This window comes from Micromonospora sp. NBC_01740 (assembly GCF_035920365.1).
In the GTDB taxonomy this organism is placed as follows: Bacteria; Actinomycetota; Actinomycetes; order Mycobacteriales; family Micromonosporaceae; genus Micromonospora; species Micromonospora reichwaldensis.
Map to the genome: position 1 here is coordinate 3,118,728 of NZ_CP109150.1, position 114,434 is coordinate 3,233,161.

105 protein-coding genes, 2 pseudogenes and 1 riboswitch (2 of these 108 cut by a window edge) are annotated in these 114,434 nt (G+C 74.5%); of the genes and pseudogenes, 70 read left to right on the top strand and 37 right to left on the bottom strand.

All coding sequences use genetic code 11. The annotated features are described in order from the left end of the window. The 5 genes from OG989_RS14675 to OG989_RS14695 all read left to right on the top strand — a co-directional run. Positions 1-46, top strand: partial view of a glutamine synthetase family protein gene (locus OG989_RS14675; protein WP_327030798.1) — the 3' portion only. It extends 1,316 nt beyond the left edge of the window; only the last 46 of its 1,362 coding nucleotides appear in the window; the start codon falls outside the window, past its left edge; the stop codon is at positions 44-46. 19 nt (positions 47-65) lie between these two features. Beyond that, a complete protein-coding gene (locus OG989_RS14680) occupies positions 66-1,421 on the top strand; it encodes an aldehyde dehydrogenase family protein (RefSeq protein WP_327030799.1) in 1,356 nt (451 codons plus the stop codon). A gap of 4 nt (positions 1,422-1,425) precedes the next feature. Beyond that, complete coding sequence (locus OG989_RS14685; protein ID WP_327030800.1) at positions 1,426-2,193, top strand: 3-oxoacyl-ACP reductase; 768 nt, start codon at positions 1,426-1,428, stop codon at positions 2,191-2,193. Beyond that, complete coding sequence (locus OG989_RS14690) at positions 2,190-2,903, top strand: gamma-glutamyl-gamma-aminobutyrate hydrolase family protein (protein ID WP_151456922.1); 714 nt, start codon at positions 2,190-2,192, stop codon at positions 2,901-2,903. Before OG989_RS14685 ends, OG989_RS14690 begins: the two co-directional genes overlap by 4 nt. A gap of 319 nt (positions 2,904-3,222) precedes the next feature. Next, a complete protein-coding gene (locus OG989_RS14695; protein ID WP_327030801.1) occupies positions 3,223-6,891 on the top strand; it encodes a SpoIIE family protein phosphatase in 3,669 nt (1,222 codons plus the stop codon). Between the two features lie 55 nt (positions 6,892-6,946). Here the strand turns inward: OG989_RS14695 and OG989_RS14700 are convergent, their stop codons facing one another. Further along, positions 6,947-7,264, bottom strand: a complete 318-nt coding sequence (locus tag OG989_RS14700) for an STAS domain-containing protein (protein WP_327030802.1) — start codon at positions 7,262-7,264, stop codon at positions 6,947-6,949. 95 nt (positions 7,265-7,359) lie between these two features. Here OG989_RS14700 and map point away from each other — a divergent pair, with 95 nt between their 5' ends. Together map and OG989_RS14710 are read left to right on the top strand one after the other, a co-directional pair. Then, positions 7,360-8,217: a type I methionyl aminopeptidase gene (gene map / locus OG989_RS14705; RefSeq protein WP_132232796.1), complete on the top strand. Its 858-nt coding sequence runs from the start codon at positions 7,360-7,362 to the stop codon at positions 8,215-8,217. After that, entirely contained in the window at positions 8,214-8,930 is a 717-nt protein-coding gene (locus OG989_RS14710; protein WP_132232798.1) for a VIT1/CCC1 transporter family protein, read from the top strand. Before map ends, OG989_RS14710 begins: the two co-directional genes overlap by 4 nt. 51 nt (positions 8,931-8,981) lie before the next feature. Here the strand turns inward: OG989_RS14710 and OG989_RS14715 are convergent, their stop codons facing one another. The 7 genes from OG989_RS14715 to OG989_RS14745 all read right to left on the bottom strand — a co-directional run bounded on the left by OG989_RS14715 (position 8,982) and on the right by OG989_RS14745 (position 15,244). Continuing rightward, on the bottom strand, positions 8,982-9,707 hold the full coding sequence (locus tag OG989_RS14715) for a nucleotidyltransferase domain-containing protein (RefSeq protein WP_327030803.1): 726 nt from the start codon (positions 9,705-9,707) through the stop codon (positions 8,982-8,984). Positions 9,708-9,716: 9 nt separating this feature from the next. Beyond that, entirely contained in the window at positions 9,717-10,217 is a 501-nt protein-coding gene (locus OG989_RS14720; protein ID WP_327030804.1) for a nitroreductase/quinone reductase family protein, read from the bottom strand. 28 nt (positions 10,218-10,245) lie between these two features. Beyond that, entirely contained in the window at positions 10,246-12,948 is a 2,703-nt protein-coding gene (locus OG989_RS14725) for an FtsX-like permease family protein (RefSeq protein WP_151455951.1), read from the bottom strand. Next, positions 12,945-13,703: an ABC transporter ATP-binding protein gene (locus OG989_RS14730; RefSeq protein WP_327030805.1), complete on the bottom strand. Its 759-nt coding sequence runs from the start codon at positions 13,701-13,703 to the stop codon at positions 12,945-12,947. Before OG989_RS14730 ends, OG989_RS14725 begins: the two co-directional genes overlap by 4 nt. After that, the gene (locus tag OG989_RS14735) at positions 13,700-14,287 is read right to left on the bottom strand and encodes a PadR family transcriptional regulator (protein ID WP_151455950.1); all 588 of its coding nucleotides are present in this window, start codon (positions 14,285-14,287) and stop codon (positions 13,700-13,702) included. Before OG989_RS14735 ends, OG989_RS14730 begins: the two co-directional genes overlap by 4 nt. Positions 14,288-14,351: 64 nt before the next feature. Continuing rightward, positions 14,352-14,798, bottom strand: a complete 447-nt coding sequence (locus OG989_RS14740) for a ferritin-like domain-containing protein (protein WP_151455949.1) — start codon at positions 14,796-14,798, stop codon at positions 14,352-14,354. Further along, positions 14,795-15,244, bottom strand: coding sequence for a hypothetical protein (locus tag OG989_RS14745; protein ID WP_327031167.1), 450 nt, complete (start codon positions 15,242-15,244; stop codon positions 14,795-14,797). The genes OG989_RS14740 and OG989_RS14745 overlap by 4 nt, the downstream gene beginning before the upstream one ends. Before the next feature lie 229 nt (positions 15,245-15,473). Between OG989_RS14745 and rimP the strand changes: the two genes are divergently transcribed. The 10 genes from rimP (at position 15,474) to OG989_RS14795 (ending at position 24,315) form a co-directional block, all read left to right on the top strand. Continuing rightward, positions 15,474-16,175, top strand: coding sequence for a ribosome maturation factor RimP (gene rimP, locus OG989_RS14750; RefSeq protein WP_327030806.1), 702 nt, complete (start codon positions 15,474-15,476; stop codon positions 16,173-16,175). Further along, complete coding sequence (nusA, locus tag OG989_RS14755; protein WP_327030807.1) at positions 16,172-17,215, top strand: transcription termination factor NusA; 1,044 nt, start codon at positions 16,172-16,174, stop codon at positions 17,213-17,215. The genes rimP and nusA overlap by 4 nt, the downstream gene beginning before the upstream one ends. 16 nt (positions 17,216-17,231) lie before the next feature. Continuing rightward, entirely contained in the window at positions 17,232-17,564 is a 333-nt protein-coding gene (locus tag OG989_RS14760) for a YlxR family protein (RefSeq protein ID WP_132232814.1), read from the top strand. Between the two features lie 93 nt (positions 17,565-17,657). Then, on the top strand, positions 17,658-20,672 hold the full coding sequence (gene infB, locus OG989_RS14765) for a translation initiation factor IF-2 (RefSeq protein WP_327030808.1): 3,015 nt from the start codon (positions 17,658-17,660) through the stop codon (positions 20,670-20,672). A gap of 87 nt (positions 20,673-20,759) precedes the next feature. Beyond that, on the top strand, positions 20,760-21,053 hold the full coding sequence (locus tag OG989_RS14770; protein WP_091620728.1) for a DUF503 domain-containing protein: 294 nt from the start codon (positions 20,760-20,762) through the stop codon (positions 21,051-21,053). Between the two features lie 158 nt (positions 21,054-21,211). Beyond that, the gene (gene rbfA, locus OG989_RS14775) at positions 21,212-21,706 is read left to right on the top strand and encodes a 30S ribosome-binding factor RbfA (protein ID WP_151454677.1); all 495 of its coding nucleotides are present in this window, start codon (positions 21,212-21,214) and stop codon (positions 21,704-21,706) included. Continuing rightward, positions 21,703-22,785 carry a DHH family phosphoesterase gene (locus OG989_RS14780; RefSeq protein ID WP_327030809.1) on the top strand — a complete coding sequence of 361 codons (1,083 nt, stop codon included), beginning with the start codon at positions 21,703-21,705 and terminating at the stop codon, positions 22,783-22,785. Before rbfA ends, OG989_RS14780 begins: the two co-directional genes overlap by 4 nt. A gap of 87 nt (positions 22,786-22,872) precedes the next feature. Next, the gene (locus OG989_RS14785; protein ID WP_327030810.1) at positions 22,873-23,280 is read left to right on the top strand and encodes a hypothetical protein; all 408 of its coding nucleotides are present in this window, start codon (positions 22,873-22,875) and stop codon (positions 23,278-23,280) included. Next, positions 23,280-23,489 carry a DUF6186 family protein gene (locus OG989_RS14790; protein ID WP_192581395.1) on the top strand — a complete coding sequence of 70 codons (210 nt, stop codon included), beginning with the start codon at positions 23,280-23,282 and terminating at the stop codon, positions 23,487-23,489. Before OG989_RS14785 ends, OG989_RS14790 begins: the two co-directional genes overlap by 1 nt. A gap of 595 nt (positions 23,490-24,084) precedes the next feature. Continuing rightward, complete coding sequence (locus OG989_RS14795) at positions 24,085-24,315, top strand: hypothetical protein (RefSeq protein ID WP_327030811.1); 231 nt, start codon at positions 24,085-24,087, stop codon at positions 24,313-24,315. 383 nt (positions 24,316-24,698) lie between these two features. Here OG989_RS14795 and OG989_RS14800 read toward each other — a convergent pair whose 3' ends face one another. Continuing rightward, positions 24,699-25,328 carry a TetR/AcrR family transcriptional regulator gene (locus tag OG989_RS14800; RefSeq protein WP_151454673.1) on the bottom strand — a complete coding sequence of 210 codons (630 nt, stop codon included), beginning with the start codon at positions 25,326-25,328 and terminating at the stop codon, positions 24,699-24,701. 61 nt (positions 25,329-25,389) lie between these two features. On the opposite strand from OG989_RS14800, the gene OG989_RS14805 reads away from it, so the two are divergent. The 6 genes from OG989_RS14805 to OG989_RS14830 all read left to right on the top strand — a co-directional run bounded on the left by OG989_RS14805 (position 25,390) and on the right by OG989_RS14830 (position 30,689). Further along, positions 25,390-25,692 (top strand): hypothetical protein, encoded by a 303-nt coding sequence (locus OG989_RS14805; protein WP_151454672.1) that lies wholly within the window; start codon positions 25,390-25,392, stop codon positions 25,690-25,692. After that, positions 25,689-26,672, top strand: a complete 984-nt coding sequence (locus OG989_RS14810; RefSeq protein WP_327030812.1) for an ATP-binding cassette domain-containing protein — start codon at positions 25,689-25,691, stop codon at positions 26,670-26,672. Before OG989_RS14805 ends, OG989_RS14810 begins: the two co-directional genes overlap by 4 nt. Next, on the top strand, positions 26,669-27,496 hold the full coding sequence (locus OG989_RS14815; RefSeq protein WP_151454670.1) for an ABC transporter permease: 828 nt from the start codon (positions 26,669-26,671) through the stop codon (positions 27,494-27,496). The genes OG989_RS14810 and OG989_RS14815 overlap by 4 nt, the downstream gene beginning before the upstream one ends. A 73-nt stretch (positions 27,497-27,569) precedes the next feature. Continuing rightward, positions 27,570-28,133, top strand: coding sequence for an SAM-dependent methyltransferase (locus OG989_RS14820; RefSeq protein WP_151454669.1), 564 nt, complete (start codon positions 27,570-27,572; stop codon positions 28,131-28,133). Between the two features lie 233 nt (positions 28,134-28,366). Further along, positions 28,367-29,317, top strand: coding sequence for a DMT family transporter (locus OG989_RS14825; RefSeq protein ID WP_327030813.1), 951 nt, complete (start codon positions 28,367-28,369; stop codon positions 29,315-29,317). Positions 29,318-29,363: 46 nt separating this feature from the next. Continuing rightward, positions 29,364-30,689 carry an MATE family efflux transporter gene (locus tag OG989_RS14830; RefSeq protein ID WP_327030814.1) on the top strand — a complete coding sequence of 442 codons (1,326 nt, stop codon included), beginning with the start codon at positions 29,364-29,366 and terminating at the stop codon, positions 30,687-30,689. A 3-nt stretch (positions 30,690-30,692) separates the two neighbouring features. Here OG989_RS14830 and OG989_RS14835 read toward each other — a convergent pair whose 3' ends face one another. From OG989_RS14835 to OG989_RS14845, 3 genes are read right to left on the bottom strand one after another with little or no spacing between them, the layout of a single operon-like run. After that, positions 30,693-31,775, bottom strand: a complete 1,083-nt coding sequence (locus tag OG989_RS14835; RefSeq protein ID WP_327030815.1) for a hypothetical protein — start codon at positions 31,773-31,775, stop codon at positions 30,693-30,695. 10 nt (positions 31,776-31,785) lie between these two features. Beyond that, positions 31,786-32,085, bottom strand: coding sequence for a hypothetical protein (locus tag OG989_RS14840; protein WP_151454666.1), 300 nt, complete (start codon positions 32,083-32,085; stop codon positions 31,786-31,788). 17 nt (positions 32,086-32,102) lie between these two features. Beyond that, entirely contained in the window at positions 32,103-33,116 is a 1,014-nt protein-coding gene (locus OG989_RS14845; protein ID WP_327030816.1) for a hypothetical protein, read from the bottom strand. Between the two features lie 234 nt (positions 33,117-33,350). On the opposite strand from OG989_RS14845, the gene truB reads away from it, so the two are divergent. From truB to OG989_RS14880, 7 genes are all read left to right on the top strand, one after another. Then, positions 33,351-34,235 carry a tRNA pseudouridine(55) synthase TruB gene (truB, locus tag OG989_RS14850; RefSeq protein ID WP_327030817.1) on the top strand — a complete coding sequence of 295 codons (885 nt, stop codon included), beginning with the start codon at positions 33,351-33,353 and terminating at the stop codon, positions 34,233-34,235. A gap of 56 nt (positions 34,236-34,291) precedes the next feature. Next, entirely contained in the window at positions 34,292-35,221 is a 930-nt protein-coding gene (locus tag OG989_RS14855; RefSeq protein WP_132232840.1) for a bifunctional riboflavin kinase/FAD synthetase, read from the top strand. Between the two features lie 181 nt (positions 35,222-35,402). Next, positions 35,403-35,672, top strand: a complete 270-nt coding sequence (gene rpsO / locus OG989_RS14860; RefSeq protein WP_121396038.1) for a 30S ribosomal protein S15 — start codon at positions 35,403-35,405, stop codon at positions 35,670-35,672. 226 nt (positions 35,673-35,898) lie between these two features. Further along, a complete protein-coding gene (locus tag OG989_RS14865) occupies positions 35,899-38,283 on the top strand; it encodes a polyribonucleotide nucleotidyltransferase (RefSeq protein ID WP_327030818.1) in 2,385 nt (794 codons plus the stop codon). A gap of 49 nt (positions 38,284-38,332) precedes the next feature. Next, positions 38,333-39,757 carry a M16 family metallopeptidase gene (locus tag OG989_RS14870; RefSeq protein ID WP_327030819.1) on the top strand — a complete coding sequence of 475 codons (1,425 nt, stop codon included), beginning with the start codon at positions 38,333-38,335 and terminating at the stop codon, positions 39,755-39,757. 132 nt (positions 39,758-39,889) lie between these two features. Beyond that, complete coding sequence (gene dapB / locus OG989_RS14875) at positions 39,890-40,663, top strand: 4-hydroxy-tetrahydrodipicolinate reductase (protein WP_151454661.1); 774 nt, start codon at positions 39,890-39,892, stop codon at positions 40,661-40,663. Positions 40,664-40,710: 47 nt separating this feature from the next. Further along, on the top strand, positions 40,711-41,205 hold the full coding sequence (locus tag OG989_RS14880; RefSeq protein WP_327030820.1) for a GNAT family N-acetyltransferase: 495 nt from the start codon (positions 40,711-40,713) through the stop codon (positions 41,203-41,205). A 5-nt stretch (positions 41,206-41,210) separates the two neighbouring features. Here OG989_RS14880 and OG989_RS14885 read toward each other — a convergent pair whose 3' ends face one another. Both OG989_RS14885 and OG989_RS14890 read right to left on the bottom strand, forming a co-directional pair. Next, on the bottom strand, positions 41,211-41,591 hold the full coding sequence (locus tag OG989_RS14885) for a VOC family protein (protein ID WP_151454659.1): 381 nt from the start codon (positions 41,589-41,591) through the stop codon (positions 41,211-41,213). A 229-nt stretch (positions 41,592-41,820) separates the two neighbouring features. Beyond that, positions 41,821-42,393 (bottom strand): annotated as a pseudogene (locus OG989_RS14890) (GNAT family N-acetyltransferase); the annotation flags it as partial. Between the two features lie 35 nt (positions 42,394-42,428). On the opposite strand from OG989_RS14890, the gene OG989_RS14895 reads away from it, so the two are divergent. Next, positions 42,429-43,736, top strand: a complete 1,308-nt coding sequence (locus OG989_RS14895; RefSeq protein WP_151454658.1) for a glycosyltransferase 87 family protein — start codon at positions 42,429-42,431, stop codon at positions 43,734-43,736. Here OG989_RS14895 and OG989_RS14900 read toward each other — a convergent pair. Next, positions 43,635-44,186, bottom strand: a complete 552-nt coding sequence (locus OG989_RS14900; RefSeq protein ID WP_151454657.1) for a GNAT family N-acetyltransferase — start codon at positions 44,184-44,186, stop codon at positions 43,635-43,637. The genes OG989_RS14895 and OG989_RS14900 overlap by 102 nt on opposite strands. Before the next feature lie 77 nt (positions 44,187-44,263). Here OG989_RS14900 and OG989_RS14905 point away from each other — a divergent pair, with 77 nt between their 5' ends. The 5 genes from OG989_RS14905 to OG989_RS14925 all read left to right on the top strand — a co-directional run bounded on the left by OG989_RS14905 (position 44,264) and on the right by OG989_RS14925 (position 50,223). Beyond that, on the top strand, positions 44,264-45,493 hold the full coding sequence (locus OG989_RS14905; protein WP_151454656.1) for a winged helix-turn-helix domain-containing protein: 1,230 nt from the start codon (positions 44,264-44,266) through the stop codon (positions 45,491-45,493). Next, the gene (locus tag OG989_RS14910) at positions 45,490-46,182 is read left to right on the top strand and encodes a DUF2752 domain-containing protein (protein WP_442791932.1); all 693 of its coding nucleotides are present in this window, start codon (positions 45,490-45,492) and stop codon (positions 46,180-46,182) included. Before OG989_RS14905 ends, OG989_RS14910 begins: the two co-directional genes overlap by 4 nt. A gap of 583 nt (positions 46,183-46,765) precedes the next feature. Then, positions 46,766-47,509, top strand: a complete 744-nt coding sequence (gene thyX / locus OG989_RS14915) for an FAD-dependent thymidylate synthase (protein ID WP_151457408.1) — start codon at positions 46,766-46,768, stop codon at positions 47,507-47,509. A 46-nt stretch (positions 47,510-47,555) separates the two neighbouring features. Next, positions 47,556-48,482, top strand: a complete 927-nt coding sequence (gene dapA / locus OG989_RS14920; RefSeq protein WP_327030822.1) for a 4-hydroxy-tetrahydrodipicolinate synthase — start codon at positions 47,556-47,558, stop codon at positions 48,480-48,482. A 52-nt stretch (positions 48,483-48,534) separates the two neighbouring features. Further along, positions 48,535-50,223, top strand: coding sequence for a ribonuclease J (locus OG989_RS14925; RefSeq protein WP_089001472.1), 1,689 nt, complete (start codon positions 48,535-48,537; stop codon positions 50,221-50,223). Between the two features lie 175 nt (positions 50,224-50,398). Here the strand turns inward: OG989_RS14925 and OG989_RS14930 are convergent, their stop codons facing one another. The 4 genes from OG989_RS14930 to OG989_RS14945 form a co-directional block, all read right to left on the bottom strand. Further along, a complete protein-coding gene (locus OG989_RS14930) occupies positions 50,399-51,472 on the bottom strand; it encodes an LPXTG cell wall anchor domain-containing protein (RefSeq protein ID WP_327030823.1) in 1,074 nt (357 codons plus the stop codon). 155 nt (positions 51,473-51,627) lie between these two features. After that, a complete protein-coding gene (locus OG989_RS14935) occupies positions 51,628-52,461 on the bottom strand; it encodes an isocitrate lyase/PEP mutase family protein (protein WP_327030824.1) in 834 nt (277 codons plus the stop codon). Between the two features lie 79 nt (positions 52,462-52,540). Continuing rightward, complete coding sequence (locus tag OG989_RS14940; protein WP_327030825.1) at positions 52,541-54,187, bottom strand: YbjN domain-containing protein; 1,647 nt, start codon at positions 54,185-54,187, stop codon at positions 52,541-52,543. Continuing rightward, positions 54,184-54,663, bottom strand: coding sequence for a YbjN domain-containing protein (locus OG989_RS14945; RefSeq protein ID WP_151457194.1), 480 nt, complete (start codon positions 54,661-54,663; stop codon positions 54,184-54,186). The genes OG989_RS14940 and OG989_RS14945 overlap by 4 nt, the downstream gene beginning before the upstream one ends. Before the next feature lie 114 nt (positions 54,664-54,777). Here OG989_RS14945 and OG989_RS14950 point away from each other — a divergent pair, with 114 nt between their 5' ends. Beyond that, the gene (locus OG989_RS14950; protein WP_327030826.1) at positions 54,778-57,228 is read left to right on the top strand and encodes an FtsK/SpoIIIE family DNA translocase; all 2,451 of its coding nucleotides are present in this window, start codon (positions 54,778-54,780) and stop codon (positions 57,226-57,228) included. Between the two features lie 96 nt (positions 57,229-57,324). On the opposite strand, the gene OG989_RS14955 is transcribed toward OG989_RS14950, so the two are convergent. Both OG989_RS14955 and OG989_RS14960 read right to left on the bottom strand, forming a co-directional pair. Then, a complete protein-coding gene (locus OG989_RS14955) occupies positions 57,325-57,570 on the bottom strand; it encodes a hypothetical protein (RefSeq protein WP_327030827.1) in 246 nt (81 codons plus the stop codon). Between the two features lie 90 nt (positions 57,571-57,660). After that, positions 57,661-57,975: a DMT family transporter gene (locus tag OG989_RS14960; RefSeq protein ID WP_132232868.1), complete on the bottom strand. Its 315-nt coding sequence runs from the start codon at positions 57,973-57,975 to the stop codon at positions 57,661-57,663. 64 nt (positions 57,976-58,039) lie between these two features. Next, a riboswitch (guanidine-III (ykkC-III) riboswitch) is annotated at positions 58,040-58,105 on the bottom strand. An 89-nt stretch (positions 58,106-58,194) separates the two neighbouring features. On the opposite strand from OG989_RS14960, the gene OG989_RS14965 reads away from it, so the two are divergent. From OG989_RS14965 to pspM, 7 genes are all read left to right on the top strand, one after another. Then, a complete protein-coding gene (locus OG989_RS14965) occupies positions 58,195-59,118 on the top strand; it encodes an ornithine cyclodeaminase family protein (RefSeq protein ID WP_327030828.1) in 924 nt (307 codons plus the stop codon). A 73-nt stretch (positions 59,119-59,191) separates the two neighbouring features. After that, positions 59,192-60,691 (top strand): 30S ribosomal protein S12 methylthiotransferase RimO, encoded by a 1,500-nt coding sequence (rimO, locus tag OG989_RS14970; RefSeq protein ID WP_327030829.1) that lies wholly within the window; start codon positions 59,192-59,194, stop codon positions 60,689-60,691. 77 nt (positions 60,692-60,768) lie between these two features. Further along, positions 60,769-61,362 (top strand): CDP-diacylglycerol--glycerol-3-phosphate 3-phosphatidyltransferase, encoded by a 594-nt coding sequence (pgsA, locus tag OG989_RS14975; RefSeq protein WP_192581643.1) that lies wholly within the window; start codon positions 60,769-60,771, stop codon positions 61,360-61,362. Between the two features lie 114 nt (positions 61,363-61,476). After that, positions 61,477-62,064, top strand: a complete 588-nt coding sequence (locus tag OG989_RS14980; RefSeq protein ID WP_327030830.1) for a CinA family protein — start codon at positions 61,477-61,479, stop codon at positions 62,062-62,064. Positions 62,065-62,209: 145 nt separating this feature from the next. Continuing rightward, a complete protein-coding gene (locus tag OG989_RS14985) occupies positions 62,210-62,644 on the top strand; it encodes a helix-turn-helix domain-containing protein (protein ID WP_151457765.1) in 435 nt (144 codons plus the stop codon). Positions 62,645-62,850: 206 nt separating this feature from the next. Beyond that, a complete protein-coding gene (locus OG989_RS14990; protein WP_327030831.1) occupies positions 62,851-63,723 on the top strand; it encodes a PspA/IM30 family protein in 873 nt (290 codons plus the stop codon). A gap of 23 nt (positions 63,724-63,746) precedes the next feature. Then, positions 63,747-64,526, top strand: coding sequence for a phage shock envelope stress response protein PspM (gene pspM / locus OG989_RS14995; protein WP_327030832.1), 780 nt, complete (start codon positions 63,747-63,749; stop codon positions 64,524-64,526). A 104-nt stretch (positions 64,527-64,630) separates the two neighbouring features. Here the strand turns inward: pspM and OG989_RS15000 are convergent, their stop codons facing one another. Together OG989_RS15000 and OG989_RS15005 are read right to left on the bottom strand one after the other, a co-directional pair. Further along, positions 64,631-68,275 (bottom strand): hypothetical protein, encoded by a 3,645-nt coding sequence (locus OG989_RS15000; protein WP_327030833.1) that lies wholly within the window; start codon positions 68,273-68,275, stop codon positions 64,631-64,633. Positions 68,276-68,541: 266 nt separating this feature from the next. Beyond that, positions 68,542-69,462: a zinc finger domain-containing protein gene (locus OG989_RS15005; protein ID WP_327030834.1), complete on the bottom strand. Its 921-nt coding sequence runs from the start codon at positions 69,460-69,462 to the stop codon at positions 68,542-68,544. 110 nt (positions 69,463-69,572) lie between these two features. Here OG989_RS15005 and OG989_RS15010 point away from each other — a divergent pair, with 110 nt between their 5' ends. Further along, the gene (locus OG989_RS15010; RefSeq protein WP_327030835.1) at positions 69,573-70,778 is read left to right on the top strand and encodes a hypothetical protein; all 1,206 of its coding nucleotides are present in this window, start codon (positions 69,573-69,575) and stop codon (positions 70,776-70,778) included. 115 nt (positions 70,779-70,893) lie between these two features. Here OG989_RS15010 and OG989_RS15015 read toward each other — a convergent pair whose 3' ends face one another. Next, positions 70,894-71,682 (bottom strand): SAM hydrolase/SAM-dependent halogenase family protein, encoded by a 789-nt coding sequence (locus OG989_RS15015; protein ID WP_327031168.1) that lies wholly within the window; start codon positions 71,680-71,682, stop codon positions 70,894-70,896. A 225-nt stretch (positions 71,683-71,907) separates the two neighbouring features. Continuing rightward, positions 71,908-72,273 (bottom strand): annotated as a pseudogene (locus tag OG989_RS15020) (GNAT family N-acetyltransferase); the annotation flags it as partial. A gap of 146 nt (positions 72,274-72,419) precedes the next feature. Between OG989_RS15020 and OG989_RS15025 the strand changes: the two are divergent. Then, positions 72,420-73,016, top strand: coding sequence for a hypothetical protein (locus OG989_RS15025; RefSeq protein ID WP_327030836.1), 597 nt, complete (start codon positions 72,420-72,422; stop codon positions 73,014-73,016). A 9-nt stretch (positions 73,017-73,025) separates the two neighbouring features. On the opposite strand, the gene OG989_RS15030 is transcribed toward OG989_RS15025, so the two are convergent. Beyond that, entirely contained in the window at positions 73,026-77,621 is a 4,596-nt protein-coding gene (locus OG989_RS15030; protein WP_442791933.1) for an ATP-dependent helicase, read from the bottom strand. Between the two features lie 172 nt (positions 77,622-77,793). Between OG989_RS15030 and OG989_RS15035 the strand changes: the two genes are divergently transcribed. The 10 genes from OG989_RS15035 to OG989_RS15080 all read left to right on the top strand — a co-directional run bounded on the left by OG989_RS15035 (position 77,794) and on the right by OG989_RS15080 (position 88,204). Further along, positions 77,794-78,180 (top strand): hypothetical protein, encoded by a 387-nt coding sequence (locus OG989_RS15035; RefSeq protein WP_327030837.1) that lies wholly within the window; start codon positions 77,794-77,796, stop codon positions 78,178-78,180. A 301-nt stretch (positions 78,181-78,481) separates the two neighbouring features. Further along, positions 78,482-81,316: a Na+/H+ antiporter subunit A gene (locus OG989_RS15040; protein ID WP_327030838.1), complete on the top strand. Its 2,835-nt coding sequence runs from the start codon at positions 78,482-78,484 to the stop codon at positions 81,314-81,316. Next, positions 81,313-81,792 (top strand): Na(+)/H(+) antiporter subunit C, encoded by a 480-nt coding sequence (locus tag OG989_RS15045; RefSeq protein ID WP_327030839.1) that lies wholly within the window; start codon positions 81,313-81,315, stop codon positions 81,790-81,792. The genes OG989_RS15040 and OG989_RS15045 overlap by 4 nt, the downstream gene beginning before the upstream one ends. Before the next feature lie 25 nt (positions 81,793-81,817). Further along, positions 81,818-83,323, top strand: coding sequence for a Na+/H+ antiporter subunit D (locus OG989_RS15050; RefSeq protein WP_327030841.1), 1,506 nt, complete (start codon positions 81,818-81,820; stop codon positions 83,321-83,323). Beyond that, on the top strand, positions 83,320-83,901 hold the full coding sequence (locus OG989_RS15055; RefSeq protein WP_327030842.1) for a Na+/H+ antiporter subunit E: 582 nt from the start codon (positions 83,320-83,322) through the stop codon (positions 83,899-83,901). The genes OG989_RS15050 and OG989_RS15055 overlap by 4 nt, the downstream gene beginning before the upstream one ends. Continuing rightward, on the top strand, positions 83,898-84,167 hold the full coding sequence (locus OG989_RS15060; protein WP_151453931.1) for a monovalent cation/H+ antiporter complex subunit F: 270 nt from the start codon (positions 83,898-83,900) through the stop codon (positions 84,165-84,167). The genes OG989_RS15055 and OG989_RS15060 overlap by 4 nt, the downstream gene beginning before the upstream one ends. Next, complete coding sequence (gene mnhG / locus OG989_RS15065; RefSeq protein ID WP_151453932.1) at positions 84,167-84,532, top strand: monovalent cation/H(+) antiporter subunit G; 366 nt, start codon at positions 84,167-84,169, stop codon at positions 84,530-84,532. The genes OG989_RS15060 and mnhG overlap by 1 nt, the downstream gene beginning before the upstream one ends. Before the next feature lie 167 nt (positions 84,533-84,699). Next, positions 84,700-86,049: a hemolysin family protein gene (locus tag OG989_RS15070; RefSeq protein WP_327030843.1), complete on the top strand. Its 1,350-nt coding sequence runs from the start codon at positions 84,700-84,702 to the stop codon at positions 86,047-86,049. Continuing rightward, the gene (locus tag OG989_RS15075) at positions 86,046-87,110 is read left to right on the top strand and encodes a hemolysin family protein (protein ID WP_151453934.1); all 1,065 of its coding nucleotides are present in this window, start codon (positions 86,046-86,048) and stop codon (positions 87,108-87,110) included. The genes OG989_RS15070 and OG989_RS15075 overlap by 4 nt, the downstream gene beginning before the upstream one ends. 167 nt (positions 87,111-87,277) lie before the next feature. Then, positions 87,278-88,204: a sporulation protein gene (locus OG989_RS15080; protein WP_327030844.1), complete on the top strand. Its 927-nt coding sequence runs from the start codon at positions 87,278-87,280 to the stop codon at positions 88,202-88,204. Between the two features lie 64 nt (positions 88,205-88,268). On the opposite strand, the gene leuE is transcribed toward OG989_RS15080, so the two are convergent. Together leuE and OG989_RS15090 are read right to left on the bottom strand one after the other, a co-directional pair. After that, complete coding sequence (gene leuE / locus OG989_RS15085; protein WP_311414232.1) at positions 88,269-88,937, bottom strand: leucine efflux protein LeuE; 669 nt, start codon at positions 88,935-88,937, stop codon at positions 88,269-88,271. Then, entirely contained in the window at positions 88,934-90,178 is a 1,245-nt protein-coding gene (locus OG989_RS15090) for a bifunctional pyridoxamine 5'-phosphate oxidase family protein/GNAT family N-acetyltransferase (protein ID WP_327030845.1), read from the bottom strand. Before OG989_RS15090 ends, leuE begins: the two co-directional genes overlap by 4 nt. A 34-nt stretch (positions 90,179-90,212) precedes the next feature. On the opposite strand from OG989_RS15090, the gene OG989_RS15095 reads away from it, so the two are divergent. Both OG989_RS15095 and OG989_RS15100 read left to right on the top strand, forming a co-directional pair. Then, on the top strand, positions 90,213-91,553 hold the full coding sequence (locus OG989_RS15095) for an aminotransferase class I/II-fold pyridoxal phosphate-dependent enzyme (protein WP_327030846.1): 1,341 nt from the start codon (positions 90,213-90,215) through the stop codon (positions 91,551-91,553). 148 nt (positions 91,554-91,701) lie between these two features. Then, the gene (locus tag OG989_RS15100; protein ID WP_151453939.1) at positions 91,702-92,406 is read left to right on the top strand and encodes a UdgX family uracil-DNA binding protein; all 705 of its coding nucleotides are present in this window, start codon (positions 91,702-91,704) and stop codon (positions 92,404-92,406) included. 25 nt (positions 92,407-92,431) lie between these two features. On the opposite strand, the gene OG989_RS15105 is transcribed toward OG989_RS15100, so the two are convergent. After that, on the bottom strand, positions 92,432-92,788 hold the full coding sequence (locus tag OG989_RS15105; RefSeq protein WP_327030847.1) for a nuclear transport factor 2 family protein: 357 nt from the start codon (positions 92,786-92,788) through the stop codon (positions 92,432-92,434). Positions 92,789-93,008: 220 nt separating this feature from the next. On the opposite strand from OG989_RS15105, the gene OG989_RS15110 reads away from it, so the two are divergent. The 7 genes from OG989_RS15110 to rny all read left to right on the top strand — a co-directional run bounded on the left by OG989_RS15110 (position 93,009) and on the right by rny (position 101,073). Beyond that, entirely contained in the window at positions 93,009-94,151 is a 1,143-nt protein-coding gene (locus OG989_RS15110) for an acyl-CoA dehydrogenase family protein (protein WP_327030848.1), read from the top strand. A gap of 78 nt (positions 94,152-94,229) precedes the next feature. Next, on the top strand, positions 94,230-95,537 hold the full coding sequence (locus OG989_RS15115; RefSeq protein WP_327030849.1) for an MFS transporter: 1,308 nt from the start codon (positions 94,230-94,232) through the stop codon (positions 95,535-95,537). A gap of 4 nt (positions 95,538-95,541) precedes the next feature. Continuing rightward, entirely contained in the window at positions 95,542-95,742 is a 201-nt protein-coding gene (locus tag OG989_RS15120) for a DUF3046 domain-containing protein (RefSeq protein WP_151453943.1), read from the top strand. A 184-nt stretch (positions 95,743-95,926) separates the two neighbouring features. Further along, a complete protein-coding gene (recA, locus tag OG989_RS15125) occupies positions 95,927-96,973 on the top strand; it encodes a recombinase RecA (RefSeq protein WP_311414238.1) in 1,047 nt (348 codons plus the stop codon). 14 nt (positions 96,974-96,987) lie between these two features. Next, a complete protein-coding gene (locus tag OG989_RS15130) occupies positions 96,988-97,683 on the top strand; it encodes a regulatory protein RecX (protein WP_327030850.1) in 696 nt (231 codons plus the stop codon). Between the two features lie 231 nt (positions 97,684-97,914). Beyond that, positions 97,915-98,628, top strand: coding sequence for a 3-keto-5-aminohexanoate cleavage protein (locus OG989_RS15135; RefSeq protein ID WP_327030851.1), 714 nt, complete (start codon positions 97,915-97,917; stop codon positions 98,626-98,628). 678 nt (positions 98,629-99,306) lie between these two features. Next, positions 99,307-101,073, top strand: a complete 1,767-nt coding sequence (rny, locus tag OG989_RS15140) for a ribonuclease Y (RefSeq protein ID WP_327030852.1) — start codon at positions 99,307-99,309, stop codon at positions 101,071-101,073. 60 nt (positions 101,074-101,133) lie between these two features. Here the strand turns inward: rny and OG989_RS15145 are convergent, their stop codons facing one another. Genes OG989_RS15145 through OG989_RS15160 form a run of 4 tightly spaced genes read right to left on the bottom strand, consistent with a single transcriptional unit; the run spans position 101,134 to position 104,540 of the window. Continuing rightward, the gene (locus OG989_RS15145) at positions 101,134-102,102 is read right to left on the bottom strand and encodes an amino acid ABC transporter permease (protein WP_327030853.1); all 969 of its coding nucleotides are present in this window, start codon (positions 102,100-102,102) and stop codon (positions 101,134-101,136) included. Continuing rightward, complete coding sequence (locus tag OG989_RS15150; RefSeq protein WP_327030854.1) at positions 102,099-102,806, bottom strand: amino acid ABC transporter permease; 708 nt, start codon at positions 102,804-102,806, stop codon at positions 102,099-102,101. The genes OG989_RS15145 and OG989_RS15150 overlap by 4 nt, the downstream gene beginning before the upstream one ends. Before the next feature lie 41 nt (positions 102,807-102,847). Continuing rightward, positions 102,848-103,726 (bottom strand): glutamate ABC transporter substrate-binding protein, encoded by an 879-nt coding sequence (locus OG989_RS15155; RefSeq protein ID WP_327030855.1) that lies wholly within the window; start codon positions 103,724-103,726, stop codon positions 102,848-102,850. A gap of 58 nt (positions 103,727-103,784) precedes the next feature. Further along, on the bottom strand, positions 103,785-104,540 hold the full coding sequence (locus OG989_RS15160; protein WP_089001428.1) for an amino acid ABC transporter ATP-binding protein: 756 nt from the start codon (positions 104,538-104,540) through the stop codon (positions 103,785-103,787). 184 nt (positions 104,541-104,724) lie between these two features. Between OG989_RS15160 and selD the strand changes: the two genes are divergently transcribed. After that, complete coding sequence (selD, locus tag OG989_RS15165) at positions 104,725-105,720, top strand: selenide, water dikinase SelD (protein WP_425858006.1); 996 nt, start codon at positions 104,725-104,727, stop codon at positions 105,718-105,720. Between the two features lie 212 nt (positions 105,721-105,932). Continuing rightward, the gene (locus tag OG989_RS15170; RefSeq protein WP_151453951.1) at positions 105,933-106,412 is read left to right on the top strand and encodes a hypothetical protein; all 480 of its coding nucleotides are present in this window, start codon (positions 105,933-105,935) and stop codon (positions 106,410-106,412) included. 123 nt (positions 106,413-106,535) lie between these two features. On the opposite strand, the gene OG989_RS15175 is transcribed toward OG989_RS15170, so the two are convergent. Further along, positions 106,536-106,766, bottom strand: a complete 231-nt coding sequence (locus tag OG989_RS15175) for a DUF2277 family protein (protein ID WP_151453952.1) — start codon at positions 106,764-106,766, stop codon at positions 106,536-106,538. 51 nt (positions 106,767-106,817) lie between these two features. On the opposite strand from OG989_RS15175, the gene miaB reads away from it, so the two are divergent. Beyond that, positions 106,818-108,344: a tRNA (N6-isopentenyl adenosine(37)-C2)-methylthiotransferase MiaB gene (gene miaB, locus OG989_RS15180; protein ID WP_327030857.1), complete on the top strand. Its 1,527-nt coding sequence runs from the start codon at positions 106,818-106,820 to the stop codon at positions 108,342-108,344. A gap of 54 nt (positions 108,345-108,398) precedes the next feature. On the opposite strand, the gene OG989_RS15185 is transcribed toward miaB, so the two are convergent. From OG989_RS15185 to OG989_RS15195, 3 genes are all read right to left on the bottom strand, one after another. Beyond that, on the bottom strand, positions 108,399-109,358 hold the full coding sequence (locus OG989_RS15185; RefSeq protein ID WP_327030858.1) for a pectate lyase family protein: 960 nt from the start codon (positions 109,356-109,358) through the stop codon (positions 108,399-108,401). Between the two features lie 273 nt (positions 109,359-109,631). Beyond that, complete coding sequence (locus tag OG989_RS15190; RefSeq protein WP_151453955.1) at positions 109,632-111,236, bottom strand: cellulase family glycosylhydrolase; 1,605 nt, start codon at positions 111,234-111,236, stop codon at positions 109,632-109,634. Positions 111,237-111,605: 369 nt separating this feature from the next. Then, positions 111,606-112,814 carry a DUF349 domain-containing protein gene (locus tag OG989_RS15195; protein WP_151453956.1) on the bottom strand — a complete coding sequence of 403 codons (1,209 nt, stop codon included), beginning with the start codon at positions 112,812-112,814 and terminating at the stop codon, positions 111,606-111,608. Between the two features lie 332 nt (positions 112,815-113,146). Here OG989_RS15195 and OG989_RS15200 point away from each other — a divergent pair, with 332 nt between their 5' ends. Continuing rightward, positions 113,147-113,866, top strand: coding sequence for a hypothetical protein (locus tag OG989_RS15200; RefSeq protein ID WP_151453957.1), 720 nt, complete (start codon positions 113,147-113,149; stop codon positions 113,864-113,866). Next, a protein-coding gene (gene miaA / locus OG989_RS15205; protein ID WP_327030859.1) for a tRNA (adenosine(37)-N6)-dimethylallyltransferase MiaA crosses the window boundary here: on the top strand, positions 113,863-114,434 show its 5' portion. 355 nt of this gene lie beyond the right edge of the window; only the first 572 of its 927 coding nucleotides appear in the window; the start codon lies at positions 113,863-113,865; its stop codon lies beyond the right edge, outside the window. The genes OG989_RS15200 and miaA overlap by 4 nt, the downstream gene beginning before the upstream one ends.

Genomic DNA, 114,434 nt, shown 5'->3' on the forward strand with positions numbered 1-114,434 from the left:
CGCCGTGACGGACTGGGAGCTGATCCGTGGCTTCGAACGCCTCTGACGAGGGAGAGGGGTCGGGCTTGAGTGAGGTGGTGGATCCGGCCACCGGGGAGGTCGTGGGGTCCGTGCCCGCCACGTCGGTCGGGGAGGTCGACGCGGCGATCGCGCGGGCGGACGCGGCCTTCCGGCGCTGGCGGGCGGTGGCGCCGGGGGAGCGGGCGCGGGTGTTGCGGCGGTTCGCGGCGGTGGTCGACGCGCACCTGGAGGAGCTGGCGCGGCTGGAGGTGCGCAACTCCGGGCACACCATCGGCAACGCGCGGTGGGAGGCGGGCAACGTCCGCGACGTCCTCGACTACTACGCGGGCGCGCCCGAGCGGCTGACGGGGCGGCAGATCCCGGTGCCGGGCGGGCTGGACGTGACGTTCCACGAGCCGCTCGGCGTGGTCGGGGTGATCGTGCCGTGGAACTTCCCGATGCCCATCGCCGCCTGGGGCTTCGCGCCGGCGCTCGCCGCCGGGAACACCGTGGTGCTCAAGCCCGCCGAGCTGACCCCGCTGACGGCGCTGCGCCTGGCGGAGCTGGCGCGTGAGGCGGGCGTGCCCGACGACGTGTTCACCGTGCTGCCGGGCGCCGGGTCCGTGGTGGGGGAGCGGTTCGTCACCCATCCCGCCGTCCGCAAGGTCTGCTTCACGGGCTCCACGGAGGTGGGCACCCGGATCATGGCGGGCTGTGCCGCGCAGGTGAAGCGGCTGACCCTGGAGCTGGGCGGCAAGAGCGCCAACCTCGTCTTCGCCGACGCGGACCTCGAGCGGGCGGCGGCCACCGCCCCGTACGCCGTCTTCGACAACGCCGGCCAGGACTGCTGCGCCCGGTCGCGGATCCTGGTTCAGCGGCCGGTGTACGACCGGTTCCTGGAACTGCTCGAACCGGCGGTGCGCGCGCTGCGGGTGGAGGACCCGGCCCGGGACACGGCCGAGATGGGCCCGTTGATCTCCGCCGCCCAGCGGGACCGGGTGGCCGGGTACGTCGACGGGGCGAAGATCGCCTTCGCCGGCTCCCGCCCCGACGGCCCCGGCTTCTGGTACGCCCCGACGGTGCTGCTCGCCGGATCGACGGCGGACCGGCACTGGCGGGAGGAGATCTTCGGCCCGGTCGTCTCGGTGCTCCCGTTCGACGACGAGGCCGATGCGATCCGCCTCGCCAACGACACCGAGTACGGCCTCTCCGGCTCGGTCTGGACGCGGGACGTGGGCCGGGCGGTGCGGGTGGCACGGGCCGTGGAGGCGGGCAACCTCAGCGTCAACTCGCACTCCTCGGTGCGCTACTGGACGCCGTTCGGCGGGATGAAGCGCTCCGGGCTGGGCCGCGAGCTGGGCCCCGACGCGTTGCACGCCTTCACGGACGTCAAGAACGTGTTCATCGCGACGGAGGAGTGATCAGGTGCGGGGTCGTCTTGAGGGCCGGGTGGCCGTGGTCACCGGAGCGGGCAGCGGGATCGGGCTGGCCACCGTGCGGCGGTTCGCCGCCGAGGGGGCCCGGGTGGTCTGCGTGGACGTCGACGCGGAGGCCGGCGGGCGGGCCGCCGAGGAGGTCGGCGGCGAGTTCGTCGCCACCGACGTCGCCGACGAGGCGGCCGTACGGGACCTCTTCGACGGGGTGGCCGAGCGGCACGGGCGCATCGACGTGGCGTTCAACAACGCCGGCATCTCCCCGCCGGAGGACGACTCCATCCTGACCACGGGGCTGGACGCCTGGGAGCGCGTGCTGCGGGTCAACACCACGAGCGTCTACCTCTGCTGCAAGCACGTCATCCCGCACATGCGCCGGCAGGGCAAGGGCTCGATCATCAACACCGCGTCGTTCGTGGCGCTGATGGGGGCGGCCACCTCGCAGATCGCGTACACGGCGAGCAAGGGCGGGGTGCTGGCGATGACCAGGGAGCTGGGCGTGCAGTTCGCCCGGGAGGGCATCCGGGTCAACGCGCTCTGCCCCGGCCCGGTCGCCACCCCGCTGCTGCTGGAGCTCTTCGCCGCCGACCCGGAGCGGGCCGCCCGCCGGCTGGTGCACGTGCCGATGGGACGGTTCGGCGAGCCGGAGGAGATCGCCGCCGCGGTGGCGTTCCTGGCCAGCGACGACTCGTCCTTCATGACCGCCGCGCAGTTCGTCGTCGACGGCGGTATCACCGGCGCGTACGTCACCCCGCTGTGAGCCGGCCACTGATCGGGATCACGGCGTACGTCGAGCCGGTCGGTTGGGGGGTGTGGCGGGACGTGCCGGCGGTGCTGCTGCCCGAGGCGTACGTCCGGGCGGTCACCGCGGCCGGGGGCCGGGCGGTGGTGCTGCCCCCGGACGACCGCGACGCGGACGTGCTGCGGGTGCTCGACGGGCTGGTCCTGGCCGGCGGCGCGGACGTCGACCCGGCCCGGTACGGCCAGCCGCCGGCGCCCCGCACCGAGAGCCGGCCCGGCCGCGACGCGGGCGAGCTGGCCCTGCTCACCGCGGCGCTCGACACCGACCTGCCGGTGCTCGGGGTCTGCCGGGGGATGCAACTGCTCGCCGTCGCCGCCGGCGGGGCGCTGCACCAGCATCTGCCGGACCTGGTGGGGCACGACCTGCACCGCCCCGCCCCCGGCGTCTACGGCGGGCACGGCGTGCGGTTCGCTCCGGCCAGCCTGGCCGCGACGGTGATGGCCGGGGTGGACCGGGTCAACTCCTACCACCACCAGGCGGTGGCCGACCCGGGCCGGCTGGCGGTGACCGGCTGGTCCGACGACGGGGTGGTCGAGGCGGTCGAGGATCCGCACCGGCCCTTCCTGCTGGGCGTGCAGTGGCACCCGGAGAACGAGCCCGATCCACGACCGATCGCCGCCCTGGTCCGGGCCGCCCGGGAAGGCCGGGCCGGCCCGGCGCGCCGGTGACACACTCCCCGCCACCGTAGCGGCGGGCGGGTGGGGGTGTCGCACATCACAGTCGCCTCCCGGGGTGCCTCTCATCCAGGGCCGTATCGTCCCGTGCACGGGACTGAAGTGCGGCGCTGGTCCAGATTCGGTTGACCAGCCGTCCTGTGTGGACCTGGCCCGGCGACGCCGCGGTCGGGGGACGGCGGCCCGGTGCGGCGGACGTGAACAGCGCACGCCGGGGGGTATGCGTTACGTTGCTCGTCCGTCGGGGTACCAAGCGGGGCACGGCCGGTCGGATCACCGGGCCGAGGCGGTGACGGCCGGAGCGGGAGGAACTATGAGTTCGGCCCAGGGGGGCGTGGACGAGGGTTGCCCGTCCGAGGTGGGCCAGGAGGTTGATCTTCCCCCGTTGCTGGCTGCCGCCTTTGCCGGTGGCGGCGAGATGGGCGAGTTGATGGGCAGCCTCGACTGGTCCGGCCATCCGCTCGGCACCCCCGACCGGTGGCCGCCGGCGCTCTGTTCGGCGATCGGCCTGATGCTCGCCTCCAGCGCGCAGATCGTCATGTTCTGGGGCGAGGACGAGCTCGCCTTCTACAACGACGCCTACCGTCCCACGATCGGTGGCAAGCACCCGGACGTGCTGGGCCAGCCGGCCCGCGAGCACTGGGCGGAGACCTGGAGCGTGCTCGGGCCGCTGCTGGAGGGCGTCCGGCGGGACAGCCGGTCGTACCGCGCGCAGGACCACCCCTTCCCGCTCGACCGGCGCGGCTTCCTGGAGGAGACGTACTTCGACGTCTCCTACGACCCGATCCTGGCCGCCGACGGCACCGTCGCCGGCGTCTTCTGCATCGTCAACGAGACCACGGGCCGGGTGGTCGGGGAGCGCCGGCTGCGGCTGCTGGCCGAGCTGGGCACCGACCTGGCCGAGGTGGACAGCAGGCCCGAGCTGGGCCGGGTCGCGGCGGCGGTGCTCGACCGGCACCGGCCGGACGTGCCGTTCTCGCTGGTGTACCTGCCCGACGAGGGCGGGAACCTGGTCCTGACCGGGTGCGGCGGTGTCGGCCCACGGGCGGTCGCCACGCCCCCGCCGGCGCGGCTCGCCGAGGTCACCGCCACCGGCACCGCCGCCACCGTCGCCGTCACGGACCTACTCACCGAGGCTCCGGCCGACGCGACCGGTGAGGCGCTGGTGCTGCCGGTCACCGCCGGGAACGAGACCGTGGGCGCGCTGGCCGTCGGCGTCGCCCGCCGACAGCCGCTCACCGACGAGTACCGGGACTTCTTCGACCTGGTCGCCGCGCAGCTCTCCCGGGCCGTCGGGCGGCAGCAGGCGTACGAGCAGGAACGCACCCGCGCCGCCGAGCTGACCGCCCTGGACCGGGCCAAGACCAACTTCTTCGCCAACGTCAGCCACGAGTTCCGCACCCCGCTGACCCTGGTGCTCGGCCCGCTGGAGGACCTGCTGGCCGACCCGGCGCTGCCGGAGGCGTACACCGAACGGCTCGCCACCATGCACCGCAACGCGCTGCGGCTGCTCAAGCTGGTCAACACGGTGCTCGACTTCTCCCGGCTGGAGTCCGGGCGGCTGGCCGCCCGCTACCAGCCCACCGACCTCGCCGACTACACCGCCCGCCTGGCCAGCACGTTCCGGTCGGCCACCCAGCGGACCGGGCTGCGCCTGGTCGTGGACTGCCCGCCGCTGCCGGCGCCGGTCTTCGTGGATCGGGACATGTGGGAGAAGGTCGTCCTCAACCTGGTCTCGAACGCGGTGAAGTTCACCTTCGACGGCGAGATCCGGGTGCGGATCCGCGCCGTCGACGGGGCCGCCCGGCTGGAGGTCACCGACACCGGCGTCGGCATCGTGCCGGAGGAACTGCCGCAGGTCTTCGAACGCTTCCACCGGGTGCCCGGGGTGCGTTCGCGCAGCCACGAGGGCACCGGGATCGGCCTGGCACTGGTCCGCGAGCTGGTCGAGATGCACGGCGGCGAGGTGGCCGTGCGCAGCCGCGTCGACGAGGGCAGCACATTCACCGTGACCGTTCCGTTCGGCGCCGGGCACCTGCCGGTCGAGCGGGTCGTCGACGCCGGCCCGCCGGCGCAGGTCGAGCTGGCGCAGGCCGACCTCTACGTCGCGGAGACGGCGCTCTGGACCGGCGCCGCCGGGTCGGCCGACGGTGCCGGCTCGGCCCGGGGGACCGGCGCCGCCGGCCGGATCCTGGTCGCCGACGACAACGCCGACCTGCGCGAGCACGTCACCCGGCTGCTCTCCCCGTCCTGGGAGGTGGTCGCGGTCACCGACGGCGTGGAGGCGCTTCGGCACGCCGTCGACGGCTCGTTCGACCTGGTGCTGACCGACGTGATGATGCCCCGGCTCGACGGGTTCGGGCTGGTCGCCGCGTTGCGTGCGGATCCGCGTACCCGGCACCTGCCGATCGTGCTGCTCTCCGCCCGGGCCGGCTCCGCCGAGGAGGTCGCCGGGCTCGCGGTCGGCGCCGACGACTACCTCACCAAGCCCTTCTCCGGCCAGGAGCTGACCGCCCGGGTACGGGCCAACGTCGAGCTGGGCCAGCTCCGCGGCCAGATCATCCGTGGGCTGCGGGCCCTGGCCGACGCGGCGGTCGCGGTCAACACCGCCCGCTCCACGGCCGACGTGCTCCAGGTCGCCGCGCGGCACGCCCTGAGCCTCGCCGAGGCCGCCCGGGTGGTGGTCTCCGCCACCGGGATGCGCTTCGAGGCCGACGGCGGCGGGCTGGCCTCGATCGAGCCGTCCTTCGTGCTGCCGCTGACCGGCACCGCCGGCGAGCGGCTCGGCGAGCTGCGGGTCTGGCGTCCGGACGGCGACGGGACCCACACCGACGAGGCCGCGCTCACCCAGCTCGCCCGGCTGGTCGGCGTGCGGCTGGAGAACGCCCAGCTCTACGAGGCCGAGCACCGCATCGCCACCACGCTCCAGCACAGCCTGCTGCCCCGGTCGCTGCCGCAGCTGCCGGGCGCCCTGGTGGCCAGCCGCTACCTGCCGGGCAGCGCCGACGTGGAGGTCGGCGGGGACTGGTACGACGTCGTCGCGCTCGGCGACGACGAGCTGGTGCTGGCGATCGGCGACGTGGTCGGCAAGGGCGTGCGGGCGGCCGCCGCGATGGGCCAGCTCCGCAACGCGCTGCGGGCGTACGTCCTGGAGGGCTTCGATCCCGGCGAGTCGCTGACCCGGCTCAACCGGCTCGTCGGCACCAACGAGGGCCGCTCCTTCGCGACGGTGTTCTGCCTGTGGTTCAGCCCTCGTACCGGCCGGATGCGGTACGCCAGCGCCGGGCACCCGTCCCCGCTGCTGATCCGAGGAGACGACGTGGCGTTCCTGCACGACCGGGCGCTCGGGCCGCCGGTCGGGGCGATCCCCGACACGGCCTACCGGACGGTCGAGGGGGAGCTGGCCGCCGGGAGCCGCCTGCTGCTCTACACCGACGGGCTGATCGAGGACCGGCAGCTCGGCATCGACGCCGCGCTGGCCACGCTGCGGCAGGACGCGGCCACCCCCGGCGAGCACGTGACCGATCTGATCGACGCCGTGGTGGAGCGGATCGCCGGGCGGCCGTTGCGCGACGACGTCGCGGTGCTCGCCCTGGAGGTGGCGGAACTCAACCGGTTCGCGCTGCGGCTGCCGGCCGATCCCACCCGGCTCAGCGTGCTGCGCAAGCGGCTGGAGGACTTCCTCGTCGCGCACAAGGTCAGCGAGACGGACCTGTTCGACCTGACCGTCGCCGTCTCAGAGGCGGCCGCCAACGCCATCGAGCACCCGGTCGAGCCGGCCGAGCCGACGATCGGCGTCGAGGTGACCATCTCCGATCGGACGGTGGTCGCCACGGTGCGCGACAGCGGCCGGTGGCGGGAGTCGACCGGATCGGGCTTCCGGGGGCGGGGACTGTCCCTCATCGAGGCGCTGGGGGAGCTGTCGGTGCACCGTACCGCCGAGGGGACCGAGGTGACGCTGCGCCGGCGGCTGGCGGACTGAGCGCGGCCGGCGGTCCTCCGGCGCGCGACCGGCCCTACGGCGCGCGGTGCGGGGGTCAGGCCGGGCGGAGCCAGGCCTGGTCGGCCAGGCCGGAGATGTCCAGCACCCGGTGGACCTGCCGCGACGGCAGCACGGTGAGCGCGCCGGGAAACTGCTGGGCCAGCCGGACCACGGCGTGGATGGCCGCCGAGTCGAAGAAGGTGACCGCCCGCAGGTCGAGCGTCACCCGCTCGGCCGGCTCCCGCAGCGCGGTCTGGAACATGACGTCGGCGGTGGCCATGTCGACCTCGCCGGTGACCAGGACGCGGAGGTGGTCGCCGTCGACCTCCGCGGTGGCGGAGAAGACGGGAGACGTGCCATCCCCTTGATCCACGGAGCCACAATTGCACAGCGGACCGGGCACGGCAACAACCGCTCCGGCCGGGCGGTGGCGGGGGTCACCACCGGGCGCGGCGATAAACTCGCCTCATGACCGTCCGTGCGCCGCTGACCCCCGGCACGCTCACCCCGTTGCGGCCCGTGCCCGCCCACATCGTCCGCCCGGAGTACGTGGGCAAGAAGCGTCCCCAGGAGTGGCGCGGCTCCCACGTGCAGACCCCGGAGACCATCGAGAAGATGCGGGTCGCCGGTCGGCTCGCGGCGCAGGCCACCCAGCTCGCCGGCGAGCACTGCAAGCCGGGCGTGAGCACCGACGAGATCGACCGGGTCGTGCACGAGTTCCTCTGCGACCACGGCGCCTACCCGTCGACGCTGGGCTACCGGGGCTTCCCGAAGTCCTGCTGCACCAGCCTCAACGAGGTGATCTGCCACGGCATCCCCGACTCCACCGTGCTCGCCGACGGCGACATCATCAACGTCGACGTGACCGCGTACCTCGACGGGGTGCACGGCGACACGGACGCCACCTTCTGCGTGGGCGAGGTCGACGAGGAGGCCCGGCTGCTGGTCGAGCGGACCCACGAGGCGATGATGCGCGGCATCCGCGCGGTCGCCCCGGGCCGCCAGATCAACGTGATCGGCCGGGTCATCGAGTCGTACGCGAAGCGCTTCGGCTACGGCGTCGTGCGTGACTTCACCGGCCACGGGATCGGCGAGGCGTTCCACAGCGGGCTCTACGTGCCGCACTACGACAGCCCCCGCCCCACGGACGTGATGGAGCCGGGGATGACCTTCACCATCGAGCCGATGATCACGCTCGGCACCCACGAGTACGACATGTGGGACGACGGCTGGACCGTGGTGACGAAGGACCGCAGGTGGACGGCCCAGTTCGAGCACACCATCGTGGTGACCGAGGACGGCCACGAGATCCTCACGCTGCCGTGACGGAGACCCCGGCGGCGCTGCGTGAGGCGCACCACGCGGACGTCTCCGGCGGTTGGCTGCGCCCCGCCGTCTTCGGGGCGATGGACGGGCTGGTCACCAACATCGCCCTGATCGCCGGGGTGGCGGGCGGCGGGGTGTCGCCGCGCAGCGTCGTGCTCACCGGCGTGGCCGGCCTGGTGGCCGGCGCCATCTCGATGGGGCTGGGGGAGTACACCAGCGTCCGCTCGGCGAACGAACAGGTCGCGGCCGAGGTCGCCAAGGAACGCCGCGAGCTGGAGCGGCACCCCGAGGCGGAGGCGCGCGAGCTGGCCGAGGCGTGGGTCGCCCGGGGACTGCCGCCCGACCTGGCCATGGAGGTCGCCCAGGCCGTCCGGCGCAATCCGGAGGAGGCGCTGCGGGTGCACGTCCGGGAGGAGCTCGGCGTCGACCCGGACGAGCAGCCCAGCCCGTGGGCCGCCGCGATCTCGTCGTTCCTGTTCTTCTCGGTCGGGGCGCTGGTGCCGCTGCTGACGTACCTGTTCGGCGCGACGAGCCTGTGGCTGGCGCTCGCGGTCGGCGGGCTCGGGCTCTTCGTGGCCGGGGCGGTGGTCGCCCGGTTCACCGCCCGGCCCTGGTGGTCCGGCGGTCTGCGTCAGCTCCTGCTCGGCGCGGCGGCGGCCGGCGCCACGTATCTCGTCGGCACCCTCATCGGCGTGCAGGGCGGGCTCGGCTGACCTTCCCGCGCCGGCCCTCCCGGCGCCCGGCGGGCGCCGTCCGGCGCGGTGTCAGCCGTCGAGAAGGTCGTCGACCGTGCCGTCGACGGGGCGGCCCCGGGCCGCCAGCTCGGCCGCCTGGCGGGTCAGGACGACGCCCACCTCGGTCATGTCCGCGCCCGCCAGTCCCGTCCGACGCACCGCGTCGCCCGGGTCCCGGAAGTAGGTGCGGCTGAGCAGTCCGGCGACCGTGGCCGCCGCCAGCCGCGCCTCGCCGAGCATCAGCAGCGCCTGGTCGGTCTCGTACCACTCGGCCAGCCGGGCGGCCCGGGCGTGCGCCGCCCCGCCCCGGTACCAGGCCCGGCGGGCCGCCGTGCTGAACTCGGCCGGCCGGGCCCGGGCCAGCCGGCCCAGGTGCTCGTCGCGCAGGGTGCGCAGCCAGCCGGTGGGGTCGTGCAACGCCCGGGTGCTGACGTAGCGGTCGGCGGTCAACGGCCAGAGCGGGGAGATCACCCGGGCCTGGCGCAGGTAGTCGTCGGCGCCGGCCACGGTCAGGTCGACCAGCACGCCGTCGACCCGCCGCGTCGCCGGGGACGGCCCGCCGCCGGGCCGGTACGTCACCACCAGCAGTCCGACCTCGCCGTCCCCGCCGCCGTCGTCGTCGCCGTGGGCGAGCGGGCCGTGCACCGCGACCGCCAGCACGTCGGCCGGGAACCGCCGGCGCACGGCGTCGGCGACCCGTTCGGCCACCGCCCACCGTGGATCGTCGGGGTGGGGTTCGCCGTCGGCGCCGGTCACCGCACCAGCCTATTCGCGGGCGGTCGGCCCGCCCGGCACGCCGCGCCCGGTGGGCACCAGCCGGAAGACGAGGATCTCCCGGCCGCCGGCCCGCTGGGCGTACGCGCGGTAGGCGGGCCACTCGGTGACCAGCAGCGTCCAGAGGCGGTCCCGTTCGGCGCCGGTGGCGACGTCGGCGCGCACCGGGACGCGGCGGCCCTTGACGGCCACCTCGGCGGCCGGATCGGCGCGCAGGTTCATCGCCCAGCCGGGCTGGTGGGTCTGGCCGAAGTTGGAGCCGACCACCACGTACGCGTCGCCGTCGGGCACGTAGAGCAGCGGATTGCTGCGCGGCTTGCCGGAGCGGCGGCCGGTGGTCGTGATGACCAGCGACGGGATGAGCCCGAGCGCGACCACCCGCCCCCGGGTGAGCCGCCCCACCATCCGGTCGGCGGGGACGAGCAGGCGGACGGCGGCGCCGAACCAGCGGTGGTGACCGACACGGCGGGTCAGGGCTCCCAGTACGGGCACGGCGACCAGTGTGCCCGCTCCCGGCCCGTCAGTCGAGACGTCGCTCGACCGGCAGCCGGGACCGGGTGAAGAAGCCCGCGCCGAGCATCGCGACCAGCGGCACCACCACCAGGACGCCGAGCGTGGTCCAGGGGACCACCACCGGGTACGGCTCCGTGACCGGCCACAGGGCGGCGTACCGGCGGTTGAGGGCGGTCAGGATGATCGACGCGGAGCCGAGGCCGGCGACGATGCCGAGCGCGGAGCCCAGTACGGCGATCACCCCGGACTGACAGAGCGAGAGCAGCCGGCGCAGTCCCGGGCCGGCGCCGACCGCCGCGAGGGTGGACAGGTCGGCCCGCCCCTCGGCCGCCGCCAGCCCGGTGGCGATGGCGGCCGCGCCCAGGGTGATCACCCCGGCGGCGGCGGCCAGCAGGAGCAGCAGCGGCCGCCCCGCGTCGCCCTGCGTGCCCCGGTCGATCTCGACCTGCGCGTGCAGCGGACGTACGGCGGCGACGAACCGGTCCTGCCGGTCCTCGTCGGGCACGCCGTCGGCGGCGATCGCCCAACCGAGCGGGTGGACGTCCAGGCCGAGCCGCCCGGCGGCCGCCGGGGAGAGCAGCAGCCGGTCCGCCCCCAGCGCGGTGGGCAGCGGATATCCGGCGACGGTGGTGACGGCCTGGGGGTCGGGCCGGGCCTGCCCGGCGCGGGTCACCCGCACGTCGACCCGCCCGTCGCGCACGTAGCGTGGATCGGTCACGACCGCGCCGCCTGCCCGCAGCACGGCGGTGGCGGCGGCGACGTCGGCGGGGGCGGCGCCGGTGAGCGCCGGCAGGGCCGTCCCGTCGTCCACCAGGACGTGGAAGTACCGGCCGAGGTGCTCCTCGGGTTCCGCGCAGCGGGCGTCGGCGCGGGCGCGGCGCTGCTGCTCCGGGGTGAGCCTGTCGCCCGGCGTCCACGGGCAGACGCGCTCGGCGGGCAGCACCGGCGAGACCACGCACAGGTCGGTGGCCGTCCCGCACCGGGGCTCCGCCAGCGGCGCCACCGTCCGGACCCCCAGGTGGGCGCGCGCGGCCTCGCTGACCCCGGGCAGGTCGGGCAGGGTTTCCCCGTCCGACCCGGTGACCAGCACCGTGGTGGCCGGCAGGGCCGGCAGGTACATCGTGGCCGACCGGGCGTCGTCGCTGGCCAGGTACACCCCGATGGCGACGCTGCCGGCGACCGCGGCCATCACGGCGGAGATCGCGGGCGCGGTCGACGACCGGTTGCGGCTGGCGTCGCGCAGCGCGATCCGGGGCGCCAGCGGCAGCGACCGCCCGAGGCGGGCGAGCAGGCCGACCAGCGTCGGGGTGGCGAAGACCAGGCCCAGTTCGCCGAGGACGAGGCCGGCCAGGATGACCGCCGGCGCCGTCCGGGCCGCCCCGAACGCGGCCACCGCGGCCCCGGCGGCGGCCAGGACCGCCCCGACTGTCAACCAGCGTCGCCGGTGCGCCGGCGGGGTGCGCCGGCCGGCCAGCCCCGCCACCACGTCCTGCCGGGCGGCCGTCCAGGCCGGGGCCAGCGCGGCCAGCACCCCGGCCAGCACCGCGACGGCGGCGATCGCCGCGAGCGCCTCCGGCCACCAGCGGTACGCGCCGAAGCGCGCGCCGAAGAGGTGCTGCTCCACCAGGGAGCGGCCGGCGAACGCGGCGGCGACGCCCAGCGCGACCCCGAGGGCGGCGCCGACGGCACCCAGCACCACGCCGTCGGCCAGCACGATGCGGCGCAGGTGGGCGTCGTCCCCGCCCGCCACGGCGACCAGCGCGAGGTCCCGGCGCCGCCGCCGTACGCCGACCGCGAAGGCCGGCCCGACGAGCAGCACCACCTCCAGCAGCCCCAGCCCGCCGACGAGCACCGAGACGCTCATCCCCTCCACGTCCATGGCGGAGCGGCCGTACGGCGCGAACGTGACGGTGTCCGACGCCGGGGCGGGGACCCGGGCGTGCACCACGACTCCGTGGGCGTTGAGCCGGCGGAACAGCTCCTCGTCGGGGTCGCCGGGCAGGTCGACCAGCCAGCTCGTGCCCGGCTCGGCCTCCATCCGCCCCTCCGACGGGTGCAGCGTCACCACCGGGCCCAGGTCGTCGGGGTACTCGGCCACCCCGACCACCCGCCAGGAGCGGGCGCCGTCGCCGGACGTGACGGTGTCGCCGAGGCGGGCGTCGAGGCGGCGCAGGGCCGCCGGGCTGACCGCGATCTCATCCGGCCCGGCCGGCGCCCGCCCCGAGTGGAACCGGACCAGCCCCCGCCCGAGCGGGTCGGTGAGGTCCACGGCGCGGCCCGTGAGCGTGTTGTCGACCCGCTCGCCGACCAGGGCGTCGAACGACACCCAGCGGCGCAGCGGGACCACCCGGCTCCCGGCCGGCAGCAGGGCGGCCACCTGCCCGGCGGTGACGGGCCCGGCCGAGGGACCGTCGTCCGGGTCGGTACGCCAGGTCTCGGCCCAGGTGCTCTGCGCGAGGGGGGTCCGCGTCACCCAGTTCAGCTCCGCGTCGGCCGCGCCGAGTTGGCGGTCGGCCCGCTCCACCGGGGTCAGCTCGGACATCCGCCAGCTCACCGCGGTGAAGCTCAGCACCAGCACCGGCAGCGTGATCATCGCGAGCACCAGCGCCGTACGCCCCCGGGCCCGCCGGGCCTCCCGCCGGGCGATCCGCAGCGCGGCCCACCAGGAACCGGCGGCCCGGGCGAGCCGGCCGCCCCGGCCCGCGCTCACCGACCGCTGCCGCTCAGCAGCTGCTCCACGCTGCCCAGCGGGGCCGTCGTGTCGACAAGCACCCCGTCGCGCAGGAAGACCACCCGGTCGGCCCAGGCGGCGTGGCGCGCCTCGTGGGTGACCAGCACGGCGGCGGCCCCGGCGTCGACGCGCCGGCGCAGCAGGTGCAGCACCGCCTCACCGGTCTGCGAGTCCAGCGCGCCGGTCGGTTCGTCGGCGAGCACCAGCCGGCGCTCCCCGACGAGCGCGCGGGCGATGGCCACCCGCTGCTGCTGCCCGCCGGAGAGCTGGTCGGGGAACCGGTCGGCCAGCGCGGTCAGGCCCACCTCGGACAGCGCGTCCAGCGCCAGGCGGCGGGCCCGGCGTACGCCCGTGCCGTCGAGTTCGAGGGGGAGGGCGACGTTCTCCACGGCGCTGAGGCTGCCGAGCAGGTTGAGGTCCTGGAAGACGTAGCCGATGCGGCGGCGCCGCACCTGGGCCAGCCGCCGCCGGTCGAGGGCACCGAGCGGCTCGCCCTCCACGTACACCTCGCCCGCGGTCGGGCCGTCCAGCCCGCCGGCCAGGGCGAGCAGGGTCGACTTCCCCGAGCCGGACGGTCCCATCACGGCGACGAGTTCCCCCGCGCGCACGGCGAGGCTCACCCCGCGCAGCGCGTGCACGGCCGCCACGCCGGCGCCGTGGGTGCGGTGCACGTCACGCACGTCCAGCACCGGCGTGGTCGGGCTCCCGTCCGCCGGCCGGTTCCCCGTGCTCACCGTCGCGCCTCCTCGTCCGCCCGGTCCACCGCCTCGGCAGGCGTCGTCGGGACGCGGCCGGGCTCCGCCGGACGGTAGCGCACGAGGCTGGTCTCGCAGTGGTCCAGCCAGCGCACCTCGGCCTCGGCCTGGAAGACCATGGCGTCCAGCACCAGCCGCCACGGCAGGTCCTCGGGGCGGTCGCTGGCGTACTTCAACCGGGTCAACTCCTGCAACGTCCGCATGGTCGCGCTGCGCTGGGTCTGCACGACCGACCGGACGTCCACCCCGGGGGTGGTCAGCGCGAGGGCGAGCTTGATCGCCAGCTCGTCGCGGGGCCGGTCGGTGCGGCTGATCGGCGTGGCGAACCACAGGGCCAGGTCCGTCCGCCCGGCGTCGGTGATCTCGTACGGGCGCTGCCCCGTCTCGCTCTCGGGCAGCGACCGGACCAGCCCGTCCCGCTCCAGCCGGGACAGGGTGGTGTAGACCTGACCGATGTTCAGCGGCCAGGTCGAGCCGGTCGACTCCTCGAACGCGGCGCGCAGCTGGTAGCCGTACATCTGGCCGCGTTCGAGCAGGGCGAGCAGCCCGTGACGGATGGACATGGCAACGGAGTATGCATACCTGGTATGCGACCCGCAACCGGAGCGGGCGTCGAGGGTCGGCCGGTCAGGCGGGTCGGCCCGGGAACGGCACCGTCAGCGGGGTGATCCCGGCCGTCCGTCGCCAGCGGGTGGCCCGTACGGCGTACTCGACCAGGGCGGCCAGGGCCCTGTCCCGGTCGGCGCCGCTGGTGGCCGGCACCACCGCCCGCCAGAACGCGGCCGTGCGCTCCTCCACCTCGGCGGCCAGCCGCAGCGCGCTCGCCCGGTCGGTGACCGGGAACGGCAGCGTGTAGCCGGCCCGGTCCGGCGGGACGTTCCCGCCACCGGCGCTCAACTGCACGATCAGGTCGTCGCGGCGGCGCCGGTGCGCGGCCTCCGCCTCCTTCGCGGCGGTCCGGGCGGCGCCGGTGAGGCGTACCCCGATGGGCCCGTACGCCCAGATCGCGGCGTACTCGGCGGAGAGCACCGCGCCCAGCGCCCCGGCCGGCCCCGGCGGTGTGGGCGCGGTCACCTCAGCACCTCCATGTGCGTGGCCCGGGCGGCGGCGATCGAGGCGAGCAGCGCGGCCCGCTCCGCCGGCGCCGCCGCGCAGGCCCGGGTCGCCGCCTCCTGGGCGGCGCGTTCGTCCTCGCGCAGCGCGGCCCGTGCCGCCGCCGGGTCGCCCGGCGCGGCGGGCGTGGCCGCGGCGGACGCCGAGGGCAGCGGTACGCCGATGAGCCGGGCGAGTTCGGCCGCGTGCGCGCGGTGCGCCTCGGCGATCGGCGTGAGCAGGCCGGCGAGCGCGGGGTGCGCGGCGGCGGCGTCCCGGTGCCCGGCGGCGAGCCGGAGCGCCTCGTCGAGCAGCGGCGTGAGCGGATCCGGCCCGGGGGTGGGGTCGTCGTCGCGGCTCAGGAGGCCGCAACCGGTCAGCGGCGCCGCCGCTCCGCCGAGCGCCAGGAGCACCCCGGCGCGCAGCACCTTTCGCCGGGAATGCCCGGTTGCCTCGCCGCGTCGTGTCGTTCTGCCCGTCGCCACCGGACAAGTCAACACCATCACCGGCCGTACGTGGGCGACCGGCGTCGGTGCGCCGCCCGGCCCGCCGCGCGGCAGGCGCGTTACGCTCTGCGCAGCCACCGGCGCGTCAGCTCCGGTGGCGTGCCGGCATGGCGGCCGACCGGGTGCCGTCGATCAGCAGGAGGGTGCGGAGATGACGCAGCGTGGCCGTGCCACGAGGTCGACGGGTCCGGCGGGGAGACCCCGACACGCCGACGCCCCACGGGGCGGGGAGCGTGCCGGCGGCCCGCGCGGCGACCTCGCCGCCCGGCGGGCCCGGCTGCGTGAGGTGATCGAGCCGGTGGTTGCCGGCGCCGGTTACGACCTGGAGGAACTCTCCGTCTCCCGCGCCGGCCGGCGGCACGTGGTGCGGGTGATCGTGGACGCCGACGGCGGGATCAACCTGGATGCCGTCGCCGAGGTCTCCCGGGCCGTCTCCGCGGCCCTCGACGCGGCCGAGGAGGCCTCCGGCGACCTCGTCGCCGGGGAGTACCAGCTGGAGGTCAGCTCCCCCGGCGTGGACCGGCCGCTCACCCTGCCCCGGCACTGGCGGCGCAACGTCGGCCGGCTGGTGAAGGTGACCGCCCGCGGCGCGGGCGCCCCGTCCGGCCAACCCGCCGGGCAGCCCACCGGCGACCGGCAGGTCACCGGCCGGGTGGTCGAGGCCGACGACGAGCGCGTGGTGCTGGAGACCGACGCCGGCCGCGCCACGTGGACGTACGCAGAGCTCGGCCCCGGCCGGGTGCAGGTCGAGTTCCACCGCCTCGACGAGATCGAGGAGACGGACGGACCCGACGACATGGACGACACCGACGACTTCGACGACGAAGATGATGTGGAGGACGAGGAGAGGTGAACATCGACCTCGCGGCGCTGCGCGCACTCGAGCGCGAGCGGGAGATCCCGTTCGACACGATCCTCGCGGCGATCGAGACCGCGCTGCTGACCGCCTACCGGCACACCGAGGGGGCGGAGTCGCACGCCCGGGTGGAGATCGACCGCAAGTCCGGCGCGGCCCTGGTCTACGCGCAGGAGCTGGACGACGACGGCACCGTCGTACGGGAGTGGGACGACACCCCGCACGACTTCGGTCGGATCGCCGCCATGACCGCCAAGCAGGTCATCCTCCAGCGACTGCGGGAGGCCACCGACGAGGTGCACTTCGGCGAGTACGTGGGCCGCGAGGGTGACCTGGTCACCGGCGTGGTGCAGGCGCACGAGACGCGCACCGAGAAGGGCATCGTCAGCGTCGACCTCGGCAAGCTGGAGGGCGTCCTGCCGCAGTCCGAGCAGGTGCCCGGCGAGCGCTACGCGCACGGCGAGCGGATCCGCTGCGTGGTGGTGCACGTGGCCAAGGGGATGCGCGGGCCGCAGATCACCCTCTCCCGGTCGCACCCGGCGCTGGTCAAGAAGCTCTTCGCGCTCGAGGTGCCGGAGATCGCCGACGGCACGGTCGAGATCGGCGCGATCGCACGTGAGGCGGGTCACCGTACGAAGATCGCGGTCCGCTCCACCACCCAGGGGGTCAACCCCAAGGGCGCCTGTATCGGCCCGATGGGGCAGCGGGTACGGGCCGTCATGAGCGAACTGCACGGCGAGAAGATCGACATCATCGACTGGTCGGACGACCCGGCGACGTTCGTCGGCAACGCCCTGTCGCCGGCCAAGGCCCTGCGGGTCGAGGTGGTCGACCTGGCCACCCGCACCGCCCGGGTCACCGTCCCGGACTTCCAGCTCTCCCTCGCCATCGGCCGGGAGGGGCAGAACGCCCGACTTGCTGCCCGGTTGACCGGTTGGCGGATCGACATCCGGTCCGACGCCGAGCAGTCCGGTGCCGCCGGCCGGGGCGGAGCTGATCACGTCCCGGAGCCGGGCGGCGCGATCTCGGGCTCCTAGGGGTAGACTTTCTCCAGTGGTACGACGCGCGCTGCCGGAACGCACCTGTGTGGGTTGCCGGCGACGTGCGCCGGCCAGCGAATTGCTGCGGATCGTCGCGGTCGGCGACGAGGCTGGTCACAGCCTTCGGCCCGATCCGGCCCGCAGGCTGCCGGGTCGGGGAGCGAACATGCACCCGGATCCGGCCTGCTTCGCGCAAGCGGTGCGGCGACGCGCTTTCGGGCGTGCGCTGCGCCTCACCGGGGTCCCCGACCACGGTGAGCTTGCGGAGCACGTCGATGCGCCAACCACTACGTCCGGTCAGCCCGACCGGGCGAGGGTCGCTAGCAGGGTAGGACGACCGACATGAGCACACGATGAAGTCCCTGAAATGACCAGGCTTCAAGTGCACGAGTGAGGTCGCTGCGGGTGCTGCCCGCACGACCTCGGAGTGAGGAGTGCAGTGGCAGGTAAGGCCCGCGTACACGAGCTTGCAAAAGAGCTCGGGGTCGAAAGCAAGACCGTTCTCGCCAAGCTCAAGGAGATGGGCGAGTTCGTGAAGTCCGCGTCCAGCACCGTCGAGGCGCCCGTCGCCCGACGGCTGCGTAGCGCATTCGTCGCCGGCGCCGGTTCTCCGGCACCAGCCGCCCCACCGGCGGCCGCCCCGGCGCCGACCCCGACCCCGACCTCGACGCCCTCCCCGGCCCCCGGTGGGCCCCGGGTCTCGGCCAAGCCGATGCCGCCCCGGCGGCCGGCCGCGCCGGCGCCCGGTCCCAAGCCCAAGGGCCCGGTGCCCGGTCCGCCGCAGCCCGCGGCCCCGGTCGCCAAGCCGGCGAGTGCCCACGACATCGAGGTGGCGGCCGCCGAGGCGCGTGCCGCCGCGCTGAAGGCTGAGCAGGAGGCGGCGGTCAAGGCCGCCCAGGCCGCTCGGCAGCAGCAGCGTGAGAACGTCCGCCGGGAGCCCCCGGCGGACGGTGGCAACCGTCCCGGTCCCCGACCGGGTCCGGGTGCCATGCCGCCCCGCCCGGGTTCCCCGGCCGCCGGTCGTCCCGGCACGCCGGCACCGGGCCCGGGTGGTCGTCCGGGCGGGCGTCCGCCGGCGCGCGGCGCCGGTAACAACCCGTTCGGCATCCAGGGCAGCCAGCAGCAGCAGCGGCCTCCGGCCGCCGGTCCGGGTGGCCCCCGGCCCAGCCCGGCCGGCATGCCGCCGCGTCCGAGCCCGGCCTCCATGCCGCCCCGTCCGAGCCCGGCCTCCATGCCGAGCCAGCGTCCCGCTACCGGTCGCCCCGGCCCCGGTGGCGCCGGTCGCGGTCCCGGTGGCGGCGCGGGTCGTCCCGGTGGCGGCGGCGGTGGCGGTGGCTTCCGCGGCGGTCCCGGTGGCGGCGGCGGTGGCGGTGGCTTCCGCGGCGGTCCCGGTGGCGGCGGCGGTGGCGGTGGCTACCGTGGCGGTCCCGGTGGCGGCGGCGGTGCGCCGGGCGGCGGTTTCCGTCCGGGTGCTCCGGCCGGCGGCGGCGGTCGTCCGGGTGGTGGCGGTCGTGGCCGTGGCGGCGGCGCCGCGGGTGCCTTCGGGCGTCCGGGTGGCCGGCCGACGCGCGGTCGCAAGTCCAAGAAGCAGCGCAGACAGGAGTTCGACAACCTGTCGGCCCCGACCATGAGCTCGGGTGCCCCCCGGGGCCAGGGTCAGGTCGTCCGGCTCTCCCGTGGCGCCTCGCTGTCGGACTTCGCCGACAAGATCAACGCCAACCCGGGTTCGCTGGTCCAGGAGATGTTCAACCTGGGCGAGATGGTCACGGCGACCCAGTCGTGCTCCGACGACACCCTGCTCCTGCTGGGTGAGCACCTCGGCTTCAACGTGCAGATCGTCAGCCCGGAGGACGAGGACCGCGAGCTGCTCGCGCAGTTCAACATCGACCTCGACGCCGAGGTCGCGGAGGACCGCCTGGTCGACCGTGCGCCGGTCGTGACCGTCATGGGTCACGTCGACCACGGTAAGACCAAGCTGCTCGACGCGATCCGCAAGGCGAACGTCGTGGCCGGCGAGGCGGGTGGCATCACCCAGCACATCGGTGCCTACCAGGTCCACGTGCCGCACGAGGGCGAGGACCGCGCGGTGACCTTCATCGACACCCCGGGTCACGAGGCGTTCACCGCCATGCGTGCCCGTGGTGCCCAGGTCACCGACATCGTGGTGCTCGTCGTCGCGGCCGACGACGGTGTCATGCCGCAGACGATCGAGGCGTTGAACCACGCCAAGGCGGCCGACGTGCCGATCGTGGTGGCGGTCAACAAGGTCGACAAGCCGGAGGCGAACCCGGACAAGGTCCGCCAGCAGCTGACCGAGTACGGCCTCGTCGCCGAGGAGTACGGCGGCGACACCATGTTCGTCAACGTGGCGGCGAAGCCGGGCATCGGCATCGACGAGCTGCTCGAGGCGGTCCTGCTGACCGCCGACGCGTCGCTGGAGCTGACCGCTCCGATCGACGGACCGGCGCAGGGTGTGGCCATCGAGGCGCACCTGGACAAGGGCCGCGGTGCGGTGGCGACGGTGCTGGTGCAGAAGGGCACCCTGCGGGCGGGCGACTCCATCGTCGCCGGTGGGGCGCACGGCCGGGTCCGGGCGATGCTCGACGAGAACGGCAACCAGGTCGCCGAGGCAGGTCCGGCCCGTCCGGTCCTGGTGCTCGGTCTGACCGCGGTGCCCGGTGCCGGCGACACGTTCCTGGCGGCCGAGGACGACCGCACGGTGCGCCAGATCGCCGAGCAGCGGCAGGCACGGCGGCGGGCGGCGTCGTTCGCCAACTCCCGCGGCCGGGCCACTCTCGAGACGCTCATGGAGCAGCTCAAGGAGGGCGAGAAGACCTCGCTCAACCTGGTGCTCAAGGGCGACGTCTCCGGTTCCGTGGAGGCCCTCGAGGACGCGCTGTTCAACCTCGACATCCCGGAGGAGGTCCAGCTCAGGATCATCCACCGGGGCGTGGGCGCGATCACCGAGAGCGACGTCATGCTCGCGAGCGCGTCGTCCGAACCGGTCACGATCATCGGTTTCAACGTGCGGGCCGCCAACAAGGTCCGCGAGATCGCCGACCGCGAGGCTGTGGAGATCCGGTACTACACCGTGATCTACCAGGCCATCGAGGAGATCGAGGCCGCGCTCAAGGGCCTGCTCAAGCCGGAGTACGAGGAGGTCGAGCTGGGCACCGCGGAGATCCGCGACGTCTTCCGCTCGTCCAAGATCGGCAACATCTCCGGTTGCATCGTCCGGTCGGGCATCATCCGGCGCAACGCCAAGGCACGCCTGCTGCGGGACGGGTCGGTGGTGGCGGACAACCTCACCGTCAGCTCGCTCAAGCGGTTCAAGGACGACGCCACGGAGGTGCGCGAGGGCTTCGAGTGTGGTCTGACCCTGGGTGGTTACAACAACGTCCAGGTCGGCGACGTCATCGAGACCTTCGAGATGCGGGAGAAGGTTCGCGCCTGATCCGCTGAACCACTGATCGAGGGGTTTGCGCCGAAAGGCGTAAACCCCTTGATCATGTGGGGGGTCGTGCGGGTATCGTCCGGGGCGATGTTCACCGGAACCGCGGTCTTCGACCTGCTGCTGCCGGGCGACTCCCGGTCGCTCAAGGCCAAGAGATCATATGTACGGCCGATCGTGGCGGCGCTGCGCCGTTTCGAGGTGTCGGCCGCCGAAGTCGGAGCGCTCGACCTGCACGGTCGGGCCGAGATCGCCGTGGCCGTGGTGGCCGCCGAGGCGTCGCACGTCCGCGAGGTGCTGGACTCCTGCGAGCGCCTGGTGGCCGGCCGGCCGGAGACCGAGTTGCTCTCGGTGCGCCGGCGGCTGCACGGCGAAGAGGACTGACCCGGCGGCACCTGTCCGCCGGGTGGCCGGGACGGTGCCGGCGGCGCGCGGTGCGGGTGGCCGCGCGGGTAGTGTTTCGAGTTGTTGGGCCGTCGGCTCCGGGGCGCTCCGCGTCGCCGGGCGGCGGCCGGGAGCGGTACGCCGTGGAGGTGGCGAAGATGTCGGATCCGGCCAAGGTACGCCGGCACGCGGAGCGGGTGCGTGAACTGGTGGCGTCGGTGGTGCGCAGCCAGATCAAGGATCCCCGGCTCGGCATGATCACCATCACCGACGCCCGGATCACCGCCGACCTGCGCGACGCGACCGTCTTCTACACGGTGCTCGGCGACGCGGCGGCCCAGGCGGGCACGGCGGCGGCGCTGGAGAGCGCCAAGGGCATGCTGCGCAGCACCGTCGGCAAGGCGCTCGGGCTGCGGCACTCGCCGACGCTGACCTTCGTCCTGGACGACGTGCAGGATCAGGTCAAGCACATCGACGACCTGCTCGCCCAGGCCCGCAACGCCGACGCCGAGGTGCAGCGCATCGCCGCCCGGGCCGAGTACGCGGGCGAGCCCCAGCCGTACCGGCTGGACGAGGACGAGGACGCCGACGAGGCGCGCGACGCCGACGAGGACGCCGAGGAGACCCCGCCCCGGGGCGGGGACCCGCGGTGACCGAGCCCTCCGGCGGCACGACCGGTGGCGCCCTCGCCGAGGCGCCGCCACCGGTCGACTCCGGCCCGACCGAGGCGGATTGGGCCGCCGGCGTCGCGGCCGTACGGGATCTGCCGCCGGACGGGCGGGTGCTGCTGATCTGCCACGTCAACCCGGACGGGGACGCGCTGGGCAGCATGCTCGGCTTCGGGCTCGGGCTGCGTCGGCTGGGTGTGCGGCGGATGCAGGCGACCTTCCCCGGCCCGCCGGAGGTGCCGGAGCCGTTCCGGGGGCTGCCCGGGCTCGACCTGCTGGTGCCGGCGACGGAGGCGTACCCGGACCCGGACCTGGTGATCTGCTTCGACGCGGCCAGCGAGTCGCGCCTCGGCGACCTGGTCGACCGGCTGGAGACCGCCGGCGCCGCGCTGGTGCTCGACCACCACGCGTCGAACACCCGCTTCGGCCGGATCAACCTGGTGGACCCGCACGCGGCGGCCACCTCGGTGGTCGCCGAGGGGCTGCTCGCCCGGCTCGGCGTCCCGCTGGACGCCGGGATCGCGGAGTGTCTCTACGTCGCCCTGAGCACCGACACCGGCTCGTTCCGGTTCGAGGCGACCACCCCGGCGGTGCACCAGCTGGCGTCCCGCCTGCTGGCGACCGGCATCCGGCCCGGTGACATCTCCCGCCGGGTCTTCGACACCCGGCCGTTCGGCGCCGTCCGCCTCTTCGGCGAGGTGCTCGGCCGGGCCCGTCTGGAACCCGCCGGGGCCGCCGGGCACGGTCTGGTGTGGACGTACGCGACCCAGGACGACCTGGCCCGTCACGACCAGCGCCCGTACGTGCTGGAGGCGCTGATCGACTCGGTCCGGTGCACCGCCGAGGCCGACGTGAGCTGCGTGGTCAAGCAGACGCCGACCGGCGACTGGGCGGTGTCGATGCGCAGCAAGGGTGCGGTCGACGTCAGCCGGGTGGCGGTCGCGCTGGGCGGCGGTGGGCACCGCTTCGCCGCCGGCTTCACCGGTTCGGGGACGGTCGACGAGGTCGTCGACCGGATCCGCGCGGAGCTCGACGGCGCGCTGACCGGCCCCGGCCGGCTCTGATCGGAAGGGCCCGGCACTCCGAAGATCAGGGAGAGCTCGGGGAGTGTCCGTCTTCCCGGTTGCGGCGAGTACGGGGAGAATCGCGGGATGGAACAGCCCCACGACCTCACCGTCGAGGCGCCCCGCGCCTGGGACCGTCCCGCCGTCACCGTGCCGGTGCTCGTCTGCCTCTCGCTGGTCGGCGGCCGGTTCCCGTCCTTCTCGACCGAGGCCAATCTCTGGACCCTCGGCACCGGCGGGGTGCTGATCTGGCTGGGCCTGAGCAACCGGGTGCCCCGGCGGCCCGCGCCACGCCGGCTGGGCACCCCGGCGGCCTGGTGGGCCCTGCCGGTGGTGGTCTTCGGGGTCTTCGAGGGCACCACGTTCGTGCTCGCGGCGGGGGACGACTTTCCCACCTTCTCGCGGCTGGCCGATCCGCTGCTGGAGGACCAGCAGGTCCGCTCGGCGGTCTGGCTGGGCTGGCTGTCGGCGTTCTGGGGGCTGGTGCGGCGATGATGCGGATGCTGGCCATCGGGGGCTTCCTGGTTTCCCTGGTGCTCTTCGCCGCCGTCGAGTGGGCGGCCCGCCGCGAGGGCTCGCGGATCCCCACGATCGGCGAGGTCTGCGCCTACGTGATGCGCTACGAGGTGGGCCCGGTACCGGTCGGCCGGATCGGCCTGTTCGGCTTCTGGTGGTGGCTGGGCTGGCACTTCCTGGCCCGCTGACCGCGCCACCGCATCCCGTCGGGGACCCGTGACGCGCGCCGGCTCCGGACGAACGTGAGTCCAAATCGCGGGAACACCGGGCAGCATGTGGAACTGAACGATAGCTTGGGAATCGGCCGGCGTCGTGTGGCGGCGCTGGCCGTGGGCGGTGTCGCCGCACCCGGTGGCGCCTCCCTCCAGGGTCGGACCGACCCGGGCTCTCGCTGCCCACAGCCGCTCCGGTGACCCCGGACCGCTGCCGGGCGCGCAGCACGACCGCCCGTGAGGGCTGCCGCCGGTCGGCGGCCCACGCCCTGGAAGGGGACCACCATGCCGAGCAAGCCCAAGCCGCAGACCACCGACGAGGCCCGCGAGCAGATGCGCCGCGCGCTGCAGACGTCCATGGACACCCGTCAGTGACCGACGCCGACCGGCGGTGACGCCGCCGGCGTCCCGCGCCGACAGCGTCACCGCCCATCCGGCCCCGGTCGCGGCCGTCCGCCGCCCCCGGCCCGCGAGCGGCTTCCCGCCCGCAACGGTAGGTCGGACAACTACGCCGGTGCGCCCGCCGCCCGTCGGCCCCGGAATCGCGCAGCTCGGCCGTCACGGTCCCCGCGTGCGCCGGATCCCGGTCGTCGGCAGCGCGGGCGCCGGTAGGAGCACCCTGTCCCGCGAGGTCGCCCGCCGGCTCGGCCTTCCACTGATCCACCAGGACCGGCAGTACCGGCAGCCCGGCTGGCTTCCACAGATCCACCAGAACCGGCAGTGCTGGCAACCCGGCTGGGTGGCCCCGGGCGACGCCCGCTGGCGGGCCACGGTCGCCGAACCCGCCGACCGGCCGGCGTAGGTGCTGGACGGCGGCCACGAGGCACGCCCGGACTCCGACTGCCCCGTGCCGACCCGCTCGTCTTTCGCGACCTCGGCCGGCTGCTCTGCCTCGGCCGGCTGCTCTGCCGCCGCCGGGCGCACCGCGCCACGGGCCGTCCCGACCGCCCGCAGGCTGGCCGGAGACGACCGACGTCGAGTTCCTCCGGTACGTGTGGCGCTGTCCCCGCCGGTCCCGTCCGCGGCTGCTCACCGCGATCGCCACACACTCGCCGGCGCTCCCGGCTCCGCACCCGCGCCGAGGCGCGCCCGCTGGCTCGACCCCCTACCCCCGGCCTGAGCGTCCGCGTCTCCGGCTTGGTCGTCCAGTCTCCCGGCCCGAGCGTCCGCGTCTCCGGCCCGGCGTCAGTCGCAGAGCTGTGCGCGCAGCGTGTCGTGGGCCCACTGTTGCCAGCGTTCCGGCGTCCATCCCCGGTCGCGGACGAAGAGGAGATACAGCTCGGGACTCAGCAGCCCGAAGAGCACGTCGGCGGCGTCCTCGACGGAGAGCCGCGCCCGGGCTCCGGGTTTGGCCAGGAGGCTGCGCGCCGCGGCGGTCTGGACCTCGAGGCGCGGATCGCTGTCCTGCTGCCACAGGCCGGCCAGGCTCGGGTCCTGCCCGCCGGCGGCACGCAGGACGTCCATGATCGGCGCGACCCGCTGGAGCACCTCGCAGGTGCCGCGCACGTGCGCCCGTAGCTGCGCCTCTGCGGTGTCGGCCGCGACGGCGTCGAGGAACCAGGCTCGCTGCAACGTGGGAACCGGTTCGTCGTCGCCGGCGATGGTGACGTCGACCAGTTCCTTGAGCAGCGAGGGCTTGTTGCCGAAGGCGAAGTAGATGGTCTGCACGGAGACGCCGGCGCGCTCGGCGACGCCCTGCAGGGTCGTCGCCCCGTAACCCTGGTCGACGAACAGTTCGTACGCCGCCTGGAGGATCCGTCGCCGGGTCTGCCGCGACCGCTCGCCCTTCTTGCCGGCGCTCTTGACCAGTTGCATGGCCTTACTGTAACACTAGAGTCGCACTCTAAAAACCAGCTCTAGAGGAAGGCTCAAGGGTATGACTCTCATCCGGACGACCAGGTTCACGGCCGAGCCGGCCGACGCCGACACCGTGCTGGCGCGGCGCGCGAAGCTCCTCGAGGCGATCCGGGCGGCGTACGACGGCCCGACCGAGACCCGACTGGTCCGCGTCGACGAGCGGACCTGGGTGGACATGTGGCGGTGGGACTCGCCCGAGACCCTGCGGGCGGCGCTCGCGGGCGCCCCGGGCCTGCCGGAGGCCGCCGCGGCGTTCGCCGTCGCCCGCGACGTCACCGCCGAGCAGGGCGACCTGGTCGACGAGGACGTCTGGGCCCGATGACGTCCTCAAGCCACCTGGCCGTCGAAGCCTCGGGCCTGGTGAAGACCTTCGGCGCGACGCGGGCCGTCGACGGCATCGACCTGAGCATCCCCGCCGGCTCGGTGTACGGGTTCCTCGGTCCCAACGGCGCCGGCAAGACGACCACCATCCGCATGCTGGCCACGCTGCTGCGCCCCGACGCGGGCACCGCATCGGTGTTCGGCCACGACGTGGTCCGCGACGCCGTCGCGGTACGCGACCGGATCGGCCTGACCGGCCAGTACGCCTCGCTCGACGAGGGCCTCACCGCCCGCGAGAACCTCGTCCTGCTCGGCCGGCTGCACGGCCACCGCCCGGGGGACGCCGCGAGCCGGGCCGAGGAACTGCTGGCCGCGTTCGCCCTGGCCGGGGCGGCCGACCGGCTGGTCAGGACGTACTCCGGCGGCATGCGGCGCCGGCTGGACATCGCCGCCGGCCTCGTCGTGACGCCCGACCTGCTGTTCCTGGACGAACCCACCACCGGGCTCGACCCGCGCAGCCGCAGCGACGTGTGGGGCGTCGTGCGGGCGCTCGTCGCCGAGGGCACCACGGTCCTGCTGACCACCCAGTACCTCGACGAGGCGGACCAGTTGGCCGACCGCATCGCCGTCATCGACCACGGCGCCGTCGTCGCCGAGGGCGCCAGCAGCGAACTCAAGGCGTCGGTCGGCGGCGGGACGCTGCACGTGCGGCTGGCCGACCCGGACGACCGGGTCACCGCCGACCGGCTGCTGACCGAGGCGCTCGGCGGGCCCGTGACGCCGGCCCCCGATCTCGCGGCCCTGACCGTCCAGGTGCCGACGGACACCGGTGCGGCGCCACGCGCGCTGACCGAGCTGGCACGGGCCCGGATCGCGGTGACCGAGTTCGGTCTCGGGCAGCCGAGCCTGGACGAGGTGTTCCTGGCGCTGACGGGCCACCCGAGCACCGTGGACGCGGCCGCGAGGGGGAAGACCGGATGACCGCGCCCGTCGCCGTCGCCGCCGCCCGGCCGTCGCCCGGGGCGCTCGCCAGGCGTCCACGTCCTGCCCGGGCGGGCACGCTGAGCACCTGCCTGACGTTCGGCCGACGGGCCCTGCTGAAGATCAGGCGTACCCCTGTCCAACTCTTCGACGTCGCCGTCCATCCGGTGGTGTTCACCGTGATGTTCACGTACCTGTTCGGCGGCGCGGTCGGCGGCTCGACCGGCAGGTACGTCGGCTACCTGGTCCCGGGGATCCTCGTCATGACGCTCCTGGTGACCACCGCCACCACCGGTGCCGCTCTGAGCGTCGACGTCGCCAGCGGCGTCTACGACCGGTTCCGCACGCTCTCGATCCGGCCCGTCGCCCCGCTCGTCGGGGCCCTCCTCGGCGACGTGGTGCGCTACCTGCTCGCCTCGGCGGTGGTCGTGGGGCTCGGCCTCGCGCTCGGTTTCCGCCCGGGCGGCGGCGTCGTCGGTGTGGCCGCCGCCGTGCTGCTCGTCGTGGCCTTCAGCGTGAGCCTGTCCTGGGTGTGGACGGCGCTGGCGTTGCTCATGCGCTCGCCGGGTGCCGTGCTCGGGGTGACCCAGGCCGTGCTGTATCCGCTCTCCTTCTTCAGCAACGTCTTCATCACCCCGGCGACCCTGCCCGGGCCGCTGCGCGCCTTCGTCGACGTCAACCCGGTCACCCACCTGGTGACCGCCGCCCGGGAACTCATGGCCGGGGCCCTGCCCGGCCGGCAGATCGGCTGGATCCTCGTCGCCTGCGTCGCCCTGACGGCGGTCTTCGCGCCACTGTCGGTACGCCTGCTCCGCACCAGATGATCCGCGCGGGCGAGAACGCCGCACGGTCTGCGGCGTTCTCTCCCGCGCGCCAACCCGAACCGGAAGGCCGTCGATGACCGACCCGAAGAAGACCGACGAGTGTCTCGCGACCGGGGCGACGATCCCCGTGACCCCGATCGGGCGGGTTCACAACGGGCGGGTGGACCCGGGCGAGTCGGACCACTGGGGCGACGTGGTGAGCACCATCGTGGTCGAGCCGCGCTTCGGGGAGGCATGTCTCACCGGGCTCGCCGACTTCTCCCACGTGGAGGTGGTCTTCTTCTTCGACCGCCTCGCCGAACGGGAGGACTACCGGCCGCTGTCGCGGCCTCGCGGCCGGGTCGACCTGCCCGAGGTCGGGGTGTTCGCCGACCGCGGTCCGCGACGGCCCAACCGGATCGGCTGCACCGTCTGCGAAGTCGTCTCGGCAGGCGGCCGAAAGCTGCGGGTACGCGGGCTGGACGCGGTCGACGGCACGCCGGTCCTCGACGTCAAGCCGGTGATGCGGCAGTTCCTCCCGGAAGGTGTCCGGCAACCGGAGTGGGTCGACCGCCTGATGGCGGAGTACTTCGGCGGCCAGCCCGAGCCGCCGACGGGCACCGAAACCCCGGGGCACGCCGGGACGGTGCTGCGCTAGGGTGCGGGCATGAGGCCGTTCCAGGGCGTTCTGCCCCCGCCGCGCTCCTGACCGGAGCGCCCCACCACCGGTCGCGTCCCCGCGTGCGGCGACTGCGGCCGGTCCTCCGCACGGCGGCCCGCCTGACCGGGGCCGCAGAACCCAGGTGGTAACGCCTGCCTCTTCTTCGTCGTGCGTGCGCTCCGACAGACGTCGTCCCCTGTCAGCGTCTCGATCCGCCCTGGAGCGCACCTGTGTCCCGAACGTCTCTGTCTGGCCCCTCCGCGTCCCCGTCCATTCCGCACCCGCGCCGCGGCCCGGCCGGCGTACGCCGAGGGCTGCTGTACGTCACCGGCGCCGCCGTGCTCTGGGGCACCACCGGCGTCGCCGTGCAGCTCGTCCGCGAGTCCACCACGCTCACCCCGACGGCCATCGGGTTCCACCGTCTCGCCATCGGCGCGCTGGTGCTGGTCGCCCTGCTCGCGCGCCGCCTCGGGCCGGTGCTCGCGGCGCTGCGGTCGGAACCGGTCGCCCTCGTCGGCGTCGGGATCGGGCTCGGGGGCTACCAGGCGTTGTACTTCCTCGCCGTCGCGTCGGGCGGCGTCGGGGTGGCCACGGTGGTCAGCCTGGGGCTCGCCCCGGTCCTCATCTTCGGCTGGGAGTCGCTGCGCGCGCGGCGGCTGCCCGGGCGGACGATGCTGGGTGCCCTGGTGGCGGGCGTCCTCGGCCTCGTGCTGATCACGGTGTCGGTCGGGGAGCCGGGCACGACCGCGCCGCGGCCGCTGCTCGGGCTGCTCGCGGCGTTCGGCTCGGGGGTGGGCTACGCCGCCAGCACGGTGCTGAGCCGGCACGCCGCACAGCGCGTCGCGCCGATGACGCTCACCACCGTGTCGGCGGCGGTCGGCGCGTTGGCGCTGGCCCCGATCGCGCTGGCCGAGGGGGTCGGCGTCCCGGCCCGGCTCGCGCCGATCGGCCTGCTGCTCCACCTCGGGGTGGTCACCACGGCGGTGGCGTACGCCCTGTTCTACGCCGGGTTGCGCAGCATCACCGGCAGCGCCGCCGCGCTGGCCACGCTGGCGGAGCCGCTCACCGCCGTGCTGCTCGCGGGCTGGATCGTGGGTGAGTCGCTGCCCGTGCCGGTGCTCGTCGGGGGAGTGCTCCTGCTCGGTGCGGTGACCGTCGTCCACCTCTCTCCTGGTAAGTAACCATGCTGCTTGCGATCCTTACCTAGCCGTGCCAGGATCGGCGGCGATGAGCCAATCCGTCGCCTTTGAAACCCGCGCCGTCGCGCCCCGCCGGATCGCCGCGCTGGCCCTGCCGGCGCTGGTGGTGCTGGCCGCCGAACCCATCTACGTGCTCGTGGACACGGCGGTGGTGGGGCACCTCGGCCGGGTGCCGCTGGCCGCCCTCGCCGTCGGCGGCACGGTGCTGACGCTCATCGCCTGGCTCGGCACGGTGGTCGCGTACGGCACCACGGGGCGGTCGGCCCGACGGTTCGGGGCGGGCGACCGGGCGTCCGCCGTCGCCGAGGGCGTGCAGGCGTCCTGGTTGGCCCTCGGGGTGGGGGTGCTGGTCGCGCTCGGCATGCAGATCGGCGGCGGGGCGTTGGCGCGTACCCTCGCCGGAGGCCCCGGCGAGGTGGCCGACGCCGCCGCGCAGTGGCTGCGGGTCGCGGCGCTCGGCGCGCCCGGGCTCCTGCTCGCCGCCGCCGGCAACGGCTGGCTGCGCGGCGTGCAGGACATGCGCCGCCCGCTGATGTTCGTGCTCGGCCCGAACGTGCTCTCCGCCGTGCTCTGCCCGGTGCTGGTCTACCCGGCCGGGCTCGGACTGGTCGGCTCCGCCGTGGCCAACGTGATCGCGCAGAGCATCGGCGGGGTGCTCTTCGCCGGGGCGCTGGTCGCCGAACGGGTCTCGCTGCGCCCCCGCCCGAGGCTGATCGGGCAGCAGTTGGCGCTCAGCCGGGACCTGCTGATCCGGGGCGTCGCGTTCCAGGCCAGCTTCCTCTCCGCCACCGCCGTCGCCGCCCGCTTCGGGGCCGCCGCCGTCGGCGCGCACCAGATCGCCCTGCAACTGTGGTTCTTCACCGCCCTGGTGCTCGACGCGCTCGCCATCGCCGCCCAGTCCCTGATCGGCGCCGCCCTCGGGGCCGGCGAGGACGCCGCGGCCCGGCACCTGGCCCGCCGGATCGCGCTGCTCGGCGGCGCCTGCGGCGTGGCGTTCGCCGTGCTCGTCGCCGCCGGCGCCGGCGTGGTCCCCGGCTGGTTCAGCTCCGATCCGCAGGTACGCGAGCAGGCCATGCTCGCCTGGCCGTGGTTCGTGGCGATGCTGCCGCTGGCCGGTGTCGTGTTCGCCCTCGACGGCGTGCTGATCGGCGCGGGCGACGTCCGCTACCTGCGCAACCTCACCCTCCTGGCCGCGCTCGGCGGCTTCCTGCCCGCCGTCTGGCTGGCGTACGGGCTCGACCTCGGCCTCGGCGGCATCTGGGCGGGCCTCACGCTCTTCGTGGTGCTCCGGCTGGTGGCCCTGCTGCTGCGGCTGCGCTCCGGGGCCTGGGCCGTGGTCGGCGCGGTGCGCTGAGCCTCAGCACCTCGAGGTGGACGCCATCGGGGCGGCCAGGTCGAAGAAGTCGCCCGGATCACCACCCGGCACGCGAGGGCCGTGCAGGTCCGGCAGCCACTGCATCACGTTCACCCAGCCGTCGCGCAGCCAGGCGCAGTCGGCGTTCCAGGTGACGGCTTTCGCGGACGCCAACCAGAGCCCTCGGGACGACGCCGGAACGTCCTTCGGGTGCGGCACCTGCCAGACCACCCGGTCCCGGACCGCCACCAGGCCGGCGCCGGCCGGCGCCCGGCGCATCACGTCGAACGGGTACGCCCAGACGAACTCGGCGGTCACCTCCAGCAGGCGGACTCCGGCCACCGTCCTGGCGCGGTGGCTGATCTGTCCCTGCGCGCGGATGTCGTACTCCCAGTCCGCCTGGGATCCGATCCTCGTGGCGACGTGCAGGAAACGCGAGTTGTCGAAGTGCGGCCGCATCTCCGCGCGGGAGTCTGGCGCCAGCAGGCCGAGGAAGGGTTCGGTGTCGCCGACCAGCATCGCGGTCTCCAGCCGGCTCTCGATGAGCGCCTTCCGTACCGAGTCGAGCGCGGCGCGTACCTGGACCTTGTCGAACGGACCCTGGGCGGTGGCCGCAGGCAGGACGATCGCCTTCTCCCGGAGGGCGAAGGACGCCGCCGGGGTGCCGGCGAAGAGATCGCGTGGGGTGCCGACGGCGCTGATCGGCTCGGGCATCGCGCTCGCGCTCGGTGCGACGGTCGCCGTGCGACGCCAGTCGGCCACCTGAACGACCATCCAGCCGGCCGCGACGATCATCAGCAGCGCCAGTGCGAACGCGAGGCCGACTGCCAGCGGGCCGTTGTGCCGGGCCTGGAAGAAGCGCACCCGGTCCAGCCCGGTCGGCTGGTGTTCCGGCCCCGGCGACCGCATCCAGTCGGGCAGCCGCACCGGCTCGGCCTCGGCGAACAGGACCTCTCGCCGCCCCTCGGCCGCACTGGCGGGAGGCTGCTGGTCGGCGGCCGGCGGCCCGTCGGCGGCGGAGGGGCGTTCGGCCGGCGGCGCCTGATCGGCGGTCCCGGGAGTGCCGGCGTGCGGGTCGGTGTGCATCGGGTCCGCCTCAGAGCGTGTCGCGCAGGGTCAGGTAGAGCCAGTAGAAGAGCCCGGCGACCAGGGCGAACGTCGCCGTCGCGGTGACGAGGAACACGACCACCGAGATCATCGGGCGGGACTCGGTAAGCCTGTCGCGGTCCCGCCACCGCCACAGCGACCGCCGGGCCGCACGCAGCACGGGCAGCCGCTCGACGAGGTCGGTGACGCGACGGCCGAGGGTCCGTCGCGGTGGTGTGGGGTTACGCATCCAGTCCGGGAGGTCGACCCGGGCGTGGTGGTCGTGCGCGCGTCGTGTGTCGGGCGTCATGAGTGCTCCGGTCCGGGTCAGCAGGTGTCTGCGACGTCCAGCGAACGATCGGGGTCGAACACCGCGTCCGGGTCCTCCGTGTCGACCGGAAGGCCGTAGCTCGGGGCGCCGAGATCCAGCAGACCCTTGTCGAACTTCGCGCAGTCCATGTTCGAGGCGTACGAGTCCGCCTCCCAGAGCCAGAGCCCGACGCCCGCCTTCGCGACGTCGTCGGGATGCGGCACGTGCCAGACGACGGTGTCGTGGACGACCACCACACCGGCGCCCGGAGTGGGGTCGAGGGTGCGGAACGCGTACGCCCAGACGAAGTTGGTGGTGATCTCCAGCACCCGGATGCCGTCGCTGTCCCGGGTCGCCCGGTAGGTGACCCGTCCCTTGACCCGGGGCTGGTCGGCGGTCAGCCGGGCACCCGGGGCCAGCCGGGTCGCGTACGTGGCGAAGGAGTCGTCACGGAAGTCGGCTCGCATGCTCGAGCGGGTCGCGGGAGCGAACATCCGCACGAACCGGTCCAGCTCCCCGCCGGCCAGGAACTTCCGGTCCAGCCGGGCGAGCAGCATCGCCGCGCGGACGTCCGCGAGGGCCGCCGCCACCTCGGTGGCGCTGAACGCACCTGTCCGCCGGGCGGGCGGCAGCGTGATCCCGGCCGCCCCCTTGGCGAAGGCCGCCGCCGGGGTGCCCGCGAAGTTGTCGGCGGGCGATGCGGGCGTGGCGGGCTTCGTGTCGCTCGTCGCGGAGACGCCCGGTGGCGGGCTGGTCGTCGGGTAGCCGCGCGGCGTCTCCCCGGCCCGTCGCCACAGGTCGAACCACCCCACGCCGAGCAGGAGTACGAGGACCAGTCCGCCCCCGACCACGGCGGTGACCGCCCGGGTGTGCTCCTCCCAGAACAGGCGGAGCCGTTCCAGGGCGCCGACCGGATGCTCCTCGGCCGGCTGGCGCAGCCACTCCGGAACCTGCCCCGGCTCGTCGCCGGACGCCAGGGGAGCCGGCCGGCTCGGCGGGGACGGCTCGTCCACCGGTGGGGGACTGGTCATCGGCATGTCCTTGGTGAACGGTCCGTCGAGGGCGCATGATCTTCGCACCCGGGCCGCCCGGGACGTGATCCCGTACGCCCCCGCCGCCGTGATCCCGCCCGAGTGGCTGACGGCACATCGGCCGACCATCGGAGGCGGCCTCCGCCGCCGCGCGGAGCGGCGAGCGGCTCCGGTGCCGCTGCGGACGTACGGCGGCGGCGGGGCGTCCGGCCCGGTCTGGCAGGCTTGGGTGTCGTGAGCACAGACGGTCTGATCGTGGTCGACAAGCCCGGCGGCATGACGTCGCACGACGTGGTGGCGCGCATCCGCCGGTTGGCGCGCACCCGCAGGGTGGGGCACGGCGGCACCCTCGACCCGATGGCCACCGGCGTCCTGGTGATCGGGGTCGGCCGGGCCACCCGCCTGCTCACCTACGTGATCGGCGCGCACAAGAGCTACACGGCCACCGTCCGGCTCGGCCAGGCCACCGTCACCGACGACGCCGAGGGCGACGTGATCGCCACCACCCCGGCCGGCCAGGTCACCGACGAGGCGGTCCGGGCGGCCCTGGCCGCGCAGACCGGGGAGATCGACCAGGTGCCGAGCGCGGTCAGCGCCATCAAGGTCGACGGGCAGCGGGCGTACAAGCGGGTGCGCGAGGGGGAGAGCGTCGAGCTGCCCGCCCGCCGGGTCACCGTGTCCCGGCTGGAGCTGCTGGCGGTACGCCGCGACGCGCCCGACGTCGTCGACGTGGACATCGACGTGACCTGCTCCTCCGGCACGTACATCCGGGCGATCGCCCGGGACGCGGGCCTGGCGCTCGGGGTGGGCGGGCACCTGACGGCGCTGCGCCGTACCGCCGTCGGGAACTTCGCCCTCGCGGAGGCCGCCACCCTCGACCAGCTGGAGCAGCGCGCCCCAGAGGTGGTGAACCTACCGCTGGCGGCGGCGGCCGACCGGTTCTTCCCGCGCCGCGACGCCGGCGCCGACGAGGCGAAGGTGCTCTCCCACGGCGGTCCGCTCGACCCGGTGGGAATCGCCGGCCCCTACGCGGTCTTCGGCCCCGACGGCGGGCTGATCGCTATCGTCAGCGAGCGGGACGGCCGGGCCCGCGCGGAGATCGTGCTCGCCCCCGCCTGACGGGAGCGAGGGACGGCGGCCGGTGCGGGCCGCCGCGGAGGCAGGGGAGGAGCGGCATGCAGCGGTGGCGGGGGTACGACGCGGCGCCCGGCGGCTGGGGGCGGTCGGTCGTCACCATCGGCGTCTTCGACGGTGTGCACAAGGGACACCAGGCGACCATCGGGCACGCCGTGTCCCGGGCCCGCGAGCTGGGCGTGCAGTCGGTGGTGGTCACCTTCGACCCGCACCCGGCCGAGGTGGTGCGCCCCGGTTCGCACCCGGCGGTGCTCACCGAGACCGCCCGCAAGGCCGAGCTGATCGAGGCGCTCGGCGTGGACGTCCTCTGCGTGGTGCCGTTCACCCCGGAGTTCTCCCGGCTGCCCGCCGAGGCGTTCGTGCACGACATCCTGGTCGAGCACCTGCACGCCGCGCTGGTCGTGGTGGGCGACAACTTCCGCTTCGGGCACAAGGCCGCCGGCGACGTGGCGCTGCTGGAGCGGCTCGGGCGCACGTTCGGCTTCGCCGTGGAGGGCGCCCCGCTGGTCGCCGAGGCGGGCACGGTCTACTCCTCCACGTACATCCGCTCCTGCGTCGACGCGGGGGACGTGACGGCGGCGGCCGCCGCGCTCGGCCGCCCGCACCGGGTGGAGGGCGTGGTGGTGCGCGGCGACCAGCGCGGCCGCGAGCTGGGCTTCCCCACGGCCAACCTGCTCTGCCACCGGTACGCGGCGGTGCCCGCCGACGGCGTCTACGCCGCCCGGCTGGTGCGCCGGGGCCACGCCGAGCCCCTGGCGGCGGCGGTGTCGGTGGGCACCAACCCGACCTTCTCCGGCCGGGAGCGGCGGGTGGAGGCGTACGTGCTCGACTTCACCGGCGACCTCTACGGCGAGCGGCTGGCGCTGGACTTCGTGGCGCACCTGCGCGGGCAGATCCGCTACGACGCGATCGAGCCGTTGATCGCCCAGATGAACCAGGACGTCGAGCGGACCCGGCGCGTGCTCGGCTGACCGCGTCGCGGCCCTTGACAGGCCGCCGCCCGGCAGGGCTGGTAGTCTGGCGGGGACGTCGGCTGACCGACGTGGGGCCTCGCGTGCCTGCACGACGCCGCGGGTGCGAGGTACCGGTCCGTTTCCGGTCCACTGACCGATCCGACGGACATCATCGAACAACCCACGAAACAGGGAGAACATGGCGCTCGACCAGGAAGCCAAGGCCAAGATCCGCGCGGAGTACGCGACCGCCGACGGCGACACCGGTTCGCCGGAGGTGCAGGTCGCGGTCCTCACCAAGCGGATCGCCGAGCTGACGGAGCACCTGAAGGTGCACAAGCACGACCACCACAGCCGCCGTGGGCTGCTGCTGCTGGTCGGCCGCCGCCGTCGGCTGCTCAACTACGTCCAGAAGAAGGACATCAACCGCTACCGGTCGCTCATCGAGCGGCTCGGTCTGCGCCGGTGACGTGACGGGGGAGTGGCCCGACCGGGCCGCTCCCCCGCTTCGCCGCCACACGAAAACCGGGCCGCGCGACCACCTGAAAAGGGAGCCGGTCAGCGTACCGGTCTCCGGTAGTGGCCCCCGGACACCCCGGCCTCGCGCCGGCCATCCGGGCGCTTCGATCGAAGACCGGCCGTCTGAGCAGCTCCCCGCGTCGTGGGCCCCCGATGCGAAGGAGCACGACAGCACCATGACCGAGACCAACCTCGGCACCGAATCCCGCACCGCCGTGATCGACAACGGGTCCTTCGGCACCCGTGAGATCACCTTCTCCACCGGCCGGCTGGCCCGTCAGGCCGCCGGCTCCGTCGTCGCCCAGCTCGGCGAGACGGTCGTCCTCTCCGCCACCACCGCCGGCAAGCAGCCGAAGGAGCAGTTCGACTTCTTCCCGCTGACCGTCGACGTCGAGGAGCGGATGTACGCCGCGGGCCGCATCCCCGGCTCGTTCTTCCGCCGCGAGGGCCGCCCCAGCGAGGACGCGATCCTCACCTGCCGGCTGATCGACCGTCCGCTGCGCCCGTCCTTCGTCAAGGGCCTGCGCAACGAGGTCCAGGTCGTCGAGACCATCCTCGCGCTCGACCCGCAGCACCCCTACGACGTCGTGGCGATCAACGCCGCCTCGATGTCGACCAAGCTCTCCGGCCTGCCGTTCTCGGGCCCGATCGGGGCGACCCGGGTCGCGCACATCGACGGCCAGTGGGTCGCCTTCCCGACCCTGGAGGAGCTGGCCCGGGCCACCTTCGACATGGTCGTGGCCGGCCGCTCGCTGCCGGACGGGGACGTCGCGATCATGATGGTCGAGGCCGAGGCGACGCCGCACGCCGTGACCCTGATCGCGGGCGGCGCGACCGCGCCGACCGAGGAGATCGTGGCCAGCGGCCTGGAGGCCGCGAAGCCGGCGATCCGTGAGCTGTGCCGCGCGCAGAGCGAGCTGGCCGAGGTGGCCGCCAAGCCCGTCGCCGAGTTCCCGGTGTTCCTGGACTACCAGGACGACGTCTACGAGGCGGTGGCCGACCTGGCCCGCGCCGAGGTCGCCGAGGCCCTCCAGATCGCCGGCAAGGCCGACCGCGAGGAGGCCCTCGACCGCATCAAGGCCAAGGTCGCCGAGGAGCTCGGCGGTCGCTTCGAGGGCCGCGAGAAGGAGCTCAGCGCCGCCTTCCGGTCGCTCACCAAGTCCGAGGTGCGCAACCGGGTGCTGCGCGAGCAGGTCCGCATCGACGGCCGCGGCCCGCGCGACATCCGCCCGCTGACCGCCGAGGTCGGCGTGCTGCCCCGGGTGCACGGCTCGGCGCTGTTCGAGCGTGGCGAGACCCAGATCCTGGGCGTCACCACGCTGAACATGCTGCGCATGGAGCAGATGGTGGACACCCTGTCCCCGGAGAACCGCAAGCGCTACATGCACAACTACAACTTCCCGCCGTACTCGACCGGTGAGACCGGCCGGGTCGGCTCGCCGAAGCGGCGCGAGATCGGCCACGGCGCGCTCGCCGAGCGGGCGCTGATCCCGGTGCTGCCGTCGCGCGAGGAGTTCCCGTACGCCATCCGGCAGGTCTCCGAGGCGCTCGGCTCCAACGGCTCCACCTCGATGGGCTCGGTCTGCGCCTCGACGCTGGGCCTGCTCTCCGCCGGTGTGCCGCTGAAGGCGCCGGTGGCCGGCATCGCCATGGGGCTCATCTCGGACGAGGTGGACGGCAAGACCGAGTACGTGACGCTGACCGACATCCTCGGTGCCGAGGACGCGTTCGGCGACATGGACTTCAAGGTCGCCGGCACGCCGGAGTTCGTCACCGCGCTCCAGCTCGACACCAAGCTCAACGGCATCCCGTCTGACGTGCTGGCCGCCGCGCTGCAGCAGGCGTACGAGGCCCGGCAGACCATCCTCGGCGTGATGCAGGCGGCGATCGAGGCCCCGGCCGAGATGTCGGAGTACGCCCCGCGGGTCACCACCGTCAAGATCCCGGTCGACAAGATCGGCATGGTGATCGGCCCGAAGGGGCAGACCATCAACGCGATCCAGGACGAGACCGGCGCCGAGATCTCCATCGAGGACGACGGCACGATCTACGTCGGCGCCACCAACGGCCCGTCGGCCCAGGCGGCGGTGGACCGGATCAACGGCATCGCCAACCCGACGCTGCCGAAGGCCGGGGAGCGCTTCCTCGGCACGGTGGTCAAGACCGCCGCGTTCGGCGCGTTCATCTCGCTGCTGCCGGGCCGCGACGGCCTGCTGCACATCTCCAAGGTGGGCGACGGCAAGCGGGTCGAGAAGGTCGAGGACTTCCTCAACGTCGGCGACCGGGTCGAGGTCGAGATCGCGGACATCGACGCCCGCGGCAAGATCTACCTGGACAAGGTCCGCCCGGAGGGCGCCGAGGCGCCGGCCGCCGGCGAGGCTGCTGGCGGCGAGCGTCCGGCCGGCCGGGACCGGGACGACCGGGCTCCGCGCGACCGGGGCGACCGTGAGCGCGGCGGCGACCGGGGCGGTCGTGGCCCGGGCGGCGGCGAGCGCGGCGAGGGCGGCGGCGAGGGTGGCGAGGGCGGCGAGCGTCCGCGCCGCCGCACCCGGCGCAGCTGACGCACCGCACCATCGCATCACCCACCCCTCGTCGATCTGGGAGCAACACGTGAGTCGGGCCGTCAGCGCGCCGTTTCCGCCGGATCGACGGGGGGTGGCGTCCGCGCCGGGCCCCGCAGGGGCCGCGCACCGGGGCACCGGGACGGCCCGCTCCGGCGGCGCCTCCCGGGCGGTGACCCGCACCATCAGCGACGACCCGCTGGGCGGCACGGTACGCCGTACCGTGCTGCCCAGCGGGCTGCGCGTGCTCACCGAGGCGATCCCGGCGATGCGCAGCGTCTCGTTCGGCGTCTGGGTCGCGGTCGGCTCGCGCGACGAGACGGGCCCGCAGGCCGGCGCGGCGCACTTCCTGGAGCACCTGCTCTTCAAGGGCACCAACAAGCGCAGCGCGCTGGAGATCTCCGCGGAGATCGAGGCGGTGGGCGGCGAGACCAACGCCTTCACCACCAAGGAATACACCTGCTACTACGCCCGCGTGCTGGACGAGGACCTGCCGCTGGCCATCGACGTCATGTGCGACGCGGTCGCCGACTCGCTGCTCGAGCCGGCCGACGTGGAGACCGAGCGGGGCGTGATCCTCGAAGAGATCGCCATGCACGACGACGAGCCCGGCGACGAGGTGCACGACCTCTTCGCCCGTGCCGCCTACGGCGACCACCCGCTGGGTCGGCTGATCTCCGGCACCGAGGAGACCGTCACGCCGATGACCCGGCGGCAGATCCAGGGCTTCTACCGCCGCCACTACACCCCGCCGCGGATCGTCGTCGCCGCCGCCGGCAACCTCGACCACGCCACGGTGGTCAAGCTGGTCCGCCAGGCGCTGCGCGGCACCCCGCTGGACACCGACCCGGCGACGCCCGCGCCGCACCGGTCGGCCACCCCGGCCGTACGCACGAAGCCCGCCACCACGCTGGTGGAGCCGAAGGAGACCGAGCAGGCGCACGTCATCCTCGGCTGCCCCGGCATCGACCGGCTCGACGAGCGGCGCTTCGCGCTCGGCGTGCTCAACAACATCCTCGGCGGCGGCATGTCGAGCCGGCTGTTCCAGGAGATCCGCGAGCGGCGCGGCCTCGCCTACTCGGTCTACTCCTACGCCAGCCAGTACGCCGACAGCGGCCTCTTCGCCGTCTACGCCGGCTGCGCCCCGGGCAAGGTCGACGAGGTGCTGGAGCTGACCCGGACCGAACTGGCCCGGGTGGCCGCCGACGGCCTGACCGAGGCCGAGGTGGCCCGCGGCAAGGGGATGAGCAAGGGCTCGTTCGTGCTGGGGCTGGAGGACACGGGCTCGCGGATGAGCCGGCTGGCCAAGGGTGAGCTGCTCTACGGCCACCTGATGCCGGTCGACGAGCTGCTCGCCCGGGTCGACGCGGTCACCGTGGCGGACGTCAACACCCTGGCCGCCGAGCTGCTGAGCCGGCCGATGTCGCTGGCCGTGGTCGGCCCGTTCGGCGCGAACGACTTCGCCGCGCGCTGACCCGTCCCGCACTCCTGCCCGGCGCCCCGGATGCGCACGTCCCGGCGGCTGACGGTCCGCCCGGATGCCCACGTCCCGGCGGCTGACGGTCCGCCCGGATACGCGCGTCCCGATTGGGATAGGTTGTGCCCCGTGACTGACGAGCAGGAGAAGAGCCCGGACGAGCTGATCCGGGTCGGCGTGCTGGGCGCCCGGGGCCGGATGGGCGTCGAGGTGTGCCGGGCCGTGGACGCCGCCGCCGACATGGAGCTGGTGGCCATGGTCGACGAGGGCGACGGCCTGTTCGCCGCGTCCGACGCCGGGGCCGAGGTGGTCGTCGACTTCACCACCCCCGACGTCGTCATGGACCACCTGCACTGGTGCATCGACCAGGGCATCAACGCGGTGGTCGGCACCACCGGCTTTACCGAGCAGCGGCTGGAGCGGGTGCGTGGCTGGCTGGCCCACAAGCCCGGGGTGGGTGTGGTGATCGCCCCCAACTTCGGCATCGGCGCGGTGCTGATGATGCAGTTCGCCGCCCGCGCCGCCCGGCACTTCGAGTCGGTCGAGATCGTCGAGCAGCACCATCCCCGCAAGCTGGACGCCCCCAGCGGCACCGCCACGCACACCGCGCGGCTGGTCGCGGCCGCGCGCGCCGAGGCCGGGCTCGGACCGGTGCCGGACGCCACCAAGGACGAGGTCGCGGGCGCCCGGGGCGCCGACATCGACGGGGTACGCGTGCACGCCGTGCGCGCCACCGGCCTCGTCGCCCACCAGGAGGTGCTCTTCGGCACCGTGGGGGAGACGTTGACCATCCGGCACGACTCGTACGACCGGGTCTCGTTCATGCCCGGCGTGCTGCTGGCCGTCCGCGCGGTCCGCACCCGGCCCGGGCTGACCGTCGGCCTGGACGCCCTGCTCGACTGACGGGCAAACTCTTTGCGGCGTATCCGGACGATCCCTAGGATGCCCGGATGATCAATTCTGGACTCTCCGACCGGGCCGGGCGTCAGGTGACCCTGCGCCCGGTGGACGACGACAACTGGCGGGCGGTGGCCGACGTCGCCCCGCGCGACGACCAGCGCGGGTGGGTGGCGGCGCTGGCCGCCCGCTACCTGCTGCTGACCATGCGCTCCGACGTGTGGACCTCACTGGCGGTGTACGCGGACGAGACCGTCGTCGGGCACGTCATGTGGGGCGTCGACGACGACGGGTCCCGGTGGATCGGTGGCATGGTGGTCGACGCTGCCGAACAGGAGCGGGGCGTCGGGCGGGCGGTCGTGCGCACCCTGGCCGCGTGGCTGGGCGCCCAGGACGGCGGTCACCCCGTCCGGCTCTCCTACCACCCCGACAACACCCAGGCCGCCCGCCTCTACACGAGCCTCGGCTTCGTGCCCACCGGGGCGATGGAGGACGAGGAACTGGTCGTCGAGCTCGTTGCGCCCGCCCAGGGCTCGCCGCGCGCCTGACCGGGTCAGCCTTCCTGGATCACCGACAGGATGTTGCCGGCCGGGTCGGTGAACCACGCGATCGTCGGCCCGTTGCCGCGCATGACGCCCTTGTCGTCCTGGGGCATCCCGGGGTAGTGCGCGAACCGCACCCCGCGCGCGGTCAGCTCGTCGACGGCCCGGTCGACGTCGTCGACGGGGAAGTTGAGCACCGTGTGGGCCGCGGGGGTGTGGTCCGCCTTCGGGTAGACCATCACGTCCCGGCCCCCGGCGAGGTGCAACGTCAGCAGGCCGCCCATGGCGTCGTCGCGCGACACCCGCAGGCCGAGCGTGTCGGCGTAGAACCGTTCGGCCCGGCCGGGGTCGTCCACCGAGAAACTGCTCCACGCCATCGTGTCCGCGAACATGTCGATGCCTCCCTCTCGTGGACGCCGCCACCACGACCATGGGGTCACGGTAGGCGACACCCCCGACAGTGTCCGGCGGATCGCCGGCACCGGCGGGCCGGAAAGCGCGGCCCGGTGCGATCCGGGTCGTGACCGTCGGGCCAGGTCAGTCCCCGGGCGTCGCCGGTGTCGGTGACGACGCACCCGGCGTCAGATCCGGGAGCGTCGCCTCGGTGGGCGTCGCGTCCGCCGGATCCGCGTCCCCCGGCACCGCCACGTGCAGCCGCACCTGCGGGACGAGCATGTCCTCCACGTCCAGCGCGCGGGCCGCGCCGTCGAGCTCCCAGCCGGTGCTGGTGAGGAACTTCCGGGTCGCCGCGTCGCCGTCGAAGGCCCAGGCCAGCGCGCGGGTGAACCCGTCGGCACGCCACAGGTCGACGGTCGCGGCGAGCAGCCGGCTGCCGTGCCCCCGCCGGCCCCAGCGCGGCTCCACCAGCAGGTCCGTCACCGCGGCGACGTCCGGCCCGAGGACCTCCGCCGGCTCACCCGGGGCGAGCGCCTCGGCGTCGGCCGGACCGGAGGCGGCGAACCCCACCAGATAGGATTGCTCGGCCTGTTCGACGGCGACCAGCACCCGATGGGCGCCGGAGGGCGGCTCCTGCACGGCCGCGCTCCACCGCCTGGCGAGCCACGCCTCGTCCAGGTTGTCGAGCACGTGCCGGGGCAGGATCCGGCGATAGGCGACCCGCCAGGTCGCGAGTTGGATGCGTGCGATCTCGCCGGCGTCTTCCGGACGCGCCGGGCGGACGTACCCGAGAGCCATGGGACCGAAGCCTACGCAGGGCGAGGGAGGCGATGGTGGCGCAGGGTCCCCCACGGACCGTCCGGCAGGTCGTCGGCGTCGTCACGCTCGCCGTCGCGGTGACCGCCTTCCTGTCCGTCGCGGCCGTCCGGCACGGCTTCTTCGACCTCAAGGTCTACTACGGCGCGCTGACCTGGTGGGTGCACGACGGCGGGGAGATCTACGACTTCCTCAAGCCCGGCACCCAGTACGGCTTCACGTACCCGCCCTTCGCGGCCCTGGTCATGCTGCCGATGGCGTACCTGCCGTGGTGGGCGGCGATCGCGGTGAGCGTGGCCGCCAGCGTGGTGGTCACCGCCGTGCTGTTCTGGTGGCTGATCGACCCGGTCTCCCGCCGCTCCGGCTGGACCCGCTGGTTCGCCCTCGCCGTGGCGCTCTGCCTGGCCGCCGCGTACGAGCCGATGCGCGAGACAATCAACTTCGGCCAGGTCAACATGCTGCTGCTCTTCCTGGTCGCGATCGACCTGCTCCGGCTGCTGCCGGCCGGCAACCGCTGGGCGGGCGTGGGCATCGGCCTGGCCACCGCGATCAAGCTGACCCCGGGCATCTTCATCGTCTACCTGCTGGTCACCCGCCGCTGGCGCGCCGCGGTCACCTCGATGGCCACCGCGGCCAGTGTGACGCTGCTGGCCGCCGCGCTCTTTCCCGACGCCTCGCGGGAGTTCTGGACGGAGGCGCTGTGGAACACCGGCCGGGTGGGTGAGCTGGCGTTCGTCTCCAACCAGTCGCTGCGCGGCGTGGTCGCCCGGCTCAACCCGGAACATCCGAGCACCCTGGCCTGGCTGGCGCTGGTGCTCGCCACGCTGGCGCTGTGGGCCTGGCGCTCCCGTGCCGCCGTGGCCGCCGGCGACGAGGCGACCGGCCTGGCGCTGACGGGCGCGGTGATGTGCCTGGTCAGCCCGGTCACCTGGGTGCACCACCTGGTCTGGCTGCTGCCCGCGCTGATCCTGCTGGTCGACAACGGGATGGCCGCGCCCGCCGGCAGCCGCCGGCGCCGCGTCCTGCTGGGCGCCGCGATCGTCGGGTACGGCTTCCTGATCAGCCGGATCGTCTGGGCCTGGGAGAAGGACTTCACCGGGCTCGACGGCTTCCTCGGCAGCAACACCTACGTCTGGATCAGTCTGGCGCTGCTGGCGTTCCTGCCGGTCCGGCGGGTGGGCGACACCGACCCGGTCGACCGGCCCCGGGAGAGGCCCGCCGGGTCAGCCGTCGAGGCGGCCGGCGTACCGCAGCTCGACCAGCCCGACCGGCGGGCGCCCGCCGGCCAGCGGCACCGGGTAGGTCGACCGCTCACCGTCCGGTGACAACCCGGCCCGCTCGTAGAACCGGCGGGCCCGGTGGTTGGCCTCCAGGACCCAGAGCCGGTAGTCCGACCAGCCCCGGGCGACCAGCCCGTCGCGCGCCGCGGCCAGCAGCGCCCGCGCCGTGCCGTCGCCCCAGCGGGTCGGCTCGACGTACATCGCCACGACCTCGCCGTGCGCGGCGTCGAGGTCGCCACGGTCCTGGTTGTTGCGGTACGGGCCGAACGTGGTGAACCCGGCCAGCCTCTCGTCGACCTCGGCGAGCAGGGTGGTGAACGGGTGTTCCGGGTCGGCGGTGCCGAGGTCCCGGCGGCGCTGCGCCCAGGCCGTGACGTTGAGCCGCCGGAGCACCTCCTCGGGCATGATCCCGGCGTAGCCGGCCTGCCAGCCGTGGATGTGCACCCGGGCGACCGCCTCGGCGTCGTCGGGCTCCTCGCGGCGGATCGTGAGCATGCGTCCGTTCTATGCCCCGGCGGGTGACGGGTCCAGCGTCCGCACCGGTGTCGTACCTGTGGATTAGGGTCCCGACGATGGCCGCACCGGAATCGCTCTCGCTCGCCCAGGCACGTCGGGTGGCGCTCGCCGCCCAGGGCTTCGCCGATCCCGCGCCCACGGGCGTGCCCACCCGCCGGCACCTGCGTCGGGTGCTCGACCGGGTCGGGCTGATCCAGATGGACTCGGTGAACGTGCTGCAACGGGCGCACTACCTGCCGCTCTACAGCCGGCTCGGGCCCTACCCGACCGCGTTGCTCGACGACGCCGCCTACCGCCGCCCGCGGGAGCTGTTCGAATACTGGGGCCACGAGGCGTCGCTGGTGCCCGTCGGGCTGCATCCGGCGCTGCGCTGGCGGATGGCCCGGGCCCGCTCGGAGTCCTGGGGTGGGATGCGGCGGATCGCCCAGGAGCAGCCCGACCTGGTCGCCTGGGTCCGCGACGAGGTGGCCGCCCGGGGGCCGCTCACGGCCGCCGAGATCGAGCACGACGCGCCCCGGGAGACCGGCAACTGGGGGTGGAACTGGTCGGCGGTCAAGCGGGCGCTGGAGTTCCTGTTCTGGGCGGGGGAGGTGACGGCCGCCGACCGCACCACGTCGTTCGCGCGCCGCTACGACCTGCCGGAGCGGGTGCTGCCGGCCGCCGTGCTCGACGCGCCGACGCCGACCGACGCGGAGGCCCACCGCGCGCTGGTGGGCATCGCCGCGCGGTCGCTCGGGGTGGCCGCGGAGCCGGAGCTGCGCGACTACTTCCGGCTGCCGGTGGCGGGGGCCCGGCAGGCCATCGCCGAACTGGTCGAGGCGGGCGAGTTGCTGCCGGTCGCCGTGCAGGGCTGGCGGCGGCCCGCCTGGCTGCACGCCGGGGCGCGGCTGCCCCGCTGGGTGCGCGGCAACACCCTGGTCAGCCCGTTCGACCCGGTGGTCTGGGAGCGGGCCCGCACCGAGCGGCTCTTCGACTTCAGCTACCGCATCGAGATCTACGTGCCGGCGCCGCAGCGGGTGCACGGCTACTACGTGCTGCCGTTCCTGCAGGGGGAGCGGTTCACCGCCCGGGTCGACCTGAAGGCCGACCGGAAGGCCCGCGTGCTGCTGGTGCCGGCCGCCTGGGGCGAGCCGGGCGTCGACCGGGGCGAGACCGCGCTGGCGCTGGCCGCCGAGCTGCACCGCCTCGCCGGCTGGCTGGGCCTGGACGCGGTGGCTCCGCCCGCCGCCGGCGACCTGGCCGCCCCGCTGGCCGCGGCGCTGGCGGGCGTGGCCGGTGTACGGTGAGCGACGTGACGAGCGTTGACGGACCGGCCTCCCCGCCGCATCCGCAGACGGGTGGGCTCGACGCCCCGCCCCAGGCGGGCCCGGCCGCACCGGCCGACGGGCGGCCCACGGACCAGGCGCCGCCCCACCCGGGTCCGCCCTATCCGCCCCACCCGGGTGCGCCCCATCCGGATCAGCCCTACCCCGGGGCGGCCTATCCGGGTTCGCCCTATCCGGGGGCGGCGGCCTACCCCGTCGCCGAGCCGGACCGGCTCACCCGCTTCGTCGTCCGCCTCTACGAGCGCTCCCCGCGCTGGGCGGTGCCGCTGGCCGCGCTCGGCTGTGTCGCCGCCGGCATCGGCTACGCGCTGATCAGCGACCCCACCCGCTCGGCGCCCGACGCCGCGCCGACCTGCCTGCTCAAGCTCACCACGGGGCTGGACTGCCCGGGCTGCGGCGGCACCCGCGCGCTCTGGTACGTGCTGCACGCCGACCTGCCGGCCGCCGCCCGGCACCACTTCCTCTTCGTCTTCGCGCTGCCCTTCCTGGCCTACCTCTTCGTCGCGTGGGCGGGCCGGCAGGCGTTCGGCTGGCGCCTGCCCGAGCTGCGGATCAGCTCCCGGGTGATCGGCGTCTTCCTGGCTGCCTGGCTGGCCTTCACGATCCTGCGCAACCTGCCCTGGGCACCCTTCACCTCCCTCTACGTCTGAGCCCAGCCGGCCGCCCTGCCCGCGTCGCCGGCCGCTCGCCCTGCCCGCGTCGCCGGCCGCGCCGGGCGTCACCGTAGGAGGCCGGGACGCCTCAGCCGTCTCGGGGTGTGCGTCCTGTCGAGCTGAGTCGTTTACGACATCACGCCGCCAAGGCCCTTCGCTCTGCGGTCGGGCCGATTGGCGGCGGGTGTGGCCGGTCGTGGTGCGCGCTGAGGCCGCACTCGGTCGGGCTTGCCGGCGGCGGGGCGTCCGACCGAGGTCGCTCCCGAGCGCCCGCGGTCGGCCCGGCGTTTCCACGACTCGTCGCTGCTCGCCGATGTCGTGAACGATTCAGCTCGACAGCGCGCGGGAGGGGACGCCGGCCGGCCGTGCGCCAGGCCCGGCGTCCGACAGCGGAACGATGCGCGCCCCGCGTGTTCGATCACCCGGCCGCGTGATCGACAGCTCAGCCGCGTGTTCGACAGCTCAGCCGGGTGATCGACAGTGCACCGTCATCGACATTGCACCGTGATCGACGTTGCACCGGGCGAGCCTGGCTTGGGCGGGCCGGGGCCACGCCACTACAGTCCCAGGAATGCCGGAGATGGTGCAGCCCCAGGTCAAGCTCGTCGCGTGGACGCACTTCGAGGCCCCCGACGACGTGCCGTGGTCGACCGACGCCGAGGGCGGCCAGGCCCTCGCGGAGTTCGCCGGCCGGGCCTGCTACCAGAGCTGGAAGAAGCCGAACCCGGCCACCGCCACCAACGCCGGCTACCTCGCGCACATCCTGGAGGTCGGCCACCTGAGCGTGCTGGAGCACGGCTCGGTCAGCTTCTACTTCAGCGGGGTCTCCCGCTCGTTCACCCACGAGCTGATCCGGCACCGGCACTTCTCGTACTCCCAGCTCTCCCAGCGGTACGTGCCGGAGCGCGACGCCGCCATGGTCGAGCCCTCGGTGATCGCCGACGACCCGGAGCTGCACAAGAAGTTCGTGGAGGCGGCCGAGGCGAGCGTGCGCGCGTACAACGAGCTGCTGGAGGGGCTGGAACGGCGCTTCGCCGACGTGGAGAACGCCACACTGCGGCGCAAGCAGGCCCGCCAGGCGGCCCGCGCGGTGCTGCCCAACGCCACCGAGACGCGCATCGTAGTTACCGGCAACTACCGGGCCTGGCGGCACTTCATCGCCATGCGCGCGACCGAGCACGCCGACGTGGAGATCCGTGAGCTGGCGGTGGAGTGCCTGCGGCAGCTCCAGGGCGTCGCCCCGAACGTCTTCGCCGACTTCGTCATCTCGGCCCTGCCCGACGGCACCGAGGTCGCGGCGAGCCCGCACGCCGAGCTGTCCTGAGGGCTTCCCCGGCGGGGCGCCGGTGGTCGTCCGCTAGGTTGGTGGCATGACGCACGACCACCCTGACACGTCCGCCCGGGCGGTGTCCCGCCCCTTCGGGCGAGTCCTCACGGCCATGGTGACCCCGTTCACCGCCGACGGCTCGCTCGACCTCGACGGCGCCGCGCGGCTCGCCAGCTACCTGGTCGACGAGCAGGGCAACGACGCGCTGGTGGTCAACGGCACCACCGGCGAGTCGCCGACCACCACCGAGGCCGAGAAGGAACAGCTGATCCGGGCCGTGGTGGGAGCCGTCGGTGACCGCGCCAAGGTCGTGGCCGGGGTCGGCACCAACGACACCCGGCACACCATCGAGCTCTCCACGGCCGCCGAGAAGGCGGGCGCGCACGGCCTGCTCGTGGTCACGCCCTACTACAACAAGCCGCCGCAGAGCGGCCTGCTGCGGCACTTCACCGCCGTCGCGGACGCCACCGGGCTGCCGGTGATGCTCTACGACATCCCGCACCGGGCGGGCGTGCCGATCGACACCGAGACGATGGTGCGCCTGGCCGAACACGCCCGGATCGTCGCGGTGAAGGACGCCAAGGGCGACCTGACCGCCACGAGCTGGGTCACCAGCCGGACGAACCTCGCCTTCTACAGCGGCGAGGACTCGCTCACCCTGCCCTCGCTGGCCGTGGGCGGCGTGGGCGTGGTCGGCACCTCGACCCACTTCACGGGCGCGCTGACCAAGCAGATGATCGAGGCGTACGACGCGGGGGACACCGCCACCGCGTTGAGCCTGCACCGGCGGCTGCTGCCGCTGTTCACCGGCATCTTCCGTACCCAGGGCGTGATCCTGGTGAAGGCGGGCCTGGCGGCCGCCGGGAAGCCCGCCGGGCCGGTGCGCGCGCCGATGGTCGACGCGACCGACGACGAGATCGCCCAACTCCGCGCGGACTGCGCGGCGGCGGGCCTGGAGCTGCCCGAATGATCGAACGACACGACGGACGCCGAGTGACGGCGTCGCAGAATGAGGTGGACGCGTGACCGAGGCGCACTTCGAGACGGAACTGCCCCCGCCGCTGCCGGAGGGTGGGCTGCGGATCATCCCGCTCGGCGGGCTCGGCGCCATCGGTCGCAACATGACCGTCTTCGAGTACGACGGCAAGCTGCTGGTGGTCGACTGCGGGGTGCTCTTCCCCGACGTGGAGCAGCCCGGGGTCGACCTGATCCTGCCCGACTTCGGTCCGATCCTGGACCGGCTCGACGACGTCCAGGCGATCGTGCTGACCCACGGCCACGAGGACCACATCGGCGCGGTTCCCTACCTGCTCGCGCACAAGCCCGACATCCCGCTGGTCGGCTCCCAGTTCACCCTCGCCCTGGTCGAGGCGAAGCTCGCCGAGCGGCGGATCCAGCCCTACACGCTGACCGTGCGGGAGGGCGGCCGGGAGCGGCTCGGCCCGTTCGAGTGCGAGTTCTTCGCGGTCAACCACTCGATCCCCGACGCGCTCGCCGTGGCCATCCGCACGCCGGCCGGTCTGGTGCTGCACACCGGCGACTTCAAGATGGACCAGCTCCCGCTGGACGGTCGGATCACCGACCTGGCGGGGTTCGCCCGGCTCGGCGCCGAGGGCGTGGACCTGCTGCTCTCGGACTCCACCAACGCGGAGATCCCCGGCTTCGTCACCCCCGAGCGGGAGATCGGACCGGTGCTCGACTCGATCTTCGCGAAGGCCAAGGGGCGGATCATCGTCGCGTCCTTCGCCTCGCACGTGCACCGCGTGCAGCAGGTGTTCGACTCCGCCGCCGAGCACGGCCGCAAGGTCGCCCTCATCGGCCGGTCCATGGTCCGCAACATGGGCATCGCCCGCGACCTGGGGCTGCTCAACATCCCGGCCGGGCTGGTCGTCGGGCTGGAAGAGGCGACGAACATGCCGCCCGAGCAGATCGTGCTGATGTCCACCGGTTCGCAGGGCGAGCCGATGAGCGCCCTGGGCCGGATGGCCAGCGGCGACCACCGGCACATCACCATCGCCCCCGGCGACACGGTGGTGCTCGCCTCGTCGCTGGTGCCCGGCAACGAGACCTCGGTCTACCGGGTGATCAACCGGCTGGCCCGGGCCGGCGCCGTGGTGGTACACAAGGACGTGGCCAAGGTGCACGTCTCCGGCCACGCCCCCGCCGGCGAGCTGCTCTACCTGCTCAACGTGGTCCGTCCCAGCAACCTGATGCCGGTGCACGGCGAGTGGCGGCACCTGCGCGCGCACGCCCGCCTCGGCATCGAGTCCGGCGTCGCCCCCGACCGGGTGGTGCTCTGCGAGGACGGCGACGTCGTCGACCTCGTCGAGGGCCGGGCCAGCCTGGTCGGCCACGTGAAGAGCCGCTACGTCTACGTCGACGGCCTCGCCGTCGGCGACGTCAGCGAGTCGCTGCTCACGGAGCGCCGGATCCTCGGCGACGGCGGGTTCATCGCCACCACCGTGGTGGTCGACTCGGTGACCGGCAAGGTGGTGGGCGGCCCGACCCTGTCGGCGAAGGGCTTCTCCGAGGACCCGGAGGCGTTCAGCCCGGTGATTCCGCTGGTCACCGAGGCCCTGAACCGGGCGGCCTCCGACGGCATCACCGATCCGCACCAGCTCCAGCAGATCGTCCGGCGCACCGTGGGACGGTGGGTGAACGACGCGTACCGCCGTCGGCCCATGATCGTCCCCACCGTCGTCGAGGTCTGACCCCGCGCCGCCGCGACGCCCGCCCGCACCCCGTGTGCCGGCGGGCGTCGCCGTGCGGCGGGCCGGTCCGGGGGCGCACCCCTGCGGCACCGCGACCGGCCGGCCGCCGACATCCCCGTGCACGTCGGCGACCGACCCGGAGCCCATCCGGAGGACCGGCCCCGGCCAGCGGAACTCAGCGGCGGCCGAGCCGGCGGCGCAGCAGCAGCAGGCCGGCCCCGAGGGCCAGCAGCGCCGCACCGAACAGGGCGTACGTGGTGCCGGCCGGACCGGTGCGGGGCAGCCTGGCCCCGTCCCCGGCGGGCGTCGCCGGAGCCGACGTGGCGCTCGGAGCCGACGTGGCGCTCGGCGTGGACGTGACGCTCGGCGTCGCCGCCGGCGGAGTCGTCGGGGCGCCGCCCCCCGTGCCGCCTGGCACGGGCACGGTGACCGAGGTGTCCTTGTTGGTGTACCGGTTGGTGGGCGCGAGATACAGGCGGATGCTCCCCGCCCTCTCGCTGACCGCGAGGCGGATGTGCACCGTGTCCGTGGCGCCCGCCTTCAGCTCGCCGGACCGGATGATCTCGCAGCCCTTGCCGGCCATCCGACCGCTGTCCGAGCACAGCGGCCAGATCACCTGCACACCCTTCGGGGGGACGAGGTTCAGCGAGTAGCCGCCGAGGGTGAAGGTGCCGGTGTTGCGTACCCGGGCCGTCACCCCCATCGACGCGTCGACGACCGGGCTGGCGGTGGCCCGCAGCCGCAGCGACGTCCGGTCCGGCCAGTTGACGCGGAAGTCGGTGGGGCCCTCCGTGCCACCGGCGGTGTCCCGGCCGGCGACGGACCCCCAGCTGCTCACGCCGAAGACCGGCTCGGCCGCCGTCGCCCTCAGCGCCAGCCGGTACACCTGCCGACCACCGGCCGGCACCTGCGTGCCACCGCAGACCCAGGTCTGGGGCGACCCGGCGCCGCGGCAGTCGCCACCCGAGGTCACGGTCAGCCCGGCCGGCAGACGCAGGACGAAGAAGCCCTTCGCCGCCGCCTTTCCGACGTTGCTGACGGAGACCTCCAGGGGCCCCGCCGGGTGCCACGGGTCGCCGCTGAGGAAGACCAGATCCGGCCGGGCGACGATGGTCGGCTCGGCGGTCGTGGTCGGGGTGGGTGTGGGGTCGTGTGCCGACGCGGGCGGGGCGGGGGCGACCAGCGCCAACAGGGCGGGGGCCAGCAGGGCGGTGGCCGCCACGGCGCCGGCGCGGAACGGATGCGTCATCGTGAACTCCCGGGACTCGGTGTCGGTGATGGAGAGACCACCCGGACCAGCCTCCGGTTGCACGGTGTCGGAAGCCCGTCAGGGCGGCTCGGCGTACCCGTCGGCCGCGTCCACGGTCGTGTCGAGCAGGCCGGCGAGTCGCCGGCCGGCCCGCGTCAGGCCAGCAGCGCGTTCAACTCGCCGTAGCCCATCGCGCCGGCCAGCGAGTCGTACGACCCGGAGCGCAGCGCCTCCGTGGCGGCCCGGCGGACCAGCCCGTACGCGGCCTCGGCGAGCGCCGAGCCGAGGCTGATCCGGGCCACGCCAAGCCCCGCCAGCGTGGCGACGGGAAGCCCACCCGGCCCGGTGAGCACGTTGACCGGCCCCTCGATGCCGGCGACCAGCGCGCCGATGGTCTCGGCGTCGGCCACGCCCGGCACGAAGATCCCGTCCGCGCCCGCCGCCCGGTACGCGACCGCGCGGCGCAGCGTCTCCGCCAGCCGTTCCGCCGGGTCGCCCACCGCCCGCAGGAACACGTCGGTGCGGGCGTTGACGAAGAGCCGCACCCCCGCCGCGTCCGCCGCCTCCCGGGCGGCCCGGATCCGGGCGCACTGCTCGTCGACCGGGCGCAGCGGGGACGTCCCGGCCGGCGCGGCGTCCTCGATGTTCACGCCGACCGCGCCGGCGGCCAGCACGCCGGTCACGGTGTGGGCGACCCCGGCCGGGTCGGCGGCGTACCCGCTCTCGATGTCCGCGGTGACCGGGACGGTGACGGCGGCGGCGACCCGGGCGACCACCGCCAGGGCGCGCTCGCGGTCCAGTTCGTCCCCGTCCGGGACGCCCAGGCTCCACGAGACGCCGGCGCTGGTGGTGGCGACCGCCGCCGCACCGCAGTCGGCCACGATCCGGGCGCTCGCCACGTCCCAGGCGTTGGGCAGGACGAGCGGGGCGCCGGGGCGGTGCAGGGAGTGCAGGAGCAGGGCGGTGCGCTGGTGGTGCGTCGTCGTCATGGTGCCAGTCCAGCAGGGCGGCAGGAGATCGTCCGGCGGGTTTCGGACCTCACCGGTGAGCCGCCGCCCGGCCCGGCAGTCAGGGCAGGGCGGCGACCGCCTCGGCGTACGCGACGGCGGTGTCCACGGCCGCGTCGAGCAGGACCGTGAGCTGGGCCGGGGCCACCCCGTGCGCCAGGTCGGTGGCGACGTGACCGGCCAGCAGCAGCTCGCCCTCCCGCTCGTGCACGTACGCCTTCGGCAACAGCCGGTCGTGGTTCCAGGCGTTGCAGAAGGCGTACGCCTCCGCGAGCCGGTCAGCCGGCAGCCGGCGGTTCGCCACGGACCGGGCCTGGAGGATCTCGCCCCGCTCGCCGGCGCGCCGGAACTGGATCAGCGCCTCGCCCCACCGGCCCGTGACGGCGCCACGGTCGTCCACCGCGTACCGGTCCCCGCGCCGGTCCAGCTCGGCGGTGATCATCGCCAGGCTCAGCGGGCGTGGCTCCCCGTCCGGCAGGACGTCGTCGGGCGGGTCGTCGGCGTCGTCGGCGTCGTCGTCGGGCGGCAGGGGCACCGGTGCGGCGGCCGGCCGTTCGGCCAGCCAGGACGCGATCCGGCCGGACTGGTGGCCGGTGCCGTTGCGGGCGTCGAAGCTGCCGGCCAGCGCGGTTGCCACCCCGAGCAGGGTGGCGCCCAGCGTGGCCACGTCGAGCTCGGCGGCCGGCCGCACCCCGTACGCCGGGCGGTGCACCGTCCGCCCGCCGAGCCCCGCCTCCACGGCGAGGGCGCAGACCAGCGCACCGGCGGCGGCGAACTCCATCGCGGACAGGTCGTCGTGCGGCCGGTCCAGCCGGGGCAGCTGCTCGGCGAGGACGTCGACGCCCCGGGCGGGGTGCCCGGCCAGCGCGCACCACCGCAGGTGCGTCGCGAGCAGCGGGAAGGCGGCCCGCTCCCGCCGGTGCCGCCGGTACGCCCGCACGTGCGCCTCGGCCGCCCGCTCCGGCTGGTCGGCCCGCAGCCACGACAGCAGCCCGGCGACCAGCGTCCGCTCCGGCTGCTCGGTGCAGTCGACGCCGCCCTGCGGGGAGTCCGGCAGGGCGGCCAGCGCGGCCCGGTGGTCGCCCCAGCCGGCGAGCAGTTCTGCCCGTCGGGCCGCCGCGCAGTCCGGGCAGCCGCCGACCGGCCCCGGATCGGCCGTCGACCAGCGGTCGTACCACCGCCGGGCGGTGGGCTCGTCGCCGAGGTGGTCGGCGATGCGGCAGCGCAGCTCGGCGACCACCGCCGGGTCGTCGGCGGCGCGCACGGCGAGGTCGTCCAGCATGGACCGGGCCTGGTCCAGCCCGACCCGGGGCGAGCCGAGCAGGGCCTCGACCGCGTACCGCCGGTAGCGTCGCAGCGGCTCGGCCTGGTCTTCGGCCAGCAGGTCGGGGCGGCGCTCCACCGTGGCGAGGCAGCGGCGCACCGGCTCGACCAGCCGCCACCGCTGCCCGTGCAGGAGGTACGCCTCGATGAGCGCGAACCTGGCCGCCAGCGCCGTCCGGTCGTCGCCCGTGGCGTCGGCGTGCGCGGCGATCCGTTCCAGCTCGGTGCTGCGGGCCTCGCCGTCGGGGGTGTCGCGGGCGTCGGCGAGCGCTTCGGCCAGCGCGGGGTCGGACCCCCGGCCCCCGCGCCGCAGCCCGCTCCACCAGCCGGGCAGCCCGAACGGGTCGAGGCCGCGACCGGCCAGGTCACCGCCGCGGCCCGTCACGCCACCACCCCGCCGGGCAGCCGGGCCACCTCGGTGGCGAGCTGGCAGCCGGTGGCGATGCCGCAGTCGAGCAACTGGTCGAGCTGGTGCGCGGTGACGCCGCGTTCCAGGTCGGTGATGACCTCGCCGCAGATCCGGGCCCGCCCGTCGTCCTCGACGTGCACGAAGGCCTTCGGCCAGAGCCGGTCGTGGTTCCACGCGTTGCAGAAGGCGTGCAGCGCCGGCACGTACTCGATGGGGAACGCCGGCGCGGTCAGGGTGCGGACCTGGAGCAGCTCCCCGTTGGCGCCGGGGCGCAGGAACCAGATCAGGCTGTCGTCCCAGCGGCCGACCAGGTCGCCGTCGGCGTCGGCCTGGACCCGGTATCCCCGGCTGTGCAGCACGGCGGCGATCAGCTCGCCGGTCAGCGGTTCCAGCGTCCCCGGGTGCCCGGCCAGGTGGCCGTCCCGACCGTCCTCGGTTCCCGGCGACGCCATGGGGGCAACCCTTCTGAGGCAGATATCACGTGACGCGGCGGGGCCCGCGCTGCGACACGCGGACACGACCCGGAAAGGCGGCGATCTGCCGGGTCACGCCATTAGGTTGATGCTATGGCGGGCCGTACCTCTCAGGCGAGCCGGCGGCGCGGCGCGTCGCCGCGTGGCACCACGAACAGTCGTGCCCGTCAGCCGGCGAAGAAGGCCGGCCGGGCGGCACCCCGGCGGCGGCCGGCGGCCCGGTCCGGCCCGGGCCCGATGGTCGGGCAGGCGGTCCGCGCACTGTGGATGGGGATGGCGCACGGTCTCGGCTGGGCGTTCCGGCAGGCCGGCTCCGCCCGGGGGCTCGACCCGGAGCAGCGCCGCGACGGCGCGGGCCTGCTGGTCTTCGGAATCGCCCTGCTCAGCGCGGTGGCCCTCTGGTTCTCCGGCGCCGGCCCGGTGGGCGCGCGGCTGGCCGACACCTTCCGCCTCTTCCTCGGGGCGATCTCGGTCGTGGTGCCGGTACTGCTGATGATCGGCGCCTGGCGGCTGATGCGCGAGCCCGTCGATCCCGAGCACCGCGGCCGGGGCCTGGTCGGCTGGACCTCGATGCTGGTCGCCACCGCCGCGATGCTGCACATCGGACAGGACCCGGCCGACGCGGGCCAGCGCGACTTCGCCGGCGGCCTGGTCGGCGCCGGCGTCGGCAGCCTGATGGAGCGGGCGGTCACCGCCTGGGTGGCCGTGCCGCTGCTGATCCTGCTGCTGGTCTTCGGCCTGCTGGTGGTCACCGCGACCCCGATCAACAAGGTCCCGGAGCGGCTCGGCCTGCTGTTCGGCACCCGGATCGCCCCGCCGGTGGTGGAGGAGGAGACGGCCGAGGAGCCCGCCCGGCCGGCGCCCCGTAAGCGCCCGGCGAAGCGGGCGGCCCCGCCGCCGCCCGACCCGGCGGAGTTCGACGACGACCTCGACGGGGTGGACCTCCAGGAGACCCTGGTGCTGCCCCGCAAGCCCCCGGGCCGGGTTCCGGCCACCCGCAAGCCGGCGGAGCCGCCGGAGCACTCGCCCGCCCCGACGCGGGCCGAGCAGCTCGCGCTGACCGGGCTGGCGGGCGACTACACGCTGCCGCCGGCGAACATCCTCGGCAGTGGCGCGGCCCCGAAGTCCCGGAGCAAGGCCAACGACGAGGTGATCGTCGCGCTCACCGGCGTCTTCGAGCAGTTCGGTGTGGACGCGGCCGTCACCGGGTTCACCCGCGGGCCGACCGTCACCCGCTACGAGGTGGAGCTGGGCCCGGGCGTCAAGGTCGAGCGGATCACCCAGCTCTCCCGCAACATCGCGTACGCGGTGAAGTCGCCGGACGTGCGGATCCTCAGCCCGATCCCGGGCAAGAGCGCGGTCGGGGTGGAGATCCCGAACACCGACCCGGAGAACGTGGCGCTCGGCGACGTGCTGCGGTCGCGGGCCGCCACCAGCGACCACCACCCGATGGTGGTGGCGCTCGGCAAGGACATCGAGGGCGGCTACGTGGTGGCCAACCTCGCCAAGATGCCGCACATCCTGATCGCCGGCGCGACCGGCGCGGGCAAGTCGTCCTGCCTGAACTCGCTGCTGGTGTCCATCCTCACCCGGGCCACGCCGGACGAGGTGCGGCTGCTGCTGATCGACCCGAAGCGGGTCGAGATGACGGGCTACGAGGGCATCCCGCACCTGGTCACCCCGATCGTGACCAACGCGAAGAAGGCGGCCGACTCGCTGGAGTGGGTCGTCCGCGAGATGGACATGCGCTACGACGACCTCGCCGCCAACGGGGTCCGGCACATCGACGACTTCAACCGCAAGGTGCGCAACGGCGAGATCAAGGCGCCGCCGGGCAGCGAGCGGGAGATGCGCCCGTACCCGTACCTGCTGGTGATCGTGGACGAGCTGGCCGACCTGATGATGGTCGCCCCGCGCGACGTGGAGGACTCGGTCGTCCGGATCACCCAGCTCGCCCGCGCGGCCGGCATCCACCTGGTGCTGGCCACCCAACGCCCGTCGGTCGACGTGGTCACCGGCCTGATCAAGGCCAACGTGCCGTCCCGCCTGGCGTTCGCCACCTCCTCGCTGGCCGACTCGCGGGTCATCCTCGACCAGCCGGGCGCGGAGAAGCTGCTGGGCCGCGGCGACGGCCTGTTCCTGCCGATGGGCGCCTCGAAGCCGATCCGGATCCAGGGCGCCTGGGTGACCGAGCGCGAGATCGCCGACGTGGTGAAGTTCTGCAAGGACCAGCGCGAGCCGGAGTTCCGCCCGGACGTGCTCGTCGCGCCGGACGCCGGCAAGAAGAAGATCGACGAGGAGATCGGCGACGACCTCGACCTGCTGGTGCAGGCGGTCGAGCTGGTGGTCACCTCGCAGTTCGGCTCGACCTCGATGCTCCAGCGCAAGCTGCGGGTCGGCTTCGCCAAGGCGGGGCGGCTGATGGACCTGATGGAGACCCGGGGCGTGGTCGGCCCGTCGGAGGGGTCCAAGGCCCGCGACGTGCTGGTCAAGCCGGACGAGATGGAGGAGGTCCTGGTCGGCCTGCGCGGCGGCGAGGACTAGGACTCCGGCCGGACACGCGACGGGCCCGCCGGCCGGACACGCGACGGGCCCGCCGGCACGCCGGCGGGCCCGGTCTCCGCTGGGGGAGCGGCGGGGTCAGTTGTTGACGAGGGCGTTGATGATCAGCAGGCTGACCACGATGGCGGCCACGTTGGCGGCGGCGGCGTACCAGCCGAGCGGCTTGTCACCGAGCACGGCGCCGACGATGCCCAGGACCAGCCCGATCACGCCGAAGATGAGCGGGTTGAGCAGGAGCGCGAGGACCGCGAACACGAAGCCCACGATGGTGCAGATGCGGGCGGCGTTGGTGCGCGGGCGGGCGGTCGAGTGCATGTTGGCCATGTCTGCCTCCGTGGGTGAGAGCCTTTCCGGTGCCAGGCACAGCTCTACCCACTGTGGTCGTCCGTCACGCCTCGCCCCTGTGGACGCCGGTCAGTGGAAGACCTTCAGGCCGACGACGCCGGCGACCACCAGCAGCAGGCAGGCTATCCGGGGCAGGCTGGCCGGCTCGTTCAGCGCGAGCATCCCGACCAGGGCGGTGCCGACCGCCCCGATGCCGACCCAGACGACGTAGCCGGTGCCGACCGGGATCTCGCGCAGCGCGTACGCCAGACCGGCCATGCTGAGCACCAGGGTCACCACGAAGACCAGCGACGGGACGAGCCGGGTGAAGCCGGCGCTGCGGTCGAGGGCGATCGCCCACGCGGTCTCGAGAAGTCCGGAGACCACCAGCACGATCCAGGCCATGGAAGATCACCTCTGCGTAGGCGCCCGGACCAGCGGGCCGGGAGGAGTGGGTTCGGTACACACACGCGGGGCGTCTTGGCCTGACCGGGTACGCCCACCACTCGTCCGGGGCGACCTCGGGCCGCCACGACCGACGGTAGCACCGGCCGGGCGGCTTCCGGGGTGAGCCGGGCCACCACGGGTTGACGTGAACCTCGCTTCAACTTGCAGTATCGGGGTATGCCGCTGCTCTTCTCCGATCCCGAGGTCGCCGCCGCGCTGGACGCCCCCACCACGGTCGCCGCGATGCGGGACGCCCTGCTCGCCGCGTACGCCGGCCGCCTGGTGTCCCCGCCCCGGGCCGCCGCGCCGCTGGGCGGGGGACGGATGGTGCTCACCGCCGGCCACCTCACCGGCGAGTGGTACGGCTACCGCTCGTACGACACGTTCGGGCACCCGGAGAGCGAGCAGGTGGTCGTGCTGCACGACGGGCGCACCGGGGCGGTCCGGGCGGTGGCGGTCGGCGAGGAGCTGGGCTCCCGGCGTACCGGCGGGCTCGGCGGGGTCGCCGTGGACGCCCTGGCCCGGCCGGACGCCGCCACCCTGGGCGTGATCGGCTCCGGCGGGCAGGCGTGGACCCAGGTCTGGGCCGCCGCCGCCGTCCGCCCGCTGCGCGAGGTCACCGTGCACAGCCGCTCCGTCGCCCGGCGGGAGTCGTTCGCCGCCCGGGTCCGCGCCGAGCTGGGCGTGCCGGCGCGGGCGGTGGACTCGGCGCGGGCCGCCGTCCGGGACCGCGACGTCGTGGTGCTCGCCACCACCGCCGTCGGCCCCGTGCTCGACGCCGCCGACCTGGCCCCCGGCACCCACGTGAACACGGTCGGCTTCAAGCAGGTCGACCGGCACGAGTTCGGCACCGACCTGCTGGACGCCGCCGACCTGCTGGTCACCGACTCGCCGGCGCAGGCGGCCGCGTACGACCCGCCGATGCTGGCGACGCTGCCCGCGTACGCCGGGCGGTTGCGCGACCTGGGCGCGGTGCTGGCCGGCGCCGTCCCCGGCCGGACCGGCGCGGACCAGGTGTCGGTCTTCTGCTCGACCGGCCTGGCCGGCACGGAGGTCTTCCTGCTCGACCGGCTGGTCGGGGTGGGCGCGGCGGCGGTCTGAGCCGGTCGTGGCCACCGGGAGCGCGTGGCGGCCCGCCGTTGGCGGCGGCCGGCCGCGCGCCCGGTACCCTCGGATGGTGTCTGCCACCTCCCCTTCCCCCGCCGACGGCCGCCGTGTCGCCCTGCTGACCCTGGGCTGTGCCCGCAACGAGGTCGACTCGGAGGAGCTGGCCGCCCGGCTGCACGCCGACGGCTGGCAGGTCACCACCGACGGCGAGGGCGCCGACGTGGTGGTCGTGAACACGTGCGGCTTCGTGGAGAAGGCGAAGCAGGACTCCATCCAGACCCTGCTGGCCGCCGCCGACACCGGCGCCAAGGTGGTCGCCGCCGGCTGCATGGCCGAGCGGTACGGCCGCGAGCTGGCCGACAGCCTCCCCGAGGCGCAGGCGGTGCTGAGCTTCGACGACTACCCGGACATCGCCGCCCGGCTGGACGCGGTGGTGGCCGGCGAGCGGATCGGCGCGCACACCCCGCGCGACCGGCGCGAGCTGTTGCCCCTCACCCCCGTCTCCCGGCGGGACAGCGGGGTGTCGCTGCCCGGCCACGGCACCCCGGTCCGGGGCGTCACCGAGACCGACGAGCACACCCCGGCCCACCTGCGCCAGGTGCTGCGCCACCGGCTCGACACCGGCCCGGTCGCCTCGCTCAAGCTGGCCAGCGGCTGCGACCGGCGCTGCGCGTTCTGCGCCATCCCCGCCTTCCGCGGCGCCTTCGTCTCCCGTACGCCGGACGAGCTGCTCGCCGAGGCGGAGTGGCTGGCCAAGACCGGCGTCCGCGAGCTGGTGCTGGTCAGCGAGAACTCGACCTCCTACGGCAAGGACCTGGGCGACCCCCGGGCGCTGGAGAAGCTGCTGCCCCAGCTCGCCGCGATCGACGGCATCGTCCGGGTACGGGCGAGCTACCTCCAGCCGGCCGAGACCCGGCCCGGCCTGGTCGAGGCGATCGCCACCACGCCCGGCGTGGCGCCCTACTTCGACCTGTCGTTCCAGCACTCCAGCGAGCCGGTGCTGCGCCGGATGCGCCGTTTCGGCTCCACCGAGCGGTTCCTGGAGCTGCTGGCGAGTGCCCGCGCGCTGGCCCCGGCTGCGGGCGCACGGAGCAACTTCATCGTCGGCTTCCCGGGCGAGACGCGCGGCGACTACCAGGAGCTGGTGCGGTTCCTGACCGAGGCGCGGCTCGACGCGATCGGGGTGTTCGACTACAGCGACGAGGACGGCACCGAGGCCGCCGGGCTGCCCGGCAAGGTCTCCGCCGCCACGGTCAAGCGTCGCTACGACAAGCTCAGCGCGCTCGCCGACGAGCTCTGCTCGCAGCGCGCCGAGGAACGCCTGGGCTCCACGGTCGAGGTGCTGGTCGACTCGGTCGACGACGGCGTGGTCGAGGGGCGGGCGGCCCACCAGGCCCCCGAGGTCGACGGCTCGACCACCCTCGTCGCCCCGGCCGACGGCGGGGTGGACCTGGCCGCGTTGCGCCCCGGCGACCTGGTGCGGGCGACGGTGACCAGCACCGAGGGAGTGGACCTGGTGGCGGTCCCGGATGAGATGATCTCGGCGGCGCCCGGCGCAACACGGTGACGGCGGGCCCGGACGGAGCGGGGGAGCCACGTGGTGGGGTGCCAGGTACGCCACGGCCGCCGGAGCGGGGCGCGGCGGTGACCGGGGCGACGGAATCGACGCCCGCGCCGGTGGTGGCCGGCGTACCGGTGATGAACGCGGCCAACGCGCTCACCGCGCTGCGGCTGGTCCTGGTGCCGGTCTTCGCGGCGTCCGTGGTCGCCTCCGCCATGGACCACGCCGGCTGGCGGATGGTCGCCTGCCTGATCTTCGCCGTCGCCTCGGCGACCGACCTGGTCGACGGCTGGATCGCCCGCCGGTTCGCCCTGGTCACCTCGGTGGGCAAGGTCGCCGACCCGATCGCGGACAAGGCCCTCACCGGTGCGGCGCTGCTGCTGCTCTCCTGGTACGACCAGCTGCCCTGGTGGGTGACCGCCGTGATCCTCGTCCGCGAGCTGGGCATCACCGCGCTGCGCTTCTGGGTGATCCGCCACGGCGTGATCGCGGCCAGCCGGGGCGGCAAGATCAAGACTGCGCTCCAGATCCTGGCCATCACGTGGTACCTGTGGCCCATGCCGGCCGTGCTCGCCGCCGTCGGCCCGTGGATCATGGCCGCCGCGGTCGGCGTCACGCTGGTCACCGGCTTCGACTACGTCGCGCAGGCCCTCCGGCTGCGCCGCCCCGCCGCCTGACCCGGCGCCCGTACCGCCCGTCCTCTCCCGCCCCGGCCCCGCCCTCTCCCGCCCGGAGCCGCGCCCGTCGGGAAGGATGAGTAGGGCCGGCGGGGCGGGGAAAGGATCCGGGACATGGACAGTGACGCTGACGGAACGCGGCCGGCCGGCAGCCCGGCGGCCGGCGTGGTGCACAGCCTCTCGGAACGGCACGAGACCCTGGCCACCGTCGAGTCGCTCACGGGCGGCCTGCTGGCCGCCTCGATCGTGGAGATCGCCGGGGTGAGCGGCATCTACCGGGGCGGCCTGGTGGTCTACGCCACCGAGCTCAAGTCGCTGCTCGCCGACGTACCCGAGGATCTGCTGGCCGACCGGGGGCCGGTCGACCCGGACGTGGCGGTGGCTCTCGCCGAGGGCGGACGGCGCCGCTGCGGGGCCGACTGGGGCCTGGCCACCACCGGGGTGGCCGGTCCCGAACCGCAGGACGGCAAGCCGGTCGGGCTGGTCTACGTCGCCGTGGCAGGGCCGTCCGGCACCGAGGTCCGGCAGCTCGACCTGGACGGCGGTCGCGACCACGTCCGCTCGGCCGCGGTCGTCGAGGCGTTGCGGCTGCTCGCCGCGCGGATCCACCAGACCGACGCCGCCGGGGCGGCGGGGTCCGACAGCCGGGCAACCGGGGCCGACGGCGGGCGGGCCGACGCGGCCGGCGCGGGCCGCCGCTGACGGCCTTCCCAGGATCCGAGGGGCGGGGTGGGATGTCGTGGGGGCCCGCAACGGGTACGGTTGCGGGAAGGCTCCGACGACCGGTCCGGCTCGACGTGCCGGACAGGCCGCCTGGAAGAGTGGTGTCCCTCAGGGGGAGGTGCGAATGGTCCTGCTACGCCGCGTGATCGGTGACGCACTGCGGGCGCGCCGGCAGGGGCAGCACCGCACCCTGCGCGAGGTCTCCTCCGCCGCCAACGTCAGCCTCGGCTACCTCTCCGAGATCGAACGCGGCCAGAAGGAGCCCTCCAGCGAGCTGCTGGCCGCGATCTGCGACGCCCTCGGTGCGCGCCTGTCCGAGCTGCTGCGTGAGGTCAGCGACACCGTCGCCCTCGCCGAGCAGATGCCCGGCGTGCTGGTGCCGGTGCAGGACGAGCCGGCCGCGCCCGTCACCGTCCGCAGGAGCACGGGTCGGGGCGTCCACCAGGTCAGCTCGGACGGCACGGTCGCCGTCCAGGTCCGCCAGGACTCCCCGCTCAAGGCCACCCTGCGCAGCTCCCGGGTCCGGGGCAGCGAGCGCGACGTGGTCTGCGCCGCCTGATCCACTCCCTCTTCCTCGCCACGTGGTCGCCCTCGACGCCGCCGCGTACCCTTGATCGCGGACGGCGTCGGCGCTCGCTTCGCTCGCCGGTACGGATGCCCCGGTGGCGTCCGGCTGGGACGATGGAGCCACTGCCGCGCCGGAGCCGGCCGGGAGTACCCGGCGCGGTCCAGGCGGAGCGACGCTACTGAGGGGACAACGCAAAGATGGCGAACCCGTTCGTCAAGGGGTGGAAGTACCTGATGGCGCTCTTCGGCGCCAGGATCGACGAGCACGCCGATCCGAAGGTGCAGATCCAGCAGGCCATCGAGGAGGCCCAGCGTCAGCACCAGGCGCTGGTCCAGCAGGCCGCCGCCGTGATCGGCAACCAGCGGCAGCTGGAGATGAAGCTGTCCCGTCAGATGACCGAGGTCGAGCGGTTGCAGGCCAACGCCCGCCAGGCCCTGGTCCTCGCCGACCAGGCCCGCGCCCGCGGCGACGAGGCCGAGGCCGGCCGCTACGAGCAGTCCGCACAGGTCCTGGCGACCCAGCTGGTCTCGGCCGAGCAGGCCACGGAGGACCTCAAGACCCTGCACGACCAGGCGCTCGCCGCCGCCGCCCAGGCCCGCCGGGCGGTCGAGAACAACTCGATGATCCTCCAGCAGAAGCTCGCCGAGCGCACCAAGCTGCTCAGCCAGCTCGAGCAGGCCAAGATGCAGGAGAGCGTGGCCCGCTCGCTGGAGTCGATGTCGTCGCTGACCGCCCCCGCCAACACGCCCTCGCTCGACGAGGTGCGCGATCGCATCGAGCAGCGGTACGCCACGGCGATGGGCCGCGCCGAGCTGGCCGGCAACTCCGTCGAGGGCCGCATGCTGGAGATCCAGAAGTCGACCCTGGACTCGGCCGGCTCGTCCCGCCTGGAGCAGATCCGGTCGAGCATGGCCGGCGAGCAGCTCGGCGGCAAGCAGGAACGACCGGCCGCGGAGCAGGCCCAGCCCGCCGCGCCGGCCGCCGACCCGGCGGCCGCCGCCCGGCTGAACGAGATCCGGGCCAGCATGGGCCGGGAACGTGGCACCGGAGACACCACCGCCGCCGGCTGAGCGGCCGGTTCGAGGAGGCAGAGGTGGCAGACGAGCGCACGCGGTACTTCCGGCGCCTGAGTCGGTTGCGGGGTTCCGCACGCCGGTGGAGCGTCACGGCCGGCGGCCTGGGCGGCGCCGCCGCCGTGCTGACCCCGTACGCCGGGCTCGGGCTGCCCGACGCGGCCTGGGCGGCCGGGGCGGGCGGCGCGCTGGTGCTCGCCGCCTGGCGCTGGATCGACCTGCGGGCGCTGGCGGCCCAGCCGGCGCCGCCGCCGCTCGACCCGGCCGAGGCCGCCGCCCGGTCGCGCGCCAAGCTGGTGGCCGCCGTGGAGCGGCTCCCCGTCGGCCCCGGCGTGCTGGCCGAGGTCCGCCGGGTGCGCTCCCGGGTGGCGCTGCGCGGCACCAGCGCCGCCGAGCCGTGGGCCCGGCTGGACCGGGCCGCCCTGACCCTCGCCGGGATGACCGGCCGGCTCACGGGGCTCGCCTCGCCGGCCGTGCTGGAGGCCGCCGAGGCAGACCGGTCGCTGCGGGACCTGGCCGACCGGGTGGCCAGCGTCGAGCGCACCCTGCGGCTCGCCCCGGCCGAGTCCCGGCCGCCGCTGGCCGAGGCGCACCGGGCCCTGACCGCGCAGCTGGAGCAGGGCGTCACCGCGTACGAGCGGCTCGTCGTGGCCGCTGCCGGCTACGTTGCCGGGGAAGCCCACCCCGACGCCGCGCACCCGGCCGCCTCCCGGCTCACCGAGGCGACCGACCTGCTGCACGGCGTCGCCACGGCCCTGACCGAACTCCGCGGCGTCGGCGCCCCCCTCCGCACCCCCTGACCCCGCCCCGCCGCACGACCCGCGCCGGTCATGCAGTGGTGCCGGCCCGGCACCCGTTCGGGCGTTCCGCACCCCGCCACCACTGCATGACCGGCGCGGGTCGGTCACGGGGGCGTGGTTATCGGGATCGGGCCGGTGAACGGGGAGCTGCCGACGACGTTGAACGACCGGATCCGGTAGTGGTAGGTGACGCCGCGCGCCAGCCCGGTGTTGGTGAAGCCCCGGCCGGTGACGGTGAAGGTCGCCACCTCCAGGCCGAACGCCGGGTCCAGCGCCCGCTGCACGATGAACCCCGCGCCCGGTGCGGCCGGCGTGCTCGCCGCCCAGGCGAGGATCACCGTCGCCGTGTCCGGCCCGGGTGCCGTCGCGGTGGCGGTCACCCCCGTGGGCGGGCCCGGCGCCGGCGGGGTGGTCGCCCGGGCCACCGTCGACCAGGCCGACGCGGCGCCGAGATAGGTGGTCCGCACCCGGTAGTAGTACGTGGTGTCGGGGGCGACGGCGATGTCGAGATGGTTGTCGCCGACGCCGATCGCGGTGGTGCCCGGCCCGCTGCTGAACGTCGGGTTGGTGGCCCGCTGCACGTCGATCCCGGTCGCGAAGGAGCGGTTGGCCCAGCGCAGCGCGATCCGCAGCGGCGCGGCCGGCGGGATGGCCGCCGTCAGCCCGGCCGGCGCGGCGAGGTGCACCGAGGCCGGCACGCTGTTGGACCACGTGGAGCAGCTCACCGCGTTCTCCGCCCGGATCCGGTAGTGGTAGGTCACCCCGGGGATGACGCTGGCGTCGGTGTAGCGGGTCGCCGTGGCCGCCACCGTGATCGCCGTGAGGCCCGCCGTGAAGGCGGCGTCGGTGGCCCGCTGGAGCTGGTGGCTGGTGGCCGGTGGCCGGCTCCCGTTGCCCGTCCAGGTCAGCGCGATCGCGGGCAGCGCGGTGGCCGAGCCGGGGGCAGGGGTCGCGGTCAGCCCGGTCGGTGCCCGGGGCGACACCCGCAGCACCAGCGGCCGGATCATGCCCTGGTCCCGGTGGCCGCCGAGCTGGCTGTGCCAGTGGTACTCCCAACCGAGGTTGACGAGCTGGTTCACCACGACCGCGGGTCGGCCGTCGACCGGGCTGACCGGGGTCGAGCCGGTCCGGGCGCCCGCCGGCCGTAGCGGGTCGAGCAGCCGTACGCTGTCGCCGATCTTGAACGGCAGAGGCGGCGCGACCGGCCGGAGCGCGACGATCACGTCCTCGCGCGGGTCGACCCGGACGACCTGCTTCCAGCCCCGCTCCGCCGGGTGCGGTGGCCGGGTGGTGCCGTCCCAGCCGACCCGGCCGACCAGCTGCACGTCGCAGCCGGTGAACCGCACCGGCTGGGTCTGCCGGCTGTTGCCGCGGATCCGCCAGAGTTGGGTGCCGTCGCCGGGCCCGCCCACCGCGACGGCCGGATCGCTGACGTGCAGCACCTCCGTGGCCGGGTCGGTCGGCCCGAGCGGCAGGACGGTGGGGGAGAGCGGCCCGGCGTGCGGGTGCCCGACGCCGAGCCGGCCGACGAGCCGGCCGTGGTCCGGTTCGAAGACCTGCTGCACCGCCTTGACCTCCAGCGGCAGCAGCACCGGGGCGGCGGCGCCGGCCGGGACGAAGCTGACCGTCGCGGCGTGCACCGGGACCACCGTGTCGCGCGCGGTCCGGGTGCCGAACGCCACGTCGTACGCCGGCTGCGGCACGATCGGCGGGCGCTGGCTGGCCGCGTACGCCTCGGGCAGGCGCTCGCGCAGCCGCGCCAGGTCGTACGGCGGCGCCGGGGTGCCGGCGACCCGGAACTGGAGCAGGGTGCGGGTGTTCGGCCCGTACCCGGGGCGGGTCGGCGGCGCCCCGCCCTCGGCGCTGCGGTCCGGGGCGCCGGTGTGGTGGTCGGCGCGCGGGTCGAAGCCGGGCAACGGGGCCGGGCAGTCGTTGTAGAGGATCAGCGTGCCGCCGGGCGCGACGGTGGAGAAGTCGACAAGCACGTCGGCCGCCTCCCCCGGGGCGAGCAGCAGCGCGTGCGCGTCGACGTTGAGCACGGTCGGGTCGCGCCGGTCGTACCGGTAGCTCACCGGCCGGTTCGGCACCACCACCGGCGCGGGCAGCAGGCCGCACTCGTTGCCGATCTGGACGAGCTCCGGGCCGGCGGCGCGCGGGTCCGGGACCCCGCCGTCGCGCCCGTCCGTCGGCCAGCCGGCGGGCCGCTCCGGCGCGCGTACCGCCTCCACCGTCGGCACCTCGCCGGCGTCGGCGTCGGCCAGCCCGCCGTCCGGGTCCCACATCGGCCCGTCGGAGCGAGCCCGGTAGAGCTGAAGGTTCAGGCCGCGGTCCAGGCAGGCGTTGAGGATCCGGAACCGGTACGTCCTCGGCTCGACCTCCAGGTACGGGTACGCGATCCCGTTGACCAGCACGGTGTCGCCGAACGCGTCCGGCACCGCCGAGGGGTGCGGGACGCCGGGCGCGAGCGGCGGCTCGTCGGGGTCGGCGACGGGGTCGTGGTGCGGGTTCGGCACGGGGTCCGCCCGGTGCCGCGTACCGCCGTGCTCCCGCTGCCCGGCGTCGTCGCCCGTACGCGACCACGGACCGTAGTCCCACCGGCCGGTCGGGTTCGTCCCGTCGGCCCGGTGCGGGTTCTGCCGGGGCTGGTAGACGTGCGGGTGCCAGAGGCTGCCCCGGGAGCCCCAGCGGTCCCGGTCCCACGTCGGGTCCTCCCCGGCGAGCTGGGCGTCCTCCGGCACGAACGTCTTGTCCTCGATCACCAGGGGCAGCTGGTCGGCGGGGAGCACCTCGTCGGCGACGAGCCGCTCCTCGGCGGGGTCGGTGAGCAGGTAGAGGGCGACCTGGCCGGAGTAGACGGTGAGCCGGGCCAGGCCGACGGTGTTGTCGTGGAACCAGCACAGCCGCCCGCTCTGCTCGTTCGGGTAGTAGAGCGTGGTGGCGCCCGCGCCGGGCGGCGGCATGTCGGGCACGTGGGTCAGGCCGGGCCCCGTCGGGTAGGGGGTGATCTCCCCGGCCGGCGTCACCCACTGCCAGGGGTTGCCGGCGCTGGTCCAGCCGGTGTGCGCGCCCGCCAGCCGCAGCACCGCCCGGTTCTGCGGGTAGGGCGCCGGGCCGTCGAGCGGGCCGGCCCCGGCGCCGTCGACGGTCGGGTCGACCGGCAGGAAGAGTTCGCCGGAGCGGCCGGTGGGGAGCTGGTTGATGAACTTGACCCGGACCGGTCGGCCGCGCCGGGCCAGGATGAGCGGGCCGAGGTGCCAGGGGCGCCCCGCCGGCGCGACCGTGTTGTGCCCGTGGGCGTCCGTGCCGAGGTTGAGCTGCCGGTAGCCGCGCAGCCGGGTGGCCGGCAGGTCCCGGTGCAGCCGCTGCGCGTACTGCTCCAGGCCGATCTCGTAGTAGTCGCAGCCCGGATAGCTGACGGTGTCCGGCACCGCCACCGGCAGGTGGGCGCCCAGCTCGGTGCGGCCGAGCGCGCCGGGGCGGGGCAGCGCGTCGACGAACTTGCGGATGCCGGTGCCGGGCAGCACGCAGCCGTCGGCGTCGACCACCGGCAGCGGGCTGCGGGCCTGGTTCGGCAGCGGCCCGAAGTAGCGCGGGACGGCGGCCGGGTCGAGGCTGGCCGGCGCGGCGACCGGCTCGGCCGCGCGCCGGGCCGCCGGCACGGGACCCGCCCCGGTCCCGTCGGCGTCGTGCTCGGCGCGGGCGCTCGCCCGCTCCGCCCACGGGATCCGGAGTCTGCGGAACAGCTCCATGGCTCTCCCCGGTGTCCGGGCGCGGCGGCCGCCACGTCGGCGTGGCGGACCGGTCGCGCGTCGCTGACGATGCGTGAGGAGTCAACCGCAGCATGCGACCTCGACGGCGATGTTAGGAAGTACCCAATCGTCCGAATCCGTGGCAAGGACGCGACTCGCCGCCCTGCCGGCGGAGTGTCCCGCCCGACACGCCGGCCGGGTGGCTGCGGGTGGCTACCCGCCATGCGCGACGCAGGACACGCGCGTGTCGCACCGGCCCGGCCGGGTCAGTCGGCGGGACGCTCCGGCTGGCAGACCGGGCACCAGTAGGTGACCCGCTCGCCCAGTTCCTCCTTGCGGATCGCGGTGCCGCACCGCCGGCAGGGCTGGGCGCGCCGGCCGTAGACGTAGCTGGTCTGCCCCCGGCGCAGCGATCCGGTGGTGCTCTGCGTCCAGCGGCCCCGGTTCGCCGCGAGCAGCTTCTGCGCCAGGGCGACGGTGCCGGCGAGGTCCGGCACCGCGCGCACCGGGGTCCACGGCGAGACGCCGCGCAGGAAGAGCACCTCGCACTTGTAGAGGTTGCCGACGCCGGCCAGGTTGCGCTGGTCCAGCAGGGCCTCGGAGATGGTGACGTCCGGGTCGGCGGCCAACCGGCGCACCGCCTCCGCCGGATCCCAGTCCGTGCCGAGCAGGTCGGGGCCGAGGTGCCCGACGAGCGACTCCTCCTCGGCCGTCGGCACCAGCGCCAACTCGTGCAGGTGGTAGCCGACGGCGACCGCCCGCGCGCTGCGCAGCACGACCCGGATCAGGTGCGCCGGCCGGGCCGCCCAGCGTTCCCCGGGCGCGTACGCCCGCCAGGCGCCGTCCATCCGCAGGTGCGAGTGCAGCGTCCAGCGCGCCCCGCCGTCGTCTCCCGGGGCCGCGTCCCCGGCCGCACCGCCGCCCTGCGCCGAGGCCGTGCCGCCCTGCGCCGGAGCCGTGCCGCACTGCGGTGTGATCGGGGCGTCGGGCGGTGGCGTGGCCTGCGGTGGGGCGGTGAGCCGCAGCAGCAGGTGCTTGCCCCGGCTGGCCGACTCCCGCACCGTCCAGCCGGCGAGGTCGGTCGCGGCGAGTTGCGGCACCCGGAAGTCGCTTCCGGCCAGGCGGGCGCCGGCCAGGGCACGGTGCAGTACGCGGGCGGTGTTCCAGACGGTGTCGCCTTCGGGCACCCGTCCATCCTTCCTCGTCCGAGCCGAATTCGCATGTGTCGCTATTTGTATGGTGGTTCCTGTCGATCTACCGACAAGGGCACGATCAGGGAGTTCTGAGGAGAATGCCCATGATTCTGCCCCAACGTCGTGCCCGTACCGCTGCCCTGACCGTCATCCTCGCCCTCGCCCTCGTACCCGCCCCGAGCCCCGCGCTCGCCGCCGCCGGCGGCGAACGGTGGAGCACCGACCTCTCCCGCGTCGACGCCGACGACGTCAACGTCCGGCACACCCGCGCCGGGCTCCGCCTGGCCGACCCCCGCCCCGCGCGGTCCCGCGCGCCCCGCAGCGCGGTCGCCGAGGGGATCTTCCTCGCGTCGCCGCGCACCCTGGCCCGGCCGGCCACCCGGATCCGCGCGGCCGTCGACGCCCGCACCGCCGCCGGCGGCACCGCCGAGGCCCAGGTGCGGGGCTGGCGGGCGGCGGGCTGGACCGAGTGGCGCGAGGCCACCGGCGGGGCGGTCTTCGACCGGCCGGTCACCCGCGTGCAGACCCGGGTGGTGCTCACCGCGAGCCGGCCGGGCGCGACCGCGGAGGTGCGCGCCGTGCGACTCACCGCCGACGCCGTCGCCGCCGTCGCCGCCTCGCCCGGCCTCACCTACCGGGTGTACGCGACGCGGATCGGGCTGGTCGGCGAGGTGACCGCCAACGGGCACACGATCGTGACCGGGGACCACTTCGTCGCGCTGCCGTCCCGGCGCGCCCTGGCCCCGGCGAACACCGGCGACTACACCGTGCGGGTCTGCACCACCACGGGCAGCCGCTGCGAGTACGCCCCGGTCTGGGACGTCGGCCCGTGGAACACCCGGGACGACTACTGGAACCTCAGCGCCGTCCGGGAGAACTGGAAGGACCTCCCGCAGGGCCGGCCGCAGGCACAGGCGGCCTACCAGGACGGCTACAACGGCGGGCGGGACCAGTTCGGGCGGGTGGTGTTGAACCCGGCCGGCGTCGACCTCGCCGACGGCACCTTCTGGGACGGGTTGCAGCTCACCACCAACGCCTGGGTGGACGTGGCGTACCTGTGGACCGGCGGCGGCCCGCGTGGCGTGGTCGGCGACGGTCCGCTCAACATCCGCGCAGGCGCCGGCACGGGGTACGCGGTGCGTGGCCTGGCCGCCCGGTACGCCAACGTGCCGATCGAGTGCTACGTGACCGGGCAGACCGTTGCCGGCCCGTACCGGACCACCAACCGATGGAACCGCCTCACCAGCGGCCAGTACGTCAGCCACGCGTACGTCTCGGCGGTCTACGGCGGCACCGTGCCGCTCTGCTGACCACCACCCGCGTACGCCCGCCGGGCCGGCTGGCTCCGGTCCGGCCCGGCGCCCGGGTCGCCCGCCCGCGCCGGCCCGTTGCCTGCCCCGGACCGTTGCCCGGCCGGCCCGCTGCTCAGCCGGCCGTGATGTGCAGCAGGTCGCCCGGCGCCACCGCCACCAGGTCGACCGCCCGGCCGCCGTTGACCGCCACGGCGACCCGGCCGGCGGAGTCGACGTGCACCAGCAGCCCGCCCGGTCGGGCGTCGCCGAAGGTACGTCCGTGCACGGCCTCCCGGCCGGGCCCGGCACCCGCCCCCGGTCGCACCCGGACCCGGACCGGCAGCGGCGCCAGCAGGTCGGCCGGCGCCGCCAGTTGGACGTTGCCGAAGTGGTCGACGGTCAGCACCTCGGCCGTGAACCCGTCCGCCTCCCGCCGGAGCACCGGCGCCGGCAGCCGGACCAGGGACTCCGGGTCGACCGCCGGGCCGACCCCGGACAGCGGTGCGCCGAGCGCCAGCCGCGCGGCGACCGGCGCGAAGACGTCCCGGCCGTGGAACGTGCGGGACACCTCGGGCGCGAGCCACTCCGGATCGGTCAGCTCGACGGCCGCGGTCACCCCGCCCAGCGCCTCGGCGGCCTCCACCAGCAGGCCGTTGTCCGGCCCCACCAGCAGCCCGCGGGGCGTGGCCAGCGCGACGCCCCGCCGGGTGGTGCCCACGCCCGGGTCGACGACGGCCACGTGCACCCCCTGCGGCAGGTGCGGCACGGCCTGCGCGAGCACCGCCGCGCCCCGGCGTACGTCGGCCGGCGGGACGAGGTGGGTCACGTCGACGACCCTGACCTCCGGCGCCAGCCGCGCGATCACCCCGTGGCAGGCGGCGACGAATCCGTCGGCGAGGCCGTAGTCGGTGGTCAGCGAGATCCACGGGGCGCGGGCCGCGTCGGCGGGCGGGCCGGCGACGACCTGCCGACCGTGGACCGGGCGGCCGGCGGGGACCCGTCCGTCGGCGGTGAGGGGCAGTTCCAGGACCAGTTCGTCGTGCAGCGGGATGCCGTCCTCGCCGACCACCGGGATGCTCGGCTTGAGCCGGCGGGCCCGGTCCACCGCGCCCCGGTCCACGCGCACCAGCCGCAGCCCGCGCCGCTGGTAGAAGCGCAGCGCCCGCAGGTTGTCGTTCGTGGTGACGAGCCAGAGCCGGGTCCGGCCGCCGGCCCGGGCCACCTCGCCGGCCGCTGCCAGCAGCGCCGTGCCGACGCCGCCGCCGGGCGTCGCGGCCACCACGCTGACCACCTCCAGCCCGTCGGCGTCGTCGTGGTGGGCGAGCGCCCCGACGACCGCCCCGGCCCCGTCGGTCGCCACCAGCGTGGGCAGCGTACGCAGGTCGTACCGGGTGTCGTGGGCGACGACGTACGGCCCGCCCCACTCGCGTTCGTGCAGCGCGTCCACGGCCGCCCGGTCCCCGGCCCGCGCCGGCCGGACGGTCACCCCGTCCGCCCCGTCCACCACGGTCATCGTCGGCTCCCCTCGTCGACCGGTCGGGATCGTACCGACGCCGGCAGACCGCCCCGGTCGACCGGGGCGGTCTGGCAGAAATGGGACAGCCGCACTGACCGACCGGCCACTGCCGGGACGGGATCCGGTTGGGCAGACTGCCAGGGGTGACCAACCGGAGCCTGCCCGCCGTCGCGGTGCTCGTGATCGCCGCCGCCCTCACCGCCGCCTGCGGCGACGACGCGGAGGACCGGCGCGCCGCGCCGCCGGCCGCCACGGCGTCGACCCCGGCCGACGTGCCGTCCCCGGGCCCGACCGGCGCGGCGGAGGCCACGGCGACGCCCGCCGCCCCGCCGAGCGCCCGGCCGACGGGGGCGGGTCCGGCGGCTCCGAGCGCCGGCGGGCCCACCCAGCGCCGCCCCGCCAGCCCGCCGCCGGTCGAGCTGCCGGTCCGCCCGACCGGGACGCCCGGCGCGCGGCAGGTCGTCGACGCGTTCAAGGCCGCCGGGCTGAAGGTGCCGAACCCCCGGGACCGGTCGGTCGAGTGCGGCCCGGACGGGCTCGGCCTGGGCTGCTCCGAACTGGTCGCGACCGACGCCGTCACCGTGTACGTCTTCCCCGACGAGACCAGCGCCAGCGACATCGCCGAGACGTGGGGCGGCCAGTCGTTCCGGCGGGGCACGGTGGTGCTCAACTACCTGGAGGCGAAGACCCCCGCCGCCGATCGCGCCAGGTACGAGAAGGTCCTCACGGGCCTGCGCTGACAGTGCGGGTCAGCCGCGCAGGCGCAGGCCGCGCGGGGTGGCCCGGAAGCCGGCGGCGGTGAGGGCGTCGCGCAGCGGCGAGGAGCGCACCGCCTCGCCGTCGGCCCGCTCCACCGACATCGCGCCCAACGCGCCGGAGTGGACCGCGTCGGCGAGCGCCTTCCCGGCCGCCGTCAGCAGGTCGGTGTCGTCGGTGAAGGAGAGGATCGTCCGCCCGCCGCGTTCGACGTAGAGCACCAGGTCGCCAGCGACCAGCACCACCACGGCGCCGGCCTTGCGCCCCGCCCGGTGCCCGGTCGCCGGGGCCGCCCCGTCGCCCGAGTCGACCACCCGCTCCGGCCAGGACAGCGCCGCACCGTACGGGTTGGCCGGGTCGGTCGCGGCGAGCACCAGGGTGGGCCCGCCACGCCCCCGCCCGCCGTCGGCCGGCTCGGCCAGCGCCCGGATCCGGTCCACCGCCCCCGGCACCGCGAACTGCGCCGCGCCCAGCCCCTCGACGAAGTAGCCCCGCCGGGCCGCGCCGCGCTCCTCCAGCGCGGAGAGCACCGGATAGACCGCGGCGAAGCCGCCAACCACCTGCTCGGCCATGACCGCGCCCCGGGTCACCACGCCGTGCCGTTCGAGCAGCACGTCGGCCAGGGCGGCGGCGCGCCGGGTCGGGTCGGTGTCGCGCTCCGGCAGCCGCGACCAGCGGCCGGCCACGGTCGGCGGGCCCCCACGCGTCGGCAGGGCCACCCGCCCGGGGCGCCGGTAACGGGTGCGCGGCGCGGCGGCACGGGACCGGTGCGCCCCGCCGCCGCCGAGTGCCGCGCGCAGCGGCGCGAGGGTGTCGTTGGTGAGGTGACCGGCCCACACCAGGTCCCAGACGACGGCGGTCAGCGCGGCGTCGTCGGTCGAGCCGACCCGGTCGGAGAGCGACCGGAAGAACAGCGCCTGCCCGTCGCCGAGCGCGTCCAGCACCGCGTCGTGCAGCGGGGTGCGGGTGAGCGCCTCGTCGGGCGGGGCGAGCAGCAGCGGCGCGACGTCCGCGTAGGCCAGGGTGACCCAGCCGTCCCCGCCGGAGATGGCCCCGGAACCGGCCCAGAGCACCTCGCCGCTGGCGCAGAGCTCGTCGAGCTGGGCGGGGGAGTAGTCGGCGACCCGGCCGGGCAGCACCAGCCGTTCCAGCGCCGACGCCGGCACCGCTGCGCCCTGCAACTGCTCCACGGCGGCGGCCAGCGCCTCCACCCCCCGCGCGGACGAGCCGACCTGCTGCCAGCGGGGCAGGAACGCGGCCAGCGCGCGGGGCGGCACCGGCTCGATCTCCCGGCGCAGCGCGGCCAGGGACCGGCGGCGCAGCAGCCGCAGCACCTCCGCATCACACCACTGGCTGCCGGCAGTGTCGGGGGTGAACTCGCCGGCCACCACCCGACCGGTGGCGGCGAGCCGGCGCAGCGTCTGCTCGACCACGAAGACGCCGAGCCCGAAGCGGGCCGCGCAGGTGGCGGCGGCGAACGGCCCGTGCGTACGCGCGTAGCGGGCGACCAGGTCGCCGAGCGGATCGGCCACCGGGGCGAGGTAAGCCTCGGCCACCCCGACCGGCAGGGCAACGCCGAGGGCGTCGCGCAGCCGCGCCGCGTCCTCGACGCCGACCCAGCGCTCCTCGCCGGCGACGCGTACGCGCAGCACCCGGCGGGCCGCCGCCAGCTCGGTCAGCCACGCGGGGGAGGCGCCCCGCTCGGCCAGCTCCGCCTCCGACAGGTCGCCGACCACGCGGAGCAGCTCGACCACGTCCTCCGCGTCGCGCGGGCGGCGCTGCTCGGTCAGCCAGCGCAGCTGCCGCTCGGTCTCGGCCAGCACCGCCGGATCGAGCAGCTCCCGCAGGTCGACCCGGCCGAGCAGCTCGCCGAGCAGGGTCGAGTCCAGCGCCAGCGCGGCGGCCCGGCGTTCGGCCAGCGGCGCGTCGCCCTCGTAGAGGAAGGCGCCGACGTAGCCGAAGAGCAGCGACCGGGCGAACGGCGACGGCTGGGCGGTCTCCACCTCGACCAGGCGCACCTTGCGGGCGGCCAGGTCGCGCATCAGCTCGGCCAGCGCGGGCTGGTCGAAGACGTCCTGGAGGCACTCCCGGGCGGCCTCCAGGGTGACCGGGAAGTCGGCGTACTCGCGGGCGACGTCGAGCAGCTGGGCGGCGCGTTGCCGCTGCTGCCACAGCGGCTGGCGGCGGCGCGGGTCGCGGCGGGGCAGCAGCAGCGACCGGGCGGCGCACTCGCGGAACCGGGACGCGAAGAGCGCGGACGTGCCGACCGACTCCTCGACGAGCTGGGCGATCTCCTCCGGCTCGAAGACCACCACGTCGGCGCCGGGCGGCTCGTCCGCCGTGTCCGGCAGGCGGACCACGATGCCGTCGTCGGACGGCATCACCTGGGCGTCCACGCCGTAGCGCTCGGCGAGCCGGCGGCCGATGGCCAGCGCCCACGGCCCGTTGACCCGGGCGCCGAGCACGCTGTGCACGGCCAGCCGCCAGTCGCCCAGCTCGTCGCGGAACCGCTCGACCACGACGGTGCGGTCGTCGGGCAGGGACCGGGTGGCGGCGCGCTGCTCGCGCAGGTAGGCCATCAGGTTTCCCGCGGCCCAGTCGTCCAGCCCGCCGGCCCGCAGCGCGGCGACCGCCGTCTCGTCGCTCTGCCGCAGCAGCGAACGCACCCGGGCGCCGATGGCCCGGCCCAGCTCGACGGGGCGGCCGAGCTGGTCGCCCTTCCAGAACGGCATCTTCGCCGCCTGCCCGGGGGCCGGGGAGACCAGCACCCGGTCGGGGGTGATCTCCTCGATCCGCCAGGACGACGAGCCGAGCAGGAAGACGTCGCCGACGCGGGACTCGTAGACCATCTCCTCGTCCAGCTCGCCGACCCGGGCGGCCCGCTCGGCCCCCGCCAGGAAGACGCCGAAGAGGCCCCGGTCGGGGATCGTGCCGCCGCTGGTCACCGCGAGCCGCTGCGCGCCGGGCCGGCCGGTGAGCGTGTCGGTGGCGCGGTCCCAGACCAGCCGGGGCCGCAGCTCGGCGAACGCGGTGGACGGGTAGCGGCCGGAGAGCATGTCGAGCACGGCGTGCAGCGCCGAGTCGGGCAGCTCGGCGAAGGGCGCCGCCCGGCGTACGAGCACGGCCAGGTCACCGACGCGCCACGGCTCCAACGCCACCATGGCGACGATCTGCTGGGCCAGCACGTCGAGCGGGTTGCGCGGGTGGTGCAGCTCCTCGATCGCGCCCTCGGCCATCCGCTCGGCCACCACGGTGCACGACAGCAGGTCACCCCGATGCTTGGGGAAGACCACCCCGCGGGAGACCGCGCCGACCTGGTGCCCGGCCCGGCCCACCCGTTGCAGGCCGGCGGCCACGCTGGGCGGCGCCTCGATCTGCACCACCAGGTCGACGGCGCCCATGTCGATGCCCAGCTCCAGGCTGGAGGTCGCCACCACGGCGGGCAGCTGGCCGGACTTGAGCGCCTCCTCGATGTGCTTGCGCTCCTCCCGGGAGACGCTGCCGTGGTGGGCGCGGGCGATCACCGCCGGCGCGCCGGCCGCCGCGCCGGCCTGCGCCATCAGCTCGGCCGGCGTGCGGCCGACGCGCACCGGCCCTTCGGGGCCGCCCCACTCCTGTGCGCCGCGCGGCGACGGCGTGGGCCCGCCGGCCAGCTCCTCGCCGGCCAGCTCGTTGAGCCGGGCGCAGAGGCGCTCGGCCGAACGCCGGGAATTGGTGAAGACGATGGTCGAGCGGTGTGCCCTGACCAGGGAGAAGACGCGTTCCTCCACCGCCGGCCAGATGGACGCCCGGCGCGTGCCGAGGCCGCCGAGGTCGTCCTCCGGCGGCTCCTGCTCGTCGAGGCGGGTCATGTCCTCCACCGGCACCTGGACGCTGACCTCGATCGTCTTGGCGGTGGGCGGCGCGACCACGTCGACGGGGCGGGCGCCGCCGAGGAAACGGGCGCACGCGTCGACGGGCCGGACGGTGGCGGAGAGGCCGATCCGCTGTGCCGGGGCCGGCAGCAGCTCGTCGAGGCGTTCCAGGGAGAGCGCGAGGTGGGCGCCGCGTTTGGTGCCGGCGACCGCGTGCACCTCGTCGAGGATCACCGTCTCGACGCCGCGCAGGGAGTCGCGGGCGGCGGAGGTCAGCAGCAGGAACAGCGACTCGGGTGTGGTGATGAGGATGTCCGGCGGGGTGCGGGCGAAGGCCCGCCGCTCGTCGGCGGGGGTGTCGCCGGTGCGCATCCCCACGGTGATCTCCGGCGGGGCGACGCCGAGCCGGGTGGCGGCCTGGCGAATGCCCGTGAGGGGAGTGCGCAGGTTGCGCTCGACGTCGACCGCGAGCGCCTTGAGCGGGCTGACGTAGAGCACCCGGCACCGCTGCCGGGGGTCGGCCGGGGCGGGCTCGCGGGCGAGCCGGTCGAGCGACCAGAGGAACGCGGCCAGCGTCTTGCCCGAGCCGGTGGGGGCCACCACCAGCGCGCTGCGCCCGGCGGAGACGGAGCCCCAGGCGCCGGTCTGGGCGGCGGTGGGCGCGGCGAAGGCGGCGCCGAACCACTCCCGGGTGGCCGCGCCGAAACCCGCCATCGCATCCGTCACGCCATCCATCCTGCCCCGGCGGTGTGACATCGGGGCTCTGGGCGGAGGGCCATTGCCCCGCTCCGGCTCATACGCGATGTTTGCGCGTTCAATCCGTTAAGTCTTACTTAACTGCTTGCTTGTGCCCCACAACATAAAGTAACTTCACCCGGAGCGTCGACCCGGGGTGGAGGAGATCGGATTGACCGTCGAGCAGCGGAGCTTCGAGCCCGGCACCGACGTGCTCATCCGCAAGGTCGACGGTCACCTCGCTGCCGTCCGCACCGGGCTGTCCGGCCCGGAGCTGGAGCTGGCCGAGCGGCTCGCCGCCGCGCTGCGGGAGTTGGTCGTCTCCACCGCGCAGGCCAGCGCAGCCGACCGGGGGCAGGTCCGGGCCGCGGTGCACTACTTCGTGCTGCGCCGGGAGAGCCGGGGCCGGTTGCTGCCGGTGCGCTCCCTCGCCGCCGCCCAGCGGGTGGTCAACAAGGTCGTGGTCCAGCTCGGCCGCCCCGACCTGCTGGTGGAGCCCCGTCGCGAGCGCCCCGCCCGGGAGCCCGTCGCCCCCACCGTCGACGTCGCCGTCGGCTGACGGCCGCCCCTCCGCCGGCGCCCGGCCGCCCTCCCGCCCCCGCCCCGGCCAGCTCTCCGCCGGCGCCCGGCCGCCCTCCCGCCCCCGCCCCGGCCAGCTCCCCGCCTGCGCTCGGCCGCCCCTCCGTGTCGCCCCTCGGCTGACGGCTGGCCGGCCGTCTCGGGGCCGGTTACCCGGACGCGGGCGACAACGGGACGAATTCGCGCAAAACCGCCCGCCGGGCGACGATCTGGCGTGTGATCGCACCTAGGTGCCGTCCCACCTCCGGCGCGCGCCGCAGCCACCTCGACCGGGAGCGCGGGTGCTCGTACTGCTGATCCTCCACTTCGTGGCGGCCCTCGTCGCGCCGCTGCTCGTCCGGTGGTGGGGTCCCCGCGCCTGCTACCCGCTGGCGCTGGCGCCGGCGGCGGCGTTCGGCTGGGCGCTGGCCCGCACGCCCGCCGTCCGCGACGGCGGGGCGGTGGTCGAGACGTACCCGTGGATCGGCCAGCTCGGCGTCGACCTGGCGCTGCGGCTGACCACCCTGTCCTGGCTGATGACCCTGCTCGTCGGTGGCGTCGGCGCGCTGGTCCTGGTCTACAGCGCCCACTACTTCGGTCGGGAGTCCGCCGGCATGGCCCGGTTCGCGGCCGTGCTGGTGGCCTTCGCGGGGGCGATGCTCGGCCTGGTCCTCGCCGACGACCTGCTGCTGCTCTACGTCTGCTGGGAACTCACCACGATCTTCTCGTACCTGCTGATCGGGCACAGCACGGAGCGGCGCTCCAGCCGGTGGGCGGCGGCGCAGGCGCTGACCGTGACCACGTTCGGCGGGCTGGCGATGCTGGTGGGGTTCATCATGCTTGGCGGGCACGCCGGCACCTACCGCTGGTCGGAGATCGTCGCCGCCCCGCTGCCAGGCGGGGCGTACCTCGTCGCGGCGGTCGTGCTGATCCTCGCCGGGGCACTGTCCAAGTCGGCGGTGCTGCCGTTCAGCTCGTGGCTGCCGGTGGCGATGGCGGCGCCGACGCCGGTGAGCGCGTACCTGCACGCCGCCGCGATGGTGAAGGCCGGCGTCTACCTGATCGCGCTGCTCGCCCCGGTGCTGGCGAGCGCCGGGCCGTGGCGGCCGGTGGTCGTGGTCGCCGGCCTGGCCACCATGCTGACCGGGGGCTGGGCGGCGCTGCGGCAGACCGACCTGAAGCTGCTGCTGGCGTACGGCACGGTCAGCCAGCTCGGCCTGATCGCGGTGGCCGTCGGGGCCGGCACCCCGGACACCGCGCTCGCCGGGGTGGCGATGCTGCTGGCGCACGCCCTGTTCAAGGCGCCGCTCTTCCTCGTCGTCGGCATCATCGACCACGGCGCCGGCACCCGCGACCTGCGGGAGCTGTCCGGGCTGGGGCGCCGGGCTCCGCTGCTCGTCACCGTGACGGTGCTCGCCGCCGCCTCGATGGCCGGGCTGCCGCCGCTGGTCGGCTTCGTCGCCAAGGAGTCCGTGCTGGCCGCCTTCACCGACCGGCCCGCCGTCGTCGCCGTGCTGGTGGTGGGCACCGCGCTCACCGTCGCCTACAGCGCCCGCTTCGTCTGGGGCGCGTTCGCCACCCGGCCGGGCGTGGAACCGGCCGTGCTCGGGCGGATCCCCGCGTCGATGCTCGCCCCGCCGGCCCTGTTGGCCGCCGTCGGGCTGGCCGCCGGCCCAGCCGCCGGGATCCTCGACGGCCTGCTCCGCCCGTACGCCGAGTCGTTCGGCGTCGTCGGCAAGGACCTGGCGCTCTGGCACGGCCTCAGCCCCGCGCTCGGCCTCTCCGCGCTGGCCGTGGCCGGCGGCGCGGCGCTGTTCGCGCTGCGCGGCCCGCTCGCGCCGGTGCTGGCCCGGCTGCACGTCCCGGTCAGCGGCAACCAGGGGTACGAGTGGCTCATCCGCCGATTCGACCGGCTGGCCATGAGGGTCACCGGCGCGACCCAGCGGGGCTCGCTGCCGCAGTACCTCGGCGTCATCCTGGTCGTGCTCGTCCTGGTGCCCGGCGGGGCGATGCTGGCCACCCGTCCGTGGCGGGAACGGATCGCCCTCTGGGACAGCCCGGTGCAGGTCGTGGTGGTGGCGGTGGTGACCGTCGCGGCGGTGCTGGCGGTGGGCGCCCGCCGGCGGCTGACGGCGATGCTGCTGGTGGGCATGACGGGTTACGGCACGGCGATGCTCTTCGTGGTCTACGGCGCGCCGGACCTGGCACTGACCCAGTTCCTCGTCGAGACCGCCACCATCGCGGTGTTCGTGCTGGTGCTGCGCCGGCTGCCGGAACGGTTCTCGGCCCGCCCCAGACGCCCGAAGTGGGCGCGTCGGACGATCGGGCTGGTGGTCGGCGTGGTGGTCGGCGGGCTGGCCCTGACCGCCGCCTCGGCCAGGCGGGCGCCCACCATCTCCGCCGAGTTCCCGGACCTGGCCGTCACCCACGGCTACGGCCGCAACGTGGTCAACGTGACCCTGGTCGACATCCGGGCCTGGGACACGATGGGCGAGCTGTCGGTGCTGGTGGTGGCCGCGACCGGCGTGGCCAGCCTGGTCTTCCAGCGCTCCCGGACCGGGCCCCGCCCGCGCCGCCCGGAGCGGCCGAACCGGGTGCAGCGGCCGGGGCACCGGGTCTGGCTGCGCGGCGGGTCGACCCTGCACGAGCGGCAGCGTTCGATCGTGCTCGAGGTGGTGACCCGCCTGGTCTTCCACACGGTGGTGGTCTTCTCCCTGTTCCTGCTCTTCGCCGGCCACAACGCGCCGGGCGGCGGTTTCGCCGGCGGCCTGGTGGCGAGCCTTGCGCTGGCCGTGCGCTACCTGGCCGGCGGCCGCTACGAGCTGGCCGAGGCCGCCCCGGTCGGCGCCGGCACGGTGCTCGGCGCCGGCCTCTTCGTCTCGATCGGCACCGGCGCCGTCGCCCTGTTCGCGGGCGGCACGGTGCTCGAGAGCGCCCGGATCAACCTGTGGCTGCCGGTGATCGGGGACTTCTACCTGGTCACGTCCCTCTTCTTCGACGTGGGCGTCTACCTGGTCGTGGTCGGGCTGGTGCTGGACATCCTGCGCAGCCTCGGCGCCGAGGTGGACCGGCACATCGAGGCGGCCGGCGCGTCCGGGGGCGGCCTGCGGGTCGACGGGCAGGGGGAGCGGACGTGAGGACGGGCGGCGCGGGACCGACCCTGGTGCTGGTCGTCGCCGCCGGGGTGCTGGTCGGCTGCGGGGTCACCCTGCTGCTGGAACGCAGCCTGACCCGGATCCTGCTCGGCGTCATCCTGCTCGGCAACGGGGTGAACGCGCTCATCCTGCTCGGCGGGCGCTCGGGTGCCGCCCCGGTGGTCGGCACGGCGCCCGCCGGCACCTTGAGCGACGCGCTGCCGCAGGCCATGATCCTCACCGCCATCGTGATCACCTTCGGGCTGACCGCGTTCCTGCTGGCGGTGAGCTACCGCAGCTGGTACCTCACGGGCGACGACGAGGTCCCCGACGACATCGAGGACCGGCAGATCAGGCATGCGGTCGAGCGCAGCGAACTGACCGCCGCCGACCTCGGCGGCGAGGGCCCGGACGCCGACCCCGAGCAGGTCGACCCGGAGCCGCCGCGCCGGCTCCACCGCGGGGACGGCCCCGGATGACCGGGTACGCGGGACGGGGCGCCCGATGAGCTGGCTCGTGCCGCTGCCCGTGGTGGTGCCGCTGCTGGGCGCGGCGCTGACCCTGCTGCTGGCCCGGTGGCCCGGGGCGCAACGGGTCGTCAGCGTGGCCTGCCTGACCGCCACGCTGGCGGTGGCGGCGGTGCTGCTGGTGGAGGCGTACCGGCACGGGCCGGTGGTGGTCCAGGTCGGCGGGTGGTCGGCGCCGGTGGGCATCGTGCTGGTCGCGGACCAGCTCGCCGCGTTGATGCTGGTGGTCTCCTCGGCGGTGACCCTGTGCGTGCTGCTCTACTCCGTCGGGCAGGGGCAGGGGGACTTCGGCGAGACCGTCCCGGTGACCATCTACCACCCCACCTACCTGGTGCTGACCGCCGGCGTGACCAACGCGTTCCTCGCCGGCGACCTGTTCAACCTCTTCGTCGGCTTCGAGATCCTGCTGGCCGCGAGCTTCGTGCTGATCACCCTCGGTGGCACCGAGACCCGGATCCGCACCGGCTCGACGTACGTGGTGGTCAGCATCCTGTCCTCGATGATCTTCCTCGCCTCGGTGGGGCTGGTGTACGCGGCCACCGGCACCCTGAACATGGCCCAGTTGGCGCACCGGCTGGACGCGCTGCCCGACGGCGTACGGCTGACCCTTGAGCTGATGCTGCTGCTCGCCTTCGGGGTCAAGGCGGCGGTCTTCCCGCTCTCGGCCTGGTTGCCGGACAGCTACCCGACGGCGCCGGCCCCCGTCACGGCGGTCTTCGCCGGCCTGCTCACCAAGGTCGGCGTGTACGCGATCATCCGCACCGAGACGCTGCTCTTTCCCGGCGGCCACGTCTCCGGGCTACTGATGGTGGTGGCCGGGCTGACCATGGTGGTCGGCATCCTCGGCGCGGTCGCCCAGTCCGACATGAAGCGGCTCTTCTCGTTCACCCTGGTCAGCCACATCGGCTACATGATCTTCGGAGTGGGGCTGAGCACCGTCGCCGGGCTCTCCGGCGCGATCTTCTACGTGGTGCACCACATCACCATCCAGACCACGCTGTTCCTGGTCGCCGGCCTCGTCGAGGAGCGGGCCGGCAGCACCGACCTGCGCCGCATCGGCGGGCTGGCCCGGGCGGCCCCGCTGCTCGGCGTCCTCTTCTTCGTCCCCGCCATGAACCTCGCCGGGATTCCGCCCTTCTCCGGGTTCCTCGGCAAGCTCGGCCTGCTCCAGGCCGGCGTCGCGGCCGGCGAGCCGCTGCCCGGCGTGCTGGTCGCGGCGGGGACGGTGACGAGCCTGCTCACCCTCTACGTGGCCTCGCGGGTGTGGAACATCGCCTTCTGGCGCGCCCCCCGGCTGGCCACCACCGAGCCGGTCGTCCACCTGCCGGCGCTGATGGTCGGCGCGACGATCGCGCTGGTCGGGCTGGGGCTGGCGCTGACCGTCGTCGCCGGGCCGCTGTTCGACGTCACCGCCGACGCGGCGGTCGACCTGCGCGAGCGCACCCCGTACATCCGTTCCGTGCTGCCGGTCGGTGTCCCGTGACCCCGGCCTCCGGGGCGCCGCCGCGCGGGCGGGGGCGGCGGCGCGACCGACTGATCGCCTTCGGCTGGCTGGTGCTGGTCTGGAGCCTGCTCTGGGGGGACTTCTCGTGGGGCAACCTCGCGGGCGGGACGCTGGTGGCCGGTGCCGTGCTGCTGTTCTTCCCGCTGCCGCCGGTGAGCTTCGGCGGCCGGCTGCGCCCCGGGCCGCTGGTCGTCTTCGCGGTGCGCTTCGTCGGCGAACTGGTCAGCGCCAGCGCGCACGTCGCCCGGGTCGCGGTGCAGCCCGGCTACCGGCCCCGGGGGGCGATCATCGCGGTCCGCCTGCGGGTGCGTACCGACCTGAACCTGGCGCTCACCGCCGAGGCGATCTCGTTGGTGCCGGGCACGCTGATCGTCGAGGTGGACCGGGACGTCGGAGTCCTCTACGTGCACGTGTTCGACACCCACGGCCCGCAGGACCTGCGCGGCAGCCGGCAGCGGATCCTCGCCGTCGAGCGGCGGATCGTCCGCGCGGTCGGCTCCGACGCCGAGGTGCGCCGGGTCGGCGCCGATCCCGTCGAGAGGGGACCCGAACCGTGATCACGTTCCTCGCCGCCACCCTCACCGTCCTGTTCTCGGTGACCGCGCTGCTGGCCCTGATCCGGCTCTACCGCGGGCCGTCGCTGATCGACCGGGTGGTCGCGGCCGACATGCTGCTCGCCACCATGGTGGGCGCGGTGGGCGCGGAGGCCGCGGTGAACCGCCACGCCACCACCCTGCCGGTGCTGGTGGCGCTGTCCATGCTCGGTTTCGTCGGGTCGGTGTCGCTGGTCCGCTTCGCCGTGCGCGAGGACGGGGAGGCCTGATGTGGGGCACGCTGGCCGACTGGCTGGGCGGCGGCTGCCTGGTGGCCGGCGCCCTGCTGAGCCTCGCCGCCGGGATCGGGGTGCTGCGCTTCCCGGGCACCCTGGACCGGATGCACGCCGCGACCAAGCCGCAGGTGCTCGGGGTGCTGCTCCTGCTGCTCGGCGTGGCGCTGCGCCTGCGTACCCCGGCCGACCTGGGCATGGTGGCGCTGGTCGGGATCTTCCAACTGGCCACCGCCCCCGTGGCGGCCCAGATGATCGGCCGGGCCGCGTACCGGGCCGGCCGGGTCGAGCCGGGTCTGCTCGACGCCGACGAGCTCGCGTCCGCCGACCGCCGTGCGGGTGGCGGGGGCGGTCCGTCCTGACCCGCGCGGACGTCGAGGGGCCTTCGGCACACCCTCAGCGGATATCCAGCCGATCCCGATAAAATGGGCCGCATGATCGACTCTTCTGCCCAGGAGGGCAGCAGTAGCCAGCCGGGTCGTGCCCGGCATATCCCGACCCCGACGACCCCGGGAGCCCTGAGCGACCCGTGTTGATCGTCGTTGGTCTTCTACTCATCACTGTTCTCACCGTCGCCACGGGTTACTTCGTGGCCCAGGAGTTCGGCTACGTCGCCGTGGACCGGGGCCGGCTCAAGCAGCTGGCCGACGACGGCGACAAGGCCGCCGCCCGGGCGCTCGAGGTGACCGCGAGGCTGTCGTTCATGCTCTCCGGCGCGCAGCTCGGCATCACCGTCACCGCCCTGCTGGTCGGTTACGTCGCCGAGCCGTTCCTCGGTGCCGGGCTGGCCGAGCTGCTCGGGCTCGCCGGCGTCTCCACGGCCGTCACGCTGCCGCTCTCCGTGGCCCTGGCCCTGGTCCTCGCCACCGTGGTGCAGATGGTCCTCGGCGAGCTGGCCCCGAAGAACCTCGCCATCGCCCGGCCCGAGCCCCTCGCGAAGGCCCTGAGCAGCTCCACCCTGATCTACCTCAAGGTCGCCGGTCCGCTGATCAAGCTCTTCGACCGGGCCGCGGTCCGGCTGCTGCGACGCGTCGGCATCGAGCCGATCGAGGAGCTGCCCAGCGGCGCCACCCCGCAGGACCTGGAACAGATCATCGCCGAGTCCCGCCAGGAGGGGCACCTCACCGACGAGATGTCCACGCTGCTCGACCGGGGGCTCGACTTCCGGGGGCTGACCGCGGGCGAGGTCATGGTGCCCCGCGTCGACGTGCACACCGTACGCGCGCACGAGCCGCTCAGCCGGGTGGTCGAGCTGCTCGACACCGGCAAGTCCCGCTTCCCCGTACGCGGCACCGAGGGCGTCGACGACCTCGTCGGCGTCGTCGGCATCGCCGACGTGCTCGGCGTACCCCCGGAGCGGCGCGCGAGCACCCCGGTCAGCGCGGTCGCCGGCCCCCCGCTCCTGGTGCCGGAGACCCTGCCGCTGCCGACGGTGCTGGACCGGCTGCGCTCCGGCCACCGGCAGCTCGCCTGCGTGGTCGACGAGTACGGCGGCTTCGCCGGCGTGATCACGCTGGAGGACATCGCCGAGGAACTCGTCGGCCCGATCCGGGACGAGGACGACCCGCCGGAGCGCGCCCCGGCCCGCCAGGAGGACGGCTCCTGGGTGGTGCCGGCCCGCTGGCGCATCGACGAGGTGGCCGACAGCACCGGCATCTCGCTGCCCGAGGCGCCGGAGTACGACACGCTCTCCGGCCTGGTCATGCGGGAGCTGGGGCGGGTCCCCGAGGTCGGTGACCGGCTGGAGATCAGCCTGCCGGCCGACGGCGAGGACGGCGCGGAGGAACCGCGCGCCCTGGTCGAGGTGCTGGCCGTCGACCGGCACGTGGCCGACTCGGTCCGACTGCGGATCGCCGAGCCCGGGGAGGTGTCCGCATGAGCCCCGGCATCGCACTCTTCACGTCGGTGATCCTGCTGGCGTTGAACGGCTTCTTCGTGGCCGCCGAGTTCGCCCTGGTGGCCAGCAAGCGTTACCGGCTGGAGCACGCGGCCGCCGGAGGCGGCCGGGCCGCCCGGGCCGCGCTCGACGGCGTACGCGAGCTGTCCCTGATGCTCGCCGGCGCGCAGCTCGGCATCACGCTCTGCACCCTGGGGCTCGGCGCGCTCGCCGAGCCGGCGATCGAGCACCTGCTGAGCCCGCTGCTGCACGCGGTCGGGCTGCCGACCGCCGCGAGTCACGTGATCGCGCTGATCTTCGCGCTGAGTCTCGTCACCTTCCTGCACCTGGTGGTCGGGGAGATGGCGCCGAAGTCCTGGGCGATCACCCACCCGGAGCGCTCGGCAGTGCTGCTGGCGCTGCCGTTCCGCGCCTTCGCGCGGGTCGCCCGCCCGTTGCTGTCGGTGATGAACGCCCTGGCCAACGCGATGCTGCGGCTGGTCAAGGTCAACCCGCAGGACCAGCTCGCCCAGGTGCACGGCCCGGACGAGCTGCGCATGCTGCTGGAGCAGTCGCGCGAGCACGGGCTGCTGGGCGCGGAGCAGCACCAGATGCTGACCAGCATGCTGGAGTTGCAGGGCACCACGGTGGCTCAGGTGATGGAGCCGTTCGACCAGATGGTGACGGTGCGCCGGGACGAGGGCGCCGACCGGATCGAGCAGGTCAGCCGGGACAGCGGCCGGTCGCGGCTGGCCGTGCTGGACGCCAACGGCGACGTCTGCGGCCTGGTCCACGTCCGGGAGGCGGTGCGGGCCACCACCACGGGGCGCGCGGTCACCGCCGGCGACCTGATGACCAACGCCCTCACCCTGCCGGCCTCGGCGTCGGTCAGCGACGCCGTGGCGGAGATGCGCGCCCGGCAGTCCCAGCTCGCGCTGGTGCGCAACGGTGGCGGGCCGACCCGGCCGGTCGGGTTCGTCGCGCTGGAGGACCTGCTGGAGGAGGTCATCGGCGAGTTCGACGACGAGACCGACCCGGTGCCGCGCGGTCGACGCATGAGGTGAAACCGGATAGGTGGCCGCTCTTCGTCGAAGTCGGGGCGGCCACCCGCCGGGTCCGCGACGATGGGGGTGGCCCCACCCGCCGGGTCGGCGACGCCAGGGGTGACCCCACGCGCGGGGTCGGCGGCCGTGGGTGGCAGGGCCGGCCCAGTCGTGGACGGGGGAGTGCCGTGCGGTTGACGGGGGTGTCGCCCGAGTCCGGCTGGACCGGACTGTCGGTGCGGACCGCCCTGGCCAACGCGAGCACCCGTCCCGGGCTGCGGCTGCCGGGGCGGGTCACCGTCGTCGCGGGCTCCACCGACGTACCCGTCCTGCACGTCCGGCTCGGCCTGGTCACCACGGCCGAGCCGGACGACCCGGAGGCGCCCCGTCGGCTGGTGCAGTTCCACCAGGCGACGGTGGCCGACGCGTTCGTGCTGCGGGCCGGGCGGGGCCGGTCGATCCCGTTCGAGTTCCCGCTGCCGTGGGAGACCCCGGTGACCGTGTTCGGCGGGGTGCCCCTGCTCAGCCTGCGGATGGGGCTGCGTACGGAGGTGGCGGTCGAGCCCCGCCTCGACCAGGGCGCGATGGTGCCGGTCTTCGTGCATCCGCTGCCCACCCAGGCGCACGTCCTGGCGGCCCTCGACACGCTCGGCTTCAGCATGCGCCAGGCCGGCCTGGTCGACGGGCGGCTGCCGGGGGTCGCGCAGACCCTGCCGCTGCACCAGCGGCTGGGCTACTGGGTGGCGCCGCTCTACGCCGGGCCGATCACCGAGCTGGAGCTGATCTTCATCGCCGAGCCGGCCGGCCTGGAGGTGATCCTCTGGCTGGACCGGCGGCTGGCCCTGGCCGGGATCACCCACCAGAGCATCAGCCGGTTCCGGGTCTGGCACGTCGGCGCCGACCAGCGGGACTGGATCGCGACCGTGGACGCCTGGCTGCGTACGGCGATCAACCGGCACGCCGCGGCCGCCGCGCACGCCGACTGGTCCGCGACCCTCTCCGGGTCGGCGCACGTCAGCCGCCCGCCGGACGAGCCGATCCACCCCGGCTTCGGCCTGGGCGGCACGGCCGGCGGAGCCGGCGTCGGCGGCTCCGGTGGCGGTGACGGCACCTGACGCTCCGGTGGCGGTGACGGCACCTGACGCTCCGGTGGCGGTGACGGCACCTGACCGGACCGGGTCAGGCGGTGGCGGTGGCCAGCTTGAGGCTGAAGCCCAGGAAGAGCGCGGCGACGCCCGTGGTGGCGCCGGCGGCCAGGCGGTGGCGCCGACGGAACTGGGCCGCCAGGAACGTGCCCGTGAAGATCAGCGCGGTGAGGTAGAGCGCGCTGGTGACCTGGGCGATCAGCCCGAGCAGCAGGAACGACAGCGCCGGCCAGGCGTAACCCGGGTCCACGAACTGGATGAAGAACGAGACGAAGAAGAGGATCGCCTTCGGGTTGAGCAGGCTGATCACCAGCGCCTTGCGGAAGGGGCTGCGCAGCGCCGCCGGCTCCGCGGCGTCGATGAGCCGCGGGGTGGCCGGGTCGTTGCGGGTCCGCCAGCGCCGCCACGCGCCGCGCAACATCGTCAATCCCACATAGCCGAGGTACGCGGCGCCAGCGTACTTGATCACCAGGAAGAGCGGCGGGTAAGCCTGGACCAGCGACGCCACGCCGGCGGCGGAGAGGAACATGAGTATCCCGTCGCCGACGAAGACCCCGCCGGCCGCCCGGTAGCCGGTCGCCACGCCCCGCTGCGCGGCGGTGGAGAGCACGAAGAGGGAGTTGGGCCCGGGCAGCAGAACGATCGCCACGGTGCCCAGCACGTACGTCCAGATGTCGGTGATGCCCAGCACGCCCGCCATCATGGGGCCACGGGTGCCGTCCGGCGAAGCCTTTCCCGGAGCGTGACCTGTGCGTTCGGCCACTCGTCGACGATCATCGAATACTGCACGGTGTCCCGCCAGGAGCCGTCCGGGCGGAGCCGGTGCCGGCGCAGCACCCCCTCGCGGGACGCGCCGAGGCGCTCGATGGCCCGCTGCGAGCGCTCGTTGCGGACGTCGGTGTGCCAGACCACCCGCTCCGCGCCCAGTTCCTCGAAGGCGCGGGTGAGCAGCAGCAGCTTCGCCTCGGTGTTGATCGCGGTGCGCCACCAGGGCCGGCCCAGGTAGGTGTAGCCGATCGCCACCGCCCGGCGCTCCGGGTCCACCTCGTAGAAGGAGGTGGTGCCGACCACCGCCCCGGTCACCGCGCAGCGCTGCACCCAGGGCACCCGCTCGCCCCGCCGGTGTGCGGCCAGCGCGGTGGCGATCCCGTCGGCGGTGCCGGCGACGTCGGCCGGCTGCGGGCTGCCCAGGTACCGCCAGACCTCCGGGTCGGCGGTCGCGGCGTGCAGCTCGTCGGCGTGCGCGAGGTCGAGCGGTTCCAGCAGCACGTGCTCCCCGCGCAGCACCGCCGGGTCGAGCCACGGCGACGTCCGCTCCCGCAGGTACGCCGGCACCGGCACGCCCACCCCGGCGTCGGGCTCGGGCAGCCCGGCGGTCAGCCGCAGCGGCACCACGCCGGCCCAGTGCGGCAGGGCGAGGTCGGTCTCCTCGTCGCGTACGCCGCCGGTGCGGGCGCGCACCGACACCTCCCGCAGCGGCAAAGCCAGCACGGCCGTCTCGGCCAGCTCCCGGCGCGACGGCGGACGGCTGTCGGCGCTGCGCCCGGCGGCGGCCTTCTCCACCAGGGCGGTCAGCATCCGCAGCTTCTCCCGCTGGTCGGTGACCAGGCGGGCGGTGCCGTGGGCGACCACCGAGCGGTAGTTGGCGCTGTGGTGGAACTGCGAGCGGCCGTAGACGAGGCCGTCGAGCAGGGTGACGGCGACGCAGACCGGCAGTCCGTCGCCCCGGGCGGCGAGCAGTGGCCGGCTGCCGGTGGAGCCGTGCAGATAGAGGGTGTCGCCGACGCGGACGTGCAGGGTGGGCAGCACCCGGGGTTCGCCGTCGACGGTGAACCCGAGCGCGCAGTCGTACGCCTCGTCGAGGATCGCGTGCGCGGCGGCCTCGTCGTAGCTCATCCGTTCCCGGGAGCGGCTGGCGGTGGTCCGGTCGGTGGGTGCGTACATGGCTCGACCTTTGTTCTAGTACAATCCCTGATTTGTGTCAGCACGCTATCAGGTCGCCGGTACGACGGCCGCCGAGATTTCGGCCAGCATCGAATCGGGCATCCGCTCCGCCGCCCTCGCCCCCGGCGACGCGCTGCCCCCGGTGCGGGAGCTCGCCGCCCAACTCGCGGTGAGCCCGGCCACCGCGGCCCGGGCCTACCAGGAGCTGCGCCAGCGCGGCCTGGTGGTCACCGCCGGCCGGCACGGCACCCGGGTCCGGCCCCGGCCGCCGGTGGCGTCCCGCCGCTCCGCGCTGCGCCCGCCGACCGCCCCCGGCCTGCGCGACCTCTCCCGGGGCGAGCCGGACGTGCGGCTGCTGCCGCCCCTCGGGGCGCACCTCGCCGGCCTCGCCGCCGTCGCGGGGGAGCCGGTCGGCTACCCCGCGGCCGGGGTGCTGCCCGAACTGGCCGAGGCGGCCCGCGAGCGGCTGGCCGCCGATGGCGTACCGGCGACCGAGCTGACCGTCACCGGCGGCGCGCTGGACGGCATCGAGCGGCTGCTCGGCGCGCACCTGCGCCCCGGCGACGCGGTCGCGGTCGAGGACCCGGGCTGGGCCAACCTGCTCGACCTGGTCGCCGCGCTCGGGCTGCGGCCGATCGGCGTGCCGGTCGACGACGACGGTCCGCTGGTCGCCGGGGTCGCCGCCGCGCTCGCCGCCGGCGCACGGGCGCTGATCGTGACGAGCCGGGCCCAGAACCCCACCGGCGCGGCGGTCTCCGCCGAGCGGGCCGGGGAGCTGCGCGCCCTGCTCGCCGGCCGGTCCGACCTGCTGCTGATCGAGGACGACCACGCCGCCGAGCTGGCCCGCGTACCGCTGCACCCGCTCGCCGGGGCGACCCCGGCGTGGGCCTTCGTCCGCTCGGTGAGCAAGCCGTTCGGCCCCGACCTGCGGCTGGCCGTGCTGGTGGGCGACGAGACCACCGTGGCCCGGGTGGCCGGTCGGGCCCGGGTCGGCGCCGGCTGGGTCTCCACCGTGCTGCAACGGCTCGTCCTGGCGCTGTGGCGGGACCCCGCCGTGGCTGAGCTGGTGGACCGGGCCGCCGGCAGCTACGAGCGGCGGCGCACGGCGCTGATCGACGCGCTCGCCAGCCACGGCCTGGTCGCCCACGGCCGCAGCGGCATCAACGTCTGGCTGCCGGTCGACGACGAGACCAGCGTGCTGACCGCGCTGCGCGACGCCGGCTGGGCGGTCGCGCCCGGCGCGCTGCACCGGATCGCCGGCCCGCCGGCGCTGCGGATCACCGTCAGCTCGCTCGACGAGGCGGAGATCCCGGACCTGGCCGAGGCCGTGGCCCGGGCCGTCCGGCCCACCCCCGCCGCCGGCTTCACGGCGTGAGCGGGGAGCCTGCCGCGACCCCGGACGGCCCGGGGTGGGCGACGCCGCGTCGGCACTCCGCCCACACCGTCCACTTTGTGCGCACCGGCGTGTCCCTCCCGGCGGGTCCCCGCGCGTGTTCCCTCCCGCACCGGGTAGAACAGTCGCCATGGCCGAGCAGACCGAGACCGCGCCGGGCGCGCAGAAGTTCATCCCGCCGCGCGCCGACACCCTCGACGACCTGCGCGCCGCCGCCGCCGGCTGCCGGGGCTGCGAGCTCCACCGGGACGCCTCGCAGACCGTCTTCGGTCGCGGCGACGCCGGCGCCCGGGTGGTCTTCGTCGGCGAGCAGCCCGGCGACCTGGAGGACCAGAAGGGCCTGCCGTTCGTCGGCCCCGCCGGCCGGCTGCTGCGCAGGGCGGTCGACGACGCCCGACTCGACCCCGGCCACATCTACCTCACCAACGCCGTGAAGCACTTCCGCTTCGAGCTGCGCGGCAAGCGACGCATCCACCAGACCCCGGACCGCGTGCACGTCACCGCCTGCCGGCCCTGGCTGGTCGCCGAGTTCGCCCAGCTCCGCCCGGAGATCGTGGTGGTGCTCGGCGCCACCGCCGCAAAGGCCCTGCTCGGCCCGACGTTCCGGGTCACCCGCCAGCGCGGCGAGCTGCTGCCCTGGCCGGAGTCGGCCCAGCACCCGGAGGACTTCCGGCGGGTGCCGGTGGACTCCGCGGGCGCCGTCGCGGACGCCCCGCCGGCCCGGCTGCTGGCCACCATCCACCCGTCCGCCGTGCTGCGCGCCGACGACCAGGACAAGGCGTACGAGGGGTTGGTCGCCGACCTCACCGTGGCCGCCCGCGCCCTCGCCGGCTGACCGGCCGGTGTCCGCCGGTCGGCGGTCAGTCCGGCGTCGTGATCTTGCCGTGGACGTCCTTGGCGACGATCCGCCCGTCGCGCACCCGGTAGACGTCCAGCCCGCGCAGCACCGTACCGTCCTCGGCCGGCGCCCACGCCCACTCGCAGACCGCCCGCTCGCCGTCCGCCCACACCGCCCCCAGGGCCGGGCCTGGTCCGGGACCGAGCTGGCTGGCGAGAACCGCGCGCACCGCGTCGCGCCCCCGCACCGTGCCGGCCGGCCCGTCCCAGGCGCTGGGACAGTACGTGACGTCCTCGCTCAGGAAGCCGACGACCGCGTCGAGGTCCCCCCGCTCCCAGGCCGCGTTGAACTCCTCCACCAATCCCCGTGCGTCGGTCACGCCCGCACAGTAACCCTCCGCCGCCCGGCTCGCGGGAGCCCCCAAGGCGAATCTTGGACAGTTGCCGTTCGCCGCGAACGGCAACTGTCCAAGATTCACCTTGAGCCCGACCGGCGGACGGCCGGTTGGGCCGCGGCAGCGTCGGTGGCGGCGTACGCAGCGTGTGTGCCGGGTGGGCGGCCCCTGGGCAGGGCGGGTGAGCGGTGCCACACTTGCCGCCATGGAGCAGCATCTCTACGAGCGCGACCACGAGGAGTTCCGCGAGCTGTGCCGCGAGTTCCTGACCCGCGAGGCGGTGCCCCACCACGAGCGCTGGGAGGCCGACGGCATCGTCGACCGCGAGGTGTGGCGCCGGGCCGGGGCGGCTGGCCTGCTGGGCATGGACGTCGACGCGGAGTACGGCGGCGGCGGGCAGCGGGACTTCCGGTTCAACGCCGTGCTGGACGAGGAGATCGTCGCCAGCGGCTGCACGGGGCTCGGCTTCGGCCTGCACAACGACGTGGTGGCGCCGTACCTGACCGAGCTGACCACCGACGAGCAGCGCAAGCGCTGGCTGCCCGGGTTCTGCTCCGGCGACCTGGTCACCGCGATCGCGATGAGCGAGCCCGGCGCCGGCTCCGACCTGGCCGGGATCCGCACGAGCGCGGTCCGCGACGGCGACGGCTGGGTGCTCAACGGCCAGAAGACCTTCATCACCAACGGGGAGATGGCCGACCTGGTGGTCGTGGTCGTGCGTACCGCCCCGGAGCAGGGCGCGCACGGGGTGAGCCTGATCGCGGTGGAGAGCGGCACCCCCGGCTTCTCCCGGGGCCGGCGGCTGGCCAAGGTCGGGCTCAAGGCCAACGACACCGCCGAGCTGTTCTTCGACGACTGCCGGGTGCCGGCGGATAACCTGATCGGCACCGAGAACCACGGCTTCTACCACCTGATGGCCAACCTGCCCCGGGAGCGGCTCAGCATCGCGGTCGTCGCGGTGGCCGCCGCCGAGCGGCTGCTCGCCGTCACCCTCGACTACGCCCGCTCCCGGCAGGCGTTCGGCCGGCCGATCGGCGCGTTCCAGCACAACCGCTTCCTGCTGGCCGAGCTGGACACCGAGGTCACCATCGCCCGTACCTTCGTCAACCACTGCGTCGCGGAGTACGGCGCCGGCCGGCTCTCGGTCACCGACGCGGCCAAGGCGAAGTGGTGGACCACCGAGCTGCAGAACAAGGTCGCCGACCGCTGCGTGCAGCTGCACGGCGGCTACGGCTACATGCTGGAGTACCCGGTGGCAAAGGCGTGGCTGGACGGGCGGGTGCAGACGATCTACGGCGGCACCACCGAGATCATGAAGGAGATCATCGGCCGGGGCCTCGGGTTGTAACGTCGACGGGCTGCCGGGTGGCGGGGCGGGTGCGCAAGGATGAGATGGCCCCTCGCCCCTTACCTCGAAGGAGCCGCCATGGCCACCGACCTCGCCGCGCCGCTCGCCGCGGCCGACGTCGCGCCCATCCAGCGGCGTACCCTGCGGCTGCTCTTCGTCACCCAGATCGTCGGCGGGATCGGGGTGACCATCGGCGTCGCCGTCGGGGCGCTGCTCGCCTCCGACGTCGCCGGCACCGCCGTCGCGGGCCTGGTCAGCAGTGCCGCCGTGGTGGGCGGGGCGTTGCTCGCCGTGCCGGTCACCCGGATCATGACCGTGCGTGGCCGGCGGCCCGGCCTGGTCGTCGCGTACCTCACCGGCGCGGCCGGCGGCGCCCTGGTGGTCCTCGCCGCGGTGACCCGCTGGGTCCCGCTGCTCTTCCTCGGCATGCTCCTGTTCGGCGGCGGCAGCGCGGCCAACCTCCAGGCCCGCTACACGGCGGTGGACCTGGCCGAGCCGGCGCGCCGGGGCCGCCAGCTCTCGTTGATCGTCTGGGCCACCACCCTCGGCGCGGTCGCCGCGCCGAACTTCGCCTCGCTCGCCGACCGCACCACCAGCGGCTGGGGGCTGCCGACGCTGGCCGGTCCGTTCGCGTTCAGCGCCGTCGCGCTCGTGCTGGCCGCCGGGGCGATCCTGGCGCTGCTGCGGCCGGACCCGCTGCTCACGGCGCGCCGGCTGGCGGCGGCCGGCACCCCGGCGGCCCCCGTCGTCGCGCCGGGGCCGACCGCCCGGCGCGGTGCGGGCATGCGGGCCGCCTGGGCGGTGGTACGCGCGCGGCCGGCCGCCCGGCTCGGCATCGTCGCGGTGGCGGTCGGCCACCTGGTCATGGTCGCGGTGATGGTGATGACCCCGGTGCGCCTGCACGAGTGGCACGACGACGCCGACGTGCTGCGGGTGGTCGGTCTCGTGCTGAGCCTGCACATCGCCGGCATGTACGCCCTCGCCCCGGTGGCGGGCTGGCTCACCGACCGGGTCGGTCGCCGGGCGGTGATCCTCGGTGGCGTCGGGCTGCTGCTCACGGCGTGCGCGGTCGCCGGTACGGCCGGGCACCACACGGCCTGGCTCTCGGTCGGGTTGTTCCTGCTCGGCCTGGGCTGGTCGGGGACCATGGTCGCGGGCTCGACGCTGCTGTCGGAGTCCGTGCCGGTGGGGATCCGGCCGAGCGTGCAGGGGCTCTCCGACCTGACCATGGGGCTCGCCGGTGCCGCCGCCGGGGCGGTCAGCGGGTTTGTCGTGGAGGCGGCCGGTTACCCGGTGCTCACCGGGCTCGCGGCGGTCGCGGTGGTGCCCCTGGTGACGCTAGCGTTGCGGCCGGTGCCGGTGGGGGCACCGGACGAGGAGGACTGATCACGTGCGGCTGACCGACTTCTGGACCCGGCTCGAGGAGGCGTTCGGCCCCGGCTACGCGGCCAGCATCGCCCGTGACCAGGTGCTCTCCCAGCTCGGCGGGCGGACCGTCGAGCAGGCCCTGGCGTCGGGTGAGCAGACCCACGTGGTGTGGCGCGCGGTCTGCGCCGCCTATCCCGACCGGGTGCCCGCGCGACTACGCTGAGCAGCCGTTTCGTGGCTTCCGCGTGTCGCTTGCCGCCTCGTACACCTGTTCGGCTATTGTCCACAGCGGGGTGCTCGTCCACAGCTCACGGCCGGTCGGCTGGTTTTCTGTCGGACCCAGCGCCTAGCGTGTCCGCGTGACGCGAAGCTCAGGAAAGACGCCGGCGAAGGCAGGGGTGGCAAACATGGCCGCAGGGCCCGACCGGGAGAAGGCACTCGACCTTGCTCTCGCTCAGATCGACAAGCAGTTCGGCAAGGGTTCGGTGATGCGGCTGGGAGAGCGTCCGGTCGTTCAGACCTCGGTGATTCCGACGGGTTCGATCGCGCTCGACGTGGCGCTCGGCGTGGGCGGTCTGCCCCGGGGCCGGGTCGTCGAGATCTACGGCCCGGAGTCCAGCGGTAAGACCACGGTGGCCCTGCACGCGGTGGCCAACGCCCAGCGGGCCGGCGGCATCGCCGCCTTCGTCGACGCAGAGCACGCGCTCGACCCGGAATACGCCAAGGCCCTCGGCGTCGACACCGACTCCCTGCTGGTCTCCCAGCCGGACACCGGCGAGCAGGCGCTGGAGATCGTGGACATGCTGGTCCGCTCCGGCGCGATCGACATCATCGTGATCGACTCGGTGGCGGCCCTGGTGCCACGCGCCGAGATCGAGGGCGAGATGGGCGACAGCCACGTGGGCCTCCAGGCCCGGCTGATGAGCCAGGCGCTGCGGAAGATCACCGGTGTGCTCAACAACACCGGCACCACGGCGATCTTCATCAACCAGCTCCGCGAGAAGATCGGCGTGATGTTCGGCAGCCCCGAGACCACCACGGGCGGCCGGGCGCTGAAGTTCTACGCCTCGGTCCGGCTCGACGTGCGCCGCATCGAGAGCCTCAAGGACGGCACCGACGTGGTCGGCAACCGCACCCGGTGCAAGGTCGTGAAGAACAAGGTCGCGGCGCCGTTCAAGCAGGCCGAGTTCGACATCATGTACGGCAAGGGCATCTCCCGCGAGGGCTCGCTGATCGACGTGGGCGTCGAGCAGGCGATCATCCGCAAGTCCGGCGCCTGGTACACGTACGACGGCGACCAGCTCGGCCAGGGCAAGGAGAAGGCCCGGGAGTTCCTCAAGGAAAACCCGGATGTCGCCGCCGAGATCGAGAAGAAGATCCTCGAGAAGCTCGGCGTCGGGGTGGGCGCGGGCGACGCCGCCGGTGGCCCGGAGCTGCCGCCGGTCGACTTCTGACCGGTCCCTGACCCGTGGCAGGACGACGCGCCCGCACCGGGCGGGGCTGGGATGCCAGCCCCGCCCGCGCGGGTGACGACAGCGCGCCCCGGCCCCGTCGGGCCCGGCGCGGTCGTACCGACGACACCGACCCCGAGGCGCCCCCGGCCCCGCCGCGCGACGAGGCCGAGCTGGCGCGGGAGATCTGCCTGCGCCAGCTCGCCGTCCGACCGCGCACCCGGGCCGAGCTGGCCGGGGCGCTGGCGAAACGGGGGATCTCCGACGAGGTCTCGGCGGAGGTGCTCGACCGCTACGACGAGGTCGGCATCATCGACGATGCCGCCTTCGCCCGGGCCTGGGTGTCGAGCCGGCACTCCGGCCGGGGTCTGTCCCGCCGTGCGCTCGCCAACGAGCTGCGCCAGCGCGGGGTGGACGGCGAGGTCGCGAGCGAGGCGCTCGGCACGCTGGACGAGGAGACCGAGGCCGAGACCGCCCGCGCCCTGGTCGAGCGGAAGCTGCGCACCGCCCGGGGCGAGCCGGGCGCGGTCTTCCGGCGGCTGGTGGCCATGCTGGCCCGCAAGGGCTACCCGCCGGGCGTGGCGATCCGGGCGGTGAAGGACGCGCTCGCGGCGCAGAGCGCCGAGGCGGCCGAGTTCGCCGAGCAGATCGACGCGGACGCGCTCGCCGACGCTGAGGGCGAGCTGGACCGGGACAACCGCTCCCCCGGGTGAGCGGAGCGCCGGCCCGCGGAAAGGGCCCGCTGCTGAAGGAGCGCCGCGACGGGCCGCGGAGCCCGGCGGTAGGACGCCGCGCTGGAGGCGTGGCGGCAGGGCCGCAGCCCTGGCGGTGGGACCTCGTGCTGGGGGCGCGTCGCGACGGAGCGCTGAGATCGTCGGTGGGGCCCGTGTTGGCGGCGTGTGGCGGCAGGGCCGCTGAGTCCGGCGGTGGGCGGGGGAGACTTCGTGTTGAAGGCGTGCCTCAACGGGGCCCGAGGGCGTGACGAGCATCCGGCGGTGCCGGTCACCCCGGCCGAGTTGGCGGCCGACGCGGCTCGCTGCGCAGGGCTCGGCGCAGGGGCGGTGCACGTGCATCCCCGGGACGCCGCCGGCCGCGAGTCCCTGCACCCACTGGTGGTCGCCGCCGCGCTGGACGCGATCCGGGCCGCCCGGCCGGGGCTGCCGGTGGGAGTGAGCACCGGGGCCTGGATCGAGGCGCAGCCGGCCGCCCGGGTGGCTGCGGTCCGGGCCTGGACCGTGCTGCCCGACTTCGCCTCGGTCAACGCTCACGAGCCGGGCGCGGAGGCGGTGGCGACGGCGCTGCACGAGCGGGGCGTCATGGTCGAGGCGGGACTCTGGACGGTCGACGCGGTCGGGGCGTACGCGCGGTGGCGGGTGCCGGCCGGGCGGATCCTGATCGAGTGCATGGCCGAGGACCGGGCGGTGGCGCTTGCGGACGCCGCCGCGATGCTGGCCGCGCTGCCGTCCCCTGCGGCCGGGAGCCCGCCGGTCCTGCTGCATGCCGAGGGGCCGGCGACCTGGCCGGTGCTGGCCGAGGCGGTGCGCCGGGGCCTGCACAGCCGCGTCGGGCTGGAGGACACGCTGGCGCTGCCCGACGGCTCGCCCGCGCCCGGCAACGCCGCACTGGTGGCGGCGGCACTGGCGGCGGGCGCCCGCTGACCCACCCGATCGGGGGAGTGGTGCGCTCGTGGGCTCCGGCGAGCGTCGCTGTGGAGACGGTTGCGTCACAGCCGGTCGGCGGTGCGCCGCCGGGTACGCGCACGGGCGCCGGGTGGCGCGTGGGCGGGTGCGTACGGCCGCAGCGCTGAGCAGGGCCGACGCGCCGCGCGGCCCGATCCGCTGCCGTTTTGTCCGCCAGTGTCCGGGCGTGCATCAGCGGTGCGTGACGTGACAACTTCTCTCCGTTCGGGGGGTTTGATCATGAGTTCTTGACCGGAGCACCCCGGGAGACCTAGCCTCGCCATACAGGCTCACATTGCCCGACCAAGCGCAGGCTAAGCGCACAACATAGATCGCGTAACGGAACAGCATCACTTTGGCCGGTCCGATCGGCCATTGGCGGCAGCTTCGGACTGGCCGGTCCGACGCTGGCGCGACAACTGCACCCGGCCGTCGGCGATGCTCCCGCGTGGGCACCGCCGACGGAAGCTACCCCACGGCCAGTCGCTCCGGTCGGGCGTCCACAGCCGCAGGGTGCGTGCCCATCGGCACGGTCGCTGCGGTCCCGACGTTCAGGGGAGGCGGCCATGGCGAGGCGGCGCAGTTCCACCGGGGTCCCGACATGAGCGGGCCGGTCGGGCCGGGCCCTGTGGCCATCGGGCGGAGCGGGGCGCCGGCATGAGCGGGTTCGACATCGTGATCCTCGCCGTGGTGCTGGTCCTGACCGTGGTCGTGCTCGGGGCGGTGCTGCTCGGCGTACGGGCGCTGCGCCGGTTCGGTGCGGCACCGGCGCCCGAGGACCCCGCCTTCATCGCCGAGAAGGACCGGCAGGAGCAGTCCCTCGCGGCCCTGCGTACCGCCGCCGACGAGGCCAACAGCACGATCGACGTGGCGAAGTCCGCCGTCGCGGCGGCCCGCACCGAGGCGGCTGCCGCGAAGGCCGAGGCGAAGGCGGCCCGGGCGGAGGCCCGCCGGGTGCTCGACGACGCCCGGGCGGAGGCCGACACCGTCCTGGAGCGGGCCCACAAGCAGGCCGAGGCGGACGCGGAGCAGTTGCGGGCCACCGCCCGGCGCAGCGGCGAGCGGGAGGTCGCGGTGCTCGCCGCCACCACCCGGGAGCAGGCCGCCGAGGTGGACCGGCGGGCGGCCCGGATGGACGAGCGCGAGCGGCTGCACACCGAGGAGGTGGAGCGCCTCGCCGAGCGGGAACGGCAGCTCACCGCCGCCAGTGCGGCCCTGTCGGCCCGCGAGGCCGCCCTCGCCCAACGCGAGGCCGAGCTGGCCGAGGCGGAGGCGCAGCGGCGCCGCGAGCTGGAGCGGGTCGCCGGCCTCACCGCCGACGCGGCCCGGGCGGAGCTGATCGAGGCGATCGAGGTCCAGGCCAAGCGGGAGGCCGCGCTGCTGGTCCGCGACATCGAGTCCGACGCCCGTGGCACCGCCGAGCAGCGCGCCCGGCACATCGTCGTCGACGCCATCCAGCGGGTCGCCAGCGAGCAGACCGCGGAGAGTGTGGTCAGCGTGCTGCACCTGCCCGGTGACGAGATGAAGGGGCGGATCATCGGCCGGGAGGGCCGCAACATCCGCGCCTTCGAGTCGGTCACCGGCGTGAACCTGATCATCGACGACACCCCCGAGGCGGTGCTGCTCTCCTGCTTCGACCCGGTGCGCCGGGAGGTCGGGCGGCTGACCCTGGAGAAGCTGATCCTGGACGGGCGGATCCACCCGCACCGCATCGAGGAGATCTACGACCTGGCCCGGCACGAGGTGGAGGAGCTCTGCCAGCGGGCCGCCGAGGACGCCCTGGTCGAGGTCGGCATCACCGAGATCCACCCGGAGCTGGTCACCCTGCTCGGCCGGCTGCGCTACCGGACGTCGTACGGGCAGAACGTGCTCAAGCACCTGGTGGAGACCGCGCACATCGCCGGCATCATGGCCGCCGAGTTGCGGCTGGACGTGCCGATCATCAAGCGCTCGGCGTTCCTGCACGACATCGGCAAGGCGCTCACGCACGAGGTGGAGGGCAGTCACGCCATCATCGGCGCCGACCTCGCCCGCAAGTACGGCGAGAACGAGGACGTCGTGCACGCCATCGAGGCGCACCACAACGAGGTGCCGCCGCAGACCATCGAGGCCGTCCTCACCCAGGCGTCCGACGCCTGCTCGGGCGGCCGGCCGGGGGCCCGGCGGGAGAGCCTCGAGGCGTACGTCAAGCGGCTGGAGCGGATCGAGGAGATCGCGGCCGGCAAGCTCGGCGTGGAGAAGGTCTTCGCCATGCAGGCCGGCCGGGAGGTCCGGGTGATGGTCAAGCCGGACGACGTCGACGACATCGGCGCCGCCGTGCTGGCCCGGGACGTGGCCAAGCAGATCGAGGAGGAGCTGACCTATCCGGGGCAGATCCGGGTGACCGTGGTCCGCGAGTCCCGGGTCACCGAGATCGCCCGCTGACGGCGTCAACACGAAGGGCCGGCCCGATCATCGGGCCGGCCCTTCGTCGTACCTCAGGGGTCAGATGCCCTGGCCGTTGCTTTCCGACTGCGCGGCGAGCGCGGCCGGGGGCGGGTTCTGGGCCGGGGTGCCGGCGGTCTTGCGGCCCCGGGAGAGCCGGCGCTGGACGTACTGGGCCAGCTTCGACAGCGCGTAGTTCACCACGATGAACATGACCGCGATCACGACGTAGACCTGGATCGGGTTGTCCAGTACGCCGATGATCTGCTTGCCGATGTTCAGGGTCTCCTCGTAGCTGATGATGAAGCCCAGCGAGGTGTCCTTGAGCACCACGACGAGCTGGCTGATCAGCGCCGGCAGCATGATCCGGAACGCCTGCGGCAGCAGGATCATCCGGGTGGTCTGCGCCGGGGAGAGCCCGATCGCGGCCGCCGCCTCGGCCTGCCCGCCGGGCAGGCCCTCCATGCCGGAGCGCAGGATCTCGGCGATCACCACCGAGTTGTAGATGGTCAGGCCGATGACCAGGTACCACAGCGTGTCGAACGAGACGCCGAACTCGGGGAAGCCGCGGGCCACGAAGAAGATCGTGATGACCACGGGCAGGCCCCGGAACACCTCGACGCAGACCCGGGTGACCGCCGACAGCAGCGTGCTCAGCCCGCGCAGCAGGTACGCCAGCGGCGTCGCGAGCCCGGTGAAGCGGCGCTGGGTCAGGCTCTTGAGCTGGATCCGCAGCACCGCGAGCAGGGTGCCGACCACCAGCGAGGAGACGATCGCCAGGGCGGCGGCGGTCAGCGTGTTCTTGAAGCCGAGGCCGATCCGGTCCCACACCAGCGAGAAGTTCTCGTTGGAGGGGTCGATCAGCGGCCCCCAGAGCTCCATCGAGAACTGGCCCTTGTCGTCCAGCGGACGGTAGACCAGGAGGTACGCGCCGACGAGCAGCAGCACCGTCGCCACCACGCTGCCGATCAGCGTGAGCCGGCGCTGCCGGGGGCCGGGGACGTCGTAGAGGACGCTCTGCTGGCTCATCGGGCCACCGCCTGCCGCTTCTCGATCCGGTCGAGGAGCGCGCCGAGGGGGACGGTCATGATCAGATATCCGATCGAGATGCCGATGGCGACGGGGACGAAGGCGTAACCCTCGGCCGAGGTGAGCTGGTCGGCGGTCTGCGAGAGGTCGCCGACGATGCCGAAGAAGCCGACGAGCGCCGAGTTCTTGATCATCGCGATGATCACCGACCCGAGCGGCACCACCGAGGCCTTCCAGGACTGCGGCAGCACCACGTACCGCAGGTTCTGGCCGAAGGTGAGGCCCAGCGACCGGGCGGCCTCCGCCTGGCCGGCGGGCACGGCGTTCACGCCGGAGCGCAGCGCCTCGCAGACGAACGCCGCGGTGTAGAGCACCAGCGCGATCAGCGCGAAGCGGAAGTACGGCAGATCGGTGTCGAGCCGGCTGAACACCGCGTCGAGGCCGGGGACGCGCAGGAAGTCCGCGTTGGAGCCGAGCGCCGGCAGGCCGAACGCGGCGAAGAACATCACCACGGTCAGCGGCATGTTGCGGAAGACGTTGACGTAGCCGGTGCCGACCGCCCGTAGCGGCGGTACCGGGGAGATCCGCAGCACCGCCAGGACGGCGCCCAGGATCAGGGCGCCGACCGCGGCGAGTACGCAGATCTGGAGGGTGAGCCAGAAACCACCCGCGAAGACGTCGAACTTGTCGATGAGCACACTCACGGGCCGGTCTTCCTCCCCACCCTCCAGATCAACGGATCAGCTCAGTAGCGGTTGACGGTCGGCGCGCTGCCGAGCTCGGCGCCGAACTTGCCGGCGGTGTCGTCCCAGGCCTTCTTCCAGCTGCCGTCGGCGAACGCCTTCTCCAGCGTGTCGTTGACGAAGTTGCGGAAGTCGGTGTCCTCCTTCTTCACCCCGAGGCCGTACGGCTCCTTGGTGAAGTTCTCGCCGGCCAGCTTGAACGACGCCTCGTCCTTGGCGATGTAGCCGAGCAGGATCACGTTGTCCGTGGTGACGGCGTCGACCTGGCCGCCCTTGAGGGCGTCGCGGCACTTGTCGTAGGTGTCGAAGAGCACCAGCTGGGTGGCGACGTCCTTGACGTGCTTCTTGATCTCCTCGGCCGGCGTGGAGCCGGTGACCGAGCAGACCTTCTTGGCGCCGTCCTTGAACGAGTCCGGCCCGGTGATGGCGGCCTCGTCCTTCTTCACCATGATGTTCTGGCCGGCCTCGTAGTACGGCCCGGCGAACGCGATGCGCTCCTTGCGCTTGTCGTTGATCGTGTAGGTGGCGGCGACGAGGTCGACCGTGCCGTTCACGATCACGTCCTCGCGGACCTTCGAGGGGGCCTCGACCCACTCGATCTTGTCCTCGGGGATGCCCAGCTCCTTGACGATGATCTTCGCGACCTCGACGTCGAAGCCCTCCGGCTTGCCGGACAGGCCCTTCTGGCCGAAGCCGGGCTGGTCGAACTTCGTGCCGATCTTGATGGCCTGGGCCTTGTTGAGGCGCTCCATCGTGCTGCCGGCGGCGAAGGACTTGCTGCCGGCGCCGGTGCCCTCGTCGGCGTCGTCGCCACCGCAGGCGGTCATGCCGAGCGCCAGGGTGGCGGCCGCCGCGAGCGCCGCTACGCGCGTGATACGCATACACTTCTCCTTCTTCGACGGAACCCGCCGGGGGACGGCGCGCTCCAGGTACGGACGCCTAGTGCGTGAGGATCTTGGACAGGAAGTCCTTGGCGCGCTCGCTGCGCGGGTTGGCGAAGAATTCTGCCGGCGGCGCGTCCTCGACCAGCTGGCCGTCGGCCATGAAGATGACGCGGTTCGCCGCGTGCCGGGCGAAGCCCATCTCGTGGGTCACCACGACCATGGTCATGCCCTCGCTGGCCAGCGACGTCATCACGTCCAGCACCTCGCCGACCATCTCCGGGTCCAGCGCGCTGGTCGGCTCGTCGAAGAGCATCGCCTTGGGCTGCATGGCCAGCGCCCGGGCGATCGCCACCCGCTGCTGCTGGCCGCCGGAGAGCTGGGCCGGGAACTTGTCGGCCTGGTTGGCGATGCCGACCCGGTCCAGCAGGGCCAGGCCGCGCTCGCGCGCCGCCGCCGGCTTCTCCTTGCGGACCTTGACCGGCCCGAGGGTGACGTTCTCGAGGATCGTCTTGTGCGCGAAGAGGTTGAACGACTGGAACACCATGCCGACCTCGCTGCGCAGCTTCGCCAGCGCCTTGCCCTCGGCCGGCAGCGGCTGCCCGTCGAAGGTGATCGTGCCGGAGTTGATCGGTTCGAGGCGGTTGATGGTGCGGCACAGCGTCGACTTGCCGGAGCCCGACGGGCCGATCACCACGACCACCTCGCCGCGCCCGACCGACAGCGAGACGTCGTCCAGCACGTGCAGCGGCCCGAACCACTTGTTGACCGAGTCCAGCACGATGAGCGGTTCGCCCGTCGTCACGTCGTTCACCGTCCCTGTCGTCGCGCGGGGTCGGCTGACCCCCGGTTGGGCAACTGTAGGCGGGGGGATGTGGCGGGACGCAACTCAGTTGGTCACGGAGCGATAACACCAGTTCAGAACGGGGTCAAGAGTCCGATTTTGACCGCGATCGGGGCCCGCCGGTTGCCATCGGATGGAGCTGTTCGGCGATCATGTGGGGATGACCGAACCGGTACGGCTCACCCGGTACGCCCGGGGCGGCGGCTGCGCGTGCAAGATTCCCCCGGGGGAGCTGGAGACCATGGTCGCCGGGCTCGGCCCGGCCACCGGCACCGCCGAGCTGCTCGTCGGGCTCGATCACGGCGACGACGCCGCGGTGGTCCGGCTCGACGAGCGCACCGGCCTGGTCACCACTGCCGACTTCTTCACCCCGGTCGTCGACGACGCGTACGACTGGGGGCGCATCGCCGCGACGAACGCCCTCTCCGACGTGTACGCCATGGGCGGCACCCCCCTCGTCGCGCTCAACCTGCTCTGCTGGCCGCGCGACGTGCTGCCGCTGGAGCTGGCCCGGGAGGTGCTGCGCGGCGGGCAGGACGTGGCCCGCGACGCCGGCTGCCACCTCGCCGGCGGGCACAGCGTCGACGACGAGGGCCCCAAGTACGGGCTGGCCGTCACCGGCGTGGTCCGGCCCGAGGAGCTGATCACCCTGGACGCCGGCCGGGCGGGGCTGCCGCTGTCGCTGACCAAGCCGCTCGGCGTCGGGGTGCTCAACACCCGGCACAAGGCCACCGGCGAGAGCTTCCCCGAGGCGGTCGCCGCGATGACCACCCTCAACCGCGACGCGGCGCGGGCCGCGGTGGCGGCCGGCGTCCGCTGCGGCACCGACGTGACCGGCTTCGGTCTGCTCGGGCACGCGTCCAAGCTGGCCCGGGCGAGCCGCCTGACGGTGGCGATCGACGCGGCCCGGGTGCCCTACCTGGCCGGCGCCCGGGAGGCGGTACGCGACGGGCACGTCAGCGGCGGCAGCCGGCGCAACCTGGAGTGGGTCACCGGGTGGACCGACTTCGGCGGTGTCAGCGAGGAGGAGCGGCTGCTGCTGGCCGACGCGCAGACCTCGGGCGGCCTGCTGGTCGCCGGCGAACTGCCGGGCGCCACCGTGATCGGCGAACTGCTGCCGCCCGGGGAGCACCGCGTCGTCGTGCGCTGAGGGCGGGCCGCCCGGCGTGTGGCGTCCGGATCGGGCCACCGTACCCGATAAACTGTCATCTTTCCGCTACTCGGAGCAATGGCGCTCGGGGAAATTTTGCCCGGAATGGTCACAGACCGGTAACTTGCCCCCGGCTGAGGTCATATGCACCCCACCATCGTCAGTAAGGCCCGATCCGGAGGCCGGTGGGACGAGCACAGCGAGGAGGCGGCATGACCGAGCTGTGGAACTGGAGAATCGAGCAGGTGCGGCCGGTGGAGGTCTACCCGGCACTGGCCGAGGCGCTCGGCCGGGTGGTGATGCCCCTGGCGGCGGCGGACCCCGCCCGCCTGCCGACGTACGCGGTGATCTGCGACGTCTGGCAGGCGCCGGGGGAGTTCGCCACGATCGTGGACTGCTACGGGGTGCCCGAAGGGCTCTCCGAACACGGCAGCATCGCCACGCTGGCGCGGCTGCTGGACCGCAACTGCCTGCTGCGCGACGACACGCTGGACGCCGGGCGGCACCTGCTCGTCGCGCCCGACGGCACGATCCGGCCGGTGCACTTCGACGTCCGGGAGACCGACGACGGCGAGGAGCTCGCCGACCAGCGGCTGTGCACCGACGCCGATCCCCGCTGTCGCGGCTGGTCGCAGTGCCACCGCTCGCGCTGGGCGCCGGACTCGGTGCTCCCGGCGCTCGCCGCCGCCTGACCCGCGCACCCGCTGCCGGCCCCCGTGCCGGCACGGCGGAGGCAGCCCGGGAGCCGGCCGGTGGAAGCAGCCCGGGAGCCGGGCCGGCGGGGGCGAGACCCCCGTCCCGGCCCGGCGGCGGGATCAGCTCGCCGGGCTGGTGGAGCGGCCACCGCGTACCTCCAGCTCGGCGAGCAGGGTCGCGGTGGCCGCGGCGACGGCGGCGACCGCCGCGTCGAAGGCCGCGGCGTTGTGGGCGGCGGGCTTGCGGAAACCCGAGATCTTGCGGACGTACTGCAACGCCGCCGCGTCGACGTCGCCCGGGGTCACCTCGGCGACGTACGGCTCACGTAGGGTCTTGATGCTCCGGCACACGGCTCCTCCTCGTTAAGTCCGGTCGGTGGGCCCGGATACGCTGTCCGGGTCATGACTACCGCAGCGGCGAGCAGCCCGCGCACCTATCAGGTGCGCACCTACGGCTGCCAGATGAACGTGCACGACTCCGAGCGCATCTCCGGCCTGCTGGAGCAGGCGGGCTACGTGCGCGCCGCCGAAGCCGACGACGACCCGGACGTGGTGGTGTTCAACACCTGCGCCGTCCGGGAGAACGCCGACAACCGGCTCTACGGCAACCTGGGTCACCTGCGCCCCGTCAAGGCCAGGCACCCGGGGATGCAGATCGCCGTGGGCGGCTGCCTGGCCCAGAAGGACCGGGGCGAGATCGTCCGCAAGGCGCCCTGGGTCGACGTGGTGTTCGGCACGCACAACATCGGGTCGCTGCCCGTGCTGCTGGAGCGGGCCCGGCACAACACGGCTGCCGAGGTGGAGATCCTCGAGTCCCTCGACGTCTTCCCCTCGACGCTGCCCACCCGGCGCGAGTCCACGTACGCGGGCTGGGTGTCGATCTCCGTCGGCTGCAACAACACCTGCACGTTCTGCATCGTGCCCTCTCTGCGGGGCAAGGAGAAGGACCGCCGCCCCGGCGACATCCTCTCCGAGGTCCGCGCCCTGGTCGACGAGGGCGTGCTGGAGGTGACCCTGCTCGGGCAGAACGTCAACTCCTACGGCGTGGAGTTCGGCGACCGGCTGGCCTTCGGCAAGCTGCTGCGCGCCTGCGGCGACATCGAGGGGCTGGAGCGGGTGCGGTTCACCAGCCCGCACCCGAAGGACTTCACCGACGACGTGATCGCCGCGATGGCCGAGACGCCCAACGTCTGCCACTCGCTGCACATGCCGCTCCAGTCCGGCTCCGACGACGTGCTGCGCGCGATGCGCCGCTCGTACCGGTCCGACCGCTACCTGGGCATCATCGAGAAGGTCCGGGCGGCGATGCCGGACGCGGCGATCACCACCGACATCATCGTCGGGTTCCCCGGCGAGACCGACGCCGACTTCGAGCGCACCCTCGACGTGGTGCGCGAGGCCCGGTTCTCCTCGGCGTTCACCTTCCAGTACTCCAAGCGCCCCGGCACGCCGGCCGCCACCATGGACGGCCAGCTGCCCAAGCAGGTCGTGCAGGAGCGCTACGAGCGGCTGATCGCCTGCGTGGAGGAGATCACCTGGGCGGAGAACAAGAAGCTGGTGGGGGAGACCGTGGAGGTGCTGGTCGCCGTCGGCGAGGGGCGCAAGGACGAGCGCACGGGTCGGATGTCCGGCCGCGCCCGCGACGGCCGCCTGGTCCACTTCGCCACCGGCGGGAACGGCCAGCAGGGCGACGCCGGTTCCCTCGCCGGGCGGATCCGGCCCGGCGACGTCGTGCACACCACCATCACCTACGCCGCACCGCACCACCTCAACGCCGACGGCGAGCCGCTGGCGCACCGGCGCACCCGGGCTGGTGACGCGGCCGAGGCGGGGCGCGCCCCGCGTACGTCGGGGGTGCTGCTCGGGCTGCCCACGATCGGCGCGCCGGCCGCGGCGCCCGCGCCGACGACCGGCTGCGCCGCGCACTGACCCGCGACCGGCCGGGGCCTGCGCGCGCAGGCCCCGGCCGGTGCGCTCAGCCGGTCACACCTGGATCCGACCCGCGCCCGCGCCGCCCGTGACGATGGACTTCACGCTGCTCGCGGCGTCCAGGGTGTACGAGTACGGGATGGCCCGGACGCTGCCGCCGGCCTGGCCGCTGCCGGAGTTGACGAAGTGGTTGTTCCGGGCGACCAGCGTGCCCGGCCCGGAGTCGCCCTCACCGAGGTGGTACGGGTCGTCGACGTTCTCGAAGTAGTTGCCCTCGACGAGCACCCCGGCGTTCTCCGTGGAGGCCACGCCGTAGCCGCCGTTGCTGTCGTAGTAGTTGTTGAACACGTGGACCGGGTTGCCGAAGCGGACCCGGGGGTGGCGCTGGGTGCTCTCGTCGAACCAGTTGTGGTGGTAGGTCACCCGCAGGTGGCCGGTGTCCTGGCTGCCGTTGCTGTCGCTGTGCCCGAGCAGCATCGACTTGTCGTGGTCGTAGACCCGGTTCCACGACACGGTGATGAAGTCCGAGCCCCGCTTGATGTCGACCGCGCCGTCGTTGCCGTTGGTGAAGCTGTTGTGGTCGATCCAGATGTTGGTGGCCGACTCCTGCACGTTGATCGCGTCGTCGTTCCAGTTCCGGAAGGTCAGGTTCCGGATGATGACGTTGCGGTCGCCGTTGATGTTGAAGCCGCAGCCGGAGATGGTCGCGCCGGGGTTGCCGAGGATGGTCTTGTTGGACCGCACCCGCAGCATGCCGGAGCAGGAGATGGTGCCGGAGACGCGGATCACCGCCGCGCTGCTGGAGCCGACCGCGCTGGTCAGGGCGGAGGCGCTGGTGACGGTGACGGGGTTGCCACTGCCGCCGGTGGTGCCGCCGTTCTGGGTGGCCCAGCCGACCAGCCCGGTGGGGGCGGCCGAGGCGGGTGCGGTGCCCGTGGTCAGCGCCCCCGCGGCGAGCAGGGCGGCGCTGGCGGCGGCGGTGAGCAGGGTGGTGCGACGTCGGGACGTACGCATGGTGCTTCCCTTCGGTGGTCGCGGGCTCGCGGACCGTGGGCCGACCCGGCGACGCCGTGCCCGGTGGCGTCTGGTCGGTGGGGACGGCGGTCTGCGGCCCTGCGGATGCGGGACTGGCTACGCGAAGTTGCGGCTCCCGTGCTGGCGCTCACGAGCAGTCAGGTAAGCGCTTTCCCGATGTAAGCACAGATGTTCGTCGATGTAAAGACCGCCCCTACCTGCACGAAGATCGGCGGCCACCCCGAGGGATGACCGCCGATCGTCAGGGGTGGATCAGCAGGCGACGCCGTTGAGCTTCACCGCGCCCGGCGCGGCGGACGGGCCGTTGGCGGTGAAGCCGACCGTCACCGAGGCCCCCGGCGCCAGCGCCCCCGCCCAGGTCGGGGCCGCCGCCGTCACCGTGGTGCCGGACTGGGTCACCGTGGCGTTCCAGCCGCTGGCCAGGCTCACCCCGGCCGGCCAGGCCCAGGTGACCTGCCACGGGTTGACCGTCGCGGTGCCGGTGTTCGTCACCGTCAGCTCCCCCTGGAAGCCGCCCTGCCACGCGTTGACCTGCCGGTACGCACCCGTGCAGCCCCCGGTCGGCGGAGGCGGCGACGAGGTCGGCGTCGCCGTCGGCGTGCCGGTGGGGCCGCCCCCGCCGCCCACCGGCGCGATCAGGTACGGCTGGAGGATGGCCTGCTTGGTGGTGTTGATGTTCGTCCAGTCGTCGAGCGCGATGCCCCCGGTGTCACCGGAGTTCGGGTTCCACGACCAGTAGGTGAAGGACATCCCGTCGACCCCGGTGCCGGTGTAGGCCATCAGCTTCTCCAGCCACACCTTGTCCCGGGGGTCGGCCAGGGTGCTGCCGAACTCGCCCATCATGATCGGCGCGATGTTCTGCTTGTAGAGGTAACCCCAGTACTTGTCCCAGATGCCCGGCAGGTTCGTCGGGAAGTCGGGGGACTTGAACCAGTTCTGCTCGAAGACCGAGGTGGCGTACTCGTGCGGCGAGTAGACCAGCCGGTTCGGCACGTCGAGCCGGACCGGGAAGTCCTTGGCCTTCGTCAGGTTGCCGCCCCACCAGCCGCAGTCCTCGTCGTTGCTCGGATCGTTGTCCCAGACGTTCGAGAGGCCACCGCTGGGGCAGCTCACGCCCTCCACGAAGATCAGCCAGTTCGGCTGCACCGACAGGACCGCGTTGCCGGCCCGCTCGGCGGCCAGCCGCCAGTCCCGTGCCGGGTCGCCGCAGCCCCAGCACGCGCCGGTGGCCGCCGGGTTGGTCCCCTCGGCGTGCGGCTCGTTGTGCAGGTCCGCCCCGATCACCGTGGTGTTGCCGGCGTACCGCTGGGCGAGCATCTTCCAGTCGTTGATCCAGGTCGCCTCGGAGACCGTCGGGGTGTACCAGAGCGCGGACTGGCCGGCGGAGGTCGGCCGGTGCCGGTCGAGGATGACCCGCATCCCCTTGCCGCCGGCGTAGTTGATGACCTTGTCGAGGATCTGCAACGGGGAGAGCCCGACCAGGTCCGGGTTGACGAAGTCGTTGATGCCGCTGGCCGTCGCGCCCGGCTTCAGCGCGTCGTTCGAATACGGCACGCGCAGCGTGTTGTAGCCGAGGCTGGCCATCTTGTCGATCTGTCCCCGCCACGGGTTCGTGGACCACAGCCCGTGGAAGGTCTTGTTGTCGGTCTCCATGCCGAACCAGTTGATGCCGGTGATGCGTACCGTCGCGCCGGTGCTGTCGACGATCTTGTTGCCGTTGGTGTGCAGGTAGCCGGTCCCGGTGCCGGCGGGGGCGGCGACGGCCGGGGCGGTGCTGACGGCGGCGGCGACGAGGACGCCGGCCGCGGCGGTGGCGAGCGCGGTGATCGCGCCGCCGAGGGCGCTGCGTCGGTGCATGCGAGCTCCACTTCGAACTGCCCGCCGCCGCCACCGGCGGCGCGGGCGGGAACCGGGCGACGGCCGTCACGCTCCCTCAGGAGTACGCGGACAGGGCGCGACGGTACGTGCCACGTGGGATGCGGCCGCTCGCGGTACCACCGGCGTCCCCCGACGACGCGGTGTGCGCCGCCGGTGCCCTCGCGCCGGTGCCGGACCTGGCTCCGCCGCTCATTCTGATCAGCCCGCCTCGATGCGTCAACCGTCGCGTGCCCGGCCCGGGCGGCTGCGGGCGGACAGGCGGAAGCCCCCGGTCCGTGGCGGATCGGGGGCTTCCGTGGTGGCTCGGTCCGAGGTGGCTCGGGGCCCGCCGGGGTGGGGCGTTCCGGCTCAGCCGGCCTGCTCGGCGAGCTGGAGGAACTGCCGCTTCGAGGCCAGCGCCTGCTCGGCCTCCTTGACCCGCCGGGCGTCCCCGGCCGCCTGGGCCCGGGCCAGCCGCTCCTCGGCCTCGGCGACCTGCGCGCGCATCTGGGCGAGCAGAGGGTTGTCCTCCTTGGTGGTGCGCCGCCACGCGGAGTCCATCACCTCGCGGACCTTCTCGTCGATCGCGCGCAGCCGGCGCTCCAGCCCGGCCGCCGCCTCGCGGGGCACCCGGCCGGCCTCGTGCCACTGCGCCTGGATGTCCCGCAGCTTGGCCTGCGCGCCCTTCGGGTCGCCGTCGACGTCCAGCGCCTCGGCCTCGGCGAGCAGCGCCTGCTTGCGCTCCAGGTTGCCCCGCTGCTCGTTGTCGCGCGCCGAGAAGACCTCGCTACGCCGGGTGAAGAACTCGTCCTGCGCGCCCCGGAACCGTTCCCAGAGCTTCTGCTCGGCCTCCTTGGAGGCCCGGGGAGCGGCCTTCCACTGGTTCATCAGGTCCTTGAGCTGGTTGGCGGTGGCCGCCCAGTCGGTGGAGTCCTTGAGCTTCTCGGCCTCGGCGACCAGCTCCTCCTTGACCGTCTGCGCCTGCTTGCGCTGAGAGTCGAGGGAGGCGAAGTGGGCGCCCCGGCGGCGGGTGAAGCCGTCACGCGCGGCGGCGAACCGCTTCCACAGCTCGCCGTCGGCCTTCTTGTCGACCCCGCGAATGGTCTTCCACTCGTCGAGGATCTCCTTGAGCCGGTCCCCGGCGGTCTTCCAGCCCGTCGACTCGGCGGCGAGCTTCTCCGCCTCCTCAACGAGGGCCTGCTTGCGGGCAAGTGCCTCGCCCCGGGCGGCGTCGCGGGCCGCCTTGGCCTCGCCGGCCTTCTCCTCGGCGACCGTGGCGAGCCGGTCCAGCCGGGCGGCCAGCGCGTCGATGTCGCCGACGACGTGCGCCTCGGCCAGCGACGCGCGGATCCGCCGGATGGTGGTCAGTGAATGGCCGGCGTCTGCGGCACCCGAGTTGAGCCGGGCCTCCGTCAGGTTGACCTCGGTCACCAGGTCGTCGAAGCGGCGGGCGAAGTGGGCCAGCCCCTCCTCGGGCGCTCCCGCCTGCCAGGATCCGACCACCCGCTCGCCGTCGGCGGTCTTGACGTACACGGTGCCGTCCGCGTCCACCCGTCCGAAGGCAGTCCAGTCGCTCATGTGCCCATCCTCGTTCTCCCGGCGTCGGGGAGCAGTCCCGCGATCGCCGCCACGGCGCAGCAAAGTTTCCCCCGGCATTGTCACAGGTACGACCCCGTTCCCGTCGAGCGCCTATCGCCGACCGTGACCATACGGTGTCCTAGCGCCCGCGGACAGGCTCCCTGGGAGGAGTGTCGGAATCCGGCGTACGACGCGTCCGGACGGGCGGGCGTCGTCGGCGGCGTGGCGCCCCGAACCCGCAGGCGGCCCGCCGGCGGGGACCGGCCGGCAGCGGCGGCTCGAAGAGCCCGGGTGCGGGGCGCCCGGCTCCGTCGTGCCGATACCGTTGCCGGGTGCCCCTGGTCGCCGCTGCCGTCTGCCCCCACCCGCCGCTGATCGTCCCCGAGCTGGCCGGCGCCGCCGCGCCCGAGCTGGACGAGCTCCGCGCCGCCTGCGACGCCGCCGTCGCCGGGCTGCTCGCCGCCGGCCCCGAGGTGATCGTCCTGGTCGGCGGCGGGCCGGAGACCACCCGCTTCAACGCGGCCGACCACGGGTCGCTGCGCCGGTACGGCCTCGACCGGGCCGTGCGGCTGTGGAAGGTGAACTGCGCCGGCGGCGAGCGGCTGCCGCTGAGCCTGACCGTCGGCGCGTGGCTGGTCGGCCGCTCCCGCACCGAGCTGCCCCGGCTGGCCCGCTCCGTCGCGTCCGACGCCTCCCCGGCGGAGTGCGCCGAGCTGGGGGCGGCGCTCGGCGCGGCGACGGAGCCGCGTACCGCCCTGCTGGTGACGGGGGACGGGTCGGCCTGCCGCGGCCCGAAGTCGCCCGGCTACGACGACCCGCGCGCCGAGGCGTACGACGACGGGGTCGCCCGCGCCCTGGCCGACGCGGACGCCGAGGCCCTGCTCGACCTGGACCCGGTCCTGTCGGCGGAGCTGAAGGTCGCCGGGCGGGCGCCCTGGCAGGTGCTGGCCGGCGCGGTCCGGGCGACGGGCGGCGACTGGCGCGGCGAGCTGCGCCACCACTCGGCGCCGTACGGCGTCGCCTACCTCGTGTCGTCCTGGACGCCGGCGTGACCACCCGCCCACCGGCCGGGACGGTCGTGGCCGTGGTCGGGCCGACGGCGGCCGGCAAGTCGGCGCTGAGCATCGCCCTCGCGCACGCCCTCGACGGCGAGGTGGTCAACGCCGACTCGATGCAGCTCTACCGGGGCATGGACGTGGGCACCGCCAAGCTCACCCCGGCCGAGCGCGAGGGGGTGCCGCACCACCTGCTGGACATCTGGGACGTCACCGAGCCGGCGAGCGTCGCCGAGTACCAGCGGCTGGCCCGCGCCGCCGTCGACGACGTCCTGGCCCGGGGCCGGGTGCCGCTGCTGGTCGGCGGCTCCGGCCTCTACGTGCGGGCGGTGCTGGAGCGCTTCGAGTTCCCCGGCACCGACCCGGCGGTGCGCGAGCGACTGGAACGGGAGCTGACCGAGGCCGGCCCCGCGCCCCTGTACGCCCGGCTGCGCGAGGCCGACCCGGCCGCCGCGGCGGGGATCCTGCCCGGCAACGGCCGGCGGATCGTGCGCGCCCTGGAGGTCATCGAGCTGACCGGGGCGCCGTTCACCGCCGCGCTGCCCGAACCGACCCCGTACTACCC

Excerpts from the sequence above, each read along its gene's own strand:
- OG989_RS14855 (WP_132232840.1), top strand. The coding sequence starts at position 34,292 with ATGCAGCGGTGGCGGGGGTACGACGCGGCGCCCGGCGGCTGGGGGCGG.
- OG989_RS14865 (WP_327030818.1), top strand. The coding sequence starts at position 35,899 with ATGACCGAGACCAACCTCGGCACCGAATCCCGCACCGCCGTGATCGAC.
- OG989_RS14785 (WP_327030810.1), top strand. The coding sequence starts at position 22,873 with ATGGAACAGCCCCACGACCTCACCGTCGAGGCGCCCCGCGCCTGGGAC.
- OG989_RS14815 (WP_151454670.1), top strand. The coding sequence starts at position 26,669 with ATGACCGCGCCCGTCGCCGTCGCCGCCGCCCGGCCGTCGCCCGGGGCG.
- OG989_RS15030 (WP_442791933.1), bottom strand. The coding sequence starts at position 77,621 with ATGGATGGCGTGACGGATGCGATGGCGGGTTTCGGCGCGGCCACCCGG.
- OG989_RS14880 (WP_327030820.1), top strand. The coding sequence starts at position 40,711 with ATGATCAATTCTGGACTCTCCGACCGGGCCGGGCGTCAGGTGACCCTG.
- OG989_RS14950 (WP_327030826.1), top strand. The coding sequence starts at position 54,778 with ATGGCGGGCCGTACCTCTCAGGCGAGCCGGCGGCGCGGCGCGTCGCCG.
- OG989_RS15000 (WP_327030833.1), bottom strand. The coding sequence starts at position 68,275 with ATGGAGCTGTTCCGCAGACTCCGGATCCCGTGGGCGGAGCGGGCGAGC.
- OG989_RS15090 (WP_327030845.1), bottom strand. The coding sequence starts at position 90,178 with ATGTACGCACCCACCGACCGGACCACCGCCAGCCGCTCCCGGGAACGG.
- OG989_RS14830 (WP_327030814.1), top strand. The coding sequence starts at position 29,364 with ATGAGCCAATCCGTCGCCTTTGAAACCCGCGCCGTCGCGCCCCGCCGG.
- OG989_RS15155 (WP_327030855.1), bottom strand. The coding sequence starts at position 103,726 with ATGCGTATCACGCGCGTAGCGGCGCTCGCGGCGGCCGCCACCCTGGCG.
- rbfA (WP_151454677.1), top strand. The coding sequence starts at position 21,212 with ATGTCGGATCCGGCCAAGGTACGCCGGCACGCGGAGCGGGTGCGTGAA.
- OG989_RS15075 (WP_151453934.1), top strand. The coding sequence starts at position 86,046 with ATGAGCCCCGGCATCGCACTCTTCACGTCGGTGATCCTGCTGGCGTTG.
- OG989_RS14985 (WP_151457765.1), top strand. The coding sequence starts at position 62,210 with ATGGTCCTGCTACGCCGCGTGATCGGTGACGCACTGCGGGCGCGCCGG.
- OG989_RS14945 (WP_151457194.1), bottom strand. The coding sequence starts at position 54,663 with ATGGCGTCGCCGGGAACCGAGGACGGTCGGGACGGCCACCTGGCCGGG.
- rny (WP_327030852.1), top strand. The coding sequence starts at position 99,307 with ATGAGCGGGTTCGACATCGTGATCCTCGCCGTGGTGCTGGTCCTGACC.
- OG989_RS15185 (WP_327030858.1), bottom strand. The coding sequence starts at position 109,358 with ATGCGTACGTCCCGACGTCGCACCACCCTGCTCACCGCCGCCGCCAGC.
- miaB (WP_327030857.1), top strand. The coding sequence starts at position 106,818 with ATGACTACCGCAGCGGCGAGCAGCCCGCGCACCTATCAGGTGCGCACC.
- OG989_RS14840 (WP_151454666.1), bottom strand. The coding sequence starts at position 32,085 with ATGACGCCCGACACACGACGCGCGCACGACCACCACGCCCGGGTCGAC.
- OG989_RS14900 (WP_151454657.1), bottom strand. The coding sequence starts at position 44,186 with ATGCTCACGATCCGCCGCGAGGAGCCCGACGACGCCGAGGCGGTCGCC.
- OG989_RS15010 (WP_327030835.1), top strand. The coding sequence starts at position 69,573 with ATGATTCTGCCCCAACGTCGTGCCCGTACCGCTGCCCTGACCGTCATC.
- OG989_RS14835 (WP_327030815.1), bottom strand. The coding sequence starts at position 31,775 with ATGCACACCGACCCGCACGCCGGCACTCCCGGGACCGCCGATCAGGCG.
- OG989_RS15050 (WP_327030841.1), top strand. The coding sequence starts at position 81,818 with ATGAGCTGGCTCGTGCCGCTGCCCGTGGTGGTGCCGCTGCTGGGCGCG.
- OG989_RS14845 (WP_327030816.1), bottom strand. The coding sequence starts at position 33,116 with ATGACCAGTCCCCCACCGGTGGACGAGCCGTCCCCGCCGAGCCGGCCG.
- dapA (WP_327030822.1), top strand. The coding sequence starts at position 47,556 with ATGACGCACGACCACCCTGACACGTCCGCCCGGGCGGTGTCCCGCCCC.
- OG989_RS15100 (WP_151453939.1), top strand. The coding sequence starts at position 91,702 with ATGGCCGAGCAGACCGAGACCGCGCCGGGCGCGCAGAAGTTCATCCCG.
- OG989_RS14935 (WP_327030824.1), bottom strand. The coding sequence starts at position 52,461 with ATGACGACGACGCACCACCAGCGCACCGCCCTGCTCCTGCACTCCCTG.
- OG989_RS14905 (WP_151454656.1), top strand. The coding sequence starts at position 44,264 with ATGGCCGCACCGGAATCGCTCTCGCTCGCCCAGGCACGTCGGGTGGCG.
- OG989_RS14695 (WP_327030801.1), top strand. The coding sequence starts at position 3,223 with ATGAGTTCGGCCCAGGGGGGCGTGGACGAGGGTTGCCCGTCCGAGGTG.
- recA (WP_311414238.1), top strand. The coding sequence starts at position 95,927 with ATGGCCGCAGGGCCCGACCGGGAGAAGGCACTCGACCTTGCTCTCGCT.
- OG989_RS14980 (WP_327030830.1), top strand. The coding sequence starts at position 61,477 with ATGGACAGTGACGCTGACGGAACGCGGCCGGCCGGCAGCCCGGCGGCC.
- OG989_RS14820 (WP_151454669.1), top strand. The coding sequence starts at position 27,570 with ATGACCGACCCGAAGAAGACCGACGAGTGTCTCGCGACCGGGGCGACG.
- OG989_RS15145 (WP_327030853.1), bottom strand. The coding sequence starts at position 102,102 with ATGAGCCAGCAGAGCGTCCTCTACGACGTCCCCGGCCCCCGGCAGCGC.
- map (WP_132232796.1), top strand. The coding sequence starts at position 7,360 with ATGACCGTCCGTGCGCCGCTGACCCCCGGCACGCTCACCCCGTTGCGG.
- OG989_RS14960 (WP_132232868.1), bottom strand. The coding sequence starts at position 57,975 with ATGGCCTGGATCGTGCTGGTGGTCTCCGGACTTCTCGAGACCGCGTGG.
- OG989_RS14770 (WP_091620728.1), top strand. The coding sequence starts at position 20,760 with ATGTTCACCGGAACCGCGGTCTTCGACCTGCTGCTGCCGGGCGACTCC.
- OG989_RS14790 (WP_192581395.1), top strand. The coding sequence starts at position 23,280 with ATGCGGATGCTGGCCATCGGGGGCTTCCTGGTTTCCCTGGTGCTCTTC.
- rimP (WP_327030806.1), top strand. The coding sequence starts at position 15,474 with ATGACGCAGCGTGGCCGTGCCACGAGGTCGACGGGTCCGGCGGGGAGA.
- OG989_RS14810 (WP_327030812.1), top strand. The coding sequence starts at position 25,689 with ATGACGTCCTCAAGCCACCTGGCCGTCGAAGCCTCGGGCCTGGTGAAG.
- OG989_RS15115 (WP_327030849.1), top strand. The coding sequence starts at position 94,230 with ATGGCCACCGACCTCGCCGCGCCGCTCGCCGCGGCCGACGTCGCGCCC.
- mnhG (WP_151453932.1), top strand. The coding sequence starts at position 84,167 with ATGTGGGGCACGCTGGCCGACTGGCTGGGCGGCGGCTGCCTGGTGGCC.
- OG989_RS14955 (WP_327030827.1), bottom strand. The coding sequence starts at position 57,570 with ATGGCCAACATGCACTCGACCGCCCGCCCGCGCACCAACGCCGCCCGC.
- OG989_RS14800 (WP_151454673.1), bottom strand. The coding sequence starts at position 25,328 with ATGCAACTGGTCAAGAGCGCCGGCAAGAAGGGCGAGCGGTCGCGGCAG.
- OG989_RS15195 (WP_151453956.1), bottom strand. The coding sequence starts at position 112,814 with ATGAGCGACTGGACTGCCTTCGGACGGGTGGACGCGGACGGCACCGTG.
- OG989_RS15170 (WP_151453951.1), top strand. The coding sequence starts at position 105,933 with ATGACCGAGCTGTGGAACTGGAGAATCGAGCAGGTGCGGCCGGTGGAG.
- rpsO (WP_121396038.1), top strand. The coding sequence starts at position 35,403 with ATGGCGCTCGACCAGGAAGCCAAGGCCAAGATCCGCGCGGAGTACGCG.
- OG989_RS14930 (WP_327030823.1), bottom strand. The coding sequence starts at position 51,472 with ATGACGCATCCGTTCCGCGCCGGCGCCGTGGCGGCCACCGCCCTGCTG.
- OG989_RS15190 (WP_151453955.1), bottom strand. The coding sequence starts at position 111,236 with ATGCACCGACGCAGCGCCCTCGGCGGCGCGATCACCGCGCTCGCCACC.
- OG989_RS14990 (WP_327030831.1), top strand. The coding sequence starts at position 62,851 with ATGGCGAACCCGTTCGTCAAGGGGTGGAAGTACCTGATGGCGCTCTTC.
- OG989_RS14965 (WP_327030828.1), top strand. The coding sequence starts at position 58,195 with ATGCCGCTGCTCTTCTCCGATCCCGAGGTCGCCGCCGCGCTGGACGCC.
- OG989_RS14885 (WP_151454659.1), bottom strand. The coding sequence starts at position 41,591 with ATGTTCGCGGACACGATGGCGTGGAGCAGTTTCTCGGTGGACGACCCC.
- OG989_RS14805 (WP_151454672.1), top strand. The coding sequence starts at position 25,390 with ATGACTCTCATCCGGACGACCAGGTTCACGGCCGAGCCGGCCGACGCC.
- OG989_RS14735 (WP_151455950.1), bottom strand. The coding sequence starts at position 14,287 with ATGTCCATCCGTCACGGGCTGCTCGCCCTGCTCGAACGCGGCCAGATG.
- leuE (WP_311414232.1), bottom strand. The coding sequence starts at position 88,937 with ATGATGGCGGGCGTGCTGGGCATCACCGACATCTGGACGTACGTGCTG.
- thyX (WP_151457408.1), top strand. The coding sequence starts at position 46,766 with ATGGTGCAGCCCCAGGTCAAGCTCGTCGCGTGGACGCACTTCGAGGCC.
- rimO (WP_327030829.1), top strand. The coding sequence starts at position 59,192 with ATGGTGTCTGCCACCTCCCCTTCCCCCGCCGACGGCCGCCGTGTCGCC.
- OG989_RS15110 (WP_327030848.1), top strand. The coding sequence starts at position 93,009 with ATGGAGCAGCATCTCTACGAGCGCGACCACGAGGAGTTCCGCGAGCTG.